Raw genomic sequence first — 115,343 nt, 5'->3', positions numbered from 1 at the left:
CAGAAAGACCGTGTAAGATTGATTTAATCGTTACTTTAAATAAGCTTTCTTCAGAATCCCCTTCACTTCTTTCGCGCTGTCCAACCGTACCAATAATAGTTGCTAAAGGATCAAGCATCGCATTTACTACGATACCCGTAATAGCGATTGGAATTGCTACTACATCCGCGCCAAACAAGCTACCTAATACGGGAATACCCATAAACGCAAACGTTGGCTGCGTAGAGTTTAAAGAGAACATAGACGCGCCTGTTAGCGAGTATTTGAATACATATTTTGCAACAAGTAAGAAAAGAACATAAAATCCAATAATACCAAGAACTAATGCTAGTAAAAACGGCCATTTTTCAATAAGCGTTTGTTTTGATGTTGTTGTAATACCAACGAATAGATGTGCAGGTAACGCAAATTTTGTTACAAGCGTATTTAACCCTTTAGATGTTGTTGCATCAAACTTTTTAAAATATCCTGCTAAATAACCTAGCAAAATAACAAAAAAGATTGGGGTTAAAATAATAAAGATTTGACTAATTTCCATTTTTGAACACTCCATTGTTTAGATTAGAATCAATCATATAAATTTGCTTTCTTAGAAAGATAATTATCTTCTAAGGCTTGTCTATGGATATTGTTTACGTCAGGCTATTCATCTCCCTTTTTGCTAAACATCTCTACAAATATGAAGTAACGTATAATGGTTCATGAAAACGCATGGACTTTGTTTTTCTGCAATCATTTATTTACTTCGAAACTGTTCATTTAATCAACATCAAATCACATAAAACTTGTCATACAATACAGTAACTCTACAACCTTAGTAAAAACTTGTCATACAATCATGTTGTTGGCTTACTTAAGCTGAAAAAAAACACCTTCAAATGAAAGATGCTTAATCTTGTGACGAAAGAAAGCGACTTCTGATTGATGAGGAAGAATCTCTAAGAGTTTGAAACTCTCAGTTAAAAAGTTCCATAATTTCACAAAGTTTTTACAAACTATCTTACTTATTTGTATATTGCTTTCTGTGACGAATTTATGAACATGTTTTAACTTAACATTTGTAGGGGAATTATTCAATTACATTGCTTAAAATTTTAATGAAAAAAATATTTTAATCCTGTTTTTTTTACATAAAACGGATTAAAATAGTCATAAAGACCTATATATTATCGGTTAAAAAGAAGATGATTCATCTATCACCTTCTTTTGCTCACTTTATTTAATAATGACATTTCGATCGTAACGTTACTTTATTTTAGCATCAATAATGGAAAAATTGTGTTCTTCTGAAAACCACGTTTTAATTTTTTCTTTTGCCTTAAGTTTAACACCTTCATCAATGTACATGGCAACTTGAATCAATGCAAGCCCTAGAGCTCCTAAATCATCTGTAAACCCAATTCCTGCTGCAAAGTCTGGAATTAAATCTAAAGGAAGAATAAAATAACCCAATGCTCCTATAATAACTGCTTTTGCTTTTGGCGGAATATCAGGCTTTTGCAGCGTGTAGTATAAAAGCAGTACGGCATAAACAACGTTTGCCCCTGCTTTTTTACCAAACTTTTTAAGCTTGTCCCAAAATTTTTCTTCCGAATAATATTTGGCTGTTTCCTCTGTACGAACGGGTACAATTTCTTGTTTCTCTTCCATATCGATCACCCTTTCATCACCATATGTACTTATTATAAACGATTATCTTTACCGAATTCCATTGAGAGCTTAAACTCCATAAACCTGCACAAAGCAGGCTTATGAATTTTTTAATGAGTAATGCTTCATAACGATAGTAACTAAGTCATTCAGCGCCGTTTCACTTTTAGAATGATTTTCAAACTGCTGAATGAGATCCATATGTTCAAGCAGCACTTCGTAATTACCCGTCATCTTTCTAAGAACTTCATATGCGGAACTGTTCAAATCCACTTGTATTTTCAAATCCTCCAGCTGTACTAAATACTCGTTCCAGCGCTGATCTTGGTCTAGCAGCAGCCATACAATTTCTTTTATCGCCTTCCGCACATTGGACTCCATCTTTTCATCTCCTTTGATACACAGATATAACAAAGTCTATGAAAAAAACGAGCTTTTTCATTCCCGTATTACACAAAAAGAGTTTCTTTTATTTTATAACAAGCCCGCTTAAGAGCTCTTCCCATACTTTATCATCGCGCAGCACGTCCATTGAAAAAATAGGTGCATGTAAAACACATGTATAAGGCAAGTCCCAGTTAGCTTCGGACAAAAGTTCTTTTTCACTGTTTGTCAGCAGCAGTATATAGAAATCGTTTTTGACCATTCCCTTTAAAACATGCTCTAATTCTTTCGCTTCTTCATACGTTCCACCCATACGAATAAACAATATACAAGAACTGGTCTCCATTGACGTTAAAAATCGCTCCGTTCTCCGTTCATATTTTTCTTTGACTTCATTATATGAAAGCCAGTTAGTCTCCGTATTAATAGACGACGGAAAATCATGAGCAGAATCAATTTGATACACCTTATCACGCAGTCTAAGCGTGGAACCATCTCCGAAAGAACTGATATAGGTTAAGTGTTCATATACAAATAAGTCTTTACAGCGATTTTTCAACAGCTGATTGACATGAGAAAGAGAAATGCTAATACACCAATCAATCACCCCGGCTTGTTTTCGCAAAGAATATTTTTTCATATATATCCCTGGAAAACAGTTATAGCCTAAACTGTATATCATATCGTACTGCTTGCTTTTTAGTTCATTTAAAGTAACCATATTCATCCTCCCTTCTTCTATAAAATATGACAGTCTTTTATAGAAAGAGGCGGCTTCTGCCTTATACCGTACAAGCTTTTTGCGTTTTAGGAGCTTGTGTAATAAAAGAGTAAGGAATTAAAAAAAACAACCGAAGCAAAATATTTTGGAAGTCGAAAGATTCTTGTTAAAATACTTGTATTCCATTGAAATAACAAGGCCTATGAAGTCTTTAAAGAAAGAAGATGAAATTGATGAGTAAAGCATTAAAAGATATTCCGATTTCCGTGTTAGATCTTTCTCCTGTAGTTGAAGGAGGAACTGTATCTGACTCACTTAGAAATACATTAGATTTAGCTCAGCACGCTGAAAAATGGGGGTATAACCGCTATTGGCTAGCTGAACATCATAATATGACAGGTATCGCAAGCTCCGCTACATCTGTTGTAATTGGTCATGTCGCTGGAGGCACGTCACGCATTCGCGTAGGCTCTGGCGGCATTATGCTTCCTAACCATTCTCCGCTTGTTATTGCTGAGCATTTTGGTACGCTTGAATCACTATTTCCAGGACGTATTGATTTAGGCTTAGGAAGAGCGCCAGGTACAGATCAGCTGACAGCGCAGGCGCTGCGACGCGACCGCAGAAGCGACGGCAGTGACTTCCCAGAACAGCTGGCCGAACTGCAAGAATACTTTAAACCTGCTTCAGAAAGTCAGATGCGTGTTAAAGCTGTTCCCGGTCAAGGTTTAAATATTCCGATTTGGCTCCTTGGCTCAAGCGGTTTTAGCGCACAGCTTTCTGCACAGCTAGGCTTGCCATTTTCATTTGCAAGTCACTTTTCGCCTAATAATACAATGACAGCTCTTAACATGTACCGTCGTTATTTTAAGCCGTCCGACGTGTTAGAGAAACCATATGCAATGTTAGGTGTAAACGTAATCGCTGCTGATACAGATAGAGAAGCTGAACGCTTGGCTACTTCTATGCAACAGCAGTTTCTAAATTTAATTCGAAACACACCGGGTAAACTAAAAGCTCCCGTGGATAATATGGATGAACTATGGACTGACTTTGAAAAAGCTTCTCTTCAACAGCAGCTGGGCTCTTCTATTGTCGGAAGTCCTGAGACGATTAAAGTCAAGCTTGAACAGTTTATTGAAGAAACAGAGGCAGATGAACTGATGATTAACGCTCAAATTTACGATCACAAAGCTCGCCTTCGTTCGTACGAAATTGTTTCTCAGCTGTTCAAATAATAAAAAGGCCGGACACGTCCGGCCTTTTTATTTGCTTTCTACTGCTTCAAGAAGTAAATCTGCAAGATGAACGGCCCTTACACTTTCTTCTACTCCTTCTCTGACTACGCCTAGCTTCATTTGAATGAGACAGCCCGGGTTTGCTGTTACAATTGTATGGGCATGGGCTTCTTTCACTTTTTCCATTTTATAATCTAAAATTTGCATAGACATCTCTTGTTCCGTTAAGTTATAAATACCAGCTGAGCCACAGCAATGAGCCGCATTTTCCATTTCATTAAACACCGTTCCGTTAATCGCTTGGATCAGTTTTCTCGGTGCGCTGGACGTTTTCATCACGTTTCTTAAATGACACGAATCTTGATACGTAATAATTTGACTTGGAAGCGATAACTTTTGTCTTTCTACAAACTGCTGCTGCAATAAAATCTCTGAGAAATCTTTGACTTTTGCAGAAAAGACCGCTGCTCTTTCTTTCCATTCCGGCTCATCTTTTAATAGATGATCGTATTCCACTAACAGCGCACCGCAGCCGCCTGCATTAAGAACAATATCATCCGCTTGAATAGATTCAAACGCCATAATATTTTGTTTTGCTAACTTTTTTGCCTGATCTTTTTCTCCGCCGTGCGCATGCAGGGCGCCACAGCACGTCTGCACTTCTGGTATAACGACCTTACACCCCGCTTTTTGTAAAAGTGCAATCGTCGCGTTGTTTGTTTCCATAAACATCGTGTCCATTAAACACCCTGTAAAAAAAGCAACCGTACGCTCTCTTGTTCCTTCTGCTTCAAATAAAAAAGGACGTTTCTTCATTTCTTTTTTTGTTGGCACAGGCGGAAGCGTTTTTTCCATTTGTGCTAAATTACCGGGCAGGACGTTTAATATATTTGTTTTTTGAACAGCTTTTTGCAAGCCGCTTCTTTGATAGAAAGCAAGCAGAGAATGTACATTTTTTAATCGTTCTTTATGCGGAAAAAGCTGTTCAAACACCATATGCCTGAGCGCTTTTACCGGCCATTTATGTCGTTTTTTCTGCTGAATAATATCACGCGCTTCTTCTAATAAGTGTCCGTACTTCACACCCGAAGGACAAACAGGCTCACACGCTCGGCAGCCAAGGCAAAGGTTCAATTGTTTTTCAACGGATTCATCCGGTTCAATAAGCCCATCTACAACTCCTTTCATCAAAGCAATTCTTCCGCGCGGTGACGCTGCTTCATATTGATTGGTTTGGCCATACGTCGGACAGCTCGGCAAACAAAAACCGCATCTCATACAATTCATTAACTCGTCATAATCTAACCGTTCTTTAAACGCTTGCTGAATGTCTTTTGTTGCCGTCATGAACGAACCACCACTCTTTTTCTCGTGTCTTTAGCAAAAATTTTCCCTGGATTCATAATTCCTTGCGGGTCCAAAGCATACTTAATTGCTTTCATCGCAGCTACTCCTTCTCCGCCCATCTTCAATGCTAAATACGGTGCTTTCATTTCTCCGACTCCGTGTTCACCTGTAATCGTCCCTCCAAGCTCAATGGCTTTATGAAAAATCGCTTCAAAAGCTTGTTCGACTCGGTGAAGCTCCTCTTCGTCACGCGCATCTGTTAAACAAGTCGGATGCAGATTTCCGTCTCCCGCATGACCAAACGTACAGATTTTAACGTTGTATTTTACAGCAATTTCATTAATCGCTTTGACCATTTCACTAATTTTAGACCGCGGGACGGTTGCGTCTTCTAAAATCGTCGTTGGCTTCATTCGTGCTAAAGCAGAAAGAGCTGATCTTCTTGCTGTACTTAACGCTTCTGCTTCTGCTTGCGAAGCCGCTACTTTCACCGATACAGCCTTTCCTTCACTGCAGATGCGTGAAATCATTTCAATATCGCGTTTCACCACTTCTGGCGGGCCATCTTGTTCAATCAATAAGACAGCGTTTACATCAGTTGGAAGCCCAACTTGGGCAAAATCTTCTACTACTTCACACGTCGGCTGATCTAAAAATTCAAGCGTAGCCGGAATAATCTTATTGGCGATAATTGCTGAAACCGTCTTAGCAGCTGCGTCCATGTGTTCAAACAGCGCAAGCAGAGTTTGTTTTGTTTCAGGTATTGGAATGAGCTTTAAAATCGCTTCTGTCACGACGCCCAGCGTTCCTTCAGAACCGACAAACAAGTTCGTTAAATCGTAGCCAGCTACATCTTTAGCTAACTTGCCTCCTGTCTTAATACAATCGCCGTTTGCAAGAATTACTTCAAGACCAAGAACGTAATCTTTTGTTACTCCGTATTTTAAGCCTCGTAATCCTCCTGAGCATTCATTGATGTTTCCTCCAATAGTTGATATTTTCATAGAGCTTGGATCAGGAGGATAAAATAAACCTTTTGCCTCTACGGCATTAATTAAGTCTAACGTGATAACACCTGGCTGCACGGTAGCGGTTAAATTTTCTTCATCAATTTCCAAAATTTTATTCATCCGGTTAAAGGTAAGAACAATTCCGCCTTGCGTGGGACACGTTCCTGCGCTTAAATTTGTGCCAGAACCTCTTGGCACAATAGGAACGTGATCTTCATTGCATATCGTTAAAATTCTTTTCACTTGTTCTTTATTTTCAGGCATAATAACTGCATCAGGAAGCGACTGAAAGTTAGGGGTTGCGTCATAAGAATATACGAGTCTTGCTTCACTGCTATCTTGAAAGTTGGCCGATTCTACAACTTCAATGAGCTTTGCTTTTGTTCGTTCATTAAGCATAACGTTCCTCCTTATATATCTCTTAATCTTATTATAGTTGCAGAAGCCACGAGGGACTATGGATAAAAAACTAAAAAAAAGCGCTTTAAAAACTCATTTTTTGTATGTTTATCTAATGAATAGCGCACTTTATTCTAGTAGAGACAGCGCAAGGTAAAAAAGCGTGAGACCCTTTACACTTTTAGGATCAATGTCTGTTAGTTCTTTCATTTGCTTCAAGCGGTAATGAAGCGTATTGATATGAATATGTAAATCAACTGCCGTTTTTTTTAATGATTGATCATTGGATAAATAGCATTTCAACGTTTCGAGAAGCTCTTTTTCTTTTAAAAGAGCTGAAAGCACTCGACTTAAGAATTCCTTTTTTACAGGTTCAGAAACGTCTTCTAAAATCATGTCCATCAGCAGTTCCTCATAAAAAACAACGGTTTGACGTTTTGAAGCTACTTTAAGCGCTTTTTTTGCTTCTTCATATGAAGCATGCAAATCAAATTGCTCCGCTGGCTTTCCTACACCAATAGTGATGATAACTTGGTTGTTTGCTTGAATGTACTGCTGACATTTTTTTAATTCTTCTTTAAATCCTTGTCTTACCTTTTCACCTACCGCTTCTTTCAGTAAAAGTAAGCGATCGTATCCCCAATTTGCGATATAATCTCCTTCACCTTTATGACTTTCAAACCAGTAGCGAATTGTTTCTTGTACCTGCTGCTGCTTCTTTTTCGAAAGAGATGAGTCAATTTGAAACAGCGTGCAGCAATAAGGACTGTCTACTTGTACTCCTAAAATATGACCTCGTTCAATAAATTCTGCATCTACCTGCTGGCTATAAATCCATTCACGAAAAAAAGCTTCTACTCCTTTATTTTCCCATTCCTTTGTTTCTATGTAGTATGCTTCGCGAATAATTAACTCTGTTAATCTTCGAATAATATCTGCAAAAGGCTCAACAGCTTCTGGAGTACCTGTAATGCCAATAACGCCAATAATGTCTCCTTGATAACTGATAGGCAAATTAATTCCTGGCTTAACTCCTTTTAAATCTGCTGCTTCTTTTTTAGAGATATATAGTTTTTGCTTTTTTTGCATCACGTTCCACGCACCTTCGTGAAAAAAACCAACCCGCTTTTCTTCTGTTGATGCAATAATAATTCCGCGTGGATCCGTTACAATTACATGTTCTTTCATCACAAGCTGCACTTCTTTTATAATTTTCTTCGACAGTTCAGAAACTAGCTGCACGTTGTTTACACCTCACCTATCATCAATTAAAAGAGCTGAAAGAATGGTTTTCTCTCAGCCCGCTTTTTTTATTATGCGTTCACTTTTTCAGCTTTTTTTAGCACGTTAAAAAACTCTTTCATAAATTTAGGTAAATCCGGCCAAGCTTGTCCGGTTACTAAGTTTCTGTCTACGTGGAGCGTCTGTTCAACAAATACAGCACCCGCCGCTTCTACTTCCGGACGGCAAGCAGGATACGCTGTCACTTCTCTGTCTTGGAGATACTCTCTAACCGTCGTTAACACGAGCTGACCATGACAAATAACGCCTAAAGGTTTGTTTTCTTTTAAAAAATGAGCAGCAATTTCCTGAACTTTTGTGTTCATTCGAATATATTCAGGCGCTCGTCCTCCAGGAATAATAAGTCCGTCAAAATCAGCGGGATCCACTTCATCTACAGAAGCATGAGAATCAATTTTATATCCCGTTTTTTCTGTGAATGTTTCCATTTCTGGAAGAAAATCATGAACAACCGTTTGGAGCTTCTTTTTCACGGGAGAGGCAATGGTACACTGAATATCTTCTTCTAAACAGCGATAATACGGATAAAAAACTTCTAAAGCCTCCACGGCATCTCCTGTTAAAATCAAGACACGTTTACTCATCTTTTATCACCTTTTCTTTTAATGTCGTCATTTACTTCTTCTCGCAAGCTGCTTTCCATTCCTGCTTTTCCCCTAGGAATAATAAAAAAGCAGGGCCTTCATCCTTTACTAGGAATGTCAGCCTTGCTTTTTATCTTGTACTCTTTTTAATTCAGCTGTTAATTCAATAAACCAAGCTTCGTCTTTTGTTAGCAGCGCAAGATCAATCAATGAAAGAATCTGCTCTTCGTGCGCCGTTTTTTGAAGGGGCAGCTTCTCTATTTTTTCATCCATCATGCCAATGGTTGTGCCGACCATTTTTTCATCATCACTTTTCACTACATTGATTAGTGCGGCTTTTTTAGATGGATTAATCGTTTTTATATATCCGTATATAAGTTCACCGTCGCGAGACTTTCCTTTGACCCAGTCGCCTACTTTTAAATTTCCTTCAAATAGCTTCACAGTCATTCTCCTTTCTTCATAAACATGCTAAGAATTAATGTAACGGCATATAGTATTCTAGAAAGTAGTGTAATCATAATACTTACAGTTTAGAAAGTCAAAGAATCTGTTTTAGAGCAAAAGGCTCGATATACAAAATCAGTGCAACAATAAAAAAATCCGAACGATTTATCGTTCGGATCTTTCTTCAACTACACTCAGCCTCTTTATTTGTTATACGAGTCCAGTTAAGCTGTAGATTCCAATGATTAAGAAACATGCAAGCGTTTTTATAACAGTGATGGCAAAAATATCTCGGTAAGACTGCTTGTGAGTTAATCCGGTAATAGCAAGCAGGGTAATAACGGCTCCGTTATGAGGAAGCGTATCCATACCGCCTGATGCCATCGCTACAACTCTGTGCATAACTTCAGGAGGGATATTGTATTGATTAATAGCTTCTACATACTTATCTCCCATCGCACTAAGCGCGATTCCCATACCTCCAGAAGCGGATCCTGTAATACCGGCTAAAATGTTTGTCGTAACGGCTCCATTGACAAGCGGATTTGTAAAGGTATGTGAAATACCATCGCGAACGGTTGCAAAGCCAGGAAGAGATGAAATAACGCCTCCAAAGCCATACTCAGCTCCCGTGTTCATCGCAGCGAGAAGCGCTCCGCCAATACTTGCGTTAAGACCCGCTTGGAAACCGGTGGTCACTCTCTTCCAGTCATACGCAATCGTCGTAATAATTCCAATAACAAGTGCTAACTCCACTGACCAAATACCAACAACTGCGGTTAAATCTACTTTTCCGAACGCTTCAAGGCCAATTTTGGCAAAATCAAAACCGTCTGGGTACCACTTTGGAATAGAAACAGTAAAAAATTTGTTTGCAACCCCTACAAGCACGAGCGGAACAAACGCTAAAATCTGTCTTGCTACGCTAGGTTCATATTTAGGTTCTGTAGAAGGTACAGGCTCTTTTTCTAGCTCTGCAGCAGCCGCTAGTTCATTATTAAATCCGTAGTAGCCTTCTCCAGCTTTTCTTGCTTTTTTACTTCGGCTTTCTAAATACCAAAGACCTAAGCTAAAGACAATAACCGATCCGATAATCCCCAGTGTCGGAGCAGCATAGATGTCTGTTTTAAAAAAAGTCGTTGGAATAACGTTTTGAATTTGCGGTGTACCCGGAAGTGCATCCATGGTAAACGAAATAGCTCCTAATGCAATCGTTCCCGGTACTAATCGTTTTGGAATATTCGCTTCGCGGAATAAGTTAGCCGCAAACGGATAAACTGCAAACGCAACAACGAATAAACTTACGCCGCTGTAGGTTAAGATTGCTCCCATTAAAACAATCGCCAAGATCGCACGTTTAGCCCCCACGACTTTAACAATTGTTTTCGCAATCGATTCAGCGACTCCAGACATTTCAACCATCTTCCCGAAGACTGCTCCTAATAGAAAGACAGGGAAGTAGTTTTTAATAAATCCAACCATTTTCTCCATAAAAACGTTTGAGAAAAATGGGAGTGCATAGCTTGGTTCTGTTAAAATAACGGCTAGCAGCGCACAAAGTGGAGCAAACAAAATAACTGAAAATCCGCGGTAAGCAACCAGCATCAAAAGCCCCAGAGACAGCAAAATAATCAGCAAATCCATAACGTTTCCCCTTTCATCCCTCATTCAATTTGTCTTGAATTTATCTTATTTCTTATAAAGTGCAGACTCAAACTCATATTCATAGGACGTGTAATACAGCTGGATAATTTCTTCTGCCGTCGGTACAACCGGATGGTTAGCAGGACTTCCGCTTTGAATCGCATCCGCTGCCATTTTCTCAACCGCCGCATAAAATAGCTGACGATCAATGCCCCACGATTGAAGATTAGGAATCTCTAAGTCGATACAAAGCTGCTTGATGGCTTTAATTAACACATCTGCTCCTTCTTTTTTTGTATATGATACGTTCGGAAAAAGAGCTTGTCCTATTTCACCTAAACGATCGATTGAAGCCTCTTTTGTATAGTCCAAAACCGCAGGCAGGAGCATCGCGTTAGAAATACCGTGCGGCACATGGAATAACGCGCCAATAGGTCGTGACATACCGTGCACTAGAGCAACGGATGAATTTGAAAACGCCATCCCCGCAAGCATAGAAGCATAGGCCATTTCGTTTCTTGCTTGAACATTTTCTCCATTTCTGTACACAAGACGAATATTTTTCATAATTAACTCAATTGCTTGAAGCGCAAGTGAATCCGTAAAAGGATGTGCTTTTTTAGACAAATACGCTTCGACCGCATGACTGAGTGCATCAATTCCTGTAGCTGCAGTTACGTGTTTTGGACATGATAGAGTTAATAACGGATCAACAATGGCTGTATCAGGCAATAATTGAGGCCTTGCGAGCATCATTTTTACATCGTATGCCGTGTCTGTAATAACCGTCGCTTTCGTCACTTCTGAGCCCGTTCCGGCAGTCGTAGGCACGGCAACCAAAGGAAGAGGACTACCTTGAAAATCTTGTTGATTTTGAAAATACGTTCGTAGATGCCCTTCATTTGTCATCATAATGGCAACCGCTTTTCCAGTATCGATACAGCTGCCTCCCCCTAAGGCAATAACCACATCGCACTGCTCCGTTTTACATATGGCAAGCGCTTCATCTAGATGAATATCTGTCGGCTCTGAATTTACGCCTGTATACACGGCACAGTCCATGCCAGCCTCTGCTAAGTAACGACGACAAGTTTCTACATTGCCTGCTTTCAGCATAACGTCATCACTTATAAGCAATGCCTTTGTCCCAAGCAGTGCAGCTTGTTCTCCAATTTTAGAAAATGATCCTTCTCCATATAAAACCGTGCGTGGTACAAGTAGTTCATAAATTCCCACTGTTTTTCCCCCTTTGTTATCTCGCTGACAATCTCTCCTTCCGTATTTTCATGCTGACTTATGTAAGCGATTTCATTTATTTGTGCAAAAAACCAACATGAGCTTCGTTTTTCTCCCCTATTTATTCTCTTTTTGTATACCCCTTTCCTCTTTCATTCTAAAATTTCATCTTATATTTTTCAATCTTTTTTTGAAACTTTTTAAAAATTACAAAAAAAGCCAGAGGTATTCTCTGACTTTACCATTTAAATAAACTTTTGAACAGTATTATTTCGATTTAATTTATAAATCGATAGCAGGAAAAAAACGAGTGCAAAAGCTAGTAAAATGCTGATATTTAACCATAGGCTGCTTAATGCGGCTCCTTGTTGAACACTTTTCAACGTGCTTAATACCCACGTTTGAGGAAGAAAGTCCGCTATTTTCTGCATCACATCCGGCATAAATTCAGGAGGGAAAAAGCACCCTGACAGTAAACAAGTTGGCGTAATAATAAGCGTTTGAAGGCCGTTTGCCGCTTTTGAGCTTTCTGTAAAAGCAATGATTACAAGCGACAAGCCGATGGCTACTAGCCCAAACAAAACTAAAATAAAAAATAGCTGCCACACAGGAATGTTCATATCTACGTGAAAAAGAGTCGTAATACAAACAAGTGTAATCATTACTTGCAAAGTTAATAAAATCATATTTGTCATAACATTAGATATCACGTATTGCCTTGCACTGACTGGCGAAGCTAGCAGTCTAAAATACGTGCGCTGCTCTTTTTCTTTTGTGATAAGAGCCGATAGATTTACGGCAGAAAAAAGCATAAACATAATTAAATACCCAATTGTCTGCTTGACAATGTTTTGATCGGTTCCTTTGTCTTCAAGTGCATGCGTGGAGACGTGGAATGGCGCTTTTTGATAACTTTCATACATTTGTTTAAACGCAGCGTCATTGCCGCCTGCTGCTTGATTAAGCGCAGAAACATTATCAATATATTGATACAAATAAGACTTAATAAAGCCCGTTACTTCTGCTCCTTTTATCGAAGTAATCGTAATATGATCTGGTTTGTTCGCTTTGACGCTTTCAAAAAACCCTTTTTCAAAAGTAATAACAGCATCAACTTTCTTTGACGTAATCTCATGATCCACTTCTTTGTCAGTGAGCATTTTAACATTTGTTTTATGCAGCCCTTTTAAAAACTGAACGGTGTCTTTTGAGATATCCGTTGAGTCGTGATTGACAACTCCGATATTCACCGAAGTCCCTGCTGTATTTCCATAAATAAGAACGGACATCAAAATACCTGCAATAGGCAAACCAATAACAAGTACAAGCGTCCTTTTGTTTCTAAGCAGCATATTTCTCAGCATATTTGTGACAAGCCACATGATATTTTTCATGTTATAACCCCTCTCTTTTTCTCAAAAGCACAATGGCTGTGCCCAAGAATAAAATAGAGAAGCCTACATTCAACCCGATAACTGAAAGAGAAGCGCCGATATCATTTGTATAAATCAATTTAATAAGTCCATTATTCATCCAGGTTAAAGGTGATACATTGACGAAGCCTTCTCCAGATCCATTTTGAAAATAGGTTCCTCCCACAATACACGACACTTGAATCACAACCATAATAATTGCTCTTGACGCCGCTTCCGTCTTCGTAAGGTAGCTAACTCCTAGTCCAAAGCTAATGGCAAAAAGAATCTGAGATACTAACATTACGAGTACTAAGAGTAAATGATCTCCCCAATTCGCATCAAAAAAATATTTAGTCGACATAATGACGACTAATACACAAATGGCGTGAACCAAAACAGTGCCTAAAATTTTCCCGACAAAAATTTCAGCGGTTTTAATCGGTGCGGCTACTAATCGAATTGCTGTATTTCGCATACGCTCTCCTCTAATTAAATAACTCGCTGAGATAGATCCGTACAAAACAATCATGGTTGTCATTGAAATAGCGTAGTAGTCTATTGAATTTGGCTGTTTTTGAGAATGAAGGGATGTTTCTTGAATATAGTCATGCTTAGACACACGCAGCAGGTTCTCGACTTGCTGAGGATTTACTTTGGCCACTTCCATAGCCACGTTATACTTATCAACAAATGTACTTAACATACCTTGCACCACGTTAAATTCAATGCTGTTTTCTTCATTTCCGTAGAGATTAATGCCTCCGTCTTTCACTTCTACATAAGCTGTATAATGCTGCTCTTTTACTTCTTTTTTTCCATCTTGATCTTTTTTCAACGCTTTAAAGTGAATGCCCGATTTTTCTGCATGTGCAGCAAACTGCTTAAAAGCAGCAGATTCTTCATTACTTGTGTCGATTTTATAGAGAACATAGCTATCGTCTATCGTCATGTCGTTATTAAAGGCTTGAGACAAAGCTGTTCCTAAAATAAGGACAAGAGCTAGGGGAAAAAGAATCATAAAGATAAATGCACGCTTATCTCGCAGATCACTTTTCATTTCTTTCAAAGCAATTGCAATAATATTCATTCGTTATTCCTCCTTTCTTTTATAAATCTCTTAGACTGCGTCCTGTGAGCGTCAGAAAGACCGTCTCTAAATTAGGGGCTTGTTCTTTAACTGCTTTAATTTCGATATGATGCGTCATTAAATAATGAATGACTTTGTTCAAGTTATTCACTTCGGCGCTTGAATTAATTTTAATGATTCCATCTTCATACGTAACGGCTGTTACGCCTGGAATTTCCTTTAGACCGCTGCAATCTATATCGTCTGCTTCTTTTACTTCAATCCAAATATCTTTTGTATCGGTGATAATCGCTTTCAGCTGCTCTTTTGTTCCTTCAGCAATAATTTTGCCGTGATCAATAATTGCAATTTTTGTACATACCTCTTCTACTTCTTCCATATAGTGACTCGTATAAATGATTGTGCTTCCCATTTCATTTAGCTTTTTTACAGATGTTAAAATATAATTTCGCGACTGAGGATCAATGCCAACCGTCGGTTCATCCATAATGATCAGCTTAGGGCGATGAGCAATTGCGCATGCGATATTTAACCTTCTTTTCATTCCTCCTGAAAAGCTTTTCGGATACGCCTTTTGTTTATCTAAAAGCCCTACAAACGCTAAAGCTTCTTCGACTCGTTCGCTAAGAAGTGATCCTCTTAATCCGTAGAGTCCTGCAAAAAACTTCACATTTTCATAGGCTGTCAAATCTTCATAAATCGCTAAGTCCTGCGGAACAATTCCGATGTTCATCTTTGCGAAATTTCGGTGTTTCTTTATATTTTTCCCAAGTACTTCAATATCGCCGCTGTTGCTTTGAAGAAGACTAGCTACCATATGAATCGTTGTGCTTTTTCCTGCTCCGTTTGTTCCTAAAAACCCAAATATATCTCCTTCTTCTACTTGTAAAGATAAATTATCTACCGCAATAAAATCTCCAAATTTCTTTGTTAATTTTTGAATGGATAATACGTTCATCATTTCACCTCTAGTGTGTTGGTATATCCTTATTTTATGAAAAAAAGGCAAACTTACGTCAGTGCATAAGTTCACCTTTTCCCCATGAGAAATCTCATTATTTACGTATGAAGTTTCTCACCTATCGGCAGCAGTGTGGTAACAGAAAATCCGTTTGTACCGTCGACAATCACCGTTCCGTTAATAGAAGCAGCGCGCTCTTCCATTCCTGCTATGCCAAGTCCTTTTTGAAACAAGTGAGCGCCTTTTCCATTGTCTTTGACTTCTACTTTAACCATTTTATTTAGTACGTGAAGCTCAATAGAAATCATCGTTGCTTCTGCATATTTCAAAGCGTTTGTAATAGCTTCTGTTATATTTTCATGGATAATTTTCCACTGAAGAGGCGTGATAAGATCTAAATTCCCTTTGTATACAAGAGGCATTGCGATACTATGCTTAGCCTCAAATTCACCAATAAATAATTTAAGACGGCTGATTCCTATTTGCTCAGCGGGAGGCTTTATACTTTTTAACGTTAACCTAATTTCTTCAATGCCTTCTTTCGAAATCGTAATCGCATTTTGAAGAAGAGACAGCGCTTTTTCCTCGTCTTGCTTCATTACGTGCTTTGCTGCCTCCATTTGAATAAGCGCTCCTGTCATTGAATGACCAATCTTATCATGAATTTCCTGCGATAGTCGATTTCGCTCTTCTAATTTTGAAGCATATTGAGACTGTCTCACATACTCTTTATTTTCATTCACGTGCTTTTGCAGCTTTTGCATACTTACTCTCATTTCATCAAGCTTTTGTTCATAATTGTTTGTCCGCTTTTGATAGATAGCTGCTCCTGTGTAAATAAAAAAAGTAAACGCAGCGACTAACACATACAGAGCTCTAATATCAGAGGGAACTAGCAGTACTGGAAGCAATACAAGCAGCACCATCCATTTTTTTACGATTGATTCTCCAATAAGCTCACAAAGGTTTAGCGGCAAAAGAAGAAAAAACAAAGGATGAAGTTGATACGCACAATATAGAATAAGGACAATTGAAAAAGCAATAAGCATGCGCTTGAACGCGCTCTTTTTCACAATAGACGCGGCGATATTAACACAGCTGTAAAGAAGCAGTGCTAACACAATAGCTGAAATGGAGTGTACATAATTAAACTGAATGTACGTAATAGCCAAAAACAGCATGAGGATGAGCTTGGTCATCATTAATCCGACTTCCATAGTCCTACTTCCCTTTACCGGTTAAATAGTAAATAGCAATTTGAGTACGGTGCTCAAGTCCCGTTTTACTTAAAATCGAACTAATATAGTTTGCTACGGTACCTTCTGAAATAAAAAGCGTTTTAGAAATTTCTTTATTTGAAAGCCCCTTGGCAATCAGCGTCATAATGCTCGTTTCACGCTCGGTAAACTGTGTCATATCCGCTTTGGACTCGCGCTCAGTTGCAGCGTTTAAACTTGATTTAATTTTATCAAGCACAACATCTTGCAGCACCGTATGTCCGTTGAACACACTTTTGATTGCGTCTCGAATGCGCTCTGGCTCTGTATTTTTTAACAAGTAGCCTTTAGCTCCGTTTTTTACAGCATCAATAATATATTCATCGTCATCAAACGTAGTTAAAATAAGCGGCTTTGCTTTCGTTGACTCTGAAATAAGCTTTGTAGCCTCTACACCGTCCATAACAGGCATTCTTACATCTAACAATGCAATATCGACGGAGTGATTCTTGCAATATTGAACGGCTTCTTGACCATCTTTTAACGTAGCGACAACGTCGAATTCCTCGTATGTATTTAATATAATTTTCATTCCTTCTCGAATAAACGAATTATCATCTGCAATAATAATAGTAATTTTCATTTCTGCAAGTGAGAAGATCTCACTTTTTTTCACATCCTTTTTTCACATCCATCCCGATGCTTCTCATTTATTGTAGCCATAATAAACCAAAAGTTCAATGCGATAGTTCGCAGTCTTTCTAAGCACTAAAAAAGAGCAAACCTCCGCAGGTTTACTCTTTCGTCCTGTTACTTCTGAGCTAACTTCATCACCGTCTCTAAAAGTACGTTTACACCTTTTTCGCATTCTTCCCAAGGAGTGAACTCTTCTTCACAGTGACTTTTTCCGTTTACGCTCGGAATAAAAATCATAGCCGTCGGAATATAGCTAGCTAAAAACTGTGCGTCATGTCCAGCTCCGCTGACCATTCGCTTGTAGGAATACCCTAGCGAACGAACCGACTCTTCTACTTCATCACAAACCGTTTTATCAAACCACACGGTATCGCGTCCCCAAAGCTTGGTCACCCGCACTTCGCACCCTTCTAACAGCTCCGCTTGATCAGGCAGTGATTGAATAATTTTTTCCACGGATGCAATGACATCTTCATCCGTATGTCTCGCTTCAAGCGAAAAAATCACTTTATTTGGAATAACGGTATGAATATTAGGCAGTACGTTCATACGACCCATTGTATAGACTAAATTTGAATCCAATCTGCCGAGCTCATGACGAGCTTCAGCAATCAGGTTATTAGTTGCAAATAGCGCATCTTTCCGCATATCCATCGGCGTCGTCCCGGCGTGATCTGACTCCCCCGTAACTTCAATTTCATAGCATACCATTCCGAGCACGCACTCGACTACACCAATTGATTTGGCTTCTCTTTCTAAAATAGGCCCTTGCTCAATATGTAATTCTACAAATGCCGATGCTTCAGTAAGACGGTTACTTCTATCGCCTTCATATCCGCATGATTGAAGGGCTTGCTTAAACGTCACGCCGTCAACATCTGTCTTCTTCATCATAACGTCTTTTTGAAACTTGCCCGATAAAATACCTGAAGCCATCATAGAAGGCTCAAAACGCGCTCCTTCTTCATTCGTAAAGTTAACAATCATAATCGGCACCTTCGGCTTAATATTATGTTCAACCAGCGTCCTTACTAACTCTAAACCTGCAACTACACCGAGGATTCCATCAAACCTTCCGCCTTTTTTTACGCTGTCCATGTGTGAGCCAATCACAACAGGCGGCTTATCTTCTAGTCCTTCAAGCGTGGCGTAAATACATCCAAGGTCATCGATTTTAATATCCATTCCAAGATCCCGGCAGCATGAGCAAAAATAATCTCGTGCTAGGCGATCTTCTTCTGACAGCGCTAGGCGGGTTACACCGTTATTAGGTGTTCGTCCATAATCGGCAAATCGTTCAAGCGTATTTTTTAACCTTTCTCCATTCACTGCTACTTTTTGTCGTTGCAACTCAACCACTCTCCTCATTATTTGGTTATAAAGTGCGTCTAAGATGCTGTGTTAATGAATATCATTCATTATGACATAAAATAGGCGATATCACTTGAAGTCTGTTAGAACCCCTTCCATTGTTTTTGTAATGAAAGTGCGCAGCTTGCCTTATGTATCTATTAGCTTCAAAACGTAAATTTCCTGCTTTTTTCTATGAATAATGCACGCGTTATTTATGCATTTTTATTATAAAAATAGCGATAGGTTTTTTTCAAAAAAAAGAGAATTAGTTATTATACTAACTCTCCTCTACACACTTACTTTTTATTTGCTTTCTTCGCAATCGCAATCATTGTAGCCAAAACACCAACTGTAATAATCACAATAGCAATTACGGCAGTGGTAATAATAATTCCTGATGTCACTTCTGAAACACCCATTAGTTTACGTTCTCCTTTTGTGCCTGACCTATTTATCTAAATCAGCATATTGATCGATTTATTCCTATTATATACGAACTTGTAAAGCGACGAAATATGTGACACATAATTGACATACTGTTTATATGTTTTCTTTTAATTCTACGTTTTATTTAAGAAAATACGGGAATAATTCAAACATATATAAGAAATACTCTTTATTTCTTTAAAGAAGTATTGTAATATAAATGTAACAATTGTAATATTAACAGCATGAATGTTACATATATTTCAATGAATGAGTAGGAGGGAAATGGAAATGAAAAAATTTGGAATAATCTTAGCATCACTTGCTCTTTTCTTTTCACTAAGCACAGGAGTTACAGCTCAAGCAGCATCACAAAATCTATCAACGACTAATGCGGTAAAAATTGCAGCAAACGCAAGCAACCATTTCTGGAATGCACTTCATGGATCTAAAGGTAATTTATGTACTCAAAAAACATTTAATTATAAAGGCACTCAGTACTCATATCTTTGTCAAGATTTTAATACAAAAAGCAAACTAGTAAGCTACTTATCTGAAACGTTTACAAACAGTGCTATTCAAAAAGGATTAACAAATTATCGCTACATCACATATAACGGAAAGCTTGCTCGTCCTGTCGGTGACGGATTCAGCATGCTAGAGTGGAACAAAGCAAAAGCAAAACTAACTTATCAGCGCGCCGATGTTCGCTCTTATCAATTTACGGTTCCAACAGTTGACGGAGGAAGTGTAAAACGCACCGTTACATTTTATAAATCTGGTTCACAGTGGAAAGTAAATAAGTTTGATGCTGTACTATAAGCGATATAAAAAACAAGGTCTTCTAAGGCCTTGTTTTTTTATGCTCTCTCTTCCGCTCTTTATTAAAGAAGTTTCACTTTATTTTCACCAACTCCCCTTATAGTATGGAGACACACTACTACTTATTCGATACATTGTCATCGGAGGATTTTATATGAACATACTACAAAAAAGAACGGCTTTTATCGTAACGGCAGCTTTTCTTTTAGCATTTGTTTTCAGTATCGTTTCACTATCACACTATAAAGGAGAAGAACATTTATTTTCAATTCAAGAAAGTCATCAGTTAAAAAAGATTACGAATGGTATATCTGCTCTTGATAATAACTCAAGAGATCATCGTCTTCCTTCAGGAAACGGTCCTGCTTCACCCAGCAATTCCGGAGAACACGTAACGCCTTTTCATAATCTATCTATGGATAACGGTGCCGGAAGTCAAGGAGCTAATAAAGACTATGAAACGCCGCTAGCTCTTTATACGGTGGGCTTTTTTATAGCAGCAGCTTTCGTTTACGGATTAGTAAAGAAAAAGAAATGGCATCATTCGATAGGGCATTCTCGCGTTATTTTATGGTCATTACTTGGCACTGGTTTATTTATTCGGATTGCGCTGATTCCGTGGGTAGGCTCTCATATGGATGCGTCGCTTTTCAAAAACTGGGCATCGGTTGCGGCTAATCATTTTTCAAATTTCTACGCTAAAAGCGGAAGCGATTATCCGCCGTTTTATATTTATATCTTGTTTATCGTTGGGAAAGTTGGCAGTTTACCGGATTTTCAGCAGTATTTTTCGCTGTTGATTAAAATTCCGCCTATTTTAGCAGATGTTGTCACATCTTATTTACTCTATCGTTTAGCTCGTAAATACTTGGCACCTTCTTTTGCATACCTGTTAGCAATTGGGTATTTATTTAATCCGGCCATTTTAGTTAATTCAACGTTTTGGGGACAAGTCGATTCATTTTTCACTTTGCTTATTGTCCTAGCGATTGTAATGATTACGGAAAAAAGAATTTACGCGTCGGCCGTTATTTTTACAGCAGCGGTCTTAATGAAGCCGCAGGCGATTATTATCCTGCCTATTTTATTTTTCGAACTCATTCGCCTGAAGCAACTGAAGCATTTCTTCGGTATTGCTTTCACTGCTGCTTTCACTGCTACAGTGATTTTATTGCCTTTTTCAGCAGGAAAAAGTCCTACGTGGATTATTGATTTATTCTCATCCACCATTGGAGAGTACCCGTATGCCTCTGTTAACGCCTATAACTTCTTTAGTTTAATAGGCGCAAACTATAAAGACAGCTCTGCAACGCTGCTGCTTTTCAGCTATCATACGTGGGGACTTATTTTTATCGTCGCGACAACTATTTTTTCATGGCTTATTTATATAAAAGGGCGCAGCTTTAAATACGCCGCTCTTGCAGCGCTTATTCAAATTTCCGGGGTATTTACGTTTTCTTCAAGCATGCATGAACGCTACTTATTTCCAGCAGCAGCGCTTGCTTTGCTCGCTTATATTTATTTGAAAGACAAAAACTTGCTTTACTTATCCCTTGGATTTAGCATCAGTATTTTTATGAACACTTTTTTTGTTTTATACGGTGACAGTAATATGCAAAACAGTACGTCCTATCCGTTTTCTATGTTTGCTACGTCGATGCTAAACGTTTTGCTTGTTGTTTATTTAGTAAAAGTTGCTTGGAATTTAGTCCAAAAAAGTACGGTTTTAAAAACGGCATAATACAAAAAGCTCAGTGAGTATGATTGATCACTGAGCTTTTTTACATAACAAGCGACATGCCTGGCGCGTCTTCTTCTCTTTCTTGAAATCCTAATTTTTTATAAAAATGATGCTTTCCTTTTGCTGCAAACAGCTGAATCGATTCAATTCCGCTTTCTTGGCATTTCGTCAACAGCTCTTGAATAATTTGCTTTCCAAGTCCTTTGTTTTGGTACGAGGGATCAACCATCACGTCGCAAATAAGCGCTTGGTAAATTCCGTCTGAAATCATACGACCGAATGCAATCAATTGTTCATTATCATAAATACCGACTCTAAACCAGCTGTTGGCTGCCGCTTCAAACAGCTGTTCTTTTGTATAATTGCCTTTTTTACTTTTATGTAATCCGCTCGCTTCATGCAAAGCAGCAAACTGCTCAAATAACGGAACCTCTTTTTTTATTACGTAAGACACGTTCATTCTCCTCTCAATACCGTTGCTTTCTATATTATATTTATACATCAAAAAGAATAATAATTCAACATTTTTATCTAGTTATCTTGTTACCCTTTCTCCAAATAAAAAAACTGCCAAACGGCAGTTTTTTAGGCCTGTGCTGATTTTTTTCGTTTTTTAAGATCAATTCCTGCAATAATAAGCAAAATGATTCCAAGAGCGATCATGATTTTACTCACTGTTTCTACCCATTCCGGTGCGCCTTCAGCAAGTAAAAGTGAAAATCCAATGATATAAACCGGAAACCCAACGAGAGCCCAAGGGGATTTCACCTTCTTTGTCTTCATATATAGGATCTCCTCCTTCTTTACAGATTCTATGTAGGCTGTATATGATGAGTTTATCAGAAAAAATTGGAAACGACAAAGGAGATAAACGCATGCATACGTTGCCTCAAACATTTTGTGATACAATTACTCACCTTCACTCTCATAAAGGCCAAAAGTGGCTAACTGACTTTCCTCAGCTGATTCGCTACTGCGAACAGCGATGGCATATCACCATTCACAGTCACTTCCCTCTTTCTTACCACTTTGTTGCTCCTGCGCGCAAAGCAGATGGAAGCGAACTAGTTGTAAAACTCTTTGTAGAGCCTTCAGAGCTGCTTCATGAGCAAGAAGCACTGACAGCAATAGCTGTTGAGAACACGGTAAAAATAGTGGACAGCGATGCTGAAAAAGGCATTCTACTGCTTGAAAAGCTGTCTCCCGGATGCCCGCTTTCCTCTTTATCAACTAAAGAAGAGGCTGCGTTAATCGCTGCTCGGCTCATGAAATCTCTGTGCCGCATGCCTCAATCAGACTCCACTATCGAAGAAACAGCCGTTAAAAGAGAGAAGCAGCTTCGAGAGTATACACAAATGTATCCAAGCGGCATTGATTTTCTTTCTTCCGAAACGCTTCAACACGCGCTAGCCGTTTTCTCTGAATTAAACCGGACTTCTCAGCAGCTTTTTTTGCTTCACGGAGACTTGCATCATGATAACATCTTACAGTCTGGTGAAGCGTGGAAAATAATTGATCCAAAAGGGTTGATTGGAGAAAAAGAGTACGAAATTATCCCTTTTCTTTTAAATCATCTGCCTAAGACAAACGTAGCAGAGGCAATTGACCATCGAATCAATATATTTGTAAAAGAACTGAACGTAAGTAAAAAACGCATTTTACTGTGGGGATACGCTCATTCTGTATTAGCCACGTGCTGGTTAATAGAAGACCGCCAAGACGCCGCTTCTTTTTTACGTGCTATAGAAGCATTTCAGCACTTATTTGAGTACTATTACGGGCATAAAAAATAAGAGCCGACATTTGGCTCTTATTTTTTGCATTTCTCTGCGACAAGCTCATATGATTTTAATCGGTCAGCCGGATCGTGCGTAATGGTGACAAGCATGAGTTCATCCGCTCCGTAGCGTGCTTGAACTTCTTGAAGACGGACGTGTACTTCTTCCGGGTTTCCGATAATCATAGCTTCTTTCATCTTCTTCATTTTTTTCTCTTCTTCTTCTGTAAGCGGATAGCTGGCCGCTTCTTTAATAGAAGGCACACCTTTTGCTTCCATTTTATCCTGTTGAATTTTCCATACGAGTGAGCTCGTTGCGATGCGATGCGCTTGCTCGGTTGTTTCAGCGCAAATGACCGATACAGTGACAATCGCATAGGGCTGATTCCCGCTCTGTCTTGGCTGAAAAGCCTGCTTGTACTGATCAATAATAGCTGAACCGTCTTGTTCACTCATAAACTGTCCAAACGTATAGGCCATTCCGTTTCTAGCAGCGAGCTCGGCACTTTTTTTACTTGTGCCAAGCAGCCACGGTTCTGGAGAGACAGGCGGAAGCGGCGAAGCTGAAAGCTTGGCGTATTCATGTTCAGCCGGAAATTTATCGTCTAAAAACTGCAGAAGCTCTTCAACAAGTTCAGGCATTTTAAATACTTGCTGCAAGAAGTTATCCGACAGCGCATTTGTTGCTTCAGCCGATCCACCCGGCGCGCGCCCAATCCCTAAATCAACGCGCCCTGGAAACAGCGTTGCGAGCATGTTATACGTTTCCGCTACTTTATACGGCTTGTAGTGAGGCAGCAGCACCGCTCCCGATCCAATTCGAATTCTATTAGTTTGTGCGCCGATATAGCCAAGCATCACTTCAGGAGCCGAACAGGCAAGTCCAGACAAATCATGGTGCTCTGCAATCCAGTAGCGCTCATAGCCAAGCTTGTCACCAGCCTTGGCCAGCTGCATGGATGCTTCTAACGCTTCCGCTGGAGTCTGATGGGATGAAACGGGCGATTGGTCAAGTATACTTACTTTCATCACGCATCTGCTCCTTATTCGTTCACTTCAATTAAACTTAATGAAAAATCCCCTACCTGGCCTTTTTCATATAAATTTGTAAAAGACGTAGAGTACTGATGAATCGTTCCTTGGAAATCCAGATCTTCTTCTGGGACATTTACATGAAAAGTACCTTTATATAAAAGTGTAGTAATATCATGATATTCCTCACTTGTTACCTTAAAATCAACTGAAACTTTTGTTTTGCCTTTTACAATTTCTTGTTCATAGCTGTAAATTTGAATAGGCGTATCATTTAATACAATTTCTTGTACCACGTTAAATCGTCTCCTTTTTTAGTGCGTATGAAAAATAATAGCACTTGAAGAAGTCATGAGCAAATAAAAGAGCTTCTGGTTGCGCATGCAAAAAAAGCATGGCTTTTCGCCATGCTTGTAGTCCAAAAACGATCTTATACGCGCTTTGTACGCGTGCGTTTGAATACGAAATAAAGAACAATAATCACAAATGCCGCAACTACAAACGGAAGCGTATATTTGCTTGCTACGTCTTCAATGTTCGCCCAGTTCTCGCCTAGCTTTCCGCCTAAGTAAATAAATAAAATCGACCAAGGAATCATCGCTAACACGGTTAAAGACGTAAACTTCCAAAACGGCATTTTAGCAATACCTGCAGGGATCGAAATCGCATGTCGAACAACCGGGACAAAACGAGCGGAGAAAACCACGCCCGCGCCGTATTTATTAAACCAGTTTTCCGCAAGGTCGATATGCTTATCATGAATAAATAAGTACTTGCCGTATTTTTGAAGAAACGGACGTCCTCCGTAGGCTCCAATCCAATATAAAAACCACTGTGCAATCGTTCCGCCAATAATTCCGGCAATGACTGCTCCAGGAAAACTAATCATGCCTTTAGAAATCATATACCCCCCGTAGGCTAGTACAATTTCACTTGGAATGATTTCAATCATTAAGCCGAGCGCAATACCTAAATAGCCAAGGCTCGTTAAAAAATCCAAAATACTCGTAATAAATGAACTCACCTTTAATCACCTTACTCATTCTTTAATAATTTTACACTACTACTATATTCCAACCATCAGTATAAAAGGAAACTATGAACTCATTATGAACAGCTTACTTCCCCGTTGACTGCCGGTACCTTTTCCGCAGCTCATGCGTATGCAGATCCGCTAGGCGGACCGGAATCGGAAGCTTACTTTCTTTTGAAATAAAATGCATCATAAGCTGATATGACATGTCCAAATCAATATAGTTTCCGCACGACAGAAAAATAGGCTTTACCCCTTTGGCTGTCCTTACTACTCTACCATAAACTTCGCCATCAATCACAATATCTTCATAAGCGCCTGCTGTATCTTCAGGCATAACGTAATCATGTCCCTTGATCTTTAAATAGCTTTTCCCAATTCCAACGGTAGGTTTATTGAGAAAAAACGAAGCATGTGTGGCTACTCCCATGTGCTCGTAGTGCAAATATCCGTTGCCATCAAATAAAAACACATCGGGCTCTATTTGAAGTTTTTTAGCCGCTTCAAGAATTAAAGGAAGCTCTCGAAAAGCTAGAAACCCAGGAAGATAAGGAACCGTTACTTCTCCTACACTGTGCACTTTTTCCACAATGCTTTTCGTCTGATAATCAACCACTACAATGCTGCAAGCTCCGTAAGATATGCCGTTTTCTTCCCAATACGCAACATCAACACCAGCACAGTTATGTATATGCGTCATTTTGACGCCTGATGTTAAATCAATTTGTGCTTTTAGCTTTTGCTGAAGCGTCCGGCACTCCTCTTTCGTTTGCATCGTAAACGTATGTATATACTGAATATCCATGTTCCATTCCTTTCATTGACTGACTCACCTATTATACAACTATTTTCTAAGAAATTCCTATTCTTTTTTTCACACCTTCTATTATAGCGCTGTTTCCTTAACGTTTGATTAAAATTCCTATTCGTTTACGCATTTTTTGTAAACATCATCATGAAAAAATCCCTATTTTTCTTTACGAAATGTCAACGTTTTCTACACACTTCCTCTATATCAGCATCACATTTTTTCGTTACGCTATTTCTATACCAACGCATAGGAGAGAAATGTGATGAAAAAATATTTAGCTGGTTTAAGCGCCGTCGCCTTGTTATGCTGTTCAATCGCCTCTTCTGCTTTTGCACGCACGGAAGAAAAACTCACAAATATCGCGCACCGAGGAGCCTCTGCCTACGCACCTGAAAATACAATGGCTGCTTTTCACCAAGCGCTAGAAATGAATGCGGATTACATTGAACTTGACGTGCAGCAAAGCAAAGACGGTGTACTCGTTATTATGCATGACCGTACCGTAGACCGAACGACAAACGGAAGCGGACACATTCGAGAGTTAACGTACGCGGAGCTTCAGCGCTTGGACGCAGGAAGCTGGAAAGGGGATTCTTTTACGAATGAAAAAATTCCAACTCTTTCGCAAGTATTAGATGAATTTCAAGGAAAAATCGGTATATTAATAGAATTAAAAGCGCCGGAACTTTATCCTGGAATTGAAAAAAAAGTAGCTTTTGAAATCAACAAGCGACAGCTCGATCACGTTATCATTCAGTCTTTTAACGTTTCATCCATGAAAAAAATGCATGAGCTTCTCCCAAACGTTCCTATAGGCATACTAACTTCTTCACAGCGAGACGCAAGCCCAAATTCAATCCAGCAATTCGCCGCTTTTGCCACTTACTTTAACCCGTCTTATGACATCCTAACGCCTGCTCTTATCCACCAAGTCCATTCTGCCGGAATGAAAATATCACCGTGGTCTGGAACCAAGCGGCTTACCGCTTCATTTTTGTGGAAAACAAAAAGTGACGGAGTGATTACAAATTATCCTGATGAAGTGAATTGGGTGCAAACATCAAGTGCTATCGGACAACAGCTCGAAAAAGGAAGCGCACGCCGAGTAATTACACTTGCCGTCACAATGTGGCCATAGTTCCTGTAATCTTTTACTAGTAACCTCGTCTTCCTTACTGCCTTTTTAACGCTTCAATACGTTTGATTTCACTGAAATACCGAAAGTTCCCTTTAAAACATCTCTCCATCGTTTTAAAAAACTGCTCCGCTCCTCCTAACACCATCATAAAAAAGTCTTGTTTCGGAAGCACTGCTTTTACGGGAGGAGATGTATGCAAGGTATACAGTACAAACTGTTCAGAAGCCGATTTTAAGGTTAATACTAACGGTTGATCTGGAAAATTCATCTCTCCATACCCGGTCTCTTTTAAACTCTCCATTGCATTCAACAAATAAAGCCACATCCCATCTATAACATCCCATGCAGATACATCAAGAAGCGGCTCACCGTAGTATTCAAGTTTAATAGCTCCTTCAAGGCAAGTAAAATCAAGCTGATTAATGTAACGAATGAGTTCTTCTTCGTTTGATATATCGATAAAATAGTGCGATTCCTTTTCATATAGAGATGATAAATCGGTAATCAAAATACCTGGACGCTTAATGAATGTTTGAACACGAAACAACATTATCCCTCCATGCTCTGTTTACTTTCACAGCTCAAATAAATTTTCTCCGTCCTTATTTACCCAATACTTTTCTATTTTTGGAATCAAACCTGTAAAGTCTTCATACGTTCCTTTCCAATCCCTTGGAATATATTCTTCAAATGAAGCCGGTTCAGGAAACAGTGAGTAGAACGTTTTTTGATCAAAGTCCACTAAAAACGAAGGGCTAAAATCTAATACGTCTTCTTCATCTACGCTTTCTATTTTATCTTCAAACAGCTTTAAAAGAGTAGTTGTATCTGCTTGATACGACTCTATACGTTTTAAAAAAAGCTCAGCATTTTCATTGCTGAGAACTTCGATCCCTTTTCGTTCAGGTTCGATGTATTCATTAACCGCTGAATCACCTTCATTTTCAAAAGCTTGTGCAAACTTTACATAATCCAAATACCATAGCTCTCGATCGGTCACATACCATTGAAACTGCTTTTTATGTACTACTCCGACAATTACGTTTTCAGCATATATGGGTTCTAGCATGAGATGGACCCTCCTTGCTTTTATTAGCTTTGTGGCCTGTTATATACGATTTAATTAATCTTTAAGCACTCTCTTTTGTACTTTTTCATTCAGCTTTCGTTTTAAATATTCAGCAATTTCTATTTGTCCAAATTCCTTAGCATATCGGTACGCATCCATCTCTTTAATATTCTCACCGGTATATTGAACGGAAATATCTATACCTTGATCAACTAGATGTTCAACTACCTCTTTATGACCACCGTAAATTGCTGCGAATAATGGATTTCTTTTTGCTGAGCTTACATCTAATTCTGCTCCAGATTGGATTAAGTACTGTACTATTTCTACATGCCCCTCACCTGCTGCCACTCGTAAGGCAGAAGCATCAAATATATCCCCTTTTATATTTACATCGATTCCTTTATGCACTAGATACTCTACTATTTCCATCTGTCCTTTTTTTGCTGCTATATGCAACCAGCTACCAAATGGAGTCATGGTGTGTAGAATTGCTTTATTACTACCTATTAATTCTTTGACTGAGTTAATGTCACCACGTTTAATTGCATTTCTTATTGCTTTATTGACACTGTTTTTCTCCAAAGCATATCCCCCTTAATTTAGCTGTTTCTACCGTTTTTACTTTTAAATAGTTGTGGTCAGTGAACTTCACTGTCGTACTTGTAGTTCTTTTAAGACTTTTGTTCGCAGATCATTCACTGTTTTCCTATTCTTATCATCATTTAATAAAGAAGTTAATCTTTCTATGTAACTATCCGCATTCTCTATACATCTTTCAAAACCATTTATAAAATGCTCTACTAATTTATCATTAACTAAAGCAATGGGTTCGGGATAATATTCCACGCCTTCTCTTTCAAATGCTTTTCTACTAGTATAGGCAACTGCATCAATAATACAGTCCCAGGCTATAACATCTGTTTTATTATCTGACGTCTCTTGAATTATTGTGATACCATTTTCCTCGTGATCTAATAATTCATAAAGAGTATCTCCACTATTTTCTTTGTCTTTTAACCATTCCCAGCATTTACATATAACTTTCCGAGCTGAAATTTGATCTTCCGTACGAGAAAGTACCGGTACTACTTTTTCTGAAAGTGCCAGAAAAAATATCACTTTATCATGTTCTAAACTATTGAAATTAGCATTAGTCATTCTTAAACTCCGTTTCCACTTCTCTCACTATGATGAGCTTAACTCCTCCGTCTATATATCTTTTGCTTTTCTATGATTAGGAAAGAAATTTTTTTATGATCTTTTTATCATATTCATCTTCTGAAATAATCCCCAAGTACTTATACTCCCAAATCACCTGTTGTTCATACGGGTCAACAGTAAGAATATCTTCATACCCGTAGTCTATCTCAAATTTCCCATCATGATCTAAATGCAAAGTTAAACTTGTCCATATCTCCTGCTTGTTTTCTATAAATACATCTAACAACTCACGAAAGCACTCTAACTGTTTGTCTAATAACACTAAGTAGCTCTGTTCTGACACCTCAAATAGTTCAGGTATATCATGACTATATATAGGTTCATCGCTTCCTTTTGGATAATAAAAGAAATACGTTGTTTGAGAACCTTCTCCTACTTCTGCATACAAATAGATTTCTCGCCAGTCTTCTTGTATCATTTCCTTTAAATTATCGGCCACCTTTTGATAAATATTATTAAGCTTTAATTCCATCTACTGTCCACCTTCTGCTTTAAATATTCAGCAATTTCTATTTGTCCTCGTTCAATCGCAAATGTGTAAGCATACATTTCTTTTATGTTTTCACCAGAGTATGTAATCGATATATTAATATGATTCTCAACTAACAGTTTAACCATCTCAAAATGACCGTTATATATGGCAGCAAACAGCGGATTTCTATCTGGTTCACTGATATCAATTTCAATATTATGGTTAATAAGATACTTAGCAATATCTATATGTCCTTTTGCAGCCGCTCTTTCTAAGGCATTGGTAGAAAAAGTTCCTCCTTGTGCATTAACATCTATTCCAGCACGAATAAGGTATTGTACAATTTCTAAATGACCATGAGCTGTCGCTACATGTAGCCATGTGCCAAAAGGTGTGATCCATGTTAACATTTCTGGTTCTTTCTCAAATAAGTCTCTTACCTTATTTAAGTGACCACCTTTTATAGCACCTCTAATAGCTTTTGTCATTTGAGTTATTTCCATTTTTCGTTTTCCCTTTACTTTCTACCTTGTAGAATCCTCTCCAATATACTTCAGCACTTCCATTATATCGTCTCTCTGCTTGGTGTAATGCGCTGTAGTGTGGAAAGCTTGTTCTCTATAGCAAGACTCCATTCGTTGCTTCTTTATATACTCCTACTAGTCTTCATTACTATGATTTTGTTTGATTTTATGTAAAAGAGCCATCACTTTTTCTTTATCATGGGCATGATCTTCAATATATACGCGGCAGATTTTGTGCAAGTAAGTTAAAAACGTTTCATAATCGACAATAACACTTTTGTCAGTGTCACCCGTACCGTCTAGAAATTCAATTCCGTTTTCAACATAACCCTCTTCCCACGGCTCTAAGTCACCTGAAAATGTACAAATGTGGTACTCATTTCCATAACCAGTTTCCTCTGAAAAATAGTGTAAGACTTTTAAAAATTTTTCATCTGATAAAGCGCTATAAAAACTTATTAATGATATTGTGGTTATTTGCTTAACAAAATAAAGAATAAATAGGGCATACGTTTAAAAGGTGTTGTACGTCCTATATAATTCGTAAAAACATAATATGGGGATTTAAGGAGTTACTTATATTCTCTGAATAAAAAATGAACTATGAGTCACTAGGTGGCCCTACCACAAAAAAGAAACCTTGAAAGGCACTTTGCCATCAAGGTTTGAAATTCATTTAATTTAAGGCACATACACAATAATTTCACCAATAGGGTATGTCCCCTTCCACCCACAAGGCCAACCTCCTTGCTTATAAACTTCAAAGATTTTTTCATAAAAATTATCTGTTTTCCCATTAACTAATCGATTTAATGCACACATCGTGAGGTCTCCCTCAACTTCCTCATTAATATCAATATAATCAAAAGGAAGAAAGTCATTCGAGTAATTGTCATGGTCACTAAAAAAATCATATAAATCATCTTGCTGAGTTACTAAATCCAAATCATATACCTTTTCAACAATACTTTCTGCTTCCTGTGATTTAACATATTCCCATACAGTATCGACTTCACTTGAGTCCTGAGACCAGGCAAGGTTTTGGGCTTCATTGAAATCATTTATTACCTCTAAGTTATTTACATGAAAGTTATTCTTATTAAACATCTTATCATTACGAATAAAATCCATTACTTCTTCTACTAATTGAGTGTTTTCACCAAATTTCATTTAGATAACCACCTTTCCCATAACTCTTCGGTTGCTCCACCGCCTCTGTTCCAAACAGGCAGTTTTTTATTTTTACCACTTTTGTAAAATTCCTCGATATTATTTATTTTAGTCTTATATAACGGTAATCCATTTTCCACTCCCTTTTTTAGCTTTTGTTGTAGTTCATATACTTGTTTTTCTAACACTGCTATATCTTGATTAACATCCATTTTATCAAGCTGTTTTCTTACAACATTGTTATAAACGCTATGAAAGCCTCTATGTCTAGATAGACTACTAACATCGTCAGAAGGTATAGGTAAAAATATACCGTTTGTAGAGTCATTCATTTCCATTCCAATTTTTTTAATAACTGGATGTTTATTTAATTGAGAAGGAATTATATGTTGTGCTTGATAACCTTTCCAACTTTTAGAGCGAGGTAACCCCATTGACTCTAGTAAGTTTTTACCTAATTTAGTTGGGTCTCCTGAGGTAGGGTTTCCAGGAGTACCTGGAATAAGTCTATTAGCATTATCTATACCCTTAGTACCCGTTTGAATTTGACGTTCACTCACACGCTCTGCTTTTACAGGCTTTTCAATCATCTGCATCGTCTGTTTCTTTACATTCTGCAAGGTCTCCCTCACCGTCTGCTGGGCAAGTGCTGGACCAGCCGGCACAAGTTCTGGCATGAGTCTTGGCATACTGCTGTCTAGGATGTTGTTATACGTTTTATGTAGCGACTGAGTCCAAGAGGCCGGTGCATTTTTGACGCTTTGGTAGGCTTGCTTTGTGACGTTGGCAACGGCGCTTGTGCGAAGCGTGTTGCGCATGTTGTTGAGCTTTTCGGTTCCTTTGGTCGCAAGGCTTTGTCCCATTTTCCCCGCTACCTTCGTAGAAAGCGCTCCAGCTCCAGCAATTCCTAATGCTTGCAGAAGACTTGCTTTACGCTGCTCTTCACTGATTTTATTCCCGAACATGTCGCGTCCGGTCATGTATTCTCCTAAGCCGTTTGCAGCCACAAGACCGTAGAGGCCTTTTTCGGTTTGCTCTAGGACTTTGAAGGATTTGGCAGATTTGTAGGCGTCTAGGGCGTGATCCGCTGCGCTTAGGCCTTTAGCCGTTTTGTAGATGGCTTTTCCGCCTTTTGCGGCTCTTCCTACCCAGCCGACAACCGGAATGAAGCCGGCTGCTGCCATGGCTCCTGCTGCGACGCGCTGTGAGGTAGAAAGTTTTTCACCCGTAACAGGGTCCACGCCTTCTGCTGCTCGTTTATAATCATAATATCCGCTGACCTCTCCTGTAAAGGTAGAAACCGCGTCCCACGTTTTTTCATACCACGGCTTGTTTGCTTCTTCTTCTTGCTTTTTTTCCAGCTCGTATACTTCTTCTTGCTGCTTGTTGTAATCAACATATGAAGTGGCATAGTCGTTTAGCTTTGTTTGAACTTTATACAGCTCGCTGTCGTGATAGGCTTTTTCGTCAAAGGCAAGCTGATAGACACTTCCTCCTTGACTCGTAGCAAGCTCTAAGCCGCTTACTAGCGTATCCACTACCGCATAGAAATCGTCCATTTCGCTGTATTCTTTTGACCATTCAGCGTCAAGCTGGTTCACTGCTTCAATTGTATCGGTGCGTTTTTTCTCTGCTTCTTCTATTTTATCGTTAAACTCACTCGTTGAAAACGCTGAAATAGAGACGATATCGTCAATGCCATTTAAAATACTCTGCAGATCGTCGTGCTGCTGCGCAACCATTTCTTTAGCATTGCTATTGGCGTTTTTTAGCTCTGTTTCTAAAAATGATTCATCTACAATCGTGCTTCCTGATAGCTTTGCTTTTTCAGCTTTAACGTGAAGCGTTGAAAAATAGCTTTGCTGCATTTTAATTAAGTTTTCCCACTGTCCGGCCGTATCGGCGTGCTGCTTATAAAAAGATTTTATATTGTCAGCGCCTTTTCCTTCTAAGCTGCCATCTAAGTCCGCTACGCCCTGCAGCGCTTTTTTCAGTTCACCCAGCTGGCTTAGTAACTCATCGTAGGCTTTTTCCCTGTCTTTTGCTACATCAAACAGCGCTTTTGCATCGTATACCTTTCCCACAGTCATCCCCCTTTGCTGCTACGAATGGATAATAGATTCGTCTTGTTCTTTTAGTAAGTCTACATTAGATTTTGTATCTTTTACGTTTTTGTTTAGTGCTTTTATATAAGTAGAAATAAGCGTTTGAATTTCTTCTTCGCGCGCTTCCCATTTCTCTGTAGTATCAAGGCTGTTTTTTCCAAGGTCAGGCATTTTGCTAATGGATAAATTTCCAATCGCTGTGCTGACTGCTTCAAGCTTTTTGATAACGTCAGCGTGATCAAGCTTAATTGTCATGAAAACAGCCCCCTTCTAATTTCACTAATCTTGTTTTCTACTGCGTCATAGGCTTCTTCACCTTTAGCTAATAAAGAATCCGCTTCTCCAATAACGGCGTTCAAGCCACTCAAAGCTCCTTTTTCAGCTTCTAGCGCCCATATCTTTGTTTCAATTTCACGAATGTATCCATCGTAATCACCGTCTAAAATGCCTTTTATGTTGTCGTAGGCTGCCGTACGTTTTTCGTCAAAATCATCCGATAACGTACCCGTCCATTTGTCTCCCAGCTCAGGCTTTTTGATGTGTTCAATTTCTTTTAATGAAACAGCTTGTTCATGCTCAATTTTACTTTTAGCCGTTCTTAGCTTAGAAATTTTCCCTTCTACATCTGAGACTCTTCCAGATACTTCACCCAGCAGTCCGTCTAATACGCTTCCTAACCCCATATCGTTCCTCCTGTTCCGCACATTTCGAGTTTAATCCAATAATTATAAGTATAAAATTTGTCTCATTATAGCTAAATAGGAAAAAACTCTCTTTTTTATGCTTCTAGTTTCATGAATTGAGATAAAAATGAAAAATAAGAGAAAAAAGACTCATGTCTAAATACGTTATCCAACCATATACCGTTATCTAAAACAAAGAATAAGTAGAATAAAACCATTCCTTTGTACCCATACCCGTTTTTTTCCACAAATTAAAGCTTTTTGCGTAAAAAGACCAGCTTCACTTCGTTTTTTTACACAGCAAAAAACCTCTGCACATTCTGCAGAGGTTTTGTTTTATACTTGAACCGGCGTTGGTTCTTCAGCTGTTTGTTCGTGCTGTATAAGTCCGTAGTTTTCCCATGCTCGGCTTTTCCAGCGAAAAAACATAATAACTGCGCGCGTCCATTCATCGGCTGCGATGGCAAGCCAAATGCCAGCGAGCCCCATGTCTAAATGGAAAACGAAGAAATAACCGAGCGGCAAGCTCATCATGACCATCGACATCGCACCAATTAACACCGGATATTTGGCATCTCCCGCTGCCCGCAGCGAGTTAATCAGCACAATGTTCATCGTTCTTCCCGTTTCAAGCACAATGCTCAGAAGCAGCACCGTCGCCCCAAGCTCAATGATATGCGGATTGTCTGTAAACACGCTGATCAGCTGTGTTCTGAATGTCATCACAAGAACAACCATCATCATCGTTACGGCACTGGCCCATTTGACGCTTTTCCATACGCGATGGTACGCTTCATCTTTTTCGTTTCCGCCTACTAAACGGCCGACAATAATCGCTGTACCCATTCCAATTGCAATGGCAAATAAGTAAATGAACATTGAAATATTCATCGCGTACTGTCTCGCAGCAAGTGATTCTGCTCCTAGGTAGGTTGCATAGTATAAAAAGACAATTTGACAGCCTTGATACATCACTTGTTCGAAAGCCGACGGAATACCGATTTTTAAAATTTTACCGATATATTCTTTTGAAAGCGTAATGTAGTATTGAAATTTCACTCTATATTCCATCACTTGATACAGCAGCCAAAAGAACACAATAAGGGCAACGAATCGGCTGAACGCAGATGAAATCGCTGCTCCTTGCACGCCCATTTCCGGAAAGCCGAACTTCCCGAAGATTAAAGCATAGTTTCCTGCAATATGAAAAATGTTCATTCCAAGTGAAACAAACATTGCCTGCTTCGTAAAGCCATGTACGCGAATAATCGCTGCAAGAGAGTTAATAATCGCTTGAAGAAAAATAGCTCCTCCGACGATGGATAAATAGCTTTGTGCATACATCAGCACGTCACCTTGTAAGTTCATCGCTTCCATCATATGCCTTGAAAACAAAAGAAAACCCGCGCTAATAACTAGCCCGACTCCTAAATTTAACGTAACGGCCAAAGCAGAAATCTTTGACGCTTCCATATACCGTTTTGATCCTAAATACTGAGAGACAACAATTGCCGCTCCGTTACCAATGACCTCTAACACCAAAATCGCAATGTGAAGGTATTGATTGGCTGCTCCGACTCCTGATACGGCATCATCCGACAGCGCACTTAGCATAAAGGTATCAGCAATCCCCATTAACATAAAAAGAAACACTTCTAAAAAGATCGGCCACGTTAAGAAAAACAAATTCAGCTTTTCTTTTGGCCCTTTTTTTGTTTTGACCGCGGTCATCCCATCACCTTCTTTACCGATATCCAATTTCAAACAAGAAGTATCTTACCACACATTTCCTTTGTATACATCCCCTTTTTAGCACATTTTTTATTTTATTTGTTTAGGCATAAAAAAAGCCGCTCCCTTAGAGGAAGCAGCTTTTTTCCGTTATTAAATTGAAATTTTCACTTCTGCATTCATACCTGGAAGAACTTTATCTGATGCATCATCAATTGAAATTTTCACCGGTACTTTTTGCGTTACTTTTGTGTAGTTTCCTGTATTTTGAGCAGGAAGCATAGAAGACACTGAGTTTGTTGCGCGACCGATTGCTTCAACATGGCCTTTAAAGACTTTACCTGAATCTCCGTCCACTGTAATGTCGACGCTGTCTCCTTCTTCTAAGTCACCTAGGTCTGTTTCTTTAATGTTTGCATTGATGTAGATTTTAGATAAATCAGCTGTTTGTGCTAACACATCGCCAGCTTTTACTAATTGATTTTGAGATGCGTTGTTTTTAATAATTGTTCCGTCAATCATAGACGTTACGTCTGTTGATTTTTCGCCTTCTTTTAAGCTTCCAACAGAATCACCTTGAGAAACGCTATCTCCTTCTTTTACATTCCATTCGCTTAACTGACCGTTAGCTGAAGCGATGACTTGTGAAAGCGGTGCTTCTACCTGCGCTTCATCTGTTTTAACGTAATTTGCTTTTTCGTAGAAATAATATCCACCAAAGCCTACTAGTAATAAAATCACAATGATTCCAACAATGTTAGTAACCAATAAACGACTTTTACTCATCGGAATTCCTTCTTTCTATAGTTAGTATATTATACAGATGTTTCTTCTGTTTGAGGTGCCGGCAGCATTTTTCTTTCTTCTTGCGGCTCAGCTTCTTCTTGAATCTCTTCTTTTTGAACAAGAATTCTATTTTCACCGCTCCACGCTTTACTTAGTGAAGCAATGAGCATAATTACGCCTAAAATACCAAGCATGAAAAATAAGTTGTGATACGCATGTAAAATCGATGCTTTTTTAGCGCCTGCTACAACAGCCGTCACAGCCGATGTTTTTGCATCTGCTTGACTCATTCCCATACCCATATAGCGTTTAATCATTTCAGACAGCTGCATCTTCACCTGAGGATCTACTGAGCTAATTTGACCTCGAAAATCTTCATAATAAATCGCGTTTTGTCGAACAACAAACCACCCAATCACAGGTGCCACAATGGCTCCTAATAAATTTCGAATGGAGTGCAGTGAAATCGAACGCATCGAAGCTTGATGTAAATCTCCGGCTAGTGCCGCTCCTAATGCACCAGATACCAGTGCCATACTAACACCCATACCAAAGAGCATAATGTGAACATATAAACTTACTAGTGATGTATCGGCTGATACGTTCACCCAGCTAAATCCTACAATGACAATAAGAAGTGATCCAATTGCTCCAAGGTAACCTGGACCAAACTTGTCATATAAGAATGTCGTTGCAAATGCTGAAATCAGTACCCCAACAAAAAAGTATAAATAAAAATAAGAAAGCGTGGTGTACGATGCATTTTGCACATTTTGCATGACGCCATTAATACCTGCAATTGCTAAGATGTATGCCATATGACCGCCAATGGCCATAATTGTACCTGCAACTGGTTTTACGGCTAGCAGCGATTTTAATGGTACTAGCGGATTTTCAGCCGCTAAATCAACTAAGACAAAAATGACAACTAACCCTGCTGCAGCTAGTAAGAACGGCCACACTTGGATAGAAGCAAATCCTTCGTATCTTAGTTCATACAGTGGATACACTAATAAAATCATAATAAGACTAAGAATAAAGATACTTTTCTTATCCACTGGACGGTCTTCTTGCTGAGTTGGATCATGAGCAGGTAATACCTTATATCCGATAAACAGAGAGACAAGAGAAGCTATTATTCCTAAAACAAAAACCCAGCGCCAATTATCCATGCTAAGAGATACAGCGCCTAAAAAAGCTCCAATCGCCGTTGAACCGAACAGTCCGCCGATCGCTAATACTAAAAAGAAGTTTCGGATTTTATTCGGAAACGAAATCAGCGCAGCTGGAATAATGGTTAAAAACAGCATTCCTGAGCTTAAGCCTTGAATCAGACGACCAAGGGATAAAAACGCCACATTTTCAGAAAAAACGTTGATAATCGAACCTGCTAAAAAGACTAAAACGAACGTTAAGTATGCTTTACGTACGCCATATTTTTTCGCAAGCATCGGACCAATTGGTACCCCAAGTCCAAATGCCAAGTTAGAAATAATAGATGGCAATAGTAAGCTTTGTGTACTCGCATCAAATCGATTTTGAATCAATACTTGATTGACCGTGTAAGATAAATTCAAAAAATACTGAGGGCCAATTGAAAATAGCGTTAAAATCGCCATAATTAAGTATTTAGGTACGCTTAAACCTTGTTTGTCGGAGGCTACTGCTGGATTATTCTGACTCATATTTATTCCTCCTTTTGTTAAATTCTTTTCATATGACTAACAATTCCTTACATATTTTATTGTACAAGTTGTATCATGCAAGTTATAGCAGCACTACATATTATACATCTTTTAATGAAGAAATCAACTTCTTTGTTTCAACTTAAAAAGACTATTTTTCAATAGCCTTTTGTTCATCTATATGTATTCGCTTTAACATCCATTACTGCGCCATCTTTTAAAATCAAGATTCAAGCGTGATAAACTTTTTTCCAGTGCCAAAACCTCTTCTTCCGACCAATTTTCTAACACTTCAGCATAGGCTTGTTTACGCTTGCTTTGTACATGCTGCAAAATATCTTTCCCTGCATCCGTCATTTCAATTAAACTAATCCGCCCATTTTCTGGACTCGGAAAGCGACGAACAAACTGTTTAGTCTCAAGCGCAGATACTTGCCGGCTAGCTGTCGATAAGCTCAGCTTTAAATTTTCAGCTAATGCATTAATCCCGAGCGGACTGCGCTGATCTAGCTCGCTTAACAGTAAATACTCAGAACGGTCCAAGCTTCCAAGCTTAGGGCTGTGCGTCGTTGTTAGACGAACAAGCAGCGCAATTTCGTGTTCTATGGTTTGCAGCGAGTCTCGCTTCACCTCTGTCTCCCCCTTTATCTCATGAAACATTCTGTACTTTTCGATATGTTTACTATACCGCAACCGTTCGCGTGAACCAACCTTTTTTCCGTTTTTCTTCTATTATATAGAAAGATATCATAGATGAGGTACATTTAATTCCAACATCACAGGACAGTGGTCGCTTCCCATTACATGCGGATGAATAATAGCTTCTTGAATAACGGATTTGATTCTCTCCGATACGATAAAATAATCAATGCGCCATCCGATATTTCGTTCTCTCACTTTGTTCATATACGACCACCACGTATAGGCTTCTTCTTGATTCGGATACAAATAACGAAATGTATCAAGAAATCCGCTAGCAAGAAGCGTCGTCATTTTCCCTCGCTCTTCTATTGTAAAACCAGAATTTCCTCGGTTTGGCTTTGGATTACGCAAATCAATCTCTGCGTGTGCTACGTTTAAGTCTCCGCACAAAATCACCGCTTTACGGCTATTCAATTTGTTTAAGTACACGAGCAAATCGTCTTCCCATTGAAGCCTTTCTTCAAGCCTTGCTAAATCTCTTTTAGAATTTGGCGTATACACATTTACTACATAGCATTGTTCAAATTCAAGCGTAATGATACGTCCTTCGTCTTCCGATTCTTTATCCACACCGTATGAAACCGATAAAGGCTTCTGCTTTGTAAAAACAGCCGTTCCAGAATAGCCTTTTTTCACGGCGTAATTCCAATACTGATAATACCCTTCTAGCTGCAAATCAATTTGGCCTTCCTGCAGCTTCGTCTCTTGAATACAAAATACATCTGCATCCACTTCTTGAAAATAATCTAAAAAACCTTTTCGCACACACGCGCGAATGCCATTTACGTTCCAGGAAATCAACTTCATAAACTGTCCACGTTCTCCTCACTTGATTTATGTATCAGTGTTTAGTGTAGACAATTTTTTGCACGAGTTCAAATAATTTAAAGAGCACCCTTCTTTTTAAGGTATTCCTGATATTTCTTCTTATTTTATTTTCTGTACCTCAAACACTAGATACAAGAGGTGAAACATAATGTCAACAAACTACACGTATGAAAATAACGAAGAAGTTTCTACTGTTTCTAAAAAAGAAGAGCACCCTACTAAAGAATGCGAAACACAGAATCAAACGGCGCTTACTAAAGAAGATTTTTCTTTAAATGATTCTGCCATTAAGCACTTTAGCAGGTAATTCATAAAAATAAAAACCCGTTAACTGGTAGCAAGACTTGCTTTCTCAAGCTCTTGCTATCCATTTCTTAAAAACAAGGTGATCATATGCTAAAAACCATTCAAATGATAGAAGCCATTAAAAAACATTCTATGCCTTTTGCTAATTTCGATGACTTACTGCCGCTTATTAACAAGTCAAGCCGCGCTCAATACGTACTTCTCGGTGAAGCATCTCACGGTACATCTGAATTTTACAAAATTCGAGCAGCTATTACGAAAGAATTAATTCAGCATCATGATTTTTCTTTTATAGCAGTGGAAGGAGACTGGCCTTCGTGTTTTGAAGTTAATCGCTATATTAAAGGATATACAAATCAATACGCGAATGCCGAAGATGTCTTAAAAACTTTTAACCGCTGGCCTTCATGGATGTGGGCTAATCAAGAAATCAAAGAATTAATTGAATGGCTTCGGGATTATAACAACAACTTACCAGCACATCAGCCGAAAGTAGGTTTTTACGGCTTAGATGTATACAGCCTGTGGGAATCGATGGAAGCTATTATTGAGTACTTAGAAAACAATCACGCTCCTGATGCAAAGAAAGCGAAAAAAGCCTTTGAATGCTTTGAACCTTTTCATCGCGAAGCACAGATGTACGGAATTTCTTCTGCCCTTTACGGAAAGAACTGCATGGTAGAAATCTTAGAGCTTTTACAAACCATTCAGCAAAAGAAAGATACCTATACTCATGAGCCTGAGGCTGCGCTTAGTATGCAGGTAAATGCGCTGGTAGCAAGCAATGCTGAAGCTTATTATCATACGATGATTACTAACGACAATGAATCGTGGAATATTCGCGATCGTCATATGGTAGAAGCTTTAAAATATATTCAAGCTTACTACAAAGATAGCGCTAAAGGAATTGTATGGGAGCATAACACTCACATCGGAGATGCAAGAGCAACGGACATGAAAAGCAGCGGCATGGTGAATGTAGGTCAGCTTACCCGTGAAGAATACGGACCGAAGCATGTTTACGCCGTCGGATTCGGGACTCATCACGGCACGGTCATTGCTTCTGATAGCTGGGGTAATCCTCAGCAGGAGTTAACCGTTCCTCCAGCTATAGAAGGAAGCTGGGAAGATACCATTCACCGAGCAGGTGCTTTTGATCAATATCTCATGTTCACAGAGGAAAACCGAAATTTTTTTCATTCAACGATAGGCCACCGTGCCATTGGTGTTGTATATGACCCAGAGATTGAACAATACGGAAATTATGTTCCTTCTCGCTTGTCAAAACGATATGATGCTTTTATTTATGTAGAAAAAACACACGCCTTATCGCCACTCATCTTTTAATTAAATAAGCGGACTTCCAACGAAGTCCGCTTATTTTTATTGCAAAAAGCTACGAATCGTATCGGTCACCAGTGCATGATCTTCTTCTTGTGACATGCCTGATACGGTGATGGTTCCAATTACACCGACGTTTTTAACCGAAATCGGAAATGACCCGCCTACCGCTTCGAATTCCTGAGGGTTCGCTGCATAAAACTGCGCGTAAGAACGATCTTTTAACTCGCAGTACAGCTTCATATAATATGAGCTGTGATGATGGCGAAGAACGGTGTTTGATTTTCGTTTAATCCATTCTTCGTGATCGGGAATGGCCCCTTCCATCGCATGGTGAAAGAGAGTTTGACCATTTCGTTTAATACTTACAGTTACTGCCTTACCCTTACTTTTTGCTTCATTAATAATTGCTGTTCCCATCTGCAAAGCTTGGTCATTTGTAAATTGATGAAAGATTAGTTCTTTTTCCTGTTGAACTACTTTTTCAAGCAGCGTCTCTACCGAATGATTACTCACTGTTTCTCGCTCCTTAGTTAAAATAAACCGCTCGTTTTTCTTTGCTGCTTTCAAATGCCGCTTCGATAACTTTAACCACGTCACGAGCTTCTTCTGCTGAAACCGGAAGTTTTTCTCCTCGAAGCAGGCTGTCGGCAATTTTTTGATAATACGTCACATAAGAACCTTGCAGCGTTTCAATTTCTGTTGTTTCTCCTTCGCCCGTTGTCAGCTTACCGTAGTGTTCAGGATGATCTGCTCCCCACGTATCATCCACAGGCTTCTTGCCGGCTCTTAGCATATCTTCTTGGCCGTCAATTCCGTATTTGATATAGCTTGCTTTTGTTCCGTGAACTTGAAAGCGCGGCCCGTTGCTTGGCACAATGGCGCTTGAATGTAAAATAACGCGAAGAGAACCGTATCCAAGCACTACGTGGAAGTAATCATCCGTACGTGCATGATCTCGCTGACCAAATACATCAGCTTGAACAAATTCAGGCATTCCAAAAAGGTGTAAAGCTTGGTCAATTAAATGAGATCCTAAATCGTAAAGCGCTCCTGATCCAGGTCCTTCATTCTCTCTCCAACGGTCTCGAACAGCTGGACGATAGCGGTCAAAATGAGCTTCATACATTTTAACGTCGCCTAATTTCCCTTCTTCAATCAGCTGTTTCACCGTCAAATAATCATTATCCCATCTGCGGTTATGATAGACGCTTAGTTGAACACCTTGTTCTTTTGCTAATTGAATTAATTCATTTGCTTCTTTTTTTGATACGACCATCGGCTTTTCAACAATTACATGCTTGCCTGCGCGTAGTGCGTCTTTCACCATTTCATAGTGCATGCCGCTAGGCGTTGTAATAATCACTAAATCAATGCTGTCATCTTCTAGAAGTTCAGACAGAGTGCTCACTACTTCAACATCTTCTAAGTCGCTCTTTACTTTTTCAGGATTTGAACTCATTACCTTTGAAATATGAAATTCGTCTAACACGCTTAAAAGCGGCGTGTGAAAGACCGTTGCTGAAAATCCGTATCCTACTAATCCTACTTTTATTTTTTTCATCGTTTTTCCTCTCCTTTATCAAAATCTGTGACGATAAGCCGCACTTGATTTTGTTCTATTTTTTCTTTTACATCCGCTTCTGGGTCTTTATTTGTAATTAAGATATCAATGTCGCTCATATCACATACTCGATGTAAAAATTCACGTTCAAACTTCGTATGATCCGCAAGCATAATCACTTGTCTTGCACATTGAATCATCTGTCTTTTTAAAAACGCTTCTTCTTCACTTGGAGACGTAATACCATCTGCACCAACGCCGCACGTACCTAAAAACAGCTGATCTACTTTGTATTCCTGCAACGTAGAAATCGTTCTTGGCCCGGTGACGTTACGGTTTTTCCCGTTAAACTTGCCCGGCAGCAAAAACGTATCACACGGGGTATATTGATCGAGCAAATCCACATTATCAATGGAATTTGTAATAACGTTTACATGCTTTACATCCATGTACTTCGCCATCAGTGCGATGGTCGAGGACGTATCTAAAAGCACGTCATACCCCTCCGACATTAACGCAGCTGCTTCTTTAGCAATTTGTTCTTTCGCTTTGGTAGGCGTCCGTTCACTGTAATCAATGATATGACTTGACGATAGCGTTGCTCCGCCTTTAACTCTCATAACCTCGCCGTTTTCTTCAAGCTTGACTAAATCACGCCTCGCCGTATCTTTTGAAACGGTGAACATATCGCAAATTTCGTCTAATGTAATCGTGCGGTGTGTGTGAAGGTATTCAATAATCGCACTCATGCGCTGTTCTTGATACACCCGAATACCCTCCTTTTTTACTTTGATATGAGCTAATTGTAGCGCAAAGAAAAGTTAAAAACCAGCAAAAAACTTAAAATAATTAAGTTTTTTGCATTTTTAACTTAAATTATAAACGTACACGAACGCCTTTTGGAAATAACTATCTTATTTTGGATAATACTTCTTTTATATCTGATACCCTTTCACGCTTTTCACTAATCGCTTGTAGATCAGACTTCTAGCAAACGTATATGCAAAAAAAGCAGGAATCGTAAAGATTCCCGCTTTTTCGTTACATCTTATGTTCAAGCGCCTTGAAGTTTTCTTGAAATTGCTCCAAGCGAACAAGTCCTTCTTCACGAAGGCGTTTATTTTCTTCTTCAATTGCTTTTGTTTCCTGCATTCCTTTCATAATAATATTCCACGTTTGTTCCATCGTTTCTACTTTTACGCTAGGGGTACCGGACATTTTGGCGATTTTAACACTTTGCTGTGAAATATTTTCTGCATTTCGAATGAGCAGCTCATTTGTGCGTTTGTCTAATTCGTTCATAGACTCCGCTACTAAATTTTGACGCTTTGCTGCAATGGCATTAATGAGTCCATTTTTAAAAATGGGAATCGTTGTAATAAACGCCGAATTGATTTTGCCGATCAGCTTTGTATTTCCTCGCTGCAGCATGCGAATTTGAGGAGCGGATTGATAAGATACTTGTTTTGCCATTTCTAAATCATATAATCGCTGCTCCATCAGCTCAACTGCATTTTTTAAGGTTTGAAGCTCCATTGCCGCCAGCTGATTTCCACTCGACGCTCTTTCTTCAAGCACCTTTAGCTCTTGTTTTAACTCTTCTACTTTCACTTCGCCCGCTACAATGTATTTTTCAAGCTCCATATAATACTGATAGTTTTGCTCGTAAAGCTGTTCAAGCGTTGTGGTTGAATGCTTCATTTCGGTTTCATATTTTGTGATTTCAACATATACTTTATCAATTTCAGAGCCCATCGTCTCATATTTTTGAAAGAGCTTGTCCACTATTTTTTGACCGCGTTTAAAAAGCTTAGAGAAAAACCCTTTATCTTCAACAAAATCCTTTGCATCAAATTTGTCCATAATCTTTCCAAGCTGCTTTAATAATTGACTTGACTCTTCCATGCTAGACGATTTAATTGTACTGAGCACTTTTCCGGAAAAAGAGGAAATTTCATTGGCTGTTTCTTTACCATACTCAAGTAAAGCCAGCTGATTTTTATAATCAATTTGTTCTGCTAAGCGACGTACTTCCGGCTCTTCTCGCAGTTTTGCTTTTACTTCGTTAGGCTTTGTTTCTAAAACTTCTTCGGCTTCGTTTACATCTAAAGGCTGTAATTCGTTTGTTGCCATTTAAAAACCCTTCTTTCTTTAAAAGATTCGTTTTAACCATTTTTGAATGAGCGACGGCTCTTTGAATTCTTCATTAAAGCTAATATCTTCTAGCCAGTGCATATCGAAATACTTTTCTTCGACGAACGCTTCTATATCCAGTTGACCCGTCGGATTAAAGAGAACAATATCAACGCCGAATTCATTTAATAGAAGCAGTAAAGCTGCATCTTCACGCGTAAACGCTTCTCGTTCATTTCCATGATAAATAATGAGACGGGGTACATGCTGCGTATAATCAAACTTTTGAAGCATGCGAAGCACGTTGTTTGGAAGCTTCAACGACTGATTAAACAAGTACATTTGATGCTGATACGCATCTTCATGATCTAACCGAAGAAGCTTTGAATGTGCACAGTACCTAGAAATAGCTGCAGCGAGCCCTTGCTGAAGCCCGATAGGCAGCTCTTTATAGCGCCACCAGTTGCTTTCAATCATTCTATCAGGACTGAGCGTGCCATCACTTCCGAGAGCTCCTTGATAGTGAAAGTGATTATTTCCTTCTATTTTTTTAGCAAAAGGAACAGAATCAATCGTCAGAGCTAACTCATCTTCCGTTTGCATGAGCTCATGAACTTTACTCCAGTACTCTTTTCGGTTTTTAGAGATACCAAGTACTTTTGAAAACAAGACCGGCACGTGTACATATGGCTTGGACACTTGAAAATTAGGACGAATAAACGCCCGTTCTCTCATTAATAAAAAGATTTCATCATACGTCGTTTTAAGAGTAACTGAAGTTGGAAAATACGAACGAAATTGCCAAGGTTTATACAGCATGGACTCCTCTGAATGAAGCACTTGCTCAATTTCTTGAGAAGCTCGAAATGCTACCGTACCTTTTCGAACCGGTTTATCCGTTGGAAAAGGTACAAGCGAGCTAGTAGAAGGAAACGTATAAACCGTTGTTAAATGCTGATTCTTATCTACTTCTTTTAAATGATCCTTTCCTTCTGGATGAAAGGTAAGGACGTCAAAACCTAGTAAAATTAAATAATGGAGAAAATACTGCTCGCTTTTATTTGCATCCCCATACCACATGATGCGAGGCGCGTGCTCAGGAAATGCTTTATCGACCATCCAAGGTTTTACATGATTCCACTGCCACTTTATTAAATCGATTAATACGCGTTGAAAATGCCCGTCCATAAAGCCCTCTGCGTGCTGTTCTTTAAAACACGTTAACGTTTCAATAAATTTCTCACGTACTCTTCTATGTATAGCGGGATTTTCTGACTTCACGATCAGCTTTTTTCCTTCTAAAAAAGCAAATAGCCGATTGACAGAAAGGCCGTGCTCTTCTTGATTAATTTTAAGGATCGTTTGTACTTCTTTTAATCTATCATTAGAAATGGACTTATCAAGCTTATCTTGCAAGACAATAATTGATGGTGATGAATGCGCAAGTTCATAAAGAAAATCTGCGTACTCGTCCGCATCAAGATGAGTGCCTAAATATCTGCCTGCCACTTGTTTATAGGTAGTTTGCTGCTCATTTTGTATAAAGTCACCTCGCAGAGAAACATCTTTAGAAAAAAGAGAAGTTCCATCCTGCTCGTTAAGATTAATCATATGAGGATCAATTAATTTACTCACACCTTACAGCTCCTTTCTTTTCAGACATATACATGCTAAAAAGAAAGGGTACTCGTTAAAGCACCCTTTCCTTTTCACTTATCCCGCGTCTTTTTTATACGGATAGTCCGTAGTTGCGGCAAAGATCGGCCAATCCGCCAGAAAAACCGCTGCCAATGGCATTAAATTTCCAGTCGTTTCCGTGCTTGTATAGCTCACACACCACAACAGCTGTTTCGATTGAAAAATCTTCGCCTAAATCATAACGAAGCACTTCTTTATTTGTTTGGGCGTCAATGAGACGAACAAACGCGTTGGATACTTGTCCAAAGTTTTGTCCGCGAGCATCTGCATCGTGAATCGTGACGCTAATTCCGATTTTTTCAACGTGGTCAGGAAGAAGAGAAAAATCAACGGCGATTTGCTCATCGTCTCCATCTCCTGCACCTGTACGGTTGTCACCGGTATGCTCCACAGCTCCGTTTGGACTTTTTAAATTGTTGTAAAAAACAAACTCTTCGTCATTTACAACTTGGCTTGATTTATTGGCTAAAAATGCACATGCATCTAAATCGAAATCTTGAGATCCAGCATATTTATTTGTATCCCACCCAAGACCTACTATTACTTTTGTTAAGCCTGGGTTCGTTTTGGTTAGGTCAATGCGCTGACCTTTTGATAAAGAAATTGACATAAAAACATCCTCCGTACATTTTCTTACTTTAATGATTAGGCGTTTAAACCAAAGTCGTTTACAAGTGCCGCTAAGCCGCCTTGATAGCCGCTGCCAATAGCATTGAACTTCCATTCTCCACCGTGTCGATACAGCTCGCCTACCACGACCGCTGTTTCGATCGAGAAGTCTTCACCTAAATCATAACGAATTAACTCTTCGTCATTTGTTGCATTTAAAATACGAACGTAGGCGTTGCTTACTTGGCCAAAGTTTTGACCGCGTGCTTCCCCTTCATGGATCGTAATGGTAAACGCAATACGTTCAATAGATTGAGGCACATTTTTCAAATCTACTTGAACCTGCTCATCGTCTCCTTCACCTACGCCTGTACGGTTATCTCCGGTATGCTCAACCGCTCCGTTTGCACCCGTCGTATTATTGTAAAAAATAAAATCAGATTCTGAAGCGCATTTTCCCGCTCCGTTTAATAAAAAGACAGATGAATCTAAATCAAAATCGTTTCCACCGTCATACTTATTTACATCCCACCCAAGACCTACTACTACGTTTGTTAATCCTGGATTTGTTTTTGTTAAATCTACTTTTTGTCCTTTTGAAAGATTAATAGCCATGTTATTCCCTCTTTTCTAGTTGTTTATTTTGTATATTTATTTGCAATTTCAGCCAATCCAGTATCTCTCGTTGCATCTCCAGTTGCTGAAAACTTCCACTCTTTTCCGTCTCGATAAATTTCACCTGCAAATAAAGCTGTTGCTCCTGAATGATCTTCAGATAGATTAAAGTGTACAAGCTCTTCGTTTTTAGCACTGTCCACAACACGGATAAAAGCATTTTTAATCATACCGAAATCTTGGTTTCGCTCAACACACTGATAGATGTTGACTACAAACACAAGTTTATGTACGTTTCCAGGAACATTTTTTAAATTAACAAAAATTTGTTCATCGTCCCCTTCACCTGCTCCGGTAAGATTATCGCCTGAATGCTTGACGCTTCCACAGTTACTATGACGATTCCCAAAATACACAACGGCTGAGTTACTTACAAGCTTATCATTCGAATTGAGCATAAGAACAGATGCATCGCAGTCAATCTCTGGGCCGCTTCCTCCAAAACCAAAAAAGCTGCGTTTTTTTACAGGATCCCATCCTAATCCAACCGTAATAGAAGATAACCCTTCTCTTCCCTTTGTTAAATCAATTTTCTGCCCTTTTTGTAGATTAATAGCCACGTTTATTTACTCCTTTACTATAGCGAACACATTCTTTTACAGGTTCTATATAACTTTACATAATAGCGTAGATAAATGAAAAAATAGTGAAATCTTTGATACTATTTTTAACGTTTACGTAAGTCTTCTTATGGAGAGAATACCACAATTTGGTGATTGTTTCAAAAATTAAGCTATGTTTTATAACGTAAATTCATTGACTGAGAGTTTAAAATTTAAGTTAAACTATTAAAAAAAGGCTGTCTCTAAACCGGAAATCCGAGTTATGAGACAGCCTTTTTTGGCTTATTGAGCTATTTTTAAAGTCGGTTCTTGCTGTTCAGCTGTTTTAGCTGCTGCCACGTTTTGAATACGACCTTCAGCTTTGTATTCAAACGGGCTCTGAAGTGTTTTAATATAGTTTACCGTTGCTTGTAAATCTTCTGGTCCCACTTCCATATCTGAAGAAAGTGCGCCAATCCCGTATTTTTCATTTCCGTACATGTAGTTATTCACTACTACCGTATATTCTTTTTCTTTGTCGATTTTACTTCCATCTGGTAGCGTAATATCGACTACTTTATTTGTGCTTCCATCCCACGTATAGTTAAAGCCTGCAATATGGAAATCTAGTCCAGATGATGTAATTTGATTGTTTAACACCGTTTCTAAATCCGCTCCGCTTAGCTTTACTTTATTTAAGACGTTGCCAAACGGCTGAATCGCAAACAAATCACCGTATGTCACATCACCAGCATCAAGCTGTGAACGAACGCCTCCGCCATTCATTAAAGCAAAGTCAGCGTTCATTTCTGCTTTCATACCGTCAGCAATTAAGTTTCCAAGCGCGATATCACCTGTTGGCCCGCTAGACGGATAGCCTTTTGCCAAATCTGTAGATGAATTCCCAACCACTTGTGCTTTAATAGGCGCTGCTAAATCTTCGTACTTTTTCATAATGCTTGAAACTTCAGGATCTGGCGTATAGTCTTTTTGGTATACGGTCACAATTTTTGCATCTTTTTTCACGATGTCACCCGTGTTATCGATTTCAACGTCTACGTCAGAAAACGCTGAGCCGTATGAATAAGCTTGAACGATTAGTTTGTTATCTACTACTTTGTTGTTGTATACGTGATTGTGAGCTGAAAAGATCACGTCAACTTCATCGTCAACTTTTTTAGCGATATCTGCTGCATCAAACTCGGTAGACGTTCCATTTTGATTAGATGGATTATGAGCAAGTACAACGATTGCTTTAATACCCTTCTTTTTCAGCTCTGCCGTATATTTATCAATTGCTTCTGCTTCGTCCGTAATTTTTAAGTTTTCATTTCCTTTACGAACAATCATGCTTGGCGTTTCTTGTGTTACAACGCCGATGAAGCCGATTTTCTTGCCGCCTACTTCTTTTATCGCATAAGGTTCTGTAATTAATTTATTCGTTGAAGTGTCATAAGCATTTGCCGCTACTACTGGGAAATTCATGCCGTCGTATCCTTTTGTTCCTTTTGGATGGTCTCCGCCTTCAATCATACGGTGAAGCTCAGCAATACCTTCATCAAACTCATGGTTTCCAAGCGTCCCTACATCAAATCCAAGCGATTCCATCACTTCAACCGTTGGCTCGTCTTGAAACAGCGCTGAAACTAGCGGACTTCCGCCAATCATGTCTCCTGCATGAACTAAAAGCGTATTCGGATTTTCAGCTTCTTGTTTACGAATAGCTGCTGCTGTATATTTCATATTTCCAGCTAACAGCGATTGGCCATTTGAATTGATTTTTGTATCTGTATCAAGCTGACCGTGAAGGTCGTTCATGCCTAACAGCTGAATCTTTGTATTATCTTTTGATTCGCCGTTTAAATTAATTTTGTAAATGCCGAATCCTTTGTCGTCCGTTTTATTTGTATACGTAATGTTACTTCCTTCAGTTAAATAGCTTTCTCCGCGCGGTGAGCTTGTGAACGTCACATTAGCCGTTCCGTTAATTGGTGCAATGGACCAGTTATCATCAGCTGTCGGCGTAATTTCTTTTTGTTCGGTGATGTAGTCCATTAGAATTTGACGGTTTTCATCCGCTGAATCCACCACAAGCTCGCTTCCTTTTAGACCAGGGAAGTTTCCGCCTCCGCCAGCTCGGTAGTTATTTGTTACAACAATAAACTCTTGATTCGGATCAACTGGTTTACCGTTATACGTTAAGTTAACAACTCGGCTTGAATCTGCGTGAATCACGTTTCCATTCACATCGTATTTTGCCGGTTTTGTGACGTCAATTTGATATTGAACGCCATCGATTACGTCGAAGTTATAAACAGGGAAGCTTGGGTTTAATAATTCCTGCTCTTCTGTTTTATTCGGTGTAATTTGATTAAACTTACCGGCAGACATATCAATCCAGTCTTTTACAACAGAACCTTTTACTTTAACCGCTTTTAACGTGTTGTCATATAGATACAGGTCGCCAGCGCTTCGGATCGTTAAATCCCCTTTTTTAATTTCCGTATATTCATCAACGCCGTTTCTTCCTGCTTTAAAAGGCGCTCCCACTGATAAAATCGGAAGGTCTTTATATTCCGGCTTGTTTTGAGAAACGTATTTTTCCACGTAGTCTTTTTGTGCATTTGTTACAACTTGAATAGAGGGATCATCTTTCACAAGAGAAAAATAGCTGTGAATATCATCCGTCGTTTTACCGATTGGTGTGTTCACATATTTAACCGTTGCATCGTGATCTTTTTGAACTGCTTTAACAACACCTTTATCCGGTTCTACCGTACTTTGCGTAACCGTTTTCCCTGACGCATCTTTTACGTCTTTATACGTTTCACGCGTGGACGATTGAGAGTTTACTACTTTCCATTTTCCTTTTTCTTCTTTTAACGTTAAGTCAATTAAACCAAGTGACCCTCCGCCGTAACCTGCTTGGACAGCCGGAACGCCGTTGATTGTTCCTTTTGCATTATCAACGCCAGGAAGAGGCTTTTTATCTGCTCCAAGGAACAAACCGTCTAGCGAAGCTTCCGTTTTAGCAGGGAAGACTTTATGCGTATGCGAAAACGTAATAGCATCAATGCCTTTTACTTCACTTAATGAGTAAATGACATCTTCCGTGTTTTGCTTATTGCTGCTAAACCCAGAGTGAGCCATCGCGACAACTACGTCCGCACCTTTTTTCTTCATTTCTGGAATATACTTGTTGGCTGTTTCTACAATACCTTTAGTAATGACTTTTCCGTCAAGGTTTGCTTTATCCCAATCGTTAATTTGAGGAGGCACAAAGCCAATGAAACCAACTTTAATCGTTCGTTTCTTTCCATTTTCATCGACGACTTTTTTATTCATAATTTTATACGGCGTAAATTTATTTTTGTCATTTTTTGGGTTGTTGTCATGATCATCAACGTAAACATTGGCATTTATGTAAGGAAAGTTCGCGTCGTTGTACGCTTCTTTTAGAAAGTCTAATCCGTAGTTGAACTCATGATTTCCAAGTGTTGCAATATCGTAATCCAGCTGATTCATGGCTTTAAATACAGGATGAACTTCACCTTTTTTCAGCGGGTTAATCTTGGCTTTATACGTGCCTAGAGGCGTTCCTTGAATGAGGTCTCCGTTATCTACTAATAAGCTGTTTTTTACTTCTTTTCGAGCATTTTTGATTAAGGTAGCGGTTTTAGCTAAACCTACTTTTTCATAAGGGGCGTCTTTGAAATAATCATAGTTTAATAGATTCGTATGAACATCAGTTGTTTCCATCAGGCGTATATTCACAAGTGCATCTTTTTTATTGTGGCCTTGATGCTTGCTTTGCTGTGAGCTTTGTCCAGGGTGACGTTCTTCTGCTCCTGCCTGTGTAGTTAGAAGCGGCATTGATAATAAAGAAAGTGCCAGTGATGTAGTTAGTATTTTCTTCGTTTTGCTGCGTTTGTTCTTTTTCATCTACCATTCACCTTTCAAGTAAGTTATCATCGCTATAAATCTAGCAACTGTTCAAAAATAGTATAGCAGAAAAGATTTATAAAGGATGTAAATTTTTTGATTTTTTAGTAAACCATTTGTATGCGTTTTATTAACTTTTTGTAAACCGAAAAATTTTTTTTAGTTTCTCTCTTTAAAACAAAGGACTATAGTTTTTATTAATTGGATGAACCCTCCTTTTTAAATGAGTCTTATTACCTAATGCATCAACGTTCCCACGTTCTCTTTTCATTCAAAAAAAATTTATTTCAAGCGGTGTGTATATATGTACTATACATAGGATATGAAAAGCAGACATTAAGTTTGTCACAGCTTCTAACAAAATTTCGTAGATATAAAAAAGAAAGAGAAGGTTTTCCCTTCTAATAAATAGATATATTTATATAATTTTACATTTATAACATGGAAACGAGATTGAATTATAAGGCATACCTACTATATCAATCCAATCTAAAGCATCTATACACATGAAACCTACGTTCACCCTACAAATAAAAAAATCCGAACGAAGTTGATTCTCCATCAAGAATCGTGATTCATCGTTCGGATTTTCTTCAATTAGCACACTTTTGTCCCAGGTTTGTTTTTTTACTGACCTAATTCTTTAATTTGTTTCATAATACTTGATACATCTTGAATTGATTGAAACAATTCACTGTTTTTTAGCGCTTCTGGATTGAAGCTGCCATCCTTTATATTGGCTTCATACGCTTCAATTCCACTAATGATTTTTTCGTTTTGCTGCACAAGCTGATCGTGCACATCAGAAGCGATGTCAGGAGCTTTGGTTTGATTAAATTCTTCGGCTTTCCCTTTCATTTCCTGCAGCTTTTGCTCGAGCTTTTTTATTGCCTCATCGTCATTAACAGCTTTTTCCGCTAGAGCCGGTATTTCTTCAGCAAACTTTTGAGCTTCACTCACGTAATCTTTCGCATCGTTTGCGTAGTTCAACGTACTGCTTGTATCTTCAAGAAAAGAACAGCCGCCGACCATAAAGAGAACAGCAGTTGACATGACCAGCATCCACTTTTTCACTTAGCACTCAACCTTTCTTATTTTCTTTTCTGCTATCTTCTTTTCGATTTTCGTTTCTTTAACTCTTTCATAATAATGGGTACAGCTTTTTTTATTCCTTTTTTCACAGCGGGGCTTTTTAACAGTCTCGATAGTTTTGACATTTTTAAGCTCCTCTCTTCTTTTGAAATAACAAAAAACACCTTTACCATATGTGGTAAAGGTGTTTGTATCCAGACCTTTACCAATGGCAACATTGGCAAAGGTCTCGCTAACAATTTGCATTGTCAATAAAGCCGGAGATAATAATCTCGAAATGACGACTTTACTGCAAGAGCTACTCCCCTTTGAGCAAAACAGCATTTTTTGTTAACACAATCATAACGTATGTTCCTGATTATCGTCAACTTATATGGAATTAATACACATCTTTTTTGGTAAATACCAGAAACGACACGAGCAGCCCGGCAAGTCCCCAAATGGTTAAAACACCTAAGGAAAATCCTAGTGTCATTCCTTCAGTCGGAGGAGCTGTGCCTTGCAGGTAAGAAGTTAAATTTAAATTGACCATAAACAAGTACTTAGCTGAATTCCACGAAGAAACCATACTGCTTAAAATCGTACCTGCAATCAAACAAGCAAGCATCACACCCATACCAGCAGCCGTACTTTTAATTAAAACGGACAGCATAAAAGCAAGCGTTCCAACCACCAGGGATACAAACCAAGCAAGGCCAAATTCCATTAAAATATATCTCCACTGCGAAATTAAATGAACGTCCGCTGTATTCAAATCATTGCCCTGCACGCTAAATCCCGTAAGAATAGGCGCTGTCCAGCCTTTAAATCCAAATACAACGCCAGAAATGAGATACGACAAAACGCCAAACATTAAAATTAAAAACGAGACGGACATGACGAGCGTGATGTATTTACTAAGCAGGATTTTCCACCGTTTCACAGGCCTCGTCAACAGTACCTTGATGGATCCCAAGCTGTATTCTGAAGACACTAAATCCGCTGCAATAATCATAATCATCAGCGGCAGCAAAAGCTGAATGGCGTTTTCAATGAACCCTCGCACAAACGTTGGGGCTCCTGGTTCCGAAGGATTAATATCGTTATCTAAGTAATACTGCTGCTGCGCCACGCGAATTTCAAGCTGCTTGCGCCAATCATCTGAAATTTGGCTTCCGCTCAGCCGGTTTTGCGTATCGATAATTTCTTGCTGCAGCGTACTGCGCCAATCAGTCGTTCCTAGCTTTTCTTGAAGGCGCTGCGTTTCGCGAAGCTGAGCATAGGTGAACATGGAAATCAAAACGCCCATAATAAGGGTAACGATTAACAGGCGCTTTTTTCGAACGAGCTTGATCATTTCATTTTGAACCAAACTAATCAATCGATTCGCCTCCTGTCATTTCGATAAATAAATCTTCAAGAGTCGGAAGCTTTCGGTTCATTTCTTTTACCGTTACTCCTGCTTGAATGAGCTGTTTGTTCCACTCTCCCACTTCAGCTTCCTCATAAAACGTCGTGACATATTCTCCCTGCACTTGCACAAAGTCCGTCACTTGTTTTAAGACGTCTATTCCCGCTGGCTGCGGATCTAGCTTCCACAGTAAGCGCTCCTGCTGAGTTAACAGGGTCTTCACCGATTCTGTGTGAATAACTTCTCCTTTTGCAATAATCGCTACTCGGTCACACATCAGCTGAATCTCGCTCAGCAAATGACTCGATACTAAGACGCTTAGACCTTCACTTTCAGCTAAAAAGCGAATAAATTTACGCATGTCCCGAATCCCAGATGGGTCGAGTCCGTTCGTTGGCTCATCTAAAATGAGCACTTTTGGTTTTCCGAGAAGCGCTTGCGCAATTCCTAAACGCTGCCTCATGCCTAACGAATACGTGCGAACTAAGTCGTGGATGCGCTCTTGCAAGCCAACTAATGCCACAACTTCATGAATGCGTTCTTCCGTCATAGAAGGAATCATACGTGAAAAATGCTGCAGATTTTCCCAGCCGCTTAAGTATGGATACAGCTCAGGATTTTCAACAATACAGCCGATATGCTCCATCGCTTTTGTAAACTGCTTCGATACGCTGTATCCACAGATAGAAATGGAACCAGCCGTCGGGCGAATCAAGCCGACAAGCATTCGAATCGTTGTCGTTTTACCGGCTCCATTGGGTCCTAAAAAACCGAACACTTCGCCTCTTTTTAATTCAAAATCAATATTTTTGATGATTTCACGTTTTCCTATTACTTTTCTCAGGCCTTTTACTGAAAGTGTTACTTCACTCATATCATTCCCTCCCTTACCACGTAATAAGCGATGCTACACGTTCTGCGATCAGCTTGTAGCCTTTTGCATTCGGATGAAACTTATCAGTATATAAGTAGTCATCTACCTTTAGCTGAAACAAATCAAAGGTCGGAACAAAAACAGTTTGCTTATAATTAGCGCTTAATTCACTGCTTTTATAATTCCATTCTCGTACAATAGCCGTTGTCGTTTTTGCATCTTGCAGGTTACTAAACGGATTATATAAACCAATTAAAAAAATCGTTGCGTCTTTATTTGCCGAACGGATGCTTTTTAAGATGCTGTCTACGTTTTTTAAATAGTCATTTTCTAGCTTTTGAATATTGTTTTTATTTAAGTTTTGCAGCGTTTGTCCACCTTGAAATAAGTCATTTCCGCCAATCGTAATCAGCACGGTATCTGCAGACTTAATCTGCCGCTGAATTTGCTGCTGCTTTACTTGACTTGCCAGCTGCGAAGACGTTTGACCTTTTATTCCAAAGTTACTTAAGAGGATTTTTTTCTTCGTTTTTTCTTCAAGATTATCTTTTAAATACCCAACGTATCCTTTTCCCGCTGCGTCTCCTGTTCCTCTTGTCAGTGAATCTCCTAAAGCAACAATCGTATAATTTTTGGTACTTTTGTTACTGCTGCTTGTTTCTTGCTTCGGCTTTGGCATTTCTTTTACAGTAGCTTTTGAGGCGCTAACATAATCATAAATAGACATTCCAAGCCCTGCTGCAAACAGCAGACACGAAATAATTGAAATAAAGGATACGATCCATACCCACTTTCCTTTCGCTTTCACTGGCTGCACTCCTTTTCGTCTTTTTAGTTATCTTTTTTTAGAGCTTCAACTGTTTTTAGTAACGCCGACCAGTCTAAATGACCCCAGCCATTTTCAATTCCTTGTTCATAATGACCTTTCACAAGCTCTCCTAACGGAAGCGGCGCGGACACTTTTTTGGCTGCATCAATAGCCAAGTTTACATCTTTTAATCCAAGCTCCAGCTTAAATCCGGCTGGATCAAAGTCTCTTTTAGCAATTAAATTGCCGTAATTTTTATACACAGGAGATGCAAATAAGCTGTTAACCACTTCAAGAAACTGCTCCGCTTGCATCCCGTACTGCTCTACCATGACTACTGCTTCAGAAATGGCTTCTAACATCGATACTAGTAAAAAATTATTGCCAAGCTTAGCTACATTTGATAAGTAAGGCTCGTCTCCTACAGTAAAAATAGTTTGACCAATCGCTTCAAACAGCGGCCAAACGTGCTCTCTTGGTTCTTTATTACCTGCAACTATTACTTTGAGAGCCGCAGCATCTGCTGCGTCGGGGCGCCCTAAAACGGTCGCTGCAACAAAATGCTGTCCTGATGCAGCATGTGCGCTTGTTAATTTTTCGGACAAATCTACGCTAATAGTACTCACAGAAACGTGAATACCGCCTTCTTGGAGGCCTGCAAGTATACCGTCTTGTGACATCGTTACTTCTTCTAAAGCCTCGTCATTGGAAAGAATCGTAAAGACAAGATTCGCTTCTTGTGCTGCTTGGGCAGGTGTCTCTACAACCTTTGCTCCTTTTTTCACAAGACTTTCCGCCTTTGAAGCAGTTCGGTTATAAATCACAAGTTCATGACCCGCTTTTATCATATTTTCCGCCATCGGTAATCCCATATTTCCTAAACCAATTAAACCCACTTTCATCTTTACCACTCCATTTCAGCGCTCAGTATGTACATTTATACTTGTTTTCTACCTTTAGAAAAACCATATTTTCATTATTATATAACTACAGTAAAAGCGAATACAAAGAATAGCCTTTCTAAAATGTTCAAAATGTGACATTTTTTAGACGTGTCTTATGAAAAACTTGTCAAAAAAATACGGATAGTTTTTAAATAAAGCGCTTGCAAGCATAGGAAATTTCTGCTAAGATATAAGAGAATTATTTTTGTTCGGTGGGGATGTATGAGTATTGTCACTTTTCGTCTTTAGATTTGAGCAAGAATAGTACCACAATGTGCGAGTCCGCACGAGGAGGCAACAATTATGGAACAAGGTAAAGTAAAATGGTTTAACGCAGAAAAAGGTTTTGGATTCATCGAGCGCGAAGGTGGAGACGATGTATTCGTACACTTCTCAGCAATCCAAAGCGAAGGCTTCAAATCTTTAGACGAAGGTCAAGCTGTAACATTTGACGTAGAACAAGGTCAACGCGGACCTCAAGCTGCTAACGTTCAAAAAGCATAAGAAACACAACATATCAGAAACAGATCCTTTAAAGGATCTGTTTTTTTGTGCACAAACATAAAAAAGCCCTGTTTTTCAACAGGGCCAGTCGGTACAAATACAGAAGTAAAGTTAATGGTACTCTTAGTATAGCACAAGATCATAACAATCTATACGAAATAATAAAATAAAACTTTCATCCAGCACGTTTACCTATGTTTATAGCTATTCCAAACTCTCTAGGGCGCTCGCAAATCGTTTAATTCCTTCTCGAATAACCTCTTCTTCCCCTCTGCCAAACGTAAAGCGAATAGCTCCGCTTTGAGAACTCAGCACGCTTCCTGGGACAAAGGCTACTCCTTTTTTAAGCGATTCTTCCAATAGACGATAGTCATCGACCGGCTGATTCACTTTGCACCATAAATGAATCCCGCCTTGAGGCGAATCGAAAGATACTTTTGATCCAAGCAATTCGTTCAAACTGGACGACATAGCATACTCTTGCTTTTTGAGCTCTTGTCTAAGCTTTTCAATATGCGAAGAAAACGTAGGAGAATCTAAGAATTGATAAGCAATCCACTGCGGAAAGATGCTGTGGCCAAAGTCAATTTGCTGCTTAGCGTCTGCCAGACGCTGAATCACTTGCTCCGGCCCCACTATCCAGCCAATTCGAAGCCCCGATGCCACGATTTTAGAAAGCGAGCTGATATAGAGGACATTTCCGTTCTCGTCCATGGATTTCAGCGTTTGATGTACATTTCCGTCAAATGCCGTGAGTGAATAAGGATCATCTTCAATAAGCGGAATGCCGTATTCTGAAGAAAGCTCTAAAAACCGCTTTCGACGCACTTCTGATAACACAATACCAGTCGGGTTTTGATAATACGGATTTAAAAAAACCATACGAATGCGATGCTTTTTATGTAATTCTACTAAGTCGTCCGGGTTGGCTCCATTTTTATCTACAGGCAGTAAAAACGTTCGTAGACCTGCTGATTGAAAGAGCGGCAGTGAATAGCTATAGGATGGATCTTCAATCGCTACTGCATCCCCTGGTTTTAACAAACACTGCACAATCAAATGAAGTGCTTGCTGTGCACCTGATGTAATTAGAATAGAATTGGAGTCAGTGGAGATTTTCCGGTACTCATAAACATGAGCAGCAATAGCATCGCGCAAACGTTCATTGCCGTGGGGATGATCATAGCCTAAATGTTCATTAAAAGGCATGCCCGCTAATATTTGCTGAAAATCTTCGCTTGGAAATAAGCTAGGAGCTAACTCTCCGCTGGCTAAGTTCACAAAATCTGTTCGCAAAGCCTCGCTTCTGATTCGCTGTACGAGCGGTAAATTAGGCAAAAATGAACCGTCTTCTACATATCTCCCCCAGTTTGGAATACGTTTTCGGGAAATCCCCCAGATGCTAGAACTCACTCGCGTGCCGCTTCCTTTTTTACGTTCTACGATTCCAAGTGCCTGCAACTCTTCATAAGCAGCTACTACCGTGCTTCTGTTCACGTTGAGCTCAGCGGCAAGCGTTCGTTCTGATGGCAGCATAGAATCCGGTGGAAAAGCTCCCGATGAAATACAGCTTTCAATATATTCTGCAATTTGTTTATAAATCGCTTTTTTGCTAGCGCGATCTGGTCTCCAGTTCATGCGGCGTCAGTCCTTACATTTAAACTTTCTTAATTAGTAGTTTATCCTTTATCTCTCTTATCTTAAAGCAGTTTTATAAAAAAAGACCATCCAATTCGGTGTTTTTTTGCTCATCCACTTTATCAAAAATTATAATAGTAGCTATTTTTCATTTTTAGGTATTTTAGTTTACATAATAATTTTATAGTTAATCATATTGAATGAATTTCACCATGAAAAAGAGATTGAGACATAACCACACCAGTCCAATCTGAAGACGAACAAATGGGATACATGAGCTCATATGGGTTGCTTGGTACACCACATTTGATTTCCGTGCAAGACTTCGCTTTCCGCGGGCGGCCGGTGAGCCTCCTCGTCGCATACGCTCCTGCGGGGTCTCACCTATTCCGCTTTTCCCGCAGGAGTCTTCGCCTTGCTCTCCAATCAACTGCTAGAAGCAACGAAATACATGAAAACTACATTCACCATGCCAATAAAAAAAACCCAAACGAAGTTGATTCTCTATCAAGAATCTCGATTCATCGTTCGGATCTTTCTTCAACTAAATTACTTTCGTCACAGCCTATTTTTTTATAAAGGCGGTAAATCTAGCTTGCCTTCTTGAAACAATTCTTTCACCATGTGCTTGGCATACCCTGTTGCTTGCCCAAGCGTTATTTTTGCTGGCATAGGCGCTTCGTTTGCATCAACGATTACATCGATAATACACGGTTTATTCTGTCTAACTGCACTTTCAAAAGCCGGCAACAGCTCGTCTTCCTTTTCTACTCGGTAGCCAACACCTCCGCAGATATCTGCATACCTAGCAAAATTCGGGTTTGTTAAATCTGTCCCAAATTCAGCATTTCCCATTACTTCTTGTTCAAATTTAATCATGCCGATTTTATGATTATTAAATAGCACTACGACTAGCGGAAGATTGTATTTAACAGCTGTAATAAAGTCAGCCATTGTCATCGCAAAGCCGCCGTCTCCACACACCGCAAACACCTGCTTCTCGGGATAAGCAATTTTTCCAGCAATTCCGCCCGGCAGCCCGCATCCGAGAGTGGCTAACCAGCTTGAAATCACAAACTGCTGATTTGTCATCCGAAAATGACGCGCCATCCATACTGTGACGTTTCCTACATCTACAGACAAGACCGCGTTATCATCCGCTACGTGCTGAAGCGCTCGAATCACTCGCTGAGGCTTGATAGGTACACTTTCTTTGGCTTCTTGGGTATCAAGCTGATTCCACCACTTTTTCATACGTTCTTGACTTTGCTCTAAAAACTGGCGATGCTCTGAGCGGCCAACGTTTTCTAAAAACCACTGAACCGTTGCTTTCGCTTCTCCTGCAAGCCCTGCATCTACAGGATATCTTTTGCCAATTTGTGCAGGATCAATATCAATATGAATCGTTTTCGCATGGTCTGGCAAAAATCCTGTAAACGGATAAGATGTCCCAATCATGATGAGCGTATCCGCTTCTTGCATCGCTTCATACGCTGGCTTTGTCCCGATTAATCCAAGTCCTCCGAGACAATATGGATGTTCATCCGGTATTGCGCCTTTTCCAGGAAGCGTAAGAACAATCGGTGCTGCGATTTTTTCTGCAAATGCAAGCAGCTCTTCTCTCATTTCATGTGTGCCTCGACCGGCTAGGATAACCGGACTTTCCGCTTTACCAATCAAATCTTTTGCTTTTTCAAGATCTTCTCTATGGGGGAAAATGTCTTGCTTGACAATGATGCTTGATGTTTCTCGTGCTTCTGATCCAACTTCAAAACGAGGAATATCATCGGGAATGGTTAACACAGCCACACCTTTTTTAGCATACGCTGTTCGAATCGCTTGATTAACAACAGTCGGGAGCTGCTCAGCGGACATGACTCTCTGGTTATATACAGCCACATCATCGAACATTCTCTCTAAATTAATTTCTTGAAACGCATCGCTGCCGATGAGATCTGATTCTACTTGCCCCGTAAGTGCTAAAACGGGCGCTTTGTCTAATTTGGCATCATATAAGCCATTTAGTAAATGAATTGCTCCCGGTCCGGCAATAGCCGTGCATACACCGATTTTACCCGTTAGCTTCGCATATGCAGCTGCTGCGAGAGCTCCCGCTTCTTCATGCCTTACTTGAATAAATTTAATTTTATCCTGGGCTTTGCGAAGCGGTTCAATAATTGAATTAATGGAGTCTCCTGGCATGCCGTAAATATGATCAACGCCCCATTCAATTAGCAGTTCAATCAGTTTTTCTCCAGCTTTTTGTTTAAACATATGACTACCCCTTTCTTCTTATATATAGAGATAGTGTGACCTGATACGCTCTTTCTTACTTATTTTCAGCCGTATAATTTTCGTTTTCTTTCGTTAAAGGAAGACAACATCTTCGTTAAATTTTCTTCATTCCTTGCAATTATCATTATCTTTTGCTATTCTATAAGAAGAATTATTTTTGTTCGGCAACAATCGATAGGTGAATACTTTCGTCTTAAAGATTTTGATCATGAGCAAGGATAGTAATACAATGTGTGCATAGCACACGAGGAGGCAACATTCATGGAAAAAGGTACAGTAAAATGGTTTAACGCAGAAAAAGGTTTCGGATTTATCGAACGCGAAAACGGCGACGATGTATTCGTACATTTCTCAGCAATCCAAAGCGAAGGATTCAAATCTTTAGACGAAGGTCAAGCTGTAACATTCGACGTTGAAGAAGGTCAACGCGGACCTCAAGCTGCTAACGTTCAAAAAGCATAAGTAGTAAAAAGACTCTGATTTCAGTCAGAGTCTTTTTTTTATGTAGAGCTACGCATAAATTTTTTTAACATGTAGTTTGTACACGTTATTATAAATAGTAAACTAAAAGAGTCTCTTCATTCCGAAGAGACCTTTTGTGGAAGAAATAGTTGAAGAAATAAAGTGTGGATGTTGCATCGTCCTCATTTTTTAATAATTAGCACCAGCCGCCGCCGAAGCAAGAAGCGCCGATGATGATTAATAAGATGAAAAGTACAATGATTAAAGCGAAACCGCCGCCGCAGCCACCGCCGCCATAACCACAACCGTATCCGTAACCTCCGTAGTATCCCATGTGTTTCACCTCCATTTGCTATACTTTAAGATATGTGGATTTAGTTAAATTGCTCCTAATAATTCCATAGAACTTTTGAAAATGTTTGTCATACACTAAAATACTGAGCTTCTCAAACAAGTTCCACAAAGTGATAAAATATCTGATTTTATGGGCATTTACTCCTCTTTTCTTTATCTTTTAAAAATGTAATCGCTCCCTTTTTCATGAATGTACAATGCGCTGAATACCTTTAGTTATGTACACTCACACAGGAGGGATTCAATATGTTAACACTCGAAATTTCAAAGCAAATCGTTAAAAACGTCTACCCTATTGTCTTATCGAACCGCAGTAAAATCTTTCAAGAGGAAGTGAGCGTCGCCGCCTTGCAAGACTACTTTGGTCTTGATCATGCCTTTAGCGTATATGCAGCTGCCACCATTATTTATCAGCTAGAAGCTGACGGATATGTATCCAAACCTCTGAAACGCAACGAATACAAGCGAATTTTGCTCAAATAAAAACAAGCATCCCCGCAAGGATGCTTGTCTTATTTATAGCTATACCTGTCGAATAATTGCTCGACTCTTTTGTGATAGTCTGCAAGGTAATCAGAGAGCTCCGTTTTGCTCAAATTATTGGCCTGCTCCTCAAATAGTGACAGCAGCGAAATTTTAATCATTTCCATTTCCGTTTCCGAACGATTTTCATTTCGCAAATCTTTTCTTAAATTCCACAGGCTTTGCTCCATTTCATGCTTTAATTGTTCTAGTGAGTGTGGTTCTTCAAATCCGGCACGAATGTCTTTTTTAAATCCACTCATCTTATCACTCCTCGCATTTGCACCTGCTAGATAGTATCTAATGTATACTATACCATAAATAACTATACGAGGCTTAAGCATGCATTTTAAGCAATTGGTCACAAAATAAAAAACATCTCTTTGGATGTCTTTACGTTACTTTTTATCTTACTTCGTCTTCTTCACCTTTTACATATTTAAAAAATGAATCAATCATTTCATTTAAAAAATCATTTCGATCTTCAAAATTCATAATTTCTAAAAACTCCACAATATCCTTATCTAAGCTAATAGCAGCAGGAACATAAGCAGCTGCTTCCCTTCTTTGCGGGAATGGAATTACATTATCTTTCTTCTTCATAAAACACCGTCCTTTTTCTGTGCTTTACTAGTGTAAGCTTTCAAGGAACGATTTGCAAGTCCCTCTGATGTAAAATTTTATATAAACATTCTTCTGAAAAGACAGAGTATATCTTTAGCTACTCAAGCAAGCTCATTTGACCTTAGCCTTTTTCGTGTTCTGGCGTCATATTAATAATTCGCCGCTGTTTTCTCTTTTCCTTTTGGCATCTTTTAGCAAATTTAAACACAAATAGTTTAAAAGAGGTTTTTATTTCCTTCTTATAGGTTAAAGAAAGGAAACAACATTTTTATATGGAGGGGTTACAAATGATTGCATTAACTGGAAAAGTTGCGCTTGTGACGGGAGCGGCATCTGGAATTGGACGCGCTTCAGCCATCACATTAGCTGAACAAGGAGCGCGCGTTGCTCTTTTAGACTTAGAGGAAGAAAAATTACAAGAAGTAAAAGAGACCATCATGGCGAGCGGCGGAGAGTGTATAGCCATTAAAACAGACGTATCTGACTCTGAAAGTATAAAAGAAAGTATCGAAACGATTAGCAGCTTATGGAGTCAATTACATATTGTTTCTATTAACGCAGGCATCAACGGTACGTTTTCTTCTATTGAAGAACTATCACCAGAAGATTGGACAAAAACAATTGATACAAATTTAACGAGTACTTTTTTAACCGTGAAGCATTCTATTCCTTATTTGAAAGCTCAGGGAGGAAGCGTTATTATTACTAGCTCCATTAATGGCAACCGTACATTTTCAAACATCGGCATGAGCGCATACAGTTCCTCCAAGGCTGGCCAAATGGCCTTCGGCAAAATGGCAGCTCTTGAACTTTCTACATACGGAATACGGGTTAACGTCATTTGTCCAGGAGCAGTTGATACAAATATTGAAAGCAATACATTCCGTCAAGAAGACAAATTAAAAGAAGTCGCGATTCCAATTGAATATCCAAATGGCAATCAACCGCTTGCTAAACGCTCGGCTAAGCCTGAAGAAGTAGCAGATTTAATTTCCTTTTTAGCTTCTGACGCGTCCAAACATATTACCGGAAGTGAAATGTTTATTGACGGCGGAGAATCGCTGCTGTAACGTACAAGCCCCTGCATTATCTGCCAGGGGCTTGTTTTTTGCTTTTATGAACAACGTCTACTCCACCCGAAGCAGATATAATGCTGCCTGTAATCATATCTGAGTTTTCATCACAAAGAAACTCAATAATACGCGCAATGTCTTCTCCCGTACCTGATCGGCCCACAGGCGTTTCCTTGTCTTCTAGTAATCTTGCTTTTATGATATCACTTTCTTTCATGTCTCCTACAATATCTCCGGGACAGACCATATTGGCCGTAATCCCGTATTCGGCTACTTCTAGAGCAAGCGATTTGGTCAGAGAAGCCAGCCCTGACTTAGCGGCACTAAAAGCCGCGCGGTCCATCCATCCAGGGGTATGCTCTACATCTTGAAAACCGTATGTAATAATCCTTCCAAACTGCTGCTTTTTCATAATAGGAACAACAGCTTTAACAAAGTGAAAAACAGAGCTTAAATTCCCTTCCACCATTTCATACCATTCACTGTCTGTGTACTCTATTAATTTTTTTCTTTCAAATACATACGGACCTGCATTATTAATTAAAACATCAATACGTCCAAACCGCTCCATAGCCTGCGCAACGACATGTTCAATATCTTCTTTATTTGTTATGTCTCCTTCTACAAACTGTACGTTATCACTATATTGATGCCATTCTTCTTGCAGTTCTCGCACTTTATTTTTATCACTGCGAAAATGGACGGTAACGGAATACTGCTTTTTTAGAAACTGTTCTGTTACTTTTTTGCCGATACCTTTATGACCTGCTGTAATTAATGCATGTTTCATCGACCTTCACCTCTTTTACTCTACTTCTCTACTATATATTAGACAGCTCCTTGATTTCTCCTTTACTAACGGAAAAAAGCCCTTGACGAAAGGGCTTTTCTTTTACGGTCTTAACAAAATTTTACCTGTACTTTTTCGGCTTTCAAGAAGCTCATGTGCTTTCGCTCCGTCTTTTAAGTCAAATACCACAGGATTGGTTAGCACAAGCTGACCTTTACTGATCCACTCAAACAGCTGCTGTGAGCGTACTTTGCGTTCTTCATAAGATACAAGCACGTTCCACAGATCTCCGCCTGTAAGCGTTTTAGAGGTATCCATCAGCATACGTGGGTCGACCGGGGCCGGATCGCCTCCTGCCATTCCGTAAAACACCACGGTTCCGCCTGTTTTTACGGCTTCAAAGCTTTTTTCTAGCGTAACCCCTACAGATTCGTAGGCAACATCTGCGCCTCGTTTCGTTACTTCTTTCACTTGTTCTAGCCAGTTATCTTCGTATAAAAAGACATAGTCAGCCCCTGCTCGAGCCGCTGCTTTTGCTTTTTCAGAAGATGACGTTAAGCCAATAACCTGTCCGCCTAATAGCTTAGAAATTTGAACTAAAAGCTGCCCTACACCTCCAGCAGCTGCGTGAACAAGTACATAATCACCCGGCTGAATGCTGTAGCTGTCTTGTGTTAAATAGTGGGCCGTTAACCCTTGCAAAAGCACAGAAGCAGCTGTATCAAACGAAATATCGTCAGGTACAGCAATTATTTTATCCTGTGGCACGGCAACAAGCTCTGCATTTGCAAAAGGAACGTCAGCAAAAGCAATGCGGTCTCCTACGTTAACATGACTTACTTCTGCTCCTACTTCTTCTACCACACCTGCTCCTTCATATCCTAAAATATACGGAGGTGTACCCGTTAAGTGGTAGTTCCCTTTTCTTCGGTACACATCCGCAAAATTAAGTCCAATTGCTTTTGTTCTTACTAGTACGTCTGTTGGATCAATAGAGGGATTCGGTATATCTTGATAGTGAAGAACGTCAGGTCCTCCAAACCTTTCAAATACTAATGCTTTCATAGATAAGTTACCTCGTTTTCTTTATGTATTCCCTTTCATCGTAATTCAAAGAGACACCAAACACAAGTTTCTTACTCAGTGGAAAAGCGCTTTGTCTCCTCATGAGACAAAGCGTTTTTTTAATTTGTTTGTGCTACGGTTTCTCTCATCGTTCCATTTTTTTGATAAGACGTATGAAAAGAAAAGGCTTTTTCAAGAACGTGCGGTGTTTGTCCGCCTCACGTGAGCGCTTCTTTATAATACGCCATAAGCTGATCGCGATACATTGGATGTGCACAATTTTCAATGATTCGTTTTGCTCGTTCTCTTGGAGCAAGTCCGCGTAAGTCTGTATATCCTTGCTCTGTTACAATGACATCCACATCGTGTTCCGTATGATCAACGTGTGAAACAAACGGCACTATGCTTGAAATATCACCGTTTTTGGCAATAGATTTTGTTACAAAAATGCCGAGACGCGCATTTCGGGCAAAATCCCCTGAACCTCCGATGCCATTCATCATTTTTGTTCCCATCACATGCGTGGAATTAACGTTTCCGTAAATATCTAGTTCTAGCGCGGTATTAATGGAAATCAGCCCTAAACGACGAATAATCTCTGGGTGGTTTGAAATTTCCTGCGGACGAAGAATGAGTTTATCTCGATAGGTTTCAAAATTAGAGAAAACTTGTTTCATTTTATCTGCTGAAAGCGTAATTGAGCAGCAGGAAGCAAACGTAACTTTTCCTGCGTCAAATAAATCAAAAACGGCGTCCTGCAATACTTCGGAATATACTTCTAAATCATGAAACTCCGAATCTAACAAACCGTGGAAAACGGCATTTGCCACAGATCCAATTCCAGATTGTAAAGGAGCAAGCGATTCAGTTAATCGCCCTTCTGTAATTTCTTGGCGTAAAAATGAAATCAAATTTTGAGCCATCACAACCGTTTCTTCGTCAGGTGCTACAATTGTAGACGGTGAATCTAGCTGATTTGTAAATACAATACCCTTTACTTTATCTAAATCAATTGGTATGCCTAACGAACCAATACGGTCATCGGATTTTTTCAAAGGAATTGCATCTCGCTGTCCTTGAGCACCCGGATCATACAGGTCGTGAATACCTTCTAACAGCTCTGGCTGCGCTGTGTTAATTTCAATAATAATCGATTTTGCATGCTCGGCAAACACCATTGAATTGCCGATTGACGTTGTTGGAATCATCATTCCGTCATCCGTGATAGAAACCGCTTCCAAAATAGCGAAATCTATTGAATCTAACACGCCTGAACGCACCCATTCAGAAGTATGCGATAAATGCTGGTCAATAAACTGAAATTCACCTTCATTAATTTTTTTACGCATCGTCGGATCCGCTTGAAACGGCAGGCGTTTGTTTAACATACCTTTTTCTGCAAATAGCTTATCCACATCTGACCCAAGTGAAGCACCGGTATACACGCTGACTTTTATTGCCTCAGTTTCCGCTCGTTTCGCTAGCGCAAACGGCACAGCTTTGACATCGCCCGCGCGTGTAAAACCGCTTAGACCAAGCGTCATTCCATCTTGAATCCAAGACGCTGCTTCTTCAGCAGAGACAACGCGATTCTGTAATGCTTCATGCTTAATTCGATTACAAACGTTTTTCATTCTGTTCACTCCTTGTTTTTGCTCTTTTTTACCATTTTACTGTAAAGAAAGCGTCCACAAGAGTTTTTGGAATGAAATGGACAAAAATAGCGACAAAACAGCATATTTGATGATAATGAAGCTAAATGACGGTTAAAACCCAAGCAGCTTTCGAAAATAACTGGCGTACGACTGACTGACCGGAATTTTTTCTCCATTGTTCATCACTAATAAAAAAGTCGAATGTGTATCAGGGTAAATTTCTTGAATTTGTGTCACATTGACGATAAAGGAACGATGACAGCGCACAAACTCTTCTTTTGGAAGCACATAATCAAATTCATTTAACGTGTATTTATGCGTACCCGTATACTTCTGTGCGTACACATAGGTTTTTCGGTCACGCGCTTCTACGTAGATGATTTTTGAGAAAGGAACCGGTATCCATCCTTCGTTCACCTTTAACGTCACAACTGACTTTCCGCTCGTTAACGCAGGAAAAATCGCCGTTACGCATCCTTGAACATCTCCTTCATCTAAAAAAGGCACGGCCATGCCGTAGTAAGGCGTGCCGAACACGTCTCGGTGAATAAATTCCGATACTTTTTGCTTTCGTTCTAATGCTTTATATGTAATCGTTCCTTTTTTTATTTGATCTCCAGGGCTGATTTTCAAATTAATTCGTTTGCTTGCTCGGTAATACACGTACGTTTCTAGATCTGAAACGGCAATCGACGCTTCATCGGAGAACAATTCACTGATAACATCTAGTAGGGCTGAGGCTTTAAATGGTTTCATGGTTTCACCTTCTTTTGTCTAGTTAAACACGTAGCTTCTTTATTGTAGCGCAAAAGCAAAAGCGATTGGGAGACAAGCATGGAATTTATCCTTTTAACTGCATAAAATTTCTATTTTTTCACAACATAAAACAATGAAATGAAGGAAGGGTGAAATGTATGGGCTATGCTGAATCGACGTTTCGAATCGCCTGTTCATTTTTTGTGCTGCTTCTTTTAACGCGGCTCATGGGAAAAACAGAAATCAGCCAGTTAAATGTATTTACATTTATTACGGCAATTACGATTGGTAATATCGCTTCTTCCCTCTCCACCGATGAGCGAGTGGAGATTGATAAAGGGGTTTATTCACTGCTAGGTTGGACATTTTTAACAATTGCTATGGGCTATATTGGAATGAAATCGAAAAAAGCACGGCATCTTATTACCGGTGAGCCTAAAATTGTGATTAAGCAAGGAAAAGTGATGGAAAAGGCGTTAAAACAAGTGCGGCTAGATATTGAATCTCTTTTAGGCATGCTGAGGCAGCAAAACGTGTTTTCCATAAAAGATGTAGAATACGCCATATTAGAAATCAACGGAAACCTTTCCGTTATGCAAAAACAAGATAAAAAGCCAAACGCATGGTCAAAAACGCTTTTATTTCCCACTTCAACCGGCGTTATTTACGACGGAAAAGCGAATGAAGATGCGTTGAAGGACCTGCATGTAGATAACAACTGGCTGCATAAGCAGCTGGAAAAAGCGGGAGTCAACTCAATTGATGACGTCTTTTACGCTGAGGTTCAGTCGGACGGATCGCTTTATATTGACTATAAAAAAGATAAGTTTAACTCATAAAAAAAATCCGTACCATATAAGGCACGGATTTTTTATTAGCTTGCTTTTTTTACACGATTTGTAATGGTATCTTCTTTTGGTGATGTTTTACGAATAAAGAAGGCTAAAACAAACGCGATTACACTTAAAATCGTTGCGATCATAAACGCATCGTTAATACCCATTGCTGTACCTTGATTCACAGCTTCAGCCATACTGCCTTTATCTGTCGGCAAAATTTGCTGATTCGTTACGATGTTTTTCACGTGTTTCTCACCTTGATTCATCATAATGGACACAAAGAACGCCATTCCTACAGCTCCGGCAACCATTCGAAGCGTATTAACCATTGCCGTGCCGTATTTATTTAGACTAAGCGCAAGCTCATTTAATCCTGCTGTAAAGATCGGCATCATGAGCAGTGACATCCCAAACATACGAACAGTATAGACAATCATGACATACATAAATGTTGTGGTTGTTTCAAGCTTTGTTAATTCATATGTTGTCACAACGGTAATTGCTAAACCAACAACAGCAAGCCATCTTGCGCCGAACTTATCAAACAGCCTTCCTGTAATCGGAGACATAATCCCCATTACAATTCCCCCAGGAAGTAGCAGCAATCCTGAAAGAAACGGTGAGAAGCCGCGTACGTTTTGCATATAAATCGGCATTAAAATCATACCTGAAAACATTGCCATTGTCACAATCACGTTAATGATTGTTGTCAGCGTGAACATACGGTAACGGAAAATACGAAATTCAAGAAGCGGCTGATCGATTTTCAACTGACGAAAAATAAAGAACAGAATTGAAATACCGCCTACAATGAACATGGCTAATACTTCAGTGCTGGTCCATCCCTTTGTACCGCCCGTAGCGAACGCATACAGTAAGCCGCCAAATCCAATTGTTGATAAAATAACACCAAGCACGTCTAGCTTAGGTCGGCTTGTTTCCGTAACATTTTTCACTAAAATAATCGCCGCAATTACGTTAATAAGTGCAATTGGAAACATCATAAAGAATAAAACACGCCATGAGTAGTGCTCAACGATTAAACCAGAAAGCGTCGGACCTACTGCCGGTGCAAAGTTCATCGCTACTCCAAAAATCCCCATCGCAAAACCGCGTCGGTCAGGCGGGAATAACGTAAAAATAACGTTTGTAATTAACGGAAATAAAATTCCCGCTCCTGCTGCTTGCACGACGCGTCCCACTAAAATAACGGAAAATGTCGGCGCGATACCGCAAAGGAGTGTCCCTACTGTAAACAGCCCCATTGCTGTAATATACAGCTGCCTTGTCGTAAATCGATTCATTAAAAATGCTGTAATTGGAATAACAATTCCGTTTACTAACATAAAGATGGTTGTTAACCAATTGCCCGTAGCCGCCGTTACGTGGAAATGATCCATCATTTGCGGAAGCGCAATGTTAATTAGCGTTTGATTTAAAAAAGCGACGAGCGCTCCCATTATCATTACGCCAAAAATAGACCGAGTTCGGGCTTGATCGGACTGTTGTGTTTGTGTATTCATTTTAACAAGACCTTTCCCTTTAAAATTATCTGTATGTAAATCTTCAGATGACAAACAGTTTAAGAATATAGTTTATGTGTTCATTCTATTAATTTATGTCACGAATATTTAATGAACTTAATTATATACCGGATAAATATATCCGTTTCCGAAATATTTGTCAACAAATATGATCATTTTCGTAAAACTTTTCCATCAGTATATATAAAGTAGCATGCCCTTTAATGAAGAAAAAAATGAGAGCCTTTCAACGAAGGCTCTCATTTCTTTAAGGAATACTTATTTTAAGATTTGAACTTTTACTGTTTTTCTTCCCCATTTTAACGCTTCTTTTTGAGAAGGAAGAAGAACATCAATTTTATTTCCTTTAATCGCACCGCCTGTATCAGCTGCGATTGCCGTGCCATAACCTTCTACGTATACTTTTGAACCAAGCTTAATCACTTTTGGATCGACAGAAATAACTTTTTGATTTGGATTCTTTTTTAAATCGATTCCAATCGCCGTTTTTCCGCTGCAGCCTTTGCAGTTCGCTGTGTACGCTGTTGCTGTTACTTTAAATTCTTTCACCACGTTTGAAGACTTCGCAGGCGCTGCTTTAGCAGGCGTGCTTGATTTTACTTGAGATACTTTTAATACTTGTTTCGGATGAATGCTGTCTGACTTTAAGTTATTCCACTGTTTCAGCTGACTAACCGATACTTTATATGTCTTTGCAATTTTGTATAGCGAATCTCCGCTTTTTACTGTATATGTATTTGTTGCAGCTGATGCACCACTTGCCACTCCGAACAGTGACATTAGAACTAAACTGAACGTAATCATTGTCTTTTTCATGTAATTGATTTCCCCTTTATCTACCAATACATAAAAAATAACACATGAATATTACAGTTATATTTCAGTAACATGTCAATATTTTGATAGTTTAGTTACAGTAAAAATAAAGATTCTTCCTTTTAAACTAGTAAATTAATCATCTTAGCATTTTAAAAACATACATATTTAGGCATATAACGGTGCTTTTACACACATTTATATTAGATTATTTCATTTGTAACATTTAACTGGTTCTAGAGGCTTATACTTTATTTTAAATTGGTTATTTAGAACATAGTTTATTTAAAATTAATAAATACGTTAAAGGATCTTAATATAAATCACTTTTTACACCGCAGTTGATTTCCGTGCAAGACTTCGCTTTCCGCGGATGGCCGATGAGCCTCCACGTCGCTTGCGCTCCTGCGGGGTCTCATCTATTCCACTATTTCTACAGGAGTCTTCGTCTTGCTCTCCAATCAACTGCTAGAAGCGTATACAGATATCACCGTCATAACAATAAAAAATCCGAACGAGTTAGATTCTCCATCAAGAATCTCAATTCATCGTTCGGATTTTCCTTCAACTAAAATGCTTTTATCATAGCCTTTTTATTTGAAATTAAAATACCTGCAATACTTGTTAATACGGCTGCCACTGAAGCATTTTAGCTGCCTCAAATCTTTTTTCTACATTGGGCCAGTAAACTATTTTCCACCAATTATCAACGTACGGATCACGTTCATTTTTGTACTGTAAATAATAGGCGTGTTCCCATACGTCTAATACGAGCAGCGGAATCGTATCCCACTGCGTGAGAAGCTGATGGCGCTCCGCCTGCAAAACTTCAAGCTTTCGCGAACGCGGTGACCACACTAAAATAGCCCAGCCCACGCCTTCCACTTTTTTTGCGGCTTGAGAAAAGTGCATCACAAATTTCTCGTAGCTGCCAAAGTCTTTTTGAAGCTGCTGCAACAGCTGTCGTCTCGGCCTTCCCCCTCCTTCTGGGCTCATAATTTCCCAAAAAATTGTATGCAGATAATGACCGGAACCATGAAAAGAAGCTTCCCGTTCCCAATGTTTTATGAGGTCAAAATTATTTGTGTTACGGGCTTGCTGCAGCATGAGCTCTGCTTTATTTAATCCATCTACATAGCTTTGATGATGTTTGCTGTGATGAAGGCGCATAATTTCCCGGTTAATATACGGTTCAAGAGCTGAATAGCTATAGCCAAGCGGCGGCAGCTCGTGCCTTCCCGGCGCTATCGATTCTCGCTCTCTGCCGTCGTCTCCAAGCCGCTCTTTTAAAACTTTATCAATATGCCGTACTGCATTATTGATTTCTTCTAACGTATATTCGTTGACATCTTCTTCACTTAAATATTCAAGAACGTCTTCTTGCGTGCGCGTGATATATGACGTTATATCTACTTCTGTAAAGGCTTCTTCAAATACAGGATCACATACTTGTTCAAGCCAGGTCTGAACTTCCATCAAGTATCTTTTTCTCTCATCTTGATCGGCCATACTTCCCCTCCTTACACCTCATCTTCACTATCATATTCAAAAGAAAAAGCAACATAACTTCTTACTTGTATCTATTGAGGTAGAAAATTCGACATAAAAAAGCAAGAGCTCCTTAAAGGATAAACTCTTGCCTTTTTTCTTATATCTTCTTTGCCATATTCACATAATCAATCGTTTCTTGCTTGCTAACAGCCGCGTGCTTCAGCTTTGAATTATAATAGAGCTCGACTTTTATATTATTGATTTCACAGTCATCTGGCATATCCTGCAAATCCGTTAAAAACGGCAGCAAGTGATTGTTCATATCGTATTCAAACGCCCCGTTTTGCAAGTAATACACCTTTGGCACATAGTTAATATGGCGAAAAAACTTCACTACGTTAATTCGCTCACCGTATGAGGCGATCACTTCATCTTCTGTCAAGTTCGGATAAGATAAATTAAACACTTGCCGAACCGGCGTTTTCAGCCACTTGGTCAAGCAAGTCTGTGGATTATTGACAAGCGCTTTTGCTCCTTTTACGTACCCCGCTAAAAACATTGACATAAAGCCGCCGCCCGAAGATCCGTAAAATAGCACATTAGACGAACTCACCTGTACTTTTTTCATGAACTTTTCAATTAAAACCGCAATGTCTTTTAAATAAAAACGGTCGCTTGTCCCTTGCCCCCACGCAAGCGACACCTTTCCTAAATAAAGCGTAGGATCGTTATAATAAATAATTGAATCTTGGAATTCATTCATCCACGAATGGCGCTGAAAATATGGAGGACCTGCCGGCATTTCTTGACTTGCTCCTCCTCCTGAACCAAACACAAGCAAATGAGAAGACTCTTTTTTCAGCCTTACTAAAAACTCAAACAGCACTCCGTTCCACTCGACTCCTACTAAAATGGGCTTATCAAACGGCAGCTGAAGTTCATCCAGCTTTTCATACGTACTATTTATCTTTTCATATTGATCAAGCAACAGCTCTGCAACTCACTTTCCTTAAAATGATCCGTCTTATGCGTCTGACATTGATCATGGCTCTGTAAAAAAAGAACCTGTTACAGTGTATGAAAATCAGTGGACAAATGTTTGTACACGTTATCAAAAATAGGCCTTACCTACATATCCTCCTAGGCTTCTGTCACGAAATAAAACTCTTCACATACGATACAGTATCATAAAAAATTCAAGGATAGGAGCTGGAGACCCTTGTCAACGCCCTATATGGATTACAATAATCCAAACGTACAATACTTTTCTGATGTGAATAAAAACAGACTTAATACGCGAAACGATCAAAATTACATTAACCGATTAGGCCGGGATGTGCTCAACACATTAGGAAACGTATCATTACTTGATATTTACTTAAGCAAAAGCCACGTAGTCGAACCGCACTATCACCAAAATGCCGCTGAGCTAGTCTACTGCATTTCAGGCTCAGCCGTCGTTTCATTAATCAATCCGTTTAACAATGAAGTGACAAATATTCCGATTACTCCCGGTCAAGTAGCTAATATCCCTCAAGGCTGGTGGCACTGGGAAATTGCGTCTGAAGACAATACGCATTTACTTGCCATTTTTGACGCTCCTTATCCGGAATACATTTTTGGATCTGATATTTTAAATAAAACGCCTATTGAAGTCCTTGCTCACACGTACTGCTTAGATCCGGAGCAGCTAAAGAAAACGCTGGCTCCGTTGAAAAATCAAACCATCGTGATTGGACCAACGGACGAATGCGGAGAAAAAGAACACTATAAAAAGAAAAAACAAGGAGGCCCTGTTCACCACCAGAAGCCTACTTATACGTATCCTCCGCCTCAAAATCCTTATTACTCTCCTCAAAATCCCTATCACTATCGATATTGGTAGAGACAAAAAAACCCCGCTGTCAGTGCAACGGGGTTTTTTAACGAATACATAACGTTATTAATCTGTATATGTACTGTGAAAAGCGGCTTCAATATATGCAACTTGGAAATGATAATGTCCAATTAGATATTTCACAATATCCACTTGATCGATTTTGCCAGGCTTATCGACCATCGCTTCTTTCACCATTTTTTCAAATGTACCTTGATCAAATTGTTCTTCATGAACAACAATTGTTTCAGAGTACGTTTCGCCTTGCCCTTCTGAAATACGGTAGTAATACAATTTCTTCACCTCAATTTATCTTAAGTGTATGTATACCCTTAACTAATAATCTTCAAACATTTTTTCAGCGTTCTTTTTCTACTTTACGATAGGCTGCGGCTTTTGCTTTTACAAGCAGCCTTGTAACCCAGTACGCCACTAACGTTATCCCTATATCAATCAGAAAAATATAGAACAAGCTCATTCCTTTTCCTGAATCGATAAATTTAAAATGGTGTTCAAGAGGGGCTAGCCCAAATGAAAAAACAGCGCTCAGCAGAATCGTATACAGATAAAAATTCTTTTGGTAATTCGTACAATATTGATAAAGCAGCAGAAAGCCTACTGGCAAAATAGAAGCGGTAACATTCGTTGCGTTCGGAAGCAGCGGCGTTAAAAAAAACGTGTGCGTTAAATGACCGCTTCTCCCAAGCGCAATATCAATATATGCCCAGAGCATGTGCACTGTGTAACCGAAGAAAAACACCTCAAAGATCCTCGTCCAATCTACGGTAAAATACAACAACACAAGAGGAAGAACGAGCGAAGCAACCACCACCCAAAACTGCCAGTTTCCGAAATCTGAGTACTGATGCCAATACGACGATAATAACTCCTGCAGCTTATCTCTTTGTTCATGTATGTTTCCCCAGTACTGTTTATAACTCACTGAAGCACCCTCCTAGATAGAATCTCTGCTTATGTATGTACGAATAAGCTCCATTTTATACAGAGAAACATGGAAAGCGGCCATTTATTGCTTATGTATGTACGAATAAGCTCCATTTTATACAGAGAAACATGGAAAGCGGCCATTTATTGCTTGTGATCACCTAAATACGTCATCAGGAGTTCATGTTCAATGATTTTACTCGCTTTTCGATCAACAGCGTACGCTTTTGCTGTTGCCCTTGAGCTAACTGACGCGGATAGCTTCTCATCTTTAAAATGCAGCGCGACTCCGTCATCTACAGCGTAGCCTTCTTTCATTTCCCCGCTTGCCATTAACTCATGATACGAAGGTCTTCGATTGCTTTCTCCGTCGTAGTGAGGACAGTTGCTGCCCGTTAAAAACCCTAAACAGTCTATTTTAGACAGGTTGTCGTTCATTGAATCAGTGACGCCTTCTTCAAACCAGCAAAGTGAACCTGCGCTTATTCCTGCTAAGATTGTTCCTTTTTTATAAGCTTCTTTTAAAATTGTATCAAGTCCCCATTCTTTCCATAAAGAAAGCATATTCCTTGTATTACCGCCACCTACATACAAAATGTCGTGCTGCAGCACATATGCTTTTAAATCTATAAAGTTTGGTGAAAACAGCGATAAATGAGACGGTTTGCATACCAACTTCTCAAACGCTTCATAAAACCTTTCTATATAATTATCCGCATCTCCGCTGGCTGTAGGGATAAAACAGATTTTCGGCACATCTGTATGAGCTTGTGAAAGTATGTATTGATCCAGCAGCAAGTTATCCGGTTCCATCGAAAAACCTCCGCCTCCCATGGCTATAATTTGTCTCATTTCTATCCTTCCTTTCAAAAAGGTTATAGATAAAAGGTAAATTCATACTATTTCTCATAGATGAATTTCCGTATAATGGAAGAGTAATACAAAGGTGGTGCAAAGCTCTTGAAAATAGTACGAACACTTTTACTAATACTAGGCATTTTTATTATTTTGTTTTGTATCTTTGGCTATATCGATTATAACGGTCAAAAAATGGAACTAGGAGCCAAACAAGAAAAAAACATTCCTTCTTCCATTAACACTAACGGGGGAACTATTAAGCTATCTGCTGTAAGCGAAAAATACGATAAAACGCAGTTTGGCTTTTTTGTTATCCAAAACAATTCGACGCATACCTTAACAATTCCTTATGAAAATACGGCGGATCACTTAAAAGACGGCAAGTGGTACGAAGTTGTGCTAAACGGATTAGAGTTTCCTGATAAAACCGTCACGCTAAAGCCAGGGAAATCACTCAAACTAGATATCGCAACTCCTAACTACAAGGTAGGAAAATACCGTTTTGTACAGCACTTTAAAGATGAAAACGGAAAAGAGTATGTGTTAGCGGCTCCTTTTGAAATCGTTTGGCCGAGTCTTAAAAATGTTCTCGGACAGTTTGATTAAAGGTAAAAAAGCACTTACCTGCTATGAGGTAAGTGCTTTTTATCAGTTCTGATTTAAAACACGAAGCGTAACTTGCTTTGTTCCGACTTTTACCGTCTCTCCGTTTTTGATGGCTTCTTTCACACTGAGACTGTGCAGCAGAAGATTTTCTTGAAGCAGCGTTTCAAACTTCGCAACGGCTTCCTTCACTTCTTCGTCTCCGCTAAGTTCCAAATCAATACGTAAGTTCACGGGTAAATCCAGCTTTTTGCGATAATCTTGAACCGCTCGAATTACTTCACGAGCGACTCCTTCCTGCACGAGTTCTTCGGTTAAAGCCGTATCCAACACCGCAGTGTACGTGCCGTTGGATGCAACTGCAAAACCTTCTTTTGGCACTTTTTCAACGAGTACGTCTGCCGTTTCAAGCGTTAGGTTTTCTCCTGAAGCAAGCGTAACACTCAGCTTGCCTTGTTCAACAAACTCTTTCCCTTTCTCTTCTGAAAGGTTTTTCAGCGCTTGGTTGACCTCATTAACTTGTTTCCCGAACTTTGGCCCAGCCTGTTTAAAATCAAGTTTTAATACGTATGAAACAAGTTTGTCGTCGTCTTGCTCCACGTTAAAGTTCTTCACATTAAGCTCATCTTTGATGACGTCATGGTATGCTTCCCACTCTACATCTTCTTCCGTTAACACAAGTGAAAGACTTTGCAGAGGCTGCTTTACTTTTAACGAATGCGTATTTCGGATGCTTCGGCCTAGCTCAACTACTTGCAGTACCACTGCCATTTCTTTTTCCAGCTTTTCATTCACTTTGGTTTGATCATACACAGGATAGTCTGCTAAATGAACGCTTTTCCCTGTCAGATTTTCATGAACGTCATCCGCAACGAAAGGAGTAAACGGTGCTAACAGCTGACTAAGCGTGACTAACACTTCATGAAGCGTATCGTAAGCCGCTGCTTTTTCGCCGCCCATCCCTTCTGACCAAAAACGATCGCGAGAACGTCGTACATACCAGTTGCTTAGCTCTTCAATGAATGCTGCGATTTCACGAGCGGCATTTGTAAATCCGTAATCTTCAAGATGTGCTGTTGCTCGCTTAACCGTACTATGCAAACGTGAAAGAATCCACTTATCCAATTTTGTTTTTTTCAATTCATACGTTTGCTCAGGGTTATAGCCGTCAAGCTTGGCGTACAGAACGTAAAAGCCGTACACGTTCACAAGTGTATCAATCACTTTTGACTTCGCTTCTTGCACGACGCGCTCTGAAAATTTCTTCGGATTCCAAGGCGCACTGTCTGCTAAAAGCGCCCATCTAAGCGCATCCGCACCAAATGTATGAATAAGATCAACAGGGTCTAGCGCATTTCCTTTACTTTTAGACATCTTTTGACCGTTTTCATCTAACACGTGGCCAAGAGACAAAACGCGCTTATAAGGCGCTTTTCCTGTAAACAGCGTTGAAACTGCCATCAAGCTGTAAAACCAGCCGCGCGTTTGATCAATTCCTTCTGCGATAACGTCTGCCGGGAACTGCTTTTGAAACAGTTCGCTGTTTTCAAACGGATAGTGATACTGCGCAAACGGCATCGATCCGCTGTCAAACCAAACGTCAATCACTTCCGGCGTTCGCTTCATTTCTCCGCTGCAGACCGGACACGTCAGCTGCACGTCATCTACATAAGGCTTATGAAGTTCAATGCTGTCATCAACGGAATGAGACGCATGATTTTGAAGCTCTTTGATACTTTTCGGAGCTACTTGATGCTGGCATGCTCCGCATTCCCATACGTTCAGCGGCGTTCCCCAGTAGCGTTTTCTGCTGATGTTCCAGTCCACCATATTTTCTAAAAAGTTGCCAAAGCGACCGTGCTTGATATGATTCGGGTACCACGTCACGCTTTCATTGTTTTTCAAAAACTGTTCCTTCAACGCCGTCGTTTGGATAAACCAGCTTTCATTTGCGTAATAAAGAAGCGGCGAGTCGCATCGCCAGCAAAACGGATAGCTATGCTCATGCTTTTCTTTATGATACAGCACGCCTTCGTTTGCTAAATAACGTACGATATCAACGTCGCAGTCTTTCACGAAACGTCCTTGAAAAGGCGGCACTTCAGACGTGTACTGTCCTTTTTCATCCACTACGTTCACAAATGAAAAGCCGTTTTCTTTTACAACTCTGTAATCATCTTCGCCGTAAGCAGGTGCTAAATGAACAACTCCTGTTCCGCTTTGATCCGTTACGTAATCAGCCGTCACGACTTCATGCCCTTTTTCCACTTTCACAAAATCAAACGGCGGCTCATACGACATCCCTTTTAACTCATTTCCTTTATGATGAGATAAAACGCTATATTCTCCTTTTAACACTTTGTCTGCGAGTGCTTCTGCCACTATATACACGCTGTCGCCTTGCTGAGCGCGAACGTAGTTCATCTCTTCATGCACCGCAAGCGCCACGTTTGACGGAAGCGTCCAAGGCGTTGTCGTCCAGCCTAAAAAATACTCATTATCGCGGTTTTTCACTTTAAATTTCACCGTTACCGTTAAATCTTTTACATCTTTATACCCTTGCGCCACTTCATGCGAACTCAGCGAAGTTTGACAGCTCGGGCAGTAAGGTGATACGCGGTGGCCTTTATAAAGAAGTCCTTTGTCATGAATCGTGCCAAGTACGTTCCATACGCTTTCAATGTATGAATTCTCTAAGGTGATGTAAGGGTCTTCCATATCAACCCAATAGCCAAGCTGCTCCGTGAACGTGCGCCACTGTTTTTCATACACAAACACACTTTCCTTACACTTGTTGATAAAAGCTTCTACGCCGTATTTTTCAATATCATGCTTCCCCGATATCCCGAGCTGCTTTTCGACACCGAGCTCTACCGGCAGTCCGTGCGTATCCCAGCCTGCTTTTCGGATCACTTGATGCCCTGTCATCGTTTTATAACGAGCCACCACGTCTTTAATCGTCCGGCCTAGCGCGTGCCCCACATGAGGCAAACCGTTGGCTGTTGGAGGCCCTTCATAAAATACAAACGAAGGATGCCCTTCTCGATTTTGAACCGACTGCTGAAACACATTTCCTTTTTGCCACTGCTGCTGGATACGCTGTTCGCGCTCTTGCGAAGACTCCCTTACATTCACTTCTTTCATGTGATACCACTCCTTTTAAAGTTAAAAGCACACAAAGAAACCCGTCCCTATGACTAGGGACGGGTTTTAACCGCGGTACCACCCTGGCTTCTATTGATCCGTTCATCAATAGCACTCAGCAACGTACAATCATACGCGTTCTTTTTAACGGTAGACTACCGTTCAAACTTACTTATAGGTTCAGTTTGACTTCTCAGAGAGGATATTCCCCTGCGGCTTGAACACTGGCTTTCAGCTATCACCAGCTCTCTGTAGAACAAACTTGCAGCGTACTGATTCTCTTCAACGAATTTGTGTGCTTTTATTAGTAGCTATTGTATGCGCTTTGGAAGGGAATGTCAATGTTTTGAAATCCTTATTGAGATCCAAAGGTTTAGATCTAGGTTATTTTGTTTCTGCACTTAACATTTGTTCGATTTTATTACGCGCTGTTATCCCGTTCTTATCTTTCCATTCAGAAGTTCCACTGCTTCTTCGCTGTGTCACAAACACTGCCGCAGCTGAGATAGAAGAAAAAATTTGATCTTGTACCAGCACGTATCTACCATCTTTTATTTCTAATACACCGTTTTCTAGAAAAGTATTAATATGGTCTTGCTGCCTTTTAAGTTTAGCTCCTTCTAGCTGTTGTTCGCTCGCAAGCAAAGCTCCTTTATAGACAAGAAATCCATCGCTAACATATTTCCCGGTCGCATACGCATCTCGGCGCTTACAATATAGAACGTCCTCTACTATTACTGATTTTATATCTTTTGACAAATGTGTCTCAACTTGAACAATCTCTTCTATCGCTTGCTCTACTTCAATCTTTGGTATGTCACCAGACTGTACAGCTTCGCTTTCATATTCTATTCCATTTGAAGCATCCGCAAAAATTGAAAAGCCTAACCCACCAAGTAAAACTTTAATAACATTAAAAATATCTGTCAGGTCGTCTCTTCTAAATTCACGCACAAACGGTTTTGTGGGAACGGTTTGATTAATATCATATGTACCAGAGCGCATGGCTGCTAGATAAGAAATATGTTCTAAGTATTTTACATCAACTTTATCTAATTGATCTTGAGAAGCATTAGAGACAATTAACACGGCCACATCCCAAAAACTTTTACCTGTTGATGGACTAGCATGCTGTCTTAAACGTTCATATCCCACTTCTGCCTCTCCAATATATGCCTCTTTATCTTCTCCAAATAAAAAATAAATGCCGGGCTTTTCTACTTCGCTTTCACCCTTTAAATCTTTCAAACTATTTCTGGGAATGAATACAGCCTGTATCGTTGTATTCGGCACCTCAGATACTTTAATCCCATTTGGATCTTCATCGTAAAACCAAGTCTGTATTCGTTTCGCACCGCTTTTTCGTAGCATCTTTCTTCCTCCGTTTATATCTTCTTGAACGTATTTTAACTGACATTACAATATGTAAATCACTTCCTAATTATAGACGCAGCAATCTATCATTCACAAAAATTAATTTATATCACCTGCTTGATATCTAGCAGGTCCCCTAAATACTTCTCTAACATGCCACCCAAGAAAATCTTCGCTCGGTTGATATGCCGGATGAATAGGATCTCTAAGCTTTTGCCCGTGAAACTTCATAAGCCATTCTTCAAATCCATTCGTCCCGTGCGCTTGAGTTGCCACTAACAGCTCATTATGATCTGAAAAAGTAAAAACTCCTCGATCAAATAATTTATGATGCATTGAACATAACGCGATTCCGTTACTTTCAATATCTGGCCCTCCCGCTTGATGCCACTTAATATGAGCGGCCTCTACACCAACTAAATTATGTCCAAGACGAACGTTAAACCCACAAACAGCGCAGCTATATCCGTAAGCTTGCAGAATTTTCTCTCGAAACTTTGGATCTCTTCTTCGCTTTAACTGTGTTTCAAAATCCAAGCCTACGGCTCTTAATATATCTTCATGAATTGTATCTGGAAAATGCTCACTTAATAAAAATTGTGCTGCGTCTTGAAGAAGCGTAGGATCATTATCAAAAAGGTTATAAACATCCTGTCTAAAACCGCCTACTATATTTGTACTCAGTAAATATTTATCTGTAAAGCTACGCTTATCCACTGCTTCGCTTAGCTCCCATATTCCATCTCCTGTCAAACGAACAAAAGGATGCTCGGGATGATAGGAACTCCGAGAAGGTCCAAACTCCATAAGCAGCTCTTTTAAAGGGATTTTCACCTCGCTATACGGCAGGTGTATTTGCTGCTTGGCCTGCAGCTGACCTAGGGCATACAGTATCAACAATGGTTTGTGCGGAGCTCTTTGATCCCTTTTTTCCAGATGTTTAAGTTCTTTATTTTTTGTAGTACTTCTTCTCTGTTCATAAGCTTGCTTTAACTCCCATCTATAAAACTATTTAAAACCTTAGAGCTAAGACCGTTTTTGAAAAAGTATTAATAAATGTAAGTATAATAGCTAATTCTATTATATGACAGCATCAGATGAGCAAGGGAACTTTATTTGCAGACTCGTTTACAAAACGCTACTTTAAGCTTTCTTATCCAAGTTGTTTTATTCAAAGAATTCTTTTTTCATATCTTCTCTGCTTTTAAAACTTACTCGTTCTGTGCCTTTAATACCTACATTAAATAATCTCTCACAAAGAAAAAAGCTCTCCAAGAAACATATAGGAGAGCTTTTAAAGGTTGCATACATTTTTTTATCGTTGGGATTCTCTATATCCAGCTGCCTGTGCATCCGCTTCTGAACAGAACCAAACAATGTTATCTTGAGTTCTGTCATAATAAGCTCCGCCAGGTACGTGGTAAATTTTCGAGTTTTTGTTACCTTTGATTTGTCCCGAACAAGACATATTAGACTGTTGATCATCACTCGGATCATTTTCAAATGGCTTATAATTTCCACTGCTGCTAGTAGAACTGCTAGTTGTAGCCTGTTGACTAGCTGCTTGTTGAGCTTTACGCTCTGCTTCTTGTTTTGCCGCTTGCTCCTCAGCTTTTTGTCTTTTCTCTTCTTTTACTGCTTTATCACTATCATTCTTTTCAACTTTTTGCTTGCTGCTATCAGCAACATCTTTTTTAGATGCAACAGTGACGCTGTTTTGCGAAGAACTTATTTGAGTTGAAGCAGGAGTAGATGTTGATTCTTCATCACTAAAGATTCCAACAATAAATAAACAACTAAGAATTAAATATAGATAAGAAAATAATATACGTTTTCTTGTTTTGACTTTAAATTTAGGCAATACCCATTTTGGCTTTATTAATCCAACAAGGAAACCTATGATGCTTAGAAGGAAAAGGAATAAAGATAGTCCCGTAATAAAATTATGAGTAGATGCTGGTAACAAAGCATTTAAAATAAATAAAAGAATTAATGTATAAACAGTTGAAGCCATAAACATTTTCCAAGTTGTCTGTGAACGATATCCTAATACCTTAGTCCAGACAGGTCTTTTTACTACGTTAACTTCCATAGAAGAGTGGTTACGAATAACTTGCTCTACTTCCTTCCCTTTTCCTTCTATTGTAATATCCCTATTTTCACCATGACCTACAAATGTAAATACTGATTTTGTAACGCTATGGTCAATTGTAACACTAGAGAAATCAGCCCATTCATACCGCTCAATTAAAATTGAATTTCGTTCAGCGTTGTTGTTAAATTCATAAAAATTCATACCTTTATCGTCTACTGACGAGTAGCATACATTTGAACTTTTTTCCCCGTAATTAGCTTTTGATACTAGCAACAGCTTATTCTGACTATTTGTATAATCGTTCTCTATATAAGCTTTTGCAATTGCTTCATTGGATTCTTTTTGGTTCTTATACCTTGTCTTAGACATTTTGACCTTTCCCTCACTCTTTCTTGATTCCTTACACTAAAAATAGGTAAGTTAGTGTGAACCTACTAATATTCGATTCATATGCAACTAATCTATCTTACAATAAAATGTTGTATAAACGGGCACTATATTTCCTTTAATTTCTTTAAAAGGGCTATTTTAGATTTGACCTGCACTTATAAAGGGAATGAAAAGATTAAAAGAAGGAACGAAATGTTATGAGTATAATATTTTCAGCGCCATCTCCCCTTGAATACTCTTTCTTACTCTTATTTTTGTAATTAAACAAAGAGATCTTCCCTCTTAACAACATCTACATAAATAGAACCATCGGTAAAGATTTAGCCGATGGTTTTTTTCGTTGGAGTCTTTATTTATTTCTAAGAATGTTCATCTACATAACCTGGCTTCTAAAGGAGCGGTAAAAGAGATAATCATACCTCTACAACACATAAAATAAATATATACAGAATGATACGTCTCATGAAATTTGAAAGGAGAAATCACCTTTGACAAAATATCGAATTATGACCTTTGATGGAGGCGGTACTTTAGGTGCTTTAAGTTTACAGCTTTTGAATAGATTGGCTTATCAAAACCCTAAGTTAATTAGTGAAACCAATGTTTTTTCAGGAAATTCGATTGGTTCATTTACTGCTCTTGCACTGGCAAGCGGAAGATCACCAGAAGAGACGTTTCAGTTTTTCAAAGATCACATCTTACCAGCGTTCAGCGTTTCCCGACCGGGGGGACCTGTTTTTAACCAACAACTACCCTATTCTGGTTTTATTAAAGCCATACGAACGTTTTTCCCCCGAGACCTTCGCCTTAGAGACTTAAAGAAACGAATTGTTGTGCCATCCTTTCACTTATTTTCACCGGAGCTGAATCGTTGGAATCCTGTGTTATTTCATAATTTTCCTGGTTCTCCCTATCTTAATGAAAAAGCAAGTGACGTAATACTTAGGAGCAGCGCTGCTCCCGCAACGCAAAGAGCTTATCAAAACTATGTGGATGGTTATACAGTAGCAACTAATACCAGTACAGCTAGTATCGCGTTTGCAGTGGGAAAAGCAAAGCAGCCGTTGGATCAAATTGCCGTATTGTCCATCGGAACAGGTGAGCAGCTCACTCAATTAAGAAGAGATACCAAGGGATGGGGAATGGTTAGTGCCGATAACATACGACCTGAAGATATGGAGGACCTTCCGCCAAATTGGGGAGTGCTTTTAGACCGGTCTCCTAATGAACCCTTGCTGCCATTTCTTCAGATTATCTCTGGTGGATCGAGCTACTATGAATCAATGGTCAGCTCTGAGCTTTTAGGCGATCAGTTTTTCCGGTTAAATCCGCGGATTCCTAATTTCTCTAAAACAGATCCTTCGGTTGTTCCCGCTCTTATTTCAATTGCTAATAAAACAAATTTACGGCCTGCATTTCATTTCATTGAAAAAAACTGGAATTAATATGACCGTACTTTAGATTAGTTTCTTGTTTCTATTTGAAGTATTTAAAATTTTATATAATAAGATATCCACGCTGGCAGCGTAGCAGTCACTCAAACCACTTCCCTCTCCCCCAACCACAACAACCGCTAGCTCCCCAAAAGGAACTAGCGGTTATTCATAATCTCTCAGAAACCGTTCACTCTTCCACCGGCTTCTGCTCATCTGTTAATGTATCAATTTTAGTAATTTGAAGTTTGTCTTTACCAGCAGTTTTCACATGGTAAATTCGTTCTTTTTTGAACTGCGTGCTCGCGTCATATGAATCAGTGAACGTGTACACTTCGTTTGTATAAATGCTGTAGGTTCCGTCATCATGTGACTCTGTTTTTGTCACAAGAAACTGATCGTTAGCAAACGATACGTTTTTGCCGGCAAGTGATGTGATGTAGCTTTTCAGCTGTTTATACACTGGCTGATTCGAGTCGATATAGGGTGCCATCCCACTAAAGTCTCCACTGTTTAAACTTGAAAAGTAAGCAGCTTTATAGGAGATAAAAAAGTTTTCAAGATCCGTTTTGCTTACTTCAGCTGGTTTAGGTTCTTCATTTTTTAACGGCTTCGTGCTGGGCGTTTCTTTTATGTCTGAGTTTGTTTCTGCCGTTTGATTGTCACGGTTTATATATACAATCGTCAGTAATAAGACAAGAACGATAGCGCCTCCTATTAAAATAGGAAAAGTGCGCCGTGATGATTGCTGCTTTTTGAGCACGGGAAAGTCTGCGTAGGATGGCAGTGTAACAGGTTCTATATCTACCTTTAACCGAGCTAACGGCTTTGGCATCTCCGTGCTTTTTATACTATTAAGCGGCTGAAGTGCTAAAAATTCTTCGTAGGTAACAATAAACTCGTTTACTGCTATTTCTTTATACATGCCGTAAATTCGGTTCCACAGTTCTCGACATCGAGTAGCCTTTATATCTTCACTCAGTTCGTTAAAAAATGGTCGTGATTTTTTAATAAAAGCCGCTAACCACGTTTGATGAGCGTCGACTTTGTGGACTGCATGTAGGTCGGTAAGTGATTGCTTTAACTTGGCGTGTTCATTGGCATCATGTTGGCAAATGACTTCTATACCATGTTCCGTTTCTTTCAGTACAGTAAAAAGACTCTTACTCATTTTTTCTTGTAGCGCATCAAACTGACTGCGAACATCCGGCCAGTGCAGTTCGAGTAACTGTTTTTGTGCAGTCGTGGCTTTTCGAATGCTTTCATTTAGCTCATGCTGCTTTGTGCGAAAGGCGGTCGTTTTTTGTTTGGTCACTACTTTATTTTTGCTTAGCTGATGCCATTCTTGCTTTAAACTCTTGTCTTCTTCGAGTACTGTGGCTGTCGCTTGTTTTACATGTTCATGCTTTTTTTGAAAGTCAACGAACGCTGACAAATACGTATTCCAGTTTTCCTTCATTTCTTTTAACGATGACGTGTTAGCATGTTTTTCTGTTAGTTGAAAAAAGTCATTTCTAAACGCCACCATATCCGCTTCGGAAGAAAGTTCTTTTCCGAAAAGCTCTGTAACACTTCTATGTATGCTTTGTTCAATCTGTTTCATATTGCTTTGACGCTTGTTTATGTACTCCGGATAGTCGCTTGAAAGAAACGTCACCATTGTATATTCACTGTTGTTCATATTGTACTCTGTCCGTTCTTTTTCCAGTTCGTCATACAGTTTCTGCAGATGACGTTCTACTATGGAGAGAAATTTTTCTTTATCCATCCCGTCTACTTCTTCTTTTAGCATGTTTAAAGATTCCGTTTCTTCAATAAGAGATTCCTTTTCTTTATATAGCTGTATCCACCTTTCTAGTAAATGTGCTGCTGATTCATTCCAGTGGCTTGTATTCATCGTTTGCTTCACCTGTTGTTTTTATTTTTATCCTTTTTTAACTATACAGGAATTTAACAGAAATTTTATTACAGTTTTATTACTCTTGAAAGATAAGGTTCAAGCTTTCTAGAGCCGCTTCTAGCGTTTGTTTATCTCCTTGATCGTAGCTATGTGCCACAAGCACTACGGTTGTAAATACGGCTTTCCATTTTGCAAGCCTGTGCGTTTCTTCATCTACTTCTCCGTATTCTTTGAAAAAACGAGCTCTTCCTTTAGATGGTAGGAAGCTATAGGCAATCGCTAGGTCGACTGCTGGGTGACCTATATGAACATCTCCCCAGTCAATGATGCCTGAAACCATATTGGTTTGATTAACAATCATGTTTTTAATATGAAGATCTCCGTGAACTAGTACATGTTTTTCTTGATAGTGAATTTCTTGTATGTCATTTACATAGTCTTCAAGAATCTCTTGTTTTGAATAAAGATTACGCTCCTTCATTTGCTTGACATACTTTTCTAACGCCGGCTTTCGCTTCATCATATCCAATCTATTTAATTTATCAAATGGAACAGCAAGCTCTTGCGCTTTTGAATACGGATAGTGATGCAGCGTGCGAAGAAACCTTGCTAGTACAGAAGCGGATTGTATGCGTTCTTCTTCTGTTAATCGTGCAGGTGGAGTTCCTTGCACGTAGTGATAGCCCATAAACGGCCAAGGATAGACTGCATTCGGCTTACCGAAAAAAATGGGTTCGGCAATGGATAGCGGCAGCTGAGAAGCAAGGCTTGGTAAAAGCCGGTTTTCCGTTTTTAGTAGTCTCACTGCGAGTTCTCGTCTAGGAAACCGGAAAACAAACCGGTCGTTTACTTGATAAACCGTATTGTCAAAGCCGTAGCCAAGCAGCGAAATTGTAGCGGGCGCAAGTTCTGGAAACTGCGTCTCGATTAGCGTTTTGGCAAGCGGTGCTGATACAATTTGTTCTGCATCCCATGCATTTGGCACTGTGATCACCTTTCTTTAACGTTTAGTTTGTATGTAAAGTATACTACAAAAGTGAAAAAACCTCTGACTCGTTGTCAAAGGTTTTTTCACTATACGTATTAGACATTCACCGAGTTAAAAAACTGCGGTAAATGAGATTTATGCGCGTCTAACATTTCGTCCAAGAGCTGCTTGGCAATAGTATCAGACGGGACTAACGGATTGATTGTCATTGCAACAAGCGCGGTATTGTAATCTCCTGTAACCGCTGCTTCGGCTGCAACGCGTTCAAAAGATTTGATTTGCTGCACAAGTCCTCGAACAGCTACAGGTAAATCACCAACTGCAATTGGCTTTGGCCCTTCTTTTGTAATCACGCAGCTCACTTCAACAGCAGAATCATTTGGAATGCTGGCAATTGCCCCATTGTTAATGGTATTTACAGGCTGGATATCGCCTTTATCATTATAGATAGATGAAATTAAGCTGCATGCAGCATCACTGTAGTACGCGCCTCCTCGCTTTTGAAGCTGAGGCGGTTTAATTGCAAGATTAGGATCTTTATAGAGCTCAAATAAGTCTTTTTCTAACGCGCGCACTACTTCAGCTCGCGTACCTTCGAGCTCAGCTGCATTTTGCTCTTCTTGCAGCATTTCGTTTGTTTTATAATAATAGCGGTGATAGCCGCATGGAATAATTCCTAGGCCTTTAATAAAGTCAGGATCCCATGAAACTCCTTTGATATTTCGCATAGACATCGCATTCGTCGGGTCTGCCATGGCGTCAATCACTTGATCTTTCACGCTCACTCCGTCTAAAAAGACATCTAATCCAAAGACCATATGATTTAACCCGGCAAAGCTCACCTGTACGCGGCTTTCGTCTACTTCTAGTGCTTTAGCAATCCCCATGCGAATACCGATTGGCACGTTGCATAAGCCCACTACTTTTTTATGATTGCTATAGCGTAAAATGGCTTCTGTCACCATACCAGCTGGATTCGTAAAGTTTACAAGCCACGCATTTGGACACAGTTCTTCTATATCTTTAACAATACTTAAAATCACAGGAATTGTGCGCAGCCCTTTGAATAATCCGCCCGGTCCATTCGTTTCTTGCCCAATCACGCCGTATTTTAACGGAATTCGTTCATCTTTCATCCTTGCGTCTAACAATCCTACGCGGAATTGTGTAGTGACAAAGTCGGCATCTTTTAACGCTTTTCTTCGATCCAGCGTAAGATGAATATCAATTGGTACTCCTGCTTTTTCAACCATTCGTTTTGCTAGGTTTCCAACAATCTCTAGCTTTTCTTTTCCTTCTTCTACATCTACTAGCCAAAGCTCTCGTACAGGCAGCTCGTCATAGCGCTTAATAAATCCTTCGACAAGCTCCGGCGTATAGCTTGAACCTCCGCCAATGGTTACAATTTTAATTCCTTTTGTCATTTCAATCCCTCCGCTATAATGAATGATTTTAAAATACGTTATACAACACTTTGCTGTTCTTCTTTTACCGGTGAACGATCTATAGAAGCTCCGGTTTCTTCTATAAGTTTTTGTTTGTCCCACATTTTAAAGAATGGAAAATAGACGCCAAACGATACCACCATTAGCACAAGCTGCAGAACAGCCCCTGATATGCTTCCTGTAATTAAGTAGCCGCTAATCACCGGCGGCATTGTAAACGGCGTTACAATGCCTATTGGCTTTGCAACGAGGCCGATATCCATCGATACATACGTAATAATGACCGATAGAAGCGGTGCTAAAATAAACGGAATAATCATAATCGGATTTAATACGATAGGCATTCCAAAAATAACAGGTTCGTTAATATTAAAGAAGCCCGGTCCGATGCTTAATCTTCCTAGCTGCTTCATCTGCTGGCTTTTCGCAAACAGCACCATCGCCAACACAAGAGAAAGCGTAGTGCCGGACCCTCCCACAAACACAATATCGTTAAATTCATTCGTTACAATATGCTTTACTGGCTCACCAGAAGCAAGAGCGGTTGCGTTTTCCGTTGTTAGCGTAAGCCATACAGGCGTCATGACAGAACCAACAATCGTCGCACCGTGTAGCCCCGTACTCCACATAAGAGTAATTAAGATAAAAATCAGAATCGTACCGACTAAGCTTGTACCAATATGAGTTAAAGGCTGCTGCAGTAAAACCGTCACGACATTATGTAAATTCCCGAAGTCTCCGACGTTTTCTACAAGCAAACGCAGCGCCCATATAACCATTACAGCGCCAAATCCTGGTATTAAAGCTGAAAATGAACGAGCGACAGCTGGCGGAACAGTTTCTGGAAGCTTAATCACAATATTTTTTTGAATAATCTTCCGGTAAACTTCTGTGGCAATAATAGCTATAACCATCCCCACAAAAAGACCTTTACTTGTAAACATCGCCGTTTGGTAAGCTGTTTCGACCATAGCCGTTCCATCTGCGTTTTCTCCAATCGTATACGAAACAAAAGGTGTACCGACAAAGAAAGCAGCTAAAGACACTGCACCTGAAGCAAGTGCATCCACTTTATACGATTCTGCTAAGCGATAGGCAATCCCGAACGTAGCTACTAAAGCCATAATTTCAAACGTTCCTCTGTACGGATATAAAATGCTTGCTTTTAGCTTAGGATGTTCTGTTAAAAAATCTGTGTAGGCTTGAAAAGGCAAATTGGCTAAAATTAAGAAAAGTGAACCGATAATAATAAGCGGCATTGTCAGGACCATACCGTCTCGTAATGCTTGAAGATGACGCTGCTGAGCAGCTTTGCCAGCAAGCGGCATAATATATGTTTCAAGTACACGATTCATTTTGCTCAATCGATTCCCTCCTATTTCGAAACTAACTGCTCAGCAGATTTTAGCACTTCTTCTCCGTTACACATTCCGTAATGAACCGGATTAATAACCTCTACTGGAATTCCTTTTTCCTCTCCTAACTTTTTCATTTGAGGAAGCAAGTAGCGCACTTGCGGACCTAAAAGTAAAATATCTGCATCATCAATATGATTTCTAACCGCGTCTCCTGGTACTGCCCAGATTTTGCACGTTGTCTCTTTTTCTTTTGCGCTTTTTTCCATTTTAGTCACTAACAAACTTGTAGACATCCCTGCTGCGCAGCATAGTAAAATATTCATTTCCAATTCCCCCTTGATCAGTGATTGATTAACATCCATAAGTGAGATAAGTATCTTGCTAAGATGTTTTCTTGTTACCTTCACTATATATTGAAAACGCTTTCAATTAAATGCAATATTTTTCCTTTGGTAACGGAAAAATATTGTTTGAATATTCTTTAAATTAAGAGAGAAAGGGATTGTAAATCAAATTGAATTGTGGTAGATTCTTAAAAAAGATAAGCAGCTCACCCATCTAGGTAAGCTGCTTATCGACCCTTATTATAACCCAGTAGAAATTGTCTCCTGATGTGAGATTCCTAGGTGGCGGTATGAGATGGTTACTTCTTGTATACTTATATTATCTGCAAGAGAAAGCGCATATATCTGATCACTTTCTTTTCCTTTGTACGATCTTTCTAGCTGTTCGTCAGGACCTGTATGCGGCTGTAGCTTCACACTTTGCAAGCTCTTAAACGTATAGCCTTTTGTTTCTTCGCTAGTAAAGTCTCCAAGAAGGAACCCTTTTTTATCATTGCTTACTTGTATTTTTGCATATTCGGGCGTTTTGTTTCCGTTGATAAGGATTTGTTCTATTTCGTGAAATACAGCTTCTTTTCATTGTCTTTTTCATACACACGCATCTGCAAATTTCTTACAAGCTCCTATCAACTCTTCTTTTTTAGCAAGCTGACAAACCCACTCTTCAGGAATGCCACCCAGCTGATAATATGCTCCTGCCATAGTACCGGTAATAAAGCCTATTGTGTCTGTGTCTTCTCCTAAATTCACAGCGGTAAGTACAGCTTCTTTGTAGTCATCACTTTGCAGAAAAGACCAAAGCGATGCTTCTAGCGAACTGACGACGTATCCGGTTGACCCGATTTCATTTCTCGCTGCGTGCGGCAAGCTTAGGTTTAACACTCGTTCATACGCAGTGAATTCTGCTTCATACTCCGTACCTGTTAACTGCTTTTGACAGAGATTTACCGCGTTTTCATATGCTTCAAAAGGCTCGTTGCCGTCAAGAAGACGAATAAGCAGCTCCACGTATAGAATGCAGCCAAGCGTAGAGCGCAAGTGGCGGTGCGTGACGTGAGCAATTCTTTCTATTTCTTCTTTTCTTTTTGTAAAGCTAGGTTCATCACATAGTGTAAACGCAAGCGGGGCAATACGCATAAGCGCTCCGTTTCCATTGTCGTATTCAGCGCTTCCTCCCCACTCTTCTTTAGGAAGTCCGCTTTTATAACGGCGAATCGCTTCGCTTGTTGCGATGCCAATATCAAACATTTCTCCGTACGGCGTCCAGTAGCCATCCGACCAATAGTTCGCAAACTTTTGCATTAAATCATATTCATCTTGTTTTTCTAGTAAATTATCAATCAAGCACATCGTCAGAGATGTATCATCTGACCACGTTCCTTTAGGCTGGTTGTATGTACCGTAGCCGGTCATATCCGTAATCCGAAATGAATCGCGTTTTTTAAACTCAACTGGAACGCCTAAAGCGTCTCCGACAGCTCCTCCTAGAATTGTAGAAAGGACTTTTTTATGTAGCGTCATGCAATCAACTCCTTTCTATTATTGTAATTGTTTGATTTTGGAATTTGCAAGAGATCTCTTGCCTAGATGCTTTTTCTTCTTTATAAAATAGGAAGAAATATAAAGACATCCCTTCATAATTCTCTAAAACAATTGACCAACAAGAACAAACGTTCTATAATTACTCTTGTAAATATATGGAGGTGAAAACAATGAGACCCGAACTTAAAAGAGACTTACCTATCAACGAATTTACGGACTTTTACTGGCTCAAAACCGAACTGCAGCAATTTTGCCGAGAAAACAACATGAGCCCGTCTGGATATAAAATGTAACTTTCAAAAAGAATTGAAGTGTTTTTAACAACCGGTAACACTCAAAAATCAAAATCACCTTCTAAAAGACGCTCGTCCTCTAAAACACAAGCGCCGCTAACATTAGATACCGTCATTGGTGAAAATCACCGCTGCAGTCAAGAAGTACGGACTTTTTTTAAGAAAGCCATTCATCCTACGTTTCATTTTTCCACGTATATTCAAAACTACTTTAAAGAAAATGTAGGGAAAACCTATCGAGATGTGGTATAAGCATGGCATGAAGAAGAAAAACGTAAAAAGCAGCCTTCTTATCAAAAAGAGATTGCGCCTCAGTTTGAGTACAACCGGTTTATTAGCGATTTTTTTTAAGATCAGAAAAACAATGGAAAAAGCCGCGATGATGCAATTGCGGCGTGGAAGCATTTAAAAGTTCAACCTGGAAGCAATCAATACCGCTCTTAAATCAAAGTCTACATATAAAGACCATTAAAACACCACCTCAAGAAAAGGTGGTGTTTGTGCACGCCTGTAGATTTCTTCACATACGCATGTGCTGTTTGTTACGGCGTAAAATCTTTAGCTATAAACGGATTCTTTTTTAATTAAACCAAGCGTCTGTGAAGTAGACGCATGAATTTCGTTAAAGAAGTCTGGATGATCAACTAACGACATGCCATAAGAAGGAATCATTTCTTTTATTTTTGGCTCCCACTTGTTCATGTTTTCTGGGAAGCATTTTTCCAATACTTCAAGCATAACGTGAACGGCCGTTGACGCACCAGGAGAAGCGCCAAGAAGTGCAGCAACAGAACCATCAGCGGCACTTACAACTTCTGTACCAAACTGAAGCGTTCCTTTTCCTCCGGCTTCCGTGTCTTTGATTACCTGCACACGTTGGCCTGCTACAACAATATCCCAGTCTTCGCTTTTCGCGTTCGGGATAAACTCACGCAGTTCTTCCACACGTTTTTCATTTGATAACAGCACTTGCTGAATTAAATATTTTGTTAACGCCATTTCTTTGACGCCTGCTGCTAGCATGGTTAAAATATTATTCGGCTTTACAGAACTGATTAAGTCCAGGTTTGAACCTGTTTTTAAGAACTTCGGTGAAAAGCCGGCAAACGGGCCAAACAACAGCGTCTTTTTGTTGTCAATATAGCGTGTATCAAGGTGCGGAACTGACATTGGCGGAGCTCCGACTTTGGCTTTTCCGTATACTTTTCCGTGGTGCTGCGCAATTACTTCAGGGTTATTGCATACCATAAATAATCCACTTACCGGGAATCCTCCAATATGCTTGGATTCAGGAATACCTGTTTTTTGAAGTAAAGGCAAGCTTCCGCCTCCACCACCGATAAAGATGAACTTTGCCGTGTGGTACTCAACTTTTCCGCTGTCTACATCTGCGACTTTTACTTCCCACATACCGTCACTTTTACGTTTAATATCTTTTACACTTCGTTTGTAATGAACGTGAACCCCTTTATTCTTCAGGTGGTCAAACAACATGCGTGTTAAAGCACCAAAGTTTACGTCTGTTCCCGAATCAATTTTAGTTGCGGCAATCGGTTCATTTGACGTGCGCCCCTTCATGATTAACGGAATCCATTCTTTTAGTTTGTCAGGACTGTCGGAATACTCCATTCCTTGAAACAACGGATTGTTTGACAGCGCTTCAAAACGCTTTTTCAGAAACGATACATTTTTTTCCCCTTGTACCAAACTCATATGCGGAATTGGCATGATAAAATCTTGCGGATTGCGAATCAACTTGCTGCTTACAAGATAAGACCAAAACTGTCTTGACAGCTGAAACTGCTCGTTAATTCGGATCGCTTTCGTTATATCTATAGATCCATCAGCTTTTTCTGATGTATAGTTTAGTTCGCACAGCGCAGAATGGCCCGTCCCTGCATTATTCCATTCGTTCGAGCTTTCTTCCCCTGCGTCTGCGAGTTTTTCAAATACTTTAATGTCCCATTCAGGTGCTAACTCTTTGAGTAATGATCCCAAAGTTGCGCTCATGACTCCGGCACCAATTAAGATAACGTCTGTTTTTTTCTGTACGTTGCTCATTATAACCTTCCTCATCCCCTATATTTGTAAAAAGATGTAGGCGCTCCTGCTTACGTAGTAAAAAAATTCAGGTGCGACCTAAGAACACACCTTTTTCTGTCTCACTTATAACTATATCACAGTATAATTGTCTGATGATTATAAACTATTCAAAAATGATAAAAAAGTGAGAAAATCGCCCACAAATTCCAAAAAACTTATTAAATTCCGTCTGCATTTTCTTTTATTAGGAAACTTTTATACCTACTTCTAAGTGGCAAAGCATTGATTAATAAAATAACAAACTATTCCAAAAATTCAGCTTAAAAACCAAAATAACTGCCTTGAAAATTTCACCTACTATAACTATACTCAGCCCAAAGAACAATCAGCACTATAAATAGAAAAGCCTTCATTCTTTTTGACTAGCTATACGTAGATGTATTCATATATGTATAGAGCACCAGCTTATCCAGGTGCATTTTTAGAAAAATAAGTATATATTGCAATGGCTAATTTCCAGCCCATATTGCAAGTTACAATATCTATGTCATATAACATACCATGAAATAAGTGAATAAGTAAATGATTATTCAGAAATTTATGTTATAAAACCTAACATGTATGTTGACTTTTACATAGGACATAGTTATTGATAAAGAGTAGCACCTTACATGCTTCTCTTATTTCAAAGTTGTTTAGTTAAATCGTTCATGCGTCGTGGTTATTATTAGCTTCCACCAAAATAAGCCACGCTTAGCACGTGACTTGTTTTGGTTCTTATTGAGCTTGGTTGAATATTCTCTCGTGTAAACGTCCAAATACCACGATTTTTACCAAAACCGCTAAATTCAAACTTAAAATCGCCTTCTTTTAGTATATCAAACATTGCAATACCGCTTTGTTTTTTCTCCTGGTGAAATAATTTCCATTCAAATAATCCTCTGTGGCACCAGAAACAACCTTGGCATTGTCCATATTCATCTAAATAAATATATTCTATCTATCGTGCACTCTGAATGCAAATACAAAGTTTTTTTGTTCTTATACTTATGCCTTTTTTAATAAATTCTTATGGTGTACCTATTAAACCAGGATTTATTTGTTCAATCCTTGCCCAGTCAAATAAACACGTAATAGACATTCTATTAGTACATTGAATTTTTATAGATCCCCCTTCCCCAATATCTTCAATTTCGAATTCCTCAATTTCATTAATAGTTCCAAATGAATTGATTTCCAATTCTTTCACACCCAAAAATGACATTTCAATATATACTATGTCCCATTCGCCCCACCGTTTAGGCTTATTTTTTACAATCTCTTTAGTAGATAATTGAATAAATAATGTCGGACCATCTCTTTTTATTTGAACACTCAATAATTCAGAATTGTTAAACATTGGCATCCTACCAAAAATGCCTGTAACTGCTTGAGGGTTCATTATCCTATTCGAGTTAATCATATATACACTCCTCTATTTCTATTAATACGTTGTCTATCTCTTACACGCTTTATAATTAATCAAGACTATATCTCTGATATAAATACAATACATATCTACATGAAATATATAACCTATTTTTTATTTCTTTTATTAAAATAATAATGATCCTCCATTCCTTCTACTTTACCAGTTCTTGTATTCTCTGGAGGCCTTACATTGTAATGAGGTGGCTGATCACCAATCCCCCCTTCTCCAAACTTATGACCTGCTGAATGATCCTGTATTATTACTGTTTGACCATTTATTTCGTATGTCAATTCTCTTGTCATTACAGGCTGTTTCATCTCATTTAATATTCTATTTCCTGCTCCATCAGTTAAAGGAACCATCTTTTGACTTATAGGGTGTTGTGTCCTTGGTATACCTAACTGTTTTTTTATTTTATTTAGACTAGCATTTCTATATTCTTTAAAATTCCCATCTGATTTTTCAGGATTACCCCTACCCTTACCACCAGGCTCTTTCACTTTCTCCAACGCATTCGACTGGCCTTTTGAAACACGTCCAATATTATACGTCGTTAACCCATGTAACGCTTCACCAAAGGTCTTTCCAGGTAACGCCTCTCCTATCCCTAACAGTTGAGGTTGAGGACGTAAAGTCGGTATCTCAGCATCTAATAAAGGTTGAAGCTTCTTCTGAACAGGTTCATATACCTTCTTCGACCAATTGCTTGCTGCTTTTGGGCTGACGACATTTCGCATATCGCTTAGTGTTTTGGTCGCTTTATGGGCAGGTACACGCGGAACGTTTGTTACTTTTGGAACGGATTTTACGGCTCCTGCGGGTTTCGCTCCTCCAATTACGCTCGCAAACAGAAACATGCTGTTTTCCCAGTGCTCTTTTGAAAGAGGTTTTTCCGGATTAAGTGCCTGCTGTCCTACATCTAAGAGTCCCATCGTTGCGTGATTGACAAAGTCATACGGTGGTGAATCAAACGATTTTTCTCCTCGCTCAATTAAGCCTTCTTTGAAGGAAACAGCGCCATCAAATCCGCCCATCGTTATATAGTTTCCAAAGTCATACAAGGAGTTGTACCGTTTATCTGCTCTCTCCCCCATACCGGCCCAAACGTCTTGTGCTACGCCTTTAGTACCCGTAACTGTACCTTTTGCTAAAGTTATAGCACCTTCTCCTACGTCCTTGACTACAGCTTTTATACCAGTTTCTTCTTTTTTAGCCGCAGGGTTCTCGCAGATTTCTGTAAAGTCAAAGGATTCAGCAGTTTTTTCAGGTGTCACATCTCTAATCTTCCCCTGACTCATCACCGACTGCATAAGCATTCCCTCAACGCCCGTAGCGTTTTGAAGAATCTGTTGAGACGCTAGCATGCCCACAGTTGAAGAATCGTTGAGTGCCTGCAGGTATGGGCTTTTTTCAAGTTCCACTGCTTGCTCTGCAGGTGACAGTTCCGCTAGTTTTTTCATGTTGGCAGGTGCTGTATCCTGCTGAATTTGCGTTAGCACTTCTCTTATGTAAGGCGAGTTTTTTTCAAGCTTGTGAATTTCTTTTAACTGTTCAGCAGGCGTCATTGCCTGAAGTTGAATCAGTTTTTTAAGTCCTACTTCTTTTATCTCGTTCTCTTGTTTTTCTTTTCTTGTCAAGACTTTTCAAATATAGGCTTACCCCTCATCAGCTACTGTCATTAATTCTTAATTACTATCTCTACTCTTCTTTGAATATCTTCTCATCACATGCAACTGTATCAAAAAACCTTGAAAGGCATTTAGCCAATCAAGGTTTAAGAATAGTATTAAGATTTATTGACTCATATACTAGTCACCTAAGTCTATTTTTTCATAATGCTTATCAATTAATTTCACTAAATAATCATCTAATTTTTCAATACTATACTTTGACTTTTTAGCTTTCACAAGATTTGAGACATTTCACCATAAGTTTACTATATCAACTCAGTCCAAATTTTAGGGAATCAAGTGATTTCGTACATTTTTTAATGTTTAATATTATTTGCAAATTTTTATAATTTGTTTTGTTGTAAAAATGCTCCTAAAATCCTTTCAATAGGTAAACTAGCATTTTTTAATAATTTCTCTACTTTGTCCTTTATTTGCTTATTAGAAGCAATTATTTTTTTATACTCTTCTCCATAAAAAGAACGTAAAGAATCTATTGCATATTCAGCCACTTCATCACTCTCATTAAGTAAATCTAATAATAAATTAAATCCATATACTCCGTTATCTTCATCTATACAGTAGGCCAATCTAATTTTATATTTATCATCTTTATCTTTTAATCCTCGAATTAAATTCTCCCAATCAATATTAGTAAACTCACTCATCAATTCTTGCACATACATAAATTCATCGTCATAAAAATAATTATCTGCGCTATTTTCAGATAATACTGCATCTACTTTTTCGTACATTCACTTTCCTCCTCTATTTACTAAAACCACCTGGTAATGGAGCATTAATTTGTCCTGTTGGATAGCCGCTAACTACCATATCACCTATTTTAATAACATCAATTTCTACACCCTCAACAATTCCCCTATGGAAAGTTGCTCCATCTCTACCTCTAATACTTATTGGAGGAGAATTACCAATATCAGTTATACTATCTAAGATTTTAATATCACTCCAACCTTCGGGAAATATTGTACTATTTTTTATTTTTGAAAGATTCCCATCCGGAAATTGAGTTATATATTTAATATCTTTTGTACCATCAGGGTTGATTTTAATAGCTTCCGTAACATAGTTAGAATGGCTATTATTAATGTTTGATGAATGCCCTCCAATAATTTCATTTTTATTAGGGTTCTTTCTCTGTCCCAAAAGGATTTTTTCCTCCATTTCAGGTGTGATAATTGATTTGGCTCCGCTGACCGGCTTACTATTATTACCCGTACCCTTGGAAACATCTTTAACCTTATGCTTGGTTACGGTCTTTTCTGCTTTGTTTACGCGAAGTACGTATTCTGCTCCTTCGCTTCCGTATTTCACCACTTTCCCTGGCACTCTCGCAAAGCCGCCAAAGACAATTCCTGCTCCAGAAACAGAACGGTCAAAACGAGATAGTTCATTCCCAGTAATAGGGTCGTATCCTACACTTGCTTCCCATCCACCTTTTACATTGGAAACCACAGGCACCATATCCGCTACAAAAGAAACAGCTGCTAGACCATCCTGTTGTTGCTTTTTGGCTTCCTCCTCATATACACTTCTTGCGATTTCAGGCTTTTTGTAATTCTCATATAGATATGGATACTTTTTCAACTCTTTTTCTAATTTTGCTTTAGAATGAGAAAGCGCCGCAAGATCGCGCTGAACCTTTGGACTGTTTTCCTTTTGAATATGTTTAAAAACTTCTTTAACATGGGGAGCTTTTTTTTCAAGCTGTTCGAGCTTCTTTTTTTGATCCAGTGGATGCATCATTTCCAGCTCTTTTAGCTGTTTTAGTCCAACTGTTTTAATAACTTGCTTTTCTTTTTGTTGAATTTATTAGCATTTTTGTGTAGTCTAAAGCATAAATTTCTTACAAAAAACAAAAAGCACCTGTTGCCTTTAATTGACAATAAAGTGCTTTAAGCTTATATCTTAAATGTATAAAACCTCTATACAATCTTATTCAATAAAACTACCTAATTCCTCTTCCCAAAAACACCCTTCAGTTAAAGAGGCAGCGTCGATTTTTTGAAGTTGGCCAGAAATCCAGTCTAACAAATCTTTAGTTGCATTTTTTTCGAGATAAGCTCTTCTTCCGTTAACAGCCTTTACTTTCTTTATAAATTCTACGTAGACAAGTAAAGCTTCTGCAAACTTTGCTATCGTAGTATTTATTAAAACAACCTTATTATCATAATCTATATATACGAGCTCTGAGTTAGATTCATCAATACATATTGGATATCCACTACCAGTAAATCCGAAATATAAAAACTTATGATACGTCGTTTCTAATTTATTGTTTTTTTCAATTAATCTTTCTCCACCACCGCTAACTGCAGATTCAAATGTTAGAAATGGAGGAGAAGATTCAGGAAAACCTGCTTCAATTAAGAAATCTTTAGTTTCTTGGGATAAGGGAAGTGAGTTAATTATTTTTTCATCATAGTTAACCAAACCATATATGTCTTTATTCCAATTGTCTAAAAAATCTTGTGGTGAAATCATTTTTTTATACCTCCACTAAATATTATTAATTTTCACTTAATACGTTATCTTAATGTTTACGGCTGCTTTTGAGACGTAAATACTTCTCCAATCTCAGTCAAGGGGTCGTTGTCTCTAATCTTGTATTCTTTTTCAAAATTGTGTATGCCTCCAAACCCCTTATGTAATGATTGTGGCACAGCAGCAGCTTGACCTCCACCACCTATATGATGATGTATCAGTTTATCACCCTTACAACCTTTATATTGAGGAAAATACTTAATAAAGTCGTCATCTACTACAGGAACTAATCCGTTTTCAATCCTCTCAATATTTGCTTCACTAAAAAATTCGGGATGCTTATCTAATAATTCATTAAAGTGCTTAGAGGCACTTCTTTCCCATCCCGCTGCATTTGCTCCACTTTTTTTCTTTCCTTTATATATAGTTCATTTCAGAAACAAGTCTAGGATCGGCCCTATATTCTATTGGTACTTTTTCTATATCAATATCACGGTAAGCACGGATATCACTATAATCAACTTCATTGACTGTTTTAATTATAGTTTCACCCGTACCCTTAGAAACAGCCGCCTGATCATGAACCCCTTCAACACCCGCCTTACCACCAGGCTTTTCCACTTTCTCCAACGCTTTGGACTGACCTTTCGAAACATTCCCTATCTTATACGTCATTAACCCATTTAACGCTTTACCAAAGGTCTATCGAGGTAACGCCTCTTCTATCCCTACCAGTTGAGGTTGAGGACGTAAAGTCGGTATCTCAGCATCTAGTAAAGGTTTGATCTGCTTTTGAAACGGTTCATACACCTTTTCCGACCAATTGCTTGCTGCTTTTGGGCTAAATCTTTTGTTCAAGACCTACTTCCTTTATCACGTTCCCTTGTTTTTCTTTTCTTGTCAAGGTTAGTTAAATCCAGACTTACCCCTAGTTAGCTACTCTCATTACTTCTTGATCACTATATCTATTCTTCTTCGGATACCTTTTTACCAAATCCAACTTTATAAAAAAACCTTGAAAGGCGTTTAGCCAATCAAGGTAGTAATAAAAAATGTTAACATAAATATTTTTCTTGTCTATGTTCGTAAAATCTCATTTCCCAGCATGAATTTCATAATTTTTTCTTTTATAAAAATTTTAGCAAATCATTCATCCATCCTAAAGTGGAAGAACCGTCTCTTCCTAATTAACACTATTCAAACATTACACCAAAACTAACATTTTCAAAATTCAAATATGCTTTGCAAATATCAGAAGTATAATAGGGTTCAAGTTCTAGAATTTTTCTTGAAGTAATAAACAATCCAAATCCTGATATATCGTTACAATTTTTTTCGAATATTTGGATTTCCGTATCTGTATCATCATTAGCTACAATTATTTCTACATTTTGATTAACTAATTGAATAATCTTTTCATGAATCTTAATCAACTTATCAATTTCTACATATATATTTTCCTTTAGAAATTCTACGTCAATTATATCAAAATCAGTTTCATAATATTTACGATCATCATATTTATAGCTATTTACTTCTATATTTTCATCATATTGTTTCTTAAATATATTGCAAATCACTTCAATATCTTCTTTCTTTAATTCATGTTCTGAGAGAAGGGTATTAACTAATCTCACTATTTTACAACTCCTTTTTCAATTAAATATTTGTATTGTGAATCACTTAATTTGAAAGCTGTATTCATAGTTCCATCTGAGTTAATAAAAGTCCATTGTTTAGTAGTTTCGTTGTAAATATGCGTTCCTTCAACGTTTCTATATTTACCTTGTTTTTGAACTCCAGTATTAATCAGCTCTGAAACATCGTTTTTGAATAATTCCACACTAGATTTGCTACCATCAGGATAACTTCCAAAATCATTTCTGTGTTTACTGAAAGCTTTATCTATTGAACTTTGTTTGAATACAACATCATCAGCATTGTTGACAAATTTACCCGTACCCTTAGCAACACCCGCCTGATCATGAACTCCTTCAGCATTCGCCTTACCACCAGGCTTTTCCACTTTCTCCACAGCTTTCGACTCGCCCTTGGAAACATCTTTAACCTTATGCTTGGTTACGGTCTTTTCTGCTTTGTTTACACGAAGTACGTATTCTGCTCCTTCGCTTCCGTATTTCACCACTTTCCCTGGCACTCTCGCAAAGCCGCCAAAAACAATTCCTGCTCCAGAAACAGAACGGTCAAAACTAGATAGTTCATTCCCCGTAATAGGATCGTATCCTACACTTGCTTCCCATCCACCTTTTACATTGGAAACCACAGGCACCATATCCGCTACAAAAGAAACAGCTGCTAGACCATCCTGTTGTTGCTTTTTGGCCTCCGTTTCATATACACTTCTTGCAATTTCAGGCTTTTTATAATTTTGCTTTAGAGTGAGAAAGTGCTGTAAGATCTTGCTGAGCCTTTGGACTGTTTTCTAGTTCAATTGCTTACTCTTAAGGTGACAGTGCGGCTAATACTATTTGTATGGTATTGCCCTTCATGAGTTATGAACTTCATACAGTCATTTTTTATATTTTTCAAAGGTGTAATTTCTCACAAAAAAGCACTTGTTGCCTAAAATACAATCAAGTGCTTACAGTTAATTTTCGTTTTTTTGTTTTATCTTATATTACAATTAATATCTTGAATATTAAAAATGTATATTTAATTCTTCACGAATTGCTTTTTCTAAATATTCCTCAAAACTCTCTGCTATGATTTCTTTCCCACCGAAATTAAAGTCAAATGTAATAATTTCTATATTCGGTGAATTAAAGCCTACTGGATTTCCTGCACCGTCTATACCAATAGCAGTAAAATTCTCATACTCTTTAGGGAGTACCTTTCTAAAATGCAGAGATTTCTCAACAAATGATGGTGTCGCAACAAACTCTGCCTCTTTCAATCCTAAAATAATAGCCTCACCAACTGCTCCAGAACCATATCTCAAAAGAAATTCTTTAAAATCCTCTGGCAATTTTACTTTTAGTTCATCTTCTGCTTGGTTTACTTCCTCGATATTAAGAGGTCCTCCAAAGGCTTCTGGACACATTTCGAACTCTTCATCGATAGCATTTAATATTTCTATCTTCATTCAATGATCCCCCTTTTAATCATTTCATTGGCATATCTTGCCTTCCAATATTCTTTACGCCACTTATTAAATTCTATCCTAGCTTCTCCACTTCCAACTCCACCTGAATTTCCAAATGGATGTTGTCTTTTATTACCTAAATCATGGTATCTATTAGGCATCTCAATTATTGGGCCCTCAACTTTTTGTTCATGATGATGGAGTATAATTGTATCATTTGCTCCATCTTTTGGTGAGTAACCTTTTTTAAATGAATATATTAATTGTTTATCAGACATATGCGATAATGAACGCTGTGCTTTTACTTCAAACCCTCTAAAATTCGCAGCGAATTTATGAGTTTGATCATAGCCTTCTAGTGCTTGGTGAACATCTTTAGGTAATACTTTATAAATATCTTTTTTTGAATTTAATCTACCCGTACCCTTAACCACTGCCCCCTGATCATTTATCCTCTCAGCATTTGCCTTGCCACCAGGCTTTTCGACTTTCTCCACCGCTTTCGACTGGCCTTTTGAAACATTCCCCATCTTATACGTCGTTAACCCATCTAACGCTTCACCAAAGGTCTTTCCAGGCAAAGCCTCTCCTATCCCTACCAGTTGAGGTTGAGGACGTAAAGTCGGTATCTCCGCATCTAGTAAAGGTTGAAGCTGCTTTTGAACAGGTTCATACACCTTCTTCGACCAATTGCTTGCTGCTTTTGGGCTGACGACATTTCGCATATTGCTTAATGTTTTGGTCCCTTTATGTGCAGGTACACGCGGAACGTTTGTTACTTTTGGAACGGATTTTACGGCTCCTGCGGGTTTCGCTCCTCCAATTACGCTCGCAAACAGAAACATGCTGTTTTCCCAGTGCTCTTTTGAAAGAGGTTTGTCCGGATTAAGTGCCTGCTTCCCTAAATCTAAGAGTCCCACCGTTGCGTGATTGACAAAGTCATACGGTGAATCAAACGATTTTTCTCCTCGCTCAATTAAGCCTTCTTTGAAGGCAACAGCGCCATCAAATCCACCCATCGTTACAAAGTTTCCAAAATCATATAAGGAGTTGAACTGTTTATCTCCTCTCTCCCCCATACCGGCCCAAACGTCTTGTGCTACTCCTTTAGTACCCGTAACTGTGCCTTTTGCTAAGGTGACAGCACCCTCTCCTACGTCCTTGACTACAGCTTTTATACCGGTTTCTTCTTTTTTAGCTTTAGGATTTTCACAGATTTCTGTAAAGTCAAAGGATTCAGCTGTTTTTTTAGTCCCGACACTCCTAACCTGACCCTGACGCATCACCGACTGCATAAGCATTCCCTCAACGCCCGTAGCGTTTTGAAGAATCTGTTGAGACGTTAGCATGCCTACAGTTGAAGAATCGTTGAGTGCCTGCAAATATGGACTTTTTTCCAGTTCCACTGCTTGCTCTGCAGGTGACAGTTCGGCTAATTTTTTCATGTTAGCAGGTGCTGTATCCTGCTGAATTTGCGTTAGTACTTCTCTTATGTAAGGCGAGATTTTTTCAAGCCTATGAATTTCTTTTAACTGTTCAGCAGGCGTCATTGCCTGAAGTTGAATCAGTTTTTTAAGGCCTACTTCCTTTATCACTTTCTCTTGTTTTTCTTTTCTTGTCAAGGTTGTTGGAATGCCTTTTTCAAAAACCGAGACGCCTCCTGAATCGGTCATCGCTTTTTTCGCCAACGCGCTCAGCTCACTTACATTGCCCGGCTGAATGGAACCATTTTGAAACCCAGCTTTCACTTTAGAAAGCAGCGAGTTTAAAGATGTCAGCTGATCTTGAATGGCTGAAAGGCTTTGCGTTTGCTGTTCGTCAAAACGGACTAAATCGTTCATCGTTTTGTCCGCTTTGTTTTTTGCTTGTTCTACTTCTGTTAGAAAACCTTGGTCGTTAAGCGCTGAAACAGAAGCAAGGTGACTGACTTTTTGAATCGCTGCATTCGCTTGATCGACAAGCGAGACGGTTGTATTTCTTGTTTGATTTAAATGCGCGGGAATAGTGTCTTGCAGAAAGGGCTGCGTGATGTAGCCGTCTTCGCTCGGTTCGAATGAGCGCAGCGCATGTGTGATTTGAGTTAGTCGAGCTTCATAGGAAGTGAGTAATGAATGATACAGCGTTAAAAAAGAAGCATGTCCCGTTTCGTAAAAAGACCGAATCGCCTCTCCTCCTTTTCCTTTAAACGCATCATCTAAGCTTGAAAATGCCTGAACCTGTGAAATCAGGCCCTGAGTTTGTTCTTTTTGACTTTTAATAGAGTCTAAGATAGCTTGAATATTTTCGTGAAAAGCATCGACATCAAGTGTTTTCAATAATCTGTAACCTCCTAGCTGTATCGATGTAGAAGAACAACAAACGGTTAACGAACAACCGCCCGTCATTTTTCTAAACCTAAGCGGACGCTCCTCTTTACAAGGCTTGCATCATCCGCTAGATAAAACCTTTTTATTTGAATGCCACATCTATGCTGGTTGAAAGGTTGTTTTTGATAGCTTTATATAAAATATGAACATTATTTAGCGGCGTTTGCAGCTTTTTCATCTGCTTCTTTTATGGACTGCACGGATTTTTTGGTGGCGTTCAAATCATCGAGGAGCGTTTGCTTGTAGTCCACAATTAACGCTTGAAGCTGCTGGTTCAGCTGGTTTAATTCATCGAGCACCTCTAGTTCTTGTCCGCTTCCTACGTGAAACGGAAAAAGCGGCTGAAACTGCTGCGCAGCAGCGCTTAGGTCACTAAGCGTTCTATTAATTTCACCATCTATTACTTTAATTTCGTCTGCCATATTGCATCACACCTTATCTTTTGCTTCGTCTTCTTGCATTTTAATGGCGCGTTCCATCCCTTGTATATCTGATTGAAGCGCCGTAATTTTTGCATCAATTGTCGTGATGGCATCCGTCAGCTGACGGGTCAGCAAATCATCGTATTCGTCTAACATAGCGGTGCGGATGTCTTCAAACCCAACAGCAAGGCTGCCTGACCAAGTGGCGGAAGTGAGCTCTGGTTCTTTTACCTTTTCCTTTGCACGTTCAAGCTCGCCTTTGACTTCCGTTAACGTGTTTTTACTAGCCGTAAGCTGCTGGATATCTTCATGTGCCTGCTTCACTTGGATATACAGATGAGCAACAAACATCTCATTCATATGATGACACTTCCTTTATATCTATCTCTTGGTTTCTCTAACAGTAATTCCCTTTTATAGCTTATCAAATAAAGAAAGAGAGCACATCGGCATGTTTTCTTATATTTTTTGGGAATAATGTAGGTTTTTAGTTCAATACCCACTCTTCAGGATAAAATAACCAAAACTATCTTACCATTGACAATTTATCAAGATTTTCGGACTACTTTTCTTGTTATTTCCACGCCACTAAAAGGCCTTTTTACACAATTTTTTTGTTAAAACGCATTCATTCTTTCTATTTCCAAATATTTAAACATGCGCTAGTATATACATAATATAAAGAGGAGGTTGAGTATGAGAGAAAAGCTCGTAAGACTCGGTTATTTACTGGGGTTGGCTCTTGTTTTGTCCGGCATTTTATATTTCTTTGCATCGAACTGGCAAGGCTTTGACCGCTACATTAAAATTGCGCTGAGCGTGGGGCTGATGCTGCTGTTTTACGGAAGTGCATTTGCAGTGCGAAAGCTGCTTCCTCAGCAGGCGTTTTTAAGTCACTGGACTCTTTTGGCCGGCGCTCTTTCATTTGGATTAAGCATCGCGCTTCTTTCTCAAATTTACAACACGCACGCTGAATCGTACTGGCTGTTTTTAATTTGGCTTGTGCCGGTTATTTTGTTTAGCTTTTTTACAAAGTATCAGCCGTTTTACGTGTTATCGTTTGTTTTATTTCAATTCACCATGGCTTTTTTCATTTCACCAACAGGCGCAGTTTCACAGCGAGGCGAACACGAGACGCTTTTACTTTACGCAGGAATGGCGTTTGTGAACTTGATTATTTTTTGGATCATAAAAAAGAAACGGCGCTCGTCTCCTGTGATCATGTATGCGGCGTTTTGTTTGTTTCACTACATTTTTTTAACTGTTTCCCTGCCGGATTTCACAGGGAGCTCTAGCTTACGGATTGGTCTTATTATTTTTTATTTGCTGTTTTTACTAAGCTCCTTTTTTTATTTTTCAAAAGTGGAGCCGCAAAGGTCGTTTTTAGGGATTTCCATTGTGGCATTTGCTTTATTTGTTATTGAACAGTTTTTCTCTTTTATTTTTAAACACTACGCTGAATGGTCATTGTTCTTAGCTTTAGGATTCGTGATTTTATTTATTGGTGCAAGCGTATGGTTTGTCAAATGGCTCACTGCTAACACGTCAGCACAAAAAACCTCGCTCCGCGTAATCAAACGAATAGCGGTGATTGGGATTACGGCCATTGCATCGGTCATCGGCAGCAGCTCTTTAGGAGGACTTGTCACACTTATTACAGGAACGTACCCAACAAACGGAATGCTTGTGACTGGCGTTTTGCTGATTGTGGCATGTTATTTGATTAAAGCAGATATTCCAACCGTGAAATATACGCTTTTAATGATGGGCGTATTAATTAGCGGCGGCGCCTCTTTTTTTGTGAACGACATTCTGTTTTTTATCTACGTCATCGCACTTGTAGCGCTTTTAGTATTCACAAAGCATACGCCCGTTCGCCTGCTGCTTTTTGTGCTAGTGCAAGGGCTTCTGTTAATAAAGGTTCCGACTACTTACTATGACACTATCAAAATAGATTATGTGCTGCTCGCTTTGTTTCTATTAAATGCCGCTGTGTACGCGATAAACATACACCACGCGTTTAAAAAAGCAGCGCTTCTTCTTGCTTTTATCTTTTTACTGTCGCTGACTGAATTAAGCGAACCGTCTTTTTTAAATATTATTTACTGTACGATGTTTTTTGTAATTTCGACCGTCTTTTTATTTGTGACGGTACGAAAAGAGCCAAAATACGATTTTATGGTCGGCATGATTTTCTGGTTTGTTTTTTTAGCGATGAAATATTACGACTTTGTGTGGGATTTATTTAATAAATCACTTGTGCTCGTTATTTTAGGTCTTATCTTTCTTTTCCTAAGCAGGAAATGGGACCTGTCACCGCCTGATCAGCCGCAGCCGTCGTTTCTTGACCGCAGACGAACCGCTGTATGGATCATCATTCTTGTTCAGCTCATTATGCTGGGCGGCATTTTCACTAAAAACGAAGTGCTCCTTCAAAACGGAAAAGAAATTAAGCTCGCTTTACAGCCAATCGATCCGCGCTCGCTGCTGCAAGGCGATTATGTTGAGCTGAATTACGACATTGCGCACGTTACCTTACCTCATGTGAAAGACGGAGAAAAAGTGAAGCTCGTTCTTCGCCCTGACAAACAAGGCGTGTATGAATACGCAAAAATCTACCAAGCGGATGATGACTGGAATAAGCCGTATACTTCTAAAAAGAAAGACGTTGTCATTACGGGCAGCTATCACGAATGGGGAATTCAGTACGGAATTGAGCATTATTTTATTCCAGAAGGAACCGGCAGCAAAGTGGAAAGCGAAGCTCGTTTTGCTACTGTACGAGTTGGAAAAAATGGAGATGCGATCGTTACAAAAGTAGGCAAATAAAAAAGCAGCCGCTTCAACATTGAAGCGGCTGCTTTTTGTTTTAATTGATAAATACGCCGATGATCATCGTTAGAATAAGAATCACAAAGAAAATAATGATTCCATAGCCAATCCATTTTATTCTTTTGGGCGTTCCTTTTACATTCATATCCGTCATTTTTCCTTCAATACGCTTTTAATGTTCAGTAACATCATTGTATTCATTGTTAGGTGAAGTGATATTACCCTTCCTTTCTATTTAATCGTTTTCTTTCTTCTAAAAGCTCTTCGTATCTTTTTTCAAGACGCTGCTTGTCTTTTCCTTCTGGCGTGATAGAAAGCTCGCTAATTACTTTTGTTAATTCTAGTTGAAGCGCAAGTTTCTCCGCTTCATTTTGCTGCTGTGACGCTTTTTTGCTTTTACCCGTATCTTCAATCGCCGCAAGCTCCGCTTTGGACTGTTTTAACGTCAAAACATGCGTCGCAAGCTTTTTAACAAAATAGCGGTCATGCGTCACAAATAAAATCGTCCCTGGATAAGCTTTTAACACTTCTTGAAGCGCTTCTTTTGTATGAAGATCAAGATAGTTGGTCGGTTCATCTAAAAGAAGAACGTTATAGTTTCCTAAAAAGACTTTTGCTAATGCCGTTTTGACTCGTTCTCCTCCGCTTAGCATCTCTACTTTTTTATACACGTCTTCACGTTTAAAAAGTAAGCGCGATAGCACCGTCCGAATAAACTGCTCGGTGTACGGACTGTCTTCTTTGATGTTTTCTAAAATGCTTTTAGCGGGATCTAGATTTTCAAGGCGCTGATGAAAAAACCCAAGTTTTACAGGCTTCGCAACCGTGATTCCTTCTGTTCGCTGCTCAATCATATTCAGCAGCGTAGATTTTCCGGCGCCGTTTTTGCCGACAATCGCTACTTTCGCTCCTGGCTTCACACCGCCTTTTAGGTTTTGAAACAAGATATGATTACCAGCTGATGCTGAGACTTTGTCAAAGCTTAGTACCTGCTTGCTATGCACTTGGTGAAACTGCGATAGGTCAAAATGAATTTCTTCCATTTCTTTTGGCTTTTCTTTTTTCTCCAGCTTTTCAATTCTTGTTTCAATTGCTTTTGCGCTTCTGTCTAGCTTCGCTTTTTGTTTTCCGACCGCTCGTTTATGAAGCCTCGCTTCAGAGTTGCCCATGCGGCTCGGCGCTTTTTTAAGCGACTTTGATTTTTGGCTTTTTTCTTCAGACGCCAGTTCAAGCCGCTGCTTTTCTTTTACATACTGTTCATATTCAAACTGCTGTCTTTCAACCGCGTGTTTTTTTTGCGTCACATATTCTTGATAATTGCCTTCATAACAGTGAATTTTGCCGCCTTCTACTTCCCAAATAGACGTACAAAGGCGGTTTAATAATTCTCGGTCATGTGAAATCAGCAGCAGACTGCCTGTAAAAGACTTCATTTCTTCTTCAAATTTTTCTACGCCTTTTACATCTAAGTGGCTCGTTGGCTCATCGGCTGCAAGCAGTTCCGCCCCGGATGAAAGAGCAGCTGCAATTTTTTTTCTTGTTTCTTCTCCTCCGCTAAGAAAGTCCGCTTCAGTTGGCACACTCCACTGACTTTTCATCTCAGGAGAAACGGCAGATGTAGGTTGAACATCAAGCTGCGGAATCAGTGAGGAACGGCCATATGTTTGCACAATCCCTTGATCTGGACTCATTTTTTTCATTAAAATATGAAGCAACGTCGATTTGCCTTCTCCGTTTTTTCCCACAATTCCAATTCGCTCTCCGCGATGTACTTGAAGTTTCTCTGCTTGAAACAGCAGGCGGTCTCCATAGCTTTTTTCAATATTTATAGCTTCTAACAATAACATAAAAAAACCTCCCTAGGATTTCTAGAGAGGATTAGAGGTCATAATTAGGCATACGCAAATATGCACCCTTTTTATAGAGTAAAAAAAGGGAGAAATCACTTCATATAAGACATATAGAAATGGCACCTAAAAATGTACAGACTAATCCTATCTAGACAAATGTTCATTTAAAATAAAGTTTTAAAAGAATGTCTAAAAAAATAGGATTACTTATCCATTGTCTACGGTACCTTTCCTTTCTTAGTATAAAATGACTTGCTTCTTACAGTGTATGATGAACATTTTTAAATGTCAATATCCATTTGGATGATATTCCCTTCTTTTCCTAAGTACAAAAGATCCTCAGCTGATTTCAGCCGAGGATTCTTTTCTTACACGTATTGATTCACTTTCCCTGTAAAATCAGGCAGCCAATCGCCGTGTGCTTCAATTAAATCATCGCACATACGAATGATGTCATCCATGGATAATTCCGCATTTGTATGAGGATCTAGCATCGCTGCTTGATAGATGTGCTCTCTTTTTCTAGTGACAACTGCTTCAATAGTTAATAATTGCGTATTAATATTCGTACGATTTAACGCCGCAAGCTGCTCAGGTAAGTCTCCTACATAAGTCGGCATAATGCCGCTTCGGTCTACAACACATGGAACTTCTACGCACGCTTTTGTCGGCAGGTTACTAATTAAGCCTCCGGTATTTAATACGTTACCGGCAAATTTAAACGGCATGTTTGTCTCCATTGCTTCAATGATTCTAGAGCCGTACTCATGTGAACGTGTATGAGTTAACTGACTGTTGTTGACCATTTCTTCTCTCATTGATTCCCAATTGCTGATTTGCTCTTCGCATCGGCGCGGGTATTCATCCAGAGGGATGTTAAACTGATCAACAAGATTTGGATATTTATGTTTAATAAAGTATGGGTGATACTCTGCGTTATGCTCAGACGATTCGGTAATATAATAACCGAACTTATCCATTAGCTCAAAACGCACCATATCGTGATGCTTTGTTCTTTGCTTTTCTTTTGCCAGACGCTTAATTTCTGGATATAAATCTTGTCCATCTCTTTTTACTTCTAGCAGCCATGCCATATGGTTAATGCCTGCGATTTTCTCTTGTATCCCTTCATGATCCATTCCGAGAGAGTCAAATAAATCTTTTGTACATACTTGAACACTGTGACAAAGGCCTACCGTCTTTACATTGGTATAGCGCAGCATTGCACCCGTTAGCGTTGCCATTGGATTGGTGTAATTTAAAAACAGCGCATCCGGACATACTTCTTCAATATCTTTTGCAAAATCAAACAGCACTGGAATCGTGCGCAGTGATCTGAAGATTCCTCCAATTCCTACTGTATCTCCAATCGTCTGACGCAAGCCGTATTTTTTAGGAATTTCAAAATCAATGACGGTGCTCGGTTTATAACCCCCTACTTGAATGGCGTTAATCACATACTTTGCTCCTGTTAAAGCTTCTCTGCGGTTCAAATAGGCTTTGACCGTAATATTCACTTTATAGTTTTCTTTTAGATTGTTTAGCATATTTTCCGAATCTTTTAAACGCTCAGCATCTATATCGTATAGCGCAAATTCAAAGCCAGCTAAAGCAGGCACAAACATGCAGTCTCCTAAAATATTTTTTGCAAAAACTGTACTTCCCGCTCCGATAAATGTGATTTTAGACATTGTCAT

114 protein-coding genes, 4 pseudogenes and 1 other annotated feature (1 of these 119 running past the window's edge) are annotated in these 115,343 nt (G+C 39.1%); of the genes and pseudogenes, 17 read left to right on the top strand and 101 right to left on the bottom strand.

Going from position 1 to position 115,343, the window contains the following annotated elements; genetic code table 11:
- From SCI76_RS00590 to SCI76_RS00575, 4 genes are all read right to left on the bottom strand, one after another.
- Window positions 1–538, bottom strand: partial view of an AEC family transporter gene (locus SCI76_RS00590; RefSeq protein ID WP_028408284.1) — the 5' portion only. 419 nt of this gene lie to the left of the window's left edge; 538 of the gene's 957 nt are visible here — the first part of the coding sequence; its start codon is at window positions 536–538; its stop codon lies beyond the left edge, outside the window.
- Between the two features lie 707 nt (window positions 539–1,245).
- Window positions 1,246–1,650: a YkvA family protein gene (locus SCI76_RS00585; protein WP_063247858.1), complete on the bottom strand. Its 405-nt coding sequence runs from the start codon at window positions 1,648–1,650 to the stop codon at window positions 1,246–1,248.
- A 99-nt stretch (window positions 1,651–1,749) separates the two neighbouring features.
- Complete coding sequence (locus SCI76_RS00580) at window positions 1,750–2,031, bottom strand: hypothetical protein (protein ID WP_407544875.1); 282 nt, start codon at window positions 2,029–2,031, stop codon at window positions 1,750–1,752.
- Between the two features lie 88 nt (window positions 2,032–2,119).
- Window positions 2,120–2,755, bottom strand: coding sequence for a DUF1796 family putative cysteine peptidase (locus tag SCI76_RS00575; protein ID WP_033579187.1), 636 nt, complete (start codon window positions 2,753–2,755; stop codon window positions 2,120–2,122).
- A gap of 233 nt (window positions 2,756–2,988) precedes the next feature.
- Between SCI76_RS00575 and SCI76_RS00570 the strand changes: the two genes are divergently transcribed.
- On the top strand, window positions 2,989–3,993 hold the full coding sequence (locus tag SCI76_RS00570) for an LLM class flavin-dependent oxidoreductase (protein ID WP_028413099.1): 1,005 nt from the start codon (window positions 2,989–2,991) through the stop codon (window positions 3,991–3,993).
- Between the two features lie 27 nt (window positions 3,994–4,020).
- Here SCI76_RS00570 and SCI76_RS00565 read toward each other — a convergent pair whose 3' ends face one another.
- The 14 genes from SCI76_RS00565 to SCI76_RS00500 form a co-directional block, all read right to left on the bottom strand.
- A complete protein-coding gene (locus SCI76_RS00565) occupies window positions 4,021–5,340 on the bottom strand; it encodes a (Fe-S)-binding protein (RefSeq protein WP_033579188.1) in 1,320 nt (439 codons plus the stop codon).
- On the bottom strand, window positions 5,337–6,749 hold the full coding sequence (gene glcD, locus SCI76_RS00560) for a glycolate oxidase subunit GlcD (protein WP_328174937.1): 1,413 nt from the start codon (window positions 6,747–6,749) through the stop codon (window positions 5,337–5,339). The genes SCI76_RS00565 and glcD overlap by 4 nt, the downstream gene beginning before the upstream one ends.
- A gap of 129 nt (window positions 6,750–6,878) precedes the next feature.
- Window positions 6,879–7,991, bottom strand: a complete 1,113-nt coding sequence (locus SCI76_RS00555) for a sugar diacid recognition domain-containing protein (protein ID WP_328174938.1) — start codon at window positions 7,989–7,991, stop codon at window positions 6,879–6,881.
- 71 nt (window positions 7,992–8,062) lie between these two features.
- A complete protein-coding gene (locus SCI76_RS00550; protein ID WP_013057347.1) occupies window positions 8,063–8,635 on the bottom strand; it encodes a DJ-1/PfpI family protein in 573 nt (190 codons plus the stop codon).
- A gap of 117 nt (window positions 8,636–8,752) precedes the next feature.
- Window positions 8,753–9,085, bottom strand: a complete 333-nt coding sequence (locus SCI76_RS00545) for an IDEAL domain-containing protein (protein WP_205689613.1) — start codon at window positions 9,083–9,085, stop codon at window positions 8,753–8,755.
- A gap of 207 nt (window positions 9,086–9,292) precedes the next feature.
- On the bottom strand, window positions 9,293–10,726 hold the full coding sequence (locus SCI76_RS00540) for a GntP family permease (protein WP_328174939.1): 1,434 nt from the start codon (window positions 10,724–10,726) through the stop codon (window positions 9,293–9,295).
- Window positions 10,727–10,771: 45 nt separating this feature from the next.
- The gene (locus SCI76_RS00535; protein ID WP_338704548.1) at window positions 10,772–11,962 is read right to left on the bottom strand and encodes an iron-containing alcohol dehydrogenase; all 1,191 of its coding nucleotides are present in this window, start codon (window positions 11,960–11,962) and stop codon (window positions 10,772–10,774) included.
- Window positions 11,963–12,207: 245 nt separating this feature from the next.
- Window positions 12,208–13,356: an ABC transporter permease gene (locus SCI76_RS00530; RefSeq protein ID WP_407544871.1), complete on the bottom strand. Its 1,149-nt coding sequence runs from the start codon at window positions 13,354–13,356 to the stop codon at window positions 12,208–12,210.
- A gap of 1 nt (window position 13,357) precedes the next feature.
- Window positions 13,358–14,464, bottom strand: a complete 1,107-nt coding sequence (locus SCI76_RS00525) for an ABC transporter permease (RefSeq protein ID WP_338704551.1) — start codon at window positions 14,462–14,464, stop codon at window positions 13,358–13,360.
- Window positions 14,465–14,483: 19 nt separating this feature from the next.
- Window positions 14,484–15,422, bottom strand: a complete 939-nt coding sequence (locus SCI76_RS00520) for an ABC transporter ATP-binding protein (RefSeq protein ID WP_028413090.1) — start codon at window positions 15,420–15,422, stop codon at window positions 14,484–14,486.
- 101 nt (window positions 15,423–15,523) lie between these two features.
- The gene (locus SCI76_RS00515; protein WP_338704552.1) at window positions 15,524–16,642 is read right to left on the bottom strand and encodes a histidine kinase; all 1,119 of its coding nucleotides are present in this window, start codon (window positions 16,640–16,642) and stop codon (window positions 15,524–15,526) included.
- A 4-nt stretch (window positions 16,643–16,646) separates the two neighbouring features.
- Window positions 16,647–17,285 (bottom strand): response regulator transcription factor, encoded by a 639-nt coding sequence (locus tag SCI76_RS00510; protein WP_028408271.1) that lies wholly within the window; start codon window positions 17,283–17,285, stop codon window positions 16,647–16,649.
- A 167-nt stretch (window positions 17,286–17,452) separates the two neighbouring features.
- Complete coding sequence (locus SCI76_RS00505) at window positions 17,453–18,688, bottom strand: Zn-dependent hydrolase (protein WP_325077908.1); 1,236 nt, start codon at window positions 18,686–18,688, stop codon at window positions 17,453–17,455.
- Window positions 18,689–18,987: 299 nt separating this feature from the next.
- A complete protein-coding gene (locus SCI76_RS00500; protein WP_013057357.1) occupies window positions 18,988–19,110 on the bottom strand; it encodes a hypothetical protein in 123 nt (40 codons plus the stop codon).
- A gap of 292 nt (window positions 19,111–19,402) precedes the next feature.
- Between SCI76_RS00500 and SCI76_RS00495 the strand changes: the two genes are divergently transcribed.
- Window positions 19,403–19,939, top strand: coding sequence for an IseA DL-endopeptidase inhibitor family protein (locus SCI76_RS00495; protein WP_014459798.1), 537 nt, complete (start codon window positions 19,403–19,405; stop codon window positions 19,937–19,939).
- A 154-nt stretch (window positions 19,940–20,093) separates the two neighbouring features.
- Entirely contained in the window at window positions 20,094–21,680 is a 1,587-nt protein-coding gene (locus SCI76_RS00490; protein WP_098999407.1) for a glycosyltransferase family 39 protein, read from the top strand.
- A gap of 40 nt (window positions 21,681–21,720) precedes the next feature.
- On the opposite strand, the gene SCI76_RS00485 is transcribed toward SCI76_RS00490, so the two are convergent.
- Window positions 21,721–22,140, bottom strand: coding sequence for a GNAT family N-acetyltransferase (locus SCI76_RS00485; protein WP_205826977.1), 420 nt, complete (start codon window positions 22,138–22,140; stop codon window positions 21,721–21,723).
- A 125-nt stretch (window positions 22,141–22,265) separates the two neighbouring features.
- Window positions 22,266–22,463 carry a hypothetical protein gene (locus SCI76_RS00480; protein ID WP_034269118.1) on the bottom strand — a complete coding sequence of 66 codons (198 nt, stop codon included), beginning with the start codon at window positions 22,461–22,463 and terminating at the stop codon, window positions 22,266–22,268.
- A 92-nt stretch (window positions 22,464–22,555) separates the two neighbouring features.
- On the opposite strand from SCI76_RS00480, the gene SCI76_RS00475 reads away from it, so the two are divergent.
- A complete protein-coding gene (locus SCI76_RS00475; RefSeq protein ID WP_407544866.1) occupies window positions 22,556–23,473 on the top strand; it encodes an aminoglycoside phosphotransferase family protein in 918 nt (305 codons plus the stop codon).
- A 17-nt stretch (window positions 23,474–23,490) separates the two neighbouring features.
- Here SCI76_RS00475 and SCI76_RS00470 read toward each other — a convergent pair whose 3' ends face one another.
- From SCI76_RS00470 to SCI76_RS00455, 4 genes are all read right to left on the bottom strand, one after another.
- Window positions 23,491–24,486 (bottom strand): LLM class flavin-dependent oxidoreductase, encoded by a 996-nt coding sequence (locus tag SCI76_RS00470; RefSeq protein WP_033579198.1) that lies wholly within the window; start codon window positions 24,484–24,486, stop codon window positions 23,491–23,493.
- Window positions 24,487–24,500: 14 nt separating this feature from the next.
- On the bottom strand, window positions 24,501–24,785 hold the full coding sequence (locus SCI76_RS00465) for a DUF3219 family protein (protein ID WP_014459792.1): 285 nt from the start codon (window positions 24,783–24,785) through the stop codon (window positions 24,501–24,503).
- Between the two features lie 134 nt (window positions 24,786–24,919).
- Complete coding sequence (locus SCI76_RS00460) at window positions 24,920–25,513, bottom strand: DedA family protein (protein WP_098249550.1); 594 nt, start codon at window positions 25,511–25,513, stop codon at window positions 24,920–24,922.
- 94 nt (window positions 25,514–25,607) lie between these two features.
- On the bottom strand, window positions 25,608–26,327 hold the full coding sequence (locus tag SCI76_RS00455; RefSeq protein ID WP_063247848.1) for an endonuclease V: 720 nt from the start codon (window positions 26,325–26,327) through the stop codon (window positions 25,608–25,610).
- Between the two features lie 268 nt (window positions 26,328–26,595).
- Here SCI76_RS00455 and SCI76_RS00450 point away from each other — a divergent pair, with 268 nt between their 5' ends.
- Window positions 26,596–27,471, top strand: coding sequence for a glycerophosphodiester phosphodiesterase family protein (locus tag SCI76_RS00450; RefSeq protein WP_063247847.1), 876 nt, complete (start codon window positions 26,596–26,598; stop codon window positions 27,469–27,471).
- Between the two features lie 34 nt (window positions 27,472–27,505).
- Here the strand turns inward: SCI76_RS00450 and SCI76_RS00445 are convergent, their stop codons facing one another.
- The 16 genes from SCI76_RS00445 to SCI76_RS00370 form a co-directional block, all read right to left on the bottom strand.
- Complete coding sequence (locus SCI76_RS00445; RefSeq protein ID WP_407544862.1) at window positions 27,506–28,021, bottom strand: hypothetical protein; 516 nt, start codon at window positions 28,019–28,021, stop codon at window positions 27,506–27,508.
- A gap of 24 nt (window positions 28,022–28,045) precedes the next feature.
- Window positions 28,046–28,540, bottom strand: a complete 495-nt coding sequence (locus SCI76_RS00440; RefSeq protein ID WP_407544860.1) for a hypothetical protein — start codon at window positions 28,538–28,540, stop codon at window positions 28,046–28,048.
- Window positions 28,541–28,594: 54 nt separating this feature from the next.
- Window positions 28,595–29,125: an ankyrin repeat domain-containing protein gene (locus SCI76_RS00435; protein WP_048019169.1), complete on the bottom strand. Its 531-nt coding sequence runs from the start codon at window positions 29,123–29,125 to the stop codon at window positions 28,595–28,597.
- Window positions 29,126–29,191: 66 nt separating this feature from the next.
- Window positions 29,192–29,701 (bottom strand): Imm6 family immunity protein, encoded by a 510-nt coding sequence (locus SCI76_RS00430; RefSeq protein ID WP_048019168.1) that lies wholly within the window; start codon window positions 29,699–29,701, stop codon window positions 29,192–29,194.
- 76 nt (window positions 29,702–29,777) lie between these two features.
- Window positions 29,778–30,236 (bottom strand): antitoxin YezG family protein, encoded by a 459-nt coding sequence (locus SCI76_RS00425; RefSeq protein ID WP_048019167.1) that lies wholly within the window; start codon window positions 30,234–30,236, stop codon window positions 29,778–29,780.
- Window positions 30,227–30,739 (bottom strand): ankyrin repeat domain-containing protein, encoded by a 513-nt coding sequence (locus SCI76_RS00420; protein ID WP_048019166.1) that lies wholly within the window; start codon window positions 30,737–30,739, stop codon window positions 30,227–30,229. Before SCI76_RS00420 ends, SCI76_RS00425 begins: the two co-directional genes overlap by 10 nt.
- 156 nt (window positions 30,740–30,895) lie before the next feature.
- Entirely contained in the window at window positions 30,896–31,219 is a 324-nt protein-coding gene (gene cdiI, locus SCI76_RS00415) for a ribonuclease toxin immunity protein CdiI (protein WP_230683483.1), read from the bottom strand.
- 222 nt (window positions 31,220–31,441) lie between these two features.
- Window positions 31,442–31,930 carry a hypothetical protein gene (locus tag SCI76_RS00410; RefSeq protein WP_048019165.1) on the bottom strand — a complete coding sequence of 163 codons (489 nt, stop codon included), beginning with the start codon at window positions 31,928–31,930 and terminating at the stop codon, window positions 31,442–31,444.
- Window positions 31,927–34,020, bottom strand: coding sequence for a T7SS effector LXG polymorphic toxin (locus SCI76_RS00405; RefSeq protein WP_407544856.1), 2,094 nt, complete (start codon window positions 34,018–34,020; stop codon window positions 31,927–31,929). Before SCI76_RS00405 ends, SCI76_RS00410 begins: the two co-directional genes overlap by 4 nt.
- A gap of 12 nt (window positions 34,021–34,032) precedes the next feature.
- Window positions 34,033–34,290, bottom strand: a complete 258-nt coding sequence (locus SCI76_RS00400) for a YwqI/YxiC family protein (RefSeq protein WP_013083474.1) — start codon at window positions 34,288–34,290, stop codon at window positions 34,033–34,035.
- Window positions 34,287–34,718, bottom strand: a complete 432-nt coding sequence (locus SCI76_RS00395; protein ID WP_013057382.1) for a DUF5082 family protein — start codon at window positions 34,716–34,718, stop codon at window positions 34,287–34,289. The genes SCI76_RS00400 and SCI76_RS00395 overlap by 4 nt, the downstream gene beginning before the upstream one ends.
- A gap of 336 nt (window positions 34,719–35,054) precedes the next feature.
- On the bottom strand, window positions 35,055–36,449 hold the full coding sequence (locus SCI76_RS00390; protein WP_063247844.1) for an MATE family efflux transporter: 1,395 nt from the start codon (window positions 36,447–36,449) through the stop codon (window positions 35,055–35,057).
- Window positions 36,450–36,602: 153 nt separating this feature from the next.
- Window positions 36,603–37,235 carry an HlyD family secretion protein gene (locus SCI76_RS00385; protein WP_025751627.1) on the bottom strand — a complete coding sequence of 211 codons (633 nt, stop codon included), beginning with the start codon at window positions 37,233–37,235 and terminating at the stop codon, window positions 36,603–36,605.
- A gap of 29 nt (window positions 37,236–37,264) precedes the next feature.
- Complete coding sequence (locus tag SCI76_RS00380; protein WP_115654112.1) at window positions 37,265–38,920, bottom strand: MFS transporter; 1,656 nt, start codon at window positions 38,918–38,920, stop codon at window positions 37,265–37,267.
- A 192-nt stretch (window positions 38,921–39,112) separates the two neighbouring features.
- A complete protein-coding gene (locus tag SCI76_RS00375; protein WP_014459764.1) occupies window positions 39,113–39,550 on the bottom strand; it encodes a MarR family winged helix-turn-helix transcriptional regulator in 438 nt (145 codons plus the stop codon).
- Window positions 39,551–39,667: 117 nt separating this feature from the next.
- Window positions 39,668–40,429, bottom strand: coding sequence for an exodeoxyribonuclease III (locus tag SCI76_RS00370; RefSeq protein ID WP_048019159.1), 762 nt, complete (start codon window positions 40,427–40,429; stop codon window positions 39,668–39,670).
- Window positions 40,430–40,598: 169 nt separating this feature from the next.
- Here SCI76_RS00370 and SCI76_RS00365 point away from each other — a divergent pair, with 169 nt between their 5' ends.
- Window positions 40,599–40,757, top strand: coding sequence for a hypothetical protein (locus SCI76_RS00365; protein WP_014459762.1), 159 nt, complete (start codon window positions 40,599–40,601; stop codon window positions 40,755–40,757).
- An 86-nt stretch (window positions 40,758–40,843) separates the two neighbouring features.
- Window positions 40,844–42,103 carry an erythromycin esterase family protein gene (locus tag SCI76_RS00360; RefSeq protein WP_048019158.1) on the top strand — a complete coding sequence of 420 codons (1,260 nt, stop codon included), beginning with the start codon at window positions 40,844–40,846 and terminating at the stop codon, window positions 42,101–42,103.
- A gap of 36 nt (window positions 42,104–42,139) precedes the next feature.
- Here the strand turns inward: SCI76_RS00360 and SCI76_RS00355 are convergent, their stop codons facing one another.
- From SCI76_RS00355 to SCI76_RS00290, 14 genes are all read right to left on the bottom strand, one after another.
- Complete coding sequence (locus SCI76_RS00355; protein ID WP_045291802.1) at window positions 42,140–42,613, bottom strand: heme-degrading domain-containing protein; 474 nt, start codon at window positions 42,611–42,613, stop codon at window positions 42,140–42,142.
- A 13-nt stretch (window positions 42,614–42,626) separates the two neighbouring features.
- The gene (locus SCI76_RS00350) at window positions 42,627–43,661 is read right to left on the bottom strand and encodes an oxidoreductase (RefSeq protein WP_048019157.1); all 1,035 of its coding nucleotides are present in this window, start codon (window positions 43,659–43,661) and stop codon (window positions 42,627–42,629) included.
- Complete coding sequence (locus SCI76_RS00345; protein ID WP_048019156.1) at window positions 43,658–44,428, bottom strand: DeoR/GlpR family DNA-binding transcription regulator; 771 nt, start codon at window positions 44,426–44,428, stop codon at window positions 43,658–43,660. Before SCI76_RS00345 ends, SCI76_RS00350 begins: the two co-directional genes overlap by 4 nt.
- A gap of 274 nt (window positions 44,429–44,702) precedes the next feature.
- Window positions 44,703–45,794, bottom strand: coding sequence for a toxic anion resistance protein (locus SCI76_RS00340; RefSeq protein WP_048019155.1), 1,092 nt, complete (start codon window positions 45,792–45,794; stop codon window positions 44,703–44,705).
- An 18-nt stretch (window positions 45,795–45,812) separates the two neighbouring features.
- Window positions 45,813–47,429: a YceG family protein gene (locus SCI76_RS00335; protein WP_275211051.1), complete on the bottom strand. Its 1,617-nt coding sequence runs from the start codon at window positions 47,427–47,429 to the stop codon at window positions 45,813–45,815.
- A 94-nt stretch (window positions 47,430–47,523) separates the two neighbouring features.
- On the bottom strand, window positions 47,524–48,102 hold the full coding sequence (locus SCI76_RS00330; RefSeq protein ID WP_153252980.1) for a TerD family protein: 579 nt from the start codon (window positions 48,100–48,102) through the stop codon (window positions 47,524–47,526).
- A 35-nt stretch (window positions 48,103–48,137) separates the two neighbouring features.
- Complete coding sequence (locus SCI76_RS00325; RefSeq protein ID WP_025751616.1) at window positions 48,138–48,716, bottom strand: TerD family protein; 579 nt, start codon at window positions 48,714–48,716, stop codon at window positions 48,138–48,140.
- Window positions 48,717–48,739: 23 nt separating this feature from the next.
- Window positions 48,740–49,336 (bottom strand): TerD family protein, encoded by a 597-nt coding sequence (locus tag SCI76_RS00320; protein WP_028408239.1) that lies wholly within the window; start codon window positions 49,334–49,336, stop codon window positions 48,740–48,742.
- Window positions 49,337–49,621: 285 nt separating this feature from the next.
- Complete coding sequence (locus SCI76_RS00315) at window positions 49,622–53,260, bottom strand: multifunctional 2',3'-cyclic-nucleotide 2'-phosphodiesterase/3'-nucleotidase/5'-nucleotidase (RefSeq protein ID WP_275211050.1); 3,639 nt, start codon at window positions 53,258–53,260, stop codon at window positions 49,622–49,624.
- Between the two features lie 627 nt (window positions 53,261–53,887).
- The gene (locus tag SCI76_RS00310; RefSeq protein ID WP_275211049.1) at window positions 53,888–54,334 is read right to left on the bottom strand and encodes a DUF6376 family protein; all 447 of its coding nucleotides are present in this window, start codon (window positions 54,332–54,334) and stop codon (window positions 53,888–53,890) included.
- A gap of 397 nt (window positions 54,335–54,731) precedes the next feature.
- Window positions 54,732–55,712: an ABC transporter permease gene (locus tag SCI76_RS00305; protein ID WP_014459751.1), complete on the bottom strand. Its 981-nt coding sequence runs from the start codon at window positions 55,710–55,712 to the stop codon at window positions 54,732–54,734.
- Window positions 55,705–56,616 (bottom strand): ABC transporter ATP-binding protein, encoded by a 912-nt coding sequence (locus SCI76_RS00300; protein WP_014459750.1) that lies wholly within the window; start codon window positions 56,614–56,616, stop codon window positions 55,705–55,707. The genes SCI76_RS00305 and SCI76_RS00300 overlap by 8 nt, the downstream gene beginning before the upstream one ends.
- Window positions 56,617–56,629: 13 nt before the next feature.
- Window positions 56,630–57,424, bottom strand: coding sequence for a GDSL-type esterase/lipase family protein (locus tag SCI76_RS00295; protein ID WP_033579231.1), 795 nt, complete (start codon window positions 57,422–57,424; stop codon window positions 56,630–56,632).
- 23 nt (window positions 57,425–57,447) lie between these two features.
- On the bottom strand, window positions 57,448–58,326 hold the full coding sequence (locus tag SCI76_RS00290; RefSeq protein WP_048019150.1) for an NAD(P)-dependent oxidoreductase: 879 nt from the start codon (window positions 58,324–58,326) through the stop codon (window positions 57,448–57,450).
- A gap of 345 nt (window positions 58,327–58,671) precedes the next feature.
- On the opposite strand from SCI76_RS00290, the gene SCI76_RS00285 reads away from it, so the two are divergent.
- Entirely contained in the window at window positions 58,672–58,872 is a 201-nt protein-coding gene (locus SCI76_RS00285; protein ID WP_013057405.1) for a cold-shock protein, read from the top strand.
- 204 nt (window positions 58,873–59,076) lie between these two features.
- On the opposite strand, the gene SCI76_RS00280 is transcribed toward SCI76_RS00285, so the two are convergent.
- The 3 genes from SCI76_RS00280 to SCI76_RS00270 form a co-directional block, all read right to left on the bottom strand.
- Window positions 59,077–60,510 (bottom strand): PLP-dependent aminotransferase family protein, encoded by a 1,434-nt coding sequence (locus tag SCI76_RS00280; RefSeq protein ID WP_048019149.1) that lies wholly within the window; start codon window positions 60,508–60,510, stop codon window positions 59,077–59,079.
- A 187-nt stretch (window positions 60,511–60,697) separates the two neighbouring features.
- Window positions 60,698–60,940, bottom strand: coding sequence for a hypothetical protein (locus SCI76_RS00275; RefSeq protein WP_080754433.1), 243 nt, complete (start codon window positions 60,938–60,940; stop codon window positions 60,698–60,700).
- Between the two features lie 143 nt (window positions 60,941–61,083).
- Entirely contained in the window at window positions 61,084–62,784 is a 1,701-nt protein-coding gene (locus tag SCI76_RS00270) for a pyruvate oxidase (RefSeq protein WP_048019148.1), read from the bottom strand.
- 282 nt (window positions 62,785–63,066) lie between these two features.
- Here SCI76_RS00270 and SCI76_RS00265 point away from each other — a divergent pair, with 282 nt between their 5' ends.
- Complete coding sequence (locus SCI76_RS00265) at window positions 63,067–63,267, top strand: cold-shock protein (RefSeq protein ID WP_013057408.1); 201 nt, start codon at window positions 63,067–63,069, stop codon at window positions 63,265–63,267.
- A 196-nt stretch (window positions 63,268–63,463) separates the two neighbouring features.
- Here SCI76_RS00265 and yjcZ read toward each other — a convergent pair whose 3' ends face one another.
- Window positions 63,464–63,601: a sporulation protein YjcZ gene (gene yjcZ / locus SCI76_RS00260; protein ID WP_013057409.1), complete on the bottom strand. Its 138-nt coding sequence runs from the start codon at window positions 63,599–63,601 to the stop codon at window positions 63,464–63,466.
- Between the two features lie 266 nt (window positions 63,602–63,867).
- Between yjcZ and SCI76_RS00255 the strand changes: the two genes are divergently transcribed.
- Window positions 63,868–64,104 (top strand): hypothetical protein, encoded by a 237-nt coding sequence (locus tag SCI76_RS00255; RefSeq protein ID WP_013057410.1) that lies wholly within the window; start codon window positions 63,868–63,870, stop codon window positions 64,102–64,104.
- 29 nt (window positions 64,105–64,133) lie between these two features.
- Here the strand turns inward: SCI76_RS00255 and SCI76_RS00250 are convergent, their stop codons facing one another.
- Window positions 64,134–64,406, bottom strand: coding sequence for a hypothetical protein (locus tag SCI76_RS00250; protein ID WP_045292176.1), 273 nt, complete (start codon window positions 64,404–64,406; stop codon window positions 64,134–64,136).
- A gap of 142 nt (window positions 64,407–64,548) precedes the next feature.
- Window positions 64,549–64,746, bottom strand: a complete 198-nt coding sequence (locus SCI76_RS00245) for a hypothetical protein (protein WP_048019147.1) — start codon at window positions 64,744–64,746, stop codon at window positions 64,549–64,551.
- Between the two features lie 308 nt (window positions 64,747–65,054).
- On the opposite strand from SCI76_RS00245, the gene SCI76_RS00240 reads away from it, so the two are divergent.
- On the top strand, window positions 65,055–65,837 hold the full coding sequence (locus SCI76_RS00240; protein ID WP_048019146.1) for an SDR family NAD(P)-dependent oxidoreductase: 783 nt from the start codon (window positions 65,055–65,057) through the stop codon (window positions 65,835–65,837).
- A 16-nt stretch (window positions 65,838–65,853) separates the two neighbouring features.
- On the opposite strand, the gene SCI76_RS00235 is transcribed toward SCI76_RS00240, so the two are convergent.
- From SCI76_RS00235 to SCI76_RS00220, 4 genes and pseudogenes are all read right to left on the bottom strand, one after another.
- Entirely contained in the window at window positions 65,854–66,630 is a 777-nt protein-coding gene (locus SCI76_RS00235; RefSeq protein WP_033579237.1) for an SDR family oxidoreductase, read from the bottom strand.
- A gap of 102 nt (window positions 66,631–66,732) precedes the next feature.
- The gene (locus SCI76_RS00230; protein WP_048019145.1) at window positions 66,733–67,695 is read right to left on the bottom strand and encodes a quinone oxidoreductase; all 963 of its coding nucleotides are present in this window, start codon (window positions 67,693–67,695) and stop codon (window positions 66,733–66,735) included.
- A gap of 119 nt (window positions 67,696–67,814) precedes the next feature.
- A pseudogene (locus SCI76_RS00225) lies at window positions 67,815–69,329 on the bottom strand (acetyl-CoA hydrolase/transferase family protein).
- Between the two features lie 132 nt (window positions 69,330–69,461).
- Window positions 69,462–70,106 (bottom strand): LytTR family DNA-binding domain-containing protein, encoded by a 645-nt coding sequence (locus tag SCI76_RS00220; protein WP_014459738.1) that lies wholly within the window; start codon window positions 70,104–70,106, stop codon window positions 69,462–69,464.
- Window positions 70,107–70,264: 158 nt separating this feature from the next.
- On the opposite strand from SCI76_RS00220, the gene SCI76_RS00215 reads away from it, so the two are divergent.
- Window positions 70,265–70,945 (top strand): DUF421 domain-containing protein, encoded by a 681-nt coding sequence (locus tag SCI76_RS00215; protein WP_048019143.1) that lies wholly within the window; start codon window positions 70,265–70,267, stop codon window positions 70,943–70,945.
- Between the two features lie 35 nt (window positions 70,946–70,980).
- Here SCI76_RS00215 and SCI76_RS00210 read toward each other — a convergent pair whose 3' ends face one another.
- From SCI76_RS00210 to SCI76_RS00190, 5 genes are all read right to left on the bottom strand, one after another.
- Window positions 70,981–72,468 carry a DHA2 family efflux MFS transporter permease subunit gene (locus SCI76_RS00210; RefSeq protein WP_063247828.1) on the bottom strand — a complete coding sequence of 496 codons (1,488 nt, stop codon included), beginning with the start codon at window positions 72,466–72,468 and terminating at the stop codon, window positions 70,981–70,983.
- A 279-nt stretch (window positions 72,469–72,747) separates the two neighbouring features.
- Window positions 72,748–73,305, bottom strand: coding sequence for a 3D domain-containing protein (locus SCI76_RS00205; RefSeq protein ID WP_014459735.1), 558 nt, complete (start codon window positions 73,303–73,305; stop codon window positions 72,748–72,750).
- A gap of 330 nt (window positions 73,306–73,635) precedes the next feature.
- Window positions 73,636–73,770 (bottom strand): hypothetical protein, encoded by a 135-nt coding sequence (locus tag SCI76_RS00200; protein WP_255287274.1) that lies wholly within the window; start codon window positions 73,768–73,770, stop codon window positions 73,636–73,638.
- 159 nt (window positions 73,771–73,929) lie between these two features.
- A complete protein-coding gene (locus SCI76_RS00195) occupies window positions 73,930–74,814 on the bottom strand; it encodes a superoxide dismutase (protein WP_048019141.1) in 885 nt (294 codons plus the stop codon).
- 139 nt (window positions 74,815–74,953) lie between these two features.
- Window positions 74,954–75,784: a glycosyl transferase family 2 gene (locus SCI76_RS00190; protein ID WP_407544841.1), complete on the bottom strand. Its 831-nt coding sequence runs from the start codon at window positions 75,782–75,784 to the stop codon at window positions 74,954–74,956.
- Between the two features lie 231 nt (window positions 75,785–76,015).
- On the opposite strand from SCI76_RS00190, the gene SCI76_RS00185 reads away from it, so the two are divergent.
- Window positions 76,016–76,681, top strand: coding sequence for a cupin domain-containing protein (locus SCI76_RS00185; RefSeq protein ID WP_048019139.1), 666 nt, complete (start codon window positions 76,016–76,018; stop codon window positions 76,679–76,681).
- 57 nt (window positions 76,682–76,738) lie between these two features.
- Here the strand turns inward: SCI76_RS00185 and SCI76_RS00180 are convergent, their stop codons facing one another.
- The 3 genes from SCI76_RS00180 to SCI76_RS00170 form a co-directional block, all read right to left on the bottom strand.
- Window positions 76,739–76,975 (bottom strand): hypothetical protein, encoded by a 237-nt coding sequence (locus SCI76_RS00180; RefSeq protein ID WP_223546060.1) that lies wholly within the window; start codon window positions 76,973–76,975, stop codon window positions 76,739–76,741.
- A gap of 55 nt (window positions 76,976–77,030) precedes the next feature.
- Window positions 77,031–77,615, bottom strand: a complete 585-nt coding sequence (locus SCI76_RS00175) for a hypothetical protein (RefSeq protein ID WP_048019138.1) — start codon at window positions 77,613–77,615, stop codon at window positions 77,031–77,033.
- Between the two features lie 146 nt (window positions 77,616–77,761).
- Window positions 77,762–78,469 (bottom strand): Type 1 glutamine amidotransferase-like domain-containing protein, encoded by a 708-nt coding sequence (locus tag SCI76_RS00170; protein WP_407544838.1) that lies wholly within the window; start codon window positions 78,467–78,469, stop codon window positions 77,762–77,764.
- Window positions 78,470–78,577: 108 nt separating this feature from the next.
- Between SCI76_RS00170 and SCI76_RS00165 the strand changes: the two genes are divergently transcribed.
- Window positions 78,578–79,081 (top strand): immunoglobulin-like domain-containing protein, encoded by a 504-nt coding sequence (locus tag SCI76_RS00165; RefSeq protein ID WP_140450992.1) that lies wholly within the window; start codon window positions 78,578–78,580, stop codon window positions 79,079–79,081.
- Window positions 79,082–79,123: 42 nt separating this feature from the next.
- Here SCI76_RS00165 and ileS read toward each other — a convergent pair whose 3' ends face one another.
- From ileS to SCI76_RS00145, 4 genes and pseudogenes are all read right to left on the bottom strand, one after another.
- A complete protein-coding gene (gene ileS / locus SCI76_RS00160) occupies window positions 79,124–82,222 on the bottom strand; it encodes an isoleucine--tRNA ligase (RefSeq protein WP_407544836.1) in 3,099 nt (1,032 codons plus the stop codon).
- A 52-nt stretch (window positions 82,223–82,274) separates the two neighbouring features.
- Window positions 82,275–82,517, bottom strand: a binding site (T-box leader).
- Window positions 82,518–82,606: 89 nt separating this feature from the next.
- Complete coding sequence (locus SCI76_RS00155; protein WP_407544834.1) at window positions 82,607–83,593, bottom strand: GIY-YIG nuclease family protein; 987 nt, start codon at window positions 83,591–83,593, stop codon at window positions 82,607–82,609.
- Window positions 83,594–83,695: 102 nt separating this feature from the next.
- Window positions 83,696–84,576: pseudogene (locus SCI76_RS00150) on the bottom strand (phosphorothioated DNA-binding restriction endonuclease).
- 335 nt (window positions 84,577–84,911) lie between these two features.
- Window positions 84,912–86,060, bottom strand: a complete 1,149-nt coding sequence (locus SCI76_RS00145; protein ID WP_407544832.1) for a calcium-binding protein — start codon at window positions 86,058–86,060, stop codon at window positions 84,912–84,914.
- A gap of 509 nt (window positions 86,061–86,569) precedes the next feature.
- Between SCI76_RS00145 and SCI76_RS00140 the strand changes: the two genes are divergently transcribed.
- Window positions 86,570–87,526 carry a patatin-like phospholipase family protein gene (locus tag SCI76_RS00140; protein ID WP_407544830.1) on the top strand — a complete coding sequence of 319 codons (957 nt, stop codon included), beginning with the start codon at window positions 86,570–86,572 and terminating at the stop codon, window positions 87,524–87,526.
- 178 nt (window positions 87,527–87,704) lie between these two features.
- Here SCI76_RS00140 and SCI76_RS00135 read toward each other — a convergent pair whose 3' ends face one another.
- The 7 genes from SCI76_RS00135 to SCI76_RS00105 form a co-directional block, all read right to left on the bottom strand.
- Window positions 87,705–89,411, bottom strand: coding sequence for a TcaA NTF2-like domain-containing protein (locus SCI76_RS00135; protein ID WP_407544828.1), 1,707 nt, complete (start codon window positions 89,409–89,411; stop codon window positions 87,705–87,707).
- Window positions 89,412–89,490: 79 nt separating this feature from the next.
- On the bottom strand, window positions 89,491–90,399 hold the full coding sequence (locus tag SCI76_RS00130; RefSeq protein WP_048019129.1) for a phosphotransferase: 909 nt from the start codon (window positions 90,397–90,399) through the stop codon (window positions 89,491–89,493).
- Window positions 90,400–90,497: 98 nt separating this feature from the next.
- A complete protein-coding gene (locus tag SCI76_RS00125; RefSeq protein ID WP_048019128.1) occupies window positions 90,498–91,826 on the bottom strand; it encodes a 6-phospho-beta-glucosidase in 1,329 nt (442 codons plus the stop codon).
- A 38-nt stretch (window positions 91,827–91,864) separates the two neighbouring features.
- The gene (gene celB / locus SCI76_RS00120) at window positions 91,865–93,211 is read right to left on the bottom strand and encodes a PTS cellobiose transporter subunit IIC (protein WP_407544825.1); all 1,347 of its coding nucleotides are present in this window, start codon (window positions 93,209–93,211) and stop codon (window positions 91,865–91,867) included.
- Between the two features lie 11 nt (window positions 93,212–93,222).
- A complete protein-coding gene (locus SCI76_RS00115) occupies window positions 93,223–93,528 on the bottom strand; it encodes a PTS sugar transporter subunit IIB (RefSeq protein ID WP_025751577.1) in 306 nt (101 codons plus the stop codon).
- A 261-nt stretch (window positions 93,529–93,789) separates the two neighbouring features.
- Window positions 93,790–93,966 carry a hypothetical protein gene (locus SCI76_RS00110; RefSeq protein ID WP_155404453.1) on the bottom strand — a complete coding sequence of 59 codons (177 nt, stop codon included), beginning with the start codon at window positions 93,964–93,966 and terminating at the stop codon, window positions 93,790–93,792.
- A 171-nt stretch (window positions 93,967–94,137) separates the two neighbouring features.
- Window positions 94,138–95,070: an ADP-ribosylglycohydrolase family protein gene (locus tag SCI76_RS00105; RefSeq protein ID WP_048019126.1), complete on the bottom strand. Its 933-nt coding sequence runs from the start codon at window positions 95,068–95,070 to the stop codon at window positions 94,138–94,140.
- A 191-nt stretch (window positions 95,071–95,261) separates the two neighbouring features.
- Here SCI76_RS00105 and SCI76_RS00100 point away from each other — a divergent pair.
- A pseudogene (locus SCI76_RS00100) lies at window positions 95,262–95,828 on the top strand (DUF6434 domain-containing protein).
- 114 nt (window positions 95,829–95,942) lie between these two features.
- On the opposite strand, the gene SCI76_RS00095 reads toward SCI76_RS00100, so the two are convergent.
- The 16 genes and pseudogenes from SCI76_RS00095 to SCI76_RS00020 all read right to left on the bottom strand — a co-directional run bounded on the left by SCI76_RS00095 (window position 95,943) and on the right by SCI76_RS00020 (window position 109,324).
- Window positions 95,943–97,445, bottom strand: coding sequence for a malate:quinone oxidoreductase (locus tag SCI76_RS00095; protein ID WP_013083523.1), 1,503 nt, complete (start codon window positions 97,443–97,445; stop codon window positions 95,943–95,945).
- Between the two features lie 709 nt (window positions 97,446–98,154).
- Window positions 98,155–98,313 (bottom strand): hypothetical protein, encoded by a 159-nt coding sequence (locus tag SCI76_RS00090; protein ID WP_155726330.1) that lies wholly within the window; start codon window positions 98,311–98,313, stop codon window positions 98,155–98,157.
- 183 nt (window positions 98,314–98,496) lie between these two features.
- Window positions 98,497–98,889 carry an immunity 50 family protein gene (locus tag SCI76_RS00085; RefSeq protein ID WP_243494762.1) on the bottom strand — a complete coding sequence of 131 codons (393 nt, stop codon included), beginning with the start codon at window positions 98,887–98,889 and terminating at the stop codon, window positions 98,497–98,499.
- 113 nt (window positions 98,890–99,002) lie between these two features.
- Window positions 99,003–100,535: an HNH/endonuclease VII fold putative polymorphic toxin gene (locus SCI76_RS00080; RefSeq protein WP_407544821.1), complete on the bottom strand. Its 1,533-nt coding sequence runs from the start codon at window positions 100,533–100,535 to the stop codon at window positions 99,003–99,005.
- A gap of 377 nt (window positions 100,536–100,912) precedes the next feature.
- Window positions 100,913–101,323, bottom strand: a complete 411-nt coding sequence (locus tag SCI76_RS00075) for a hypothetical protein (RefSeq protein ID WP_063247817.1) — start codon at window positions 101,321–101,323, stop codon at window positions 100,913–100,915.
- Window positions 101,324–101,336: 13 nt separating this feature from the next.
- On the bottom strand, window positions 101,337–102,335 hold the full coding sequence (locus tag SCI76_RS00070) for an EndoU domain-containing protein (RefSeq protein ID WP_243494765.1): 999 nt from the start codon (window positions 102,333–102,335) through the stop codon (window positions 101,337–101,339).
- Between the two features lie 189 nt (window positions 102,336–102,524).
- A complete protein-coding gene (locus SCI76_RS00065) occupies window positions 102,525–103,073 on the bottom strand; it encodes an SUKH-4 family immunity protein (protein WP_063247815.1) in 549 nt (182 codons plus the stop codon).
- Window positions 103,074–103,129: 56 nt separating this feature from the next.
- Window positions 103,130–103,252 carry a hypothetical protein gene (locus SCI76_RS00060; protein WP_261786054.1) on the bottom strand — a complete coding sequence of 41 codons (123 nt, stop codon included), beginning with the start codon at window positions 103,250–103,252 and terminating at the stop codon, window positions 103,130–103,132.
- 18 nt (window positions 103,253–103,270) lie between these two features.
- Window positions 103,271–103,498, bottom strand: a pseudogene (locus SCI76_RS00055) (T7SS effector LXG polymorphic toxin); the annotation flags it as partial.
- Entirely contained in the window at window positions 103,491–103,703 is a 213-nt protein-coding gene (locus SCI76_RS00050; RefSeq protein WP_196763259.1) for a hypothetical protein, read from the bottom strand. The pseudogene SCI76_RS00055 and the gene SCI76_RS00050, both read right to left, overlap by 8 nt.
- Before the next feature lie 563 nt (window positions 103,704–104,266).
- Window positions 104,267–104,710 (bottom strand): hypothetical protein, encoded by a 444-nt coding sequence (locus SCI76_RS00045; RefSeq protein ID WP_063247813.1) that lies wholly within the window; start codon window positions 104,708–104,710, stop codon window positions 104,267–104,269.
- The gene (locus SCI76_RS00040; RefSeq protein WP_269201633.1) at window positions 104,710–105,444 is read right to left on the bottom strand and encodes a pre-toxin TG domain-containing protein; all 735 of its coding nucleotides are present in this window, start codon (window positions 105,442–105,444) and stop codon (window positions 104,710–104,712) included. Before SCI76_RS00040 ends, SCI76_RS00045 begins: the two co-directional genes overlap by 1 nt.
- 288 nt (window positions 105,445–105,732) lie before the next feature.
- Window positions 105,733–106,176, bottom strand: a complete 444-nt coding sequence (locus tag SCI76_RS00035) for an SMI1/KNR4 family protein (protein WP_063247811.1) — start codon at window positions 106,174–106,176, stop codon at window positions 105,733–105,735.
- Window positions 106,173–108,491: a T7SS effector LXG polymorphic toxin gene (locus SCI76_RS00030; protein WP_407544817.1), complete on the bottom strand. Its 2,319-nt coding sequence runs from the start codon at window positions 108,489–108,491 to the stop codon at window positions 106,173–106,175. Before SCI76_RS00030 ends, SCI76_RS00035 begins: the two co-directional genes overlap by 4 nt.
- Window positions 108,492–108,691: 200 nt before the next feature.
- On the bottom strand, window positions 108,692–108,964 hold the full coding sequence (locus tag SCI76_RS00025) for a DUF5344 family protein (protein WP_014459698.1): 273 nt from the start codon (window positions 108,962–108,964) through the stop codon (window positions 108,692–108,694).
- 6 nt (window positions 108,965–108,970) lie between these two features.
- Window positions 108,971–109,324 (bottom strand): DUF5082 family protein, encoded by a 354-nt coding sequence (locus SCI76_RS00020; protein ID WP_063247809.1) that lies wholly within the window; start codon window positions 109,322–109,324, stop codon window positions 108,971–108,973.
- A gap of 336 nt (window positions 109,325–109,660) precedes the next feature.
- Between SCI76_RS00020 and SCI76_RS00015 the strand changes: the two genes are divergently transcribed.
- Entirely contained in the window at window positions 109,661–111,793 is a 2,133-nt protein-coding gene (locus SCI76_RS00015) for a GDYXXLXY domain-containing protein (RefSeq protein WP_407544814.1), read from the top strand.
- A gap of 221 nt (window positions 111,794–112,014) precedes the next feature.
- Here SCI76_RS00015 and abc-f read toward each other — a convergent pair whose 3' ends face one another.
- Together abc-f and SCI76_RS00005 are read right to left on the bottom strand one after the other, a co-directional pair.
- Window positions 112,015–113,643, bottom strand: coding sequence for a ribosomal protection-like ABC-F family protein (abc-f, locus tag SCI76_RS00010; protein WP_047750720.1), 1,629 nt, complete (start codon window positions 113,641–113,643; stop codon window positions 112,015–112,017).
- A 371-nt stretch (window positions 113,644–114,014) separates the two neighbouring features.
- Window positions 114,015–115,337, bottom strand: a complete 1,323-nt coding sequence (locus SCI76_RS00005; protein WP_243494770.1) for an alpha-glucosidase/alpha-galactosidase — start codon at window positions 115,335–115,337, stop codon at window positions 114,015–114,017.
- Between the last annotated feature and the right edge of the window lie 6 nt (window positions 115,338–115,343).

Source organism: Priestia sp. HNGD-A6 (assembly GCF_045784335.1).
Taxonomy (GTDB): domain Bacteria; phylum Bacillota; class Bacilli; order Bacillales; family Bacillaceae_H; genus Priestia; species Priestia zanthoxyli.
This window is presented reverse-complemented; position numbering and strand designations above follow the sequence as displayed.

Bases quoted from the DNA above. Each gene is read 5' to 3' on its own strand.
- SCI76_RS00205 (WP_014459735.1), bottom strand. From the start codon at position 73,305: ATGAAAAAGACAATGATTACGTTCAGTTTAGTTCTAATGTCACTGTTC.
- SCI76_RS00125 (WP_048019128.1), bottom strand. From the start codon at position 91,826: ATGACAAAAGGAATTAAAATTGTAACCATTGGCGGAGGTTCAAGCTAT.
- SCI76_RS00255 (WP_013057410.1), top strand. From the start codon at position 63,868: ATGTTAACACTCGAAATTTCAAAGCAAATCGTTAAAAACGTCTACCCT.
- SCI76_RS00370 (WP_048019159.1), bottom strand. From the start codon at position 40,429: ATGAAGTTGATTTCCTGGAACGTAAATGGCATTCGCGCGTGTGTGCGA.
- SCI76_RS00360 (WP_048019158.1), top strand. From the start codon at position 40,844: ATGCTAAAAACCATTCAAATGATAGAAGCCATTAAAAAACATTCTATG.
- SCI76_RS00005 (WP_243494770.1), bottom strand. From the start codon at position 115,337: ATGTCTAAAATCACATTTATCGGAGCGGGAAGTACAGTTTTTGCAAAA.
- SCI76_RS00425 (WP_048019167.1), bottom strand. From the start codon at position 30,236: ATGGAATTAAAGCTTAATAATATTTATCAAAAGGTGGCCGATAATTTA.
- SCI76_RS00545 (WP_205689613.1), bottom strand. From the start codon at position 9,085: ATGACTGTGAAGCTATTTGAAGGAAATTTAAAAGTAGGCGACTGGGTC.
- SCI76_RS00210 (WP_063247828.1), bottom strand. From the start codon at position 72,468: ATGAATACACAAACACAACAGTCCGATCAAGCCCGAACTCGGTCTATT.
- SCI76_RS00025 (WP_014459698.1), bottom strand. From the start codon at position 108,964: ATGGCAGACGAAATTAAAGTAATAGATGGTGAAATTAATAGAACGCTT.
- SCI76_RS00550 (WP_013057347.1), bottom strand. From the start codon at position 8,635: ATGAGTAAACGTGTCTTGATTTTAACAGGAGATGCCGTGGAGGCTTTA.
- SCI76_RS00525 (WP_338704551.1), bottom strand. From the start codon at position 14,464: ATGAATATTATTGCAATTGCTTTGAAAGAAATGAAAAGTGATCTGCGA.
- SCI76_RS00015 (WP_407544814.1), top strand. From the start codon at position 109,661: ATGAGAGAAAAGCTCGTAAGACTCGGTTATTTACTGGGGTTGGCTCTT.
- SCI76_RS00340 (WP_048019155.1), bottom strand. From the start codon at position 45,794: ATGGCAACAAACGAATTACAGCCTTTAGATGTAAACGAAGCCGAAGAA.
- SCI76_RS00035 (WP_063247811.1), bottom strand. From the start codon at position 106,176: ATGAAGATAGAAATATTAAATGCTATCGATGAAGAGTTCGAAATGTGT.
- SCI76_RS00020 (WP_063247809.1), bottom strand. From the start codon at position 109,324: ATGAATGAGATGTTTGTTGCTCATCTGTATATCCAAGTGAAGCAGGCA.
- SCI76_RS00380 (WP_115654112.1), bottom strand. From the start codon at position 38,920: ATGAGTCAGAATAATCCAGCAGTAGCCTCCGACAAACAAGGTTTAAGC.
- SCI76_RS00480 (WP_034269118.1), bottom strand. From the start codon at position 22,463: ATGAAGACAAAGAAGGTGAAATCCCCTTGGGCTCTCGTTGGGTTTCCG.
- SCI76_RS00410 (WP_048019165.1), bottom strand. From the start codon at position 31,930: ATGAAATTTGGTGAAAACACTCAATTAGTAGAAGAAGTAATGGATTTT.
- SCI76_RS00240 (WP_048019146.1), top strand. From the start codon at position 65,055: ATGATTGCATTAACTGGAAAAGTTGCGCTTGTGACGGGAGCGGCATCT.
- ileS (WP_407544836.1), bottom strand. From the start codon at position 82,222: ATGAAAGAAGTGAATGTAAGGGAGTCTTCGCAAGAGCGCGAACAGCGT.
- SCI76_RS00490 (WP_098999407.1), top strand. From the start codon at position 20,094: ATGAACATACTACAAAAAAGAACGGCTTTTATCGTAACGGCAGCTTTT.
- SCI76_RS00420 (WP_048019166.1), bottom strand. From the start codon at position 30,739: ATGGAAATAACTCAAATGACAAAAGCTATTAGAGGTGCTATAAAAGGT.
- SCI76_RS00215 (WP_048019143.1), top strand. From the start codon at position 70,265: ATGGGCTATGCTGAATCGACGTTTCGAATCGCCTGTTCATTTTTTGTG.
- SCI76_RS00135 (WP_407544828.1), bottom strand. From the start codon at position 89,411: ATGAATACAAGCCACTGGAATGAATCAGCAGCACATTTACTAGAAAGG.
- SCI76_RS00530 (WP_407544871.1), bottom strand. From the start codon at position 13,356: ATGAAAAATATCATGTGGCTTGTCACAAATATGCTGAGAAATATGCTG.
- SCI76_RS00145 (WP_407544832.1), bottom strand. From the start codon at position 86,060: ATGTCTAAGACAAGGTATAAGAACCAAAAAGAATCCAATGAAGCAATT.
- SCI76_RS00515 (WP_338704552.1), bottom strand. From the start codon at position 16,642: ATGGAAGTCGGATTAATGATGACCAAGCTCATCCTCATGCTGTTTTTG.
- SCI76_RS00265 (WP_013057408.1), top strand. From the start codon at position 63,067: ATGGAAAAAGGTACAGTAAAATGGTTTAACGCAGAAAAAGGTTTCGGA.
- SCI76_RS00475 (WP_407544866.1), top strand. From the start codon at position 22,556: ATGCATACGTTGCCTCAAACATTTTGTGATACAATTACTCACCTTCAC.
- SCI76_RS00115 (WP_025751577.1), bottom strand. From the start codon at position 93,528: ATGAATATTTTACTATGCTGCGCAGCAGGGATGTCTACAAGTTTGTTA.
- SCI76_RS00570 (WP_028413099.1), top strand. From the start codon at position 2,989: ATGAGTAAAGCATTAAAAGATATTCCGATTTCCGTGTTAGATCTTTCT.
- SCI76_RS00385 (WP_025751627.1), bottom strand. From the start codon at position 37,235: ATGAGTAAAAGTCGTTTATTGGTTACTAACATTGTTGGAATCATTGTG.
- SCI76_RS00430 (WP_048019168.1), bottom strand. From the start codon at position 29,701: ATGACTAATGCTAATTTCAATAGTTTAGAACATGATAAAGTGATATTT.
- abc-f (WP_047750720.1), bottom strand. From the start codon at position 113,643: ATGTTATTGTTAGAAGCTATAAATATTGAAAAAAGCTATGGAGACCGC.
- SCI76_RS00155 (WP_407544834.1), bottom strand. From the start codon at position 83,593: ATGCTACGAAAAAGCGGTGCGAAACGAATACAGACTTGGTTTTACGAT.
- SCI76_RS00170 (WP_407544838.1), bottom strand. From the start codon at position 78,469: ATGAGACAAATTATAGCCATGGGAGGCGGAGGTTTTTCGATGGAACCG.
- SCI76_RS00250 (WP_045292176.1), bottom strand. From the start codon at position 64,406: ATGAGTGGATTTAAAAAAGACATTCGTGCCGGATTTGAAGAACCACAC.
- SCI76_RS00390 (WP_063247844.1), bottom strand. From the start codon at position 36,449: ATGACCGCGGTCAAAACAAAAAAAGGGCCAAAAGAAAAGCTGAATTTG.
- SCI76_RS00350 (WP_048019157.1), bottom strand. From the start codon at position 43,661: ATGAAAAAAATAAAAGTAGGATTAGTAGGATACGGATTTTCAGCAACG.
- SCI76_RS00065 (WP_063247815.1), bottom strand. From the start codon at position 103,073: ATGATTTCACCACAAGATTTTTTAGACAATTGGAATAAAGACATATAT.
- SCI76_RS00220 (WP_014459738.1), bottom strand. From the start codon at position 70,106: ATGAAACCATTTAAAGCCTCAGCCCTACTAGATGTTATCAGTGAATTG.
- SCI76_RS00195 (WP_048019141.1), bottom strand. From the start codon at position 74,814: ATGGCCGATCAAGATGAGAGAAAAAGATACTTGATGGAAGTTCAGACC.
- SCI76_RS00445 (WP_407544862.1), bottom strand. From the start codon at position 28,021: ATGTTGTTTCGTGTTCAAACATTCATTAAGCGTCCAGGTATTTTGATT.
- SCI76_RS00575 (WP_033579187.1), bottom strand. From the start codon at position 2,755: ATGGTTACTTTAAATGAACTAAAAAGCAAGCAGTACGATATGATATAC.
- SCI76_RS00235 (WP_033579237.1), bottom strand. From the start codon at position 66,630: ATGAAACATGCATTAATTACAGCAGGTCATAAAGGTATCGGCAAAAAA.
- SCI76_RS00105 (WP_048019126.1), bottom strand. From the start codon at position 95,070: ATGACGCTACATAAAAAAGTCCTTTCTACAATTCTAGGAGGAGCTGTC.
- SCI76_RS00285 (WP_013057405.1), top strand. From the start codon at position 58,672: ATGGAACAAGGTAAAGTAAAATGGTTTAACGCAGAAAAAGGTTTTGGA.
- glcD (WP_328174937.1), bottom strand. From the start codon at position 6,749: ATGCTTAATGAACGAACAAAAGCAAAGCTCATTGAAGTTGTAGAATCG.
- SCI76_RS00485 (WP_205826977.1), bottom strand. From the start codon at position 22,140: ATGAACGTGTCTTACGTAATAAAAAAAGAGGTTCCGTTATTTGAGCAG.
- SCI76_RS00395 (WP_013057382.1), bottom strand. From the start codon at position 34,718: ATGGGGTTAGGAAGCGTATTAGACGGACTGCTGGGTGAAGTATCTGGA.
- SCI76_RS00070 (WP_243494765.1), bottom strand. From the start codon at position 102,335: ATGATGCATCCACTGGATCAAAAAAAGAAGCTCGAACAGCTTGAAAAA.
- SCI76_RS00245 (WP_048019147.1), bottom strand. From the start codon at position 64,746: ATGAAGAAGAAAGATAATGTAATTCCATTCCCGCAAAGAAGGGAAGCA.
- yjcZ (WP_013057409.1), bottom strand. From the start codon at position 63,601: ATGGGATACTACGGAGGTTACGGATACGGTTGTGGTTATGGCGGCGGT.
- SCI76_RS00495 (WP_014459798.1), top strand. From the start codon at position 19,403: ATGGAAATGAAAAAATTTGGAATAATCTTAGCATCACTTGCTCTTTTC.
- SCI76_RS00280 (WP_048019149.1), bottom strand. From the start codon at position 60,510: ATGAACTGGAGACCAGATCGCGCTAGCAAAAAAGCGATTTATAAACAA.
- SCI76_RS00270 (WP_048019148.1), bottom strand. From the start codon at position 62,784: ATGTTTAAACAAAAAGCTGGAGAAAAACTGATTGAACTGCTAATTGAA.
- SCI76_RS00470 (WP_033579198.1), bottom strand. From the start codon at position 24,486: ATGAAAGTAAGTATACTTGACCAATCGCCCGTTTCATCCCATCAGACT.
- SCI76_RS00585 (WP_063247858.1), bottom strand. From the start codon at position 1,650: ATGGAAGAGAAACAAGAAATTGTACCCGTTCGTACAGAGGAAACAGCC.
- SCI76_RS00325 (WP_025751616.1), bottom strand. From the start codon at position 48,716: ATGGCTATTAATCTTTCAAAAGGACAAAAAGTAGATTTAACAAAAACA.
- SCI76_RS00330 (WP_153252980.1), bottom strand. From the start codon at position 48,102: ATGTCAATTTCTTTATCAAAAGGTCAGCGCATTGACCTAACCAAAACG.
- SCI76_RS00580 (WP_407544875.1), bottom strand. From the start codon at position 2,031: ATGGAGTCCAATGTGCGGAAGGCGATAAAAGAAATTGTATGGCTGCTG.
- SCI76_RS00520 (WP_028413090.1), bottom strand. From the start codon at position 15,422: ATGAACGTATTATCCATTCAAAAATTAACAAAGAAATTTGGAGATTTT.
- SCI76_RS00540 (WP_328174939.1), bottom strand. From the start codon at position 10,726: ATGGATTTGCTGATTATTTTGCTGTCTCTGGGGCTTTTGATGCTGGTT.
- SCI76_RS00500 (WP_013057357.1), bottom strand. From the start codon at position 19,110: ATGGGTGTTTCAGAAGTGACATCAGGAATTATTATTACCACTGCCGTA.
- SCI76_RS00075 (WP_063247817.1), bottom strand. From the start codon at position 101,323: ATGTACGAAAAAGTAGATGCAGTATTATCTGAAAATAGCGCAGATAAT.
- SCI76_RS00510 (WP_028408271.1), bottom strand. From the start codon at position 17,285: ATGAAAATTACTATTATTATTGCAGATGATAATTCGTTTATTCGAGAA.
- SCI76_RS00565 (WP_033579188.1), bottom strand. From the start codon at position 5,340: ATGACGGCAACAAAAGACATTCAGCAAGCGTTTAAAGAACGGTTAGAT.
- SCI76_RS00315 (WP_275211050.1), bottom strand. From the start codon at position 53,260: ATGAAAAAGAACAAACGCAGCAAAACGAAGAAAATACTAACTACATCA.
- SCI76_RS00085 (WP_243494762.1), bottom strand. From the start codon at position 98,889: ATGATTAACTCGAATAGGATAATGAACCCTCAAGCAGTTACAGGCATT.
- SCI76_RS00455 (WP_063247848.1), bottom strand. From the start codon at position 26,327: ATGGATATTCAGTATATACATACGTTTACGATGCAAACGAAAGAGGAG.
- SCI76_RS00300 (WP_014459750.1), bottom strand. From the start codon at position 56,616: ATGAGTGAAGTAACACTTTCAGTAAAAGGCCTGAGAAAAGTAATAGGA.
- SCI76_RS00400 (WP_013083474.1), bottom strand. From the start codon at position 34,290: ATGACAATTAAGCTTGATCACGCTGACGTTATCAAAAAGCTTGAAGCA.
- SCI76_RS00440 (WP_407544860.1), bottom strand. From the start codon at position 28,540: ATGCTAGAACCCATATATGCTGAAAACGTAATTGTCGGAGTAGTACAT.
- SCI76_RS00450 (WP_063247847.1), top strand. From the start codon at position 26,596: ATGAAAAAATATTTAGCTGGTTTAAGCGCCGTCGCCTTGTTATGCTGT.
- SCI76_RS00090 (WP_155726330.1), bottom strand. From the start codon at position 98,313: ATGTTTGATATACTAAAAGAAGGCGATTTTAAGTTTGAATTTAGCGGT.
- SCI76_RS00405 (WP_407544856.1), bottom strand. From the start codon at position 34,020: ATGACTGTGGGAAAGGTATACGATGCAAAAGCGCTGTTTGATGTAGCA.
- SCI76_RS00230 (WP_048019145.1), bottom strand. From the start codon at position 67,695: ATGAAAGCATTAGTATTTGAAAGGTTTGGAGGACCTGACGTTCTTCAC.
- SCI76_RS00365 (WP_014459762.1), top strand. From the start codon at position 40,599: ATGTCAACAAACTACACGTATGAAAATAACGAAGAAGTTTCTACTGTT.
- SCI76_RS00095 (WP_013083523.1), bottom strand. From the start codon at position 97,445: ATGAGCAACGTACAGAAAAAAACAGACGTTATCTTAATTGGTGCCGGA.
- SCI76_RS00290 (WP_048019150.1), bottom strand. From the start codon at position 58,326: ATGAAAGTGGGTTTAATTGGTTTAGGAAATATGGGATTACCGATGGCG.